103 protein-coding genes and 3 pseudogenes (1 of these 106 only partly in view) are annotated in these 115,343 nt (G+C 43.0%); 47 read left to right on the plus strand and 59 right to left on the minus strand.

What is annotated here, in order from left to right:
* The first annotated feature begins 1,052 nt into the window (after positions 1-1,052).
* The 3 genes from ACPK8D_RS06345 to ACPK8D_RS06355 all read left to right on the plus strand — a co-directional run bounded on the left by ACPK8D_RS06345 (position 1,053) and on the right by ACPK8D_RS06355 (position 2,745).
* Entirely contained in the window at positions 1,053-1,358 is a 306-nt protein-coding gene (locus tag ACPK8D_RS06345) for an MscL family protein (protein ID WP_424717001.1), read from the plus strand.
* A gap of 337 nt (positions 1,359-1,695) precedes the next feature.
* Positions 1,696-1,932, plus strand: coding sequence for a catalase (locus ACPK8D_RS06350; protein WP_424717002.1), 237 nt, complete (start codon positions 1,696-1,698; stop codon positions 1,930-1,932).
* Between the two features lie 126 nt (positions 1,933-2,058).
* Positions 2,059-2,745, plus strand: coding sequence for a DUF169 domain-containing protein (locus ACPK8D_RS06355; protein ID WP_424717003.1), 687 nt, complete (start codon positions 2,059-2,061; stop codon positions 2,743-2,745).
* 177 nt (positions 2,746-2,922) lie between these two features.
* Here ACPK8D_RS06355 and ACPK8D_RS06360 read toward each other — a convergent pair whose 3' ends face one another.
* The 3 genes from ACPK8D_RS06360 to ACPK8D_RS06370 all read right to left on the minus strand — a co-directional run bounded on the left by ACPK8D_RS06360 (position 2,923) and on the right by ACPK8D_RS06370 (position 5,414).
* Positions 2,923-3,549 (minus strand): LysE family translocator, encoded by a 627-nt coding sequence (locus tag ACPK8D_RS06360; RefSeq protein ID WP_424717004.1) that lies wholly within the window; start codon positions 3,547-3,549, stop codon positions 2,923-2,925.
* Between the two features lie 312 nt (positions 3,550-3,861).
* The gene (locus ACPK8D_RS06365) at positions 3,862-4,614 is read right to left on the minus strand and encodes an ABC transporter permease (RefSeq protein ID WP_424717005.1); all 753 of its coding nucleotides are present in this window, start codon (positions 4,612-4,614) and stop codon (positions 3,862-3,864) included.
* The gene (locus tag ACPK8D_RS06370) at positions 4,611-5,414 is read right to left on the minus strand and encodes an ABC transporter ATP-binding protein (RefSeq protein ID WP_424717006.1); all 804 of its coding nucleotides are present in this window, start codon (positions 5,412-5,414) and stop codon (positions 4,611-4,613) included. Before ACPK8D_RS06370 ends, ACPK8D_RS06365 begins: the two co-directional genes overlap by 4 nt.
* 1,250 nt (positions 5,415-6,664) lie before the next feature.
* Here ACPK8D_RS06370 and htpX point away from each other — a divergent pair.
* Both htpX and pspAB read left to right on the plus strand, forming a co-directional pair.
* The gene (gene htpX / locus ACPK8D_RS06375) at positions 6,665-7,549 is read left to right on the plus strand and encodes a zinc metalloprotease HtpX (protein WP_424717007.1); all 885 of its coding nucleotides are present in this window, start codon (positions 6,665-6,667) and stop codon (positions 7,547-7,549) included.
* Between the two features lie 67 nt (positions 7,550-7,616).
* Positions 7,617-8,216 (plus strand): PspA-associated protein PspAB, encoded by a 600-nt coding sequence (pspAB, locus tag ACPK8D_RS06380; protein WP_424717008.1) that lies wholly within the window; start codon positions 7,617-7,619, stop codon positions 8,214-8,216.
* Between the two features lie 86 nt (positions 8,217-8,302).
* On the opposite strand, the gene ACPK8D_RS06385 is transcribed toward pspAB, so the two are convergent.
* The 3 genes from ACPK8D_RS06385 to ACPK8D_RS06395 form a co-directional block, all read right to left on the minus strand.
* A complete protein-coding gene (locus tag ACPK8D_RS06385) occupies positions 8,303-9,268 on the minus strand; it encodes a carbohydrate kinase family protein (protein ID WP_424717009.1) in 966 nt (321 codons plus the stop codon).
* A gap of 428 nt (positions 9,269-9,696) precedes the next feature.
* The gene (locus ACPK8D_RS06390; RefSeq protein WP_424717152.1) at positions 9,697-10,107 is read right to left on the minus strand and encodes a VOC family protein; all 411 of its coding nucleotides are present in this window, start codon (positions 10,105-10,107) and stop codon (positions 9,697-9,699) included.
* A 219-nt stretch (positions 10,108-10,326) separates the two neighbouring features.
* On the minus strand, positions 10,327-10,926 hold the full coding sequence (locus ACPK8D_RS06395) for an undecaprenyl-diphosphatase (protein ID WP_424717010.1): 600 nt from the start codon (positions 10,924-10,926) through the stop codon (positions 10,327-10,329).
* 305 nt (positions 10,927-11,231) lie between these two features.
* Between ACPK8D_RS06395 and ACPK8D_RS06400 the strand changes: the two genes are divergently transcribed.
* On the plus strand, positions 11,232-11,531 hold the full coding sequence (locus ACPK8D_RS06400) for a DUF3303 domain-containing protein (RefSeq protein ID WP_424717011.1): 300 nt from the start codon (positions 11,232-11,234) through the stop codon (positions 11,529-11,531).
* A 277-nt stretch (positions 11,532-11,808) separates the two neighbouring features.
* Here the strand turns inward: ACPK8D_RS06400 and ACPK8D_RS06405 are convergent, their stop codons facing one another.
* The 3 genes from ACPK8D_RS06405 to ACPK8D_RS06415 all read right to left on the minus strand — a co-directional run bounded on the left by ACPK8D_RS06405 (position 11,809) and on the right by ACPK8D_RS06415 (position 13,340).
* The gene (locus ACPK8D_RS06405) at positions 11,809-12,444 is read right to left on the minus strand and encodes a LysE family translocator (protein ID WP_424717012.1); all 636 of its coding nucleotides are present in this window, start codon (positions 12,442-12,444) and stop codon (positions 11,809-11,811) included.
* Positions 12,445-12,558: 114 nt separating this feature from the next.
* A complete protein-coding gene (locus ACPK8D_RS06410) occupies positions 12,559-12,804 on the minus strand; it encodes an alpha/beta fold hydrolase (RefSeq protein WP_424717013.1) in 246 nt (81 codons plus the stop codon).
* 143 nt (positions 12,805-12,947) lie between these two features.
* Positions 12,948-13,340 (minus strand): alpha/beta fold hydrolase, encoded by a 393-nt coding sequence (locus tag ACPK8D_RS06415; protein ID WP_424717014.1) that lies wholly within the window; start codon positions 13,338-13,340, stop codon positions 12,948-12,950.
* Positions 13,341-13,677: 337 nt separating this feature from the next.
* Between ACPK8D_RS06415 and ACPK8D_RS06420 the strand changes: the two genes are divergently transcribed.
* The 3 genes from ACPK8D_RS06420 to ACPK8D_RS06430 all read left to right on the plus strand — a co-directional run bounded on the left by ACPK8D_RS06420 (position 13,678) and on the right by ACPK8D_RS06430 (position 16,262).
* Positions 13,678-14,853, plus strand: a complete 1,176-nt coding sequence (locus ACPK8D_RS06420) for a multidrug effflux MFS transporter (protein WP_424717015.1) — start codon at positions 13,678-13,680, stop codon at positions 14,851-14,853.
* 70 nt (positions 14,854-14,923) lie between these two features.
* Positions 14,924-15,076 (plus strand): antitoxin VapB family protein, encoded by a 153-nt coding sequence (locus ACPK8D_RS06425; protein ID WP_424717153.1) that lies wholly within the window; start codon positions 14,924-14,926, stop codon positions 15,074-15,076.
* A 205-nt stretch (positions 15,077-15,281) separates the two neighbouring features.
* Positions 15,282-16,262 carry a hypothetical protein gene (locus ACPK8D_RS06430; RefSeq protein ID WP_424717016.1) on the plus strand — a complete coding sequence of 327 codons (981 nt, stop codon included), beginning with the start codon at positions 15,282-15,284 and terminating at the stop codon, positions 16,260-16,262.
* A 40-nt stretch (positions 16,263-16,302) separates the two neighbouring features.
* Here the strand turns inward: ACPK8D_RS06430 and ACPK8D_RS06435 are convergent, their stop codons facing one another.
* The 3 genes from ACPK8D_RS06435 to ACPK8D_RS06445 all read right to left on the minus strand — a co-directional run bounded on the left by ACPK8D_RS06435 (position 16,303) and on the right by ACPK8D_RS06445 (position 20,165).
* Positions 16,303-16,977: a flavodoxin family protein gene (locus ACPK8D_RS06435; RefSeq protein WP_424717017.1), complete on the minus strand. Its 675-nt coding sequence runs from the start codon at positions 16,975-16,977 to the stop codon at positions 16,303-16,305.
* 309 nt (positions 16,978-17,286) lie between these two features.
* On the minus strand, positions 17,287-19,674 hold the full coding sequence (gene lon, locus ACPK8D_RS06440; protein ID WP_424717018.1) for an endopeptidase La: 2,388 nt from the start codon (positions 19,672-19,674) through the stop codon (positions 17,287-17,289).
* A gap of 71 nt (positions 19,675-19,745) precedes the next feature.
* Complete coding sequence (locus ACPK8D_RS06445) at positions 19,746-20,165, minus strand: MarR family winged helix-turn-helix transcriptional regulator (protein ID WP_424717019.1); 420 nt, start codon at positions 20,163-20,165, stop codon at positions 19,746-19,748.
* A gap of 331 nt (positions 20,166-20,496) precedes the next feature.
* Here ACPK8D_RS06445 and ACPK8D_RS06450 point away from each other — a divergent pair, with 331 nt between their 5' ends.
* On the plus strand, positions 20,497-20,664 hold the full coding sequence (locus tag ACPK8D_RS06450) for a hypothetical protein (RefSeq protein ID WP_424717020.1): 168 nt from the start codon (positions 20,497-20,499) through the stop codon (positions 20,662-20,664).
* A 152-nt stretch (positions 20,665-20,816) separates the two neighbouring features.
* Here ACPK8D_RS06450 and ACPK8D_RS06455 read toward each other — a convergent pair whose 3' ends face one another.
* From ACPK8D_RS06455 to ACPK8D_RS06480, 6 genes and pseudogenes are all read right to left on the minus strand, one after another.
* Positions 20,817-21,212: a DUF3147 family protein gene (locus tag ACPK8D_RS06455; protein WP_424717021.1), complete on the minus strand. Its 396-nt coding sequence runs from the start codon at positions 21,210-21,212 to the stop codon at positions 20,817-20,819.
* A 53-nt stretch (positions 21,213-21,265) separates the two neighbouring features.
* Positions 21,266-21,627 (minus strand): annotated as a pseudogene (locus ACPK8D_RS06460) (DUF3147 family protein).
* A gap of 114 nt (positions 21,628-21,741) precedes the next feature.
* Positions 21,742-22,680 (minus strand): D-aminoacyl-tRNA deacylase, encoded by a 939-nt coding sequence (locus ACPK8D_RS06465; protein WP_424717022.1) that lies wholly within the window; start codon positions 22,678-22,680, stop codon positions 21,742-21,744.
* Between the two features lie 208 nt (positions 22,681-22,888).
* Complete coding sequence (locus ACPK8D_RS06470; RefSeq protein ID WP_424717023.1) at positions 22,889-23,065, minus strand: hypothetical protein; 177 nt, start codon at positions 23,063-23,065, stop codon at positions 22,889-22,891.
* Positions 23,066-23,091: 26 nt separating this feature from the next.
* Positions 23,092-23,727: an ion transporter gene (locus tag ACPK8D_RS06475; protein WP_424717024.1), complete on the minus strand. Its 636-nt coding sequence runs from the start codon at positions 23,725-23,727 to the stop codon at positions 23,092-23,094.
* Between the two features lie 210 nt (positions 23,728-23,937).
* Complete coding sequence (locus ACPK8D_RS06480; protein ID WP_424717025.1) at positions 23,938-25,458, minus strand: glutamine synthetase family protein; 1,521 nt, start codon at positions 25,456-25,458, stop codon at positions 23,938-23,940.
* A 459-nt stretch (positions 25,459-25,917) separates the two neighbouring features.
* Here ACPK8D_RS06480 and ACPK8D_RS06485 point away from each other — a divergent pair, with 459 nt between their 5' ends.
* Positions 25,918-27,120, plus strand: coding sequence for an FprA family A-type flavoprotein (locus tag ACPK8D_RS06485; RefSeq protein ID WP_424717026.1), 1,203 nt, complete (start codon positions 25,918-25,920; stop codon positions 27,118-27,120).
* Positions 27,121-27,208: 88 nt separating this feature from the next.
* On the opposite strand, the gene ACPK8D_RS06490 is transcribed toward ACPK8D_RS06485, so the two are convergent.
* Positions 27,209-28,063, minus strand: coding sequence for a hypothetical protein (locus ACPK8D_RS06490; RefSeq protein ID WP_424717027.1), 855 nt, complete (start codon positions 28,061-28,063; stop codon positions 27,209-27,211).
* A gap of 283 nt (positions 28,064-28,346) precedes the next feature.
* On the opposite strand from ACPK8D_RS06490, the gene ACPK8D_RS06495 reads away from it, so the two are divergent.
* Together ACPK8D_RS06495 and ACPK8D_RS06500 are read left to right on the plus strand one after the other, a co-directional pair.
* The gene (locus tag ACPK8D_RS06495) at positions 28,347-29,639 is read left to right on the plus strand and encodes an APC family permease (protein WP_424717028.1); all 1,293 of its coding nucleotides are present in this window, start codon (positions 28,347-28,349) and stop codon (positions 29,637-29,639) included.
* A 506-nt stretch (positions 29,640-30,145) separates the two neighbouring features.
* Complete coding sequence (locus tag ACPK8D_RS06500) at positions 30,146-31,318, plus strand: type III PLP-dependent enzyme (RefSeq protein WP_424717029.1); 1,173 nt, start codon at positions 30,146-30,148, stop codon at positions 31,316-31,318.
* Positions 31,319-34,295: 2,977 nt separating this feature from the next.
* Here ACPK8D_RS06500 and ACPK8D_RS06505 read toward each other — a convergent pair.
* The 5 genes from ACPK8D_RS06505 to ACPK8D_RS06525 all read right to left on the minus strand — a co-directional run bounded on the left by ACPK8D_RS06505 (position 34,296) and on the right by ACPK8D_RS06525 (position 39,977).
* On the minus strand, positions 34,296-35,741 hold the full coding sequence (locus ACPK8D_RS06505; RefSeq protein WP_424717030.1) for a 2-oxoacid:acceptor oxidoreductase family protein: 1,446 nt from the start codon (positions 35,739-35,741) through the stop codon (positions 34,296-34,298).
* A 2-nt stretch (positions 35,742-35,743) separates the two neighbouring features.
* The gene (locus tag ACPK8D_RS06510) at positions 35,744-36,799 is read right to left on the minus strand and encodes a 3-methyl-2-oxobutanoate dehydrogenase subunit VorB (protein ID WP_424717031.1); all 1,056 of its coding nucleotides are present in this window, start codon (positions 36,797-36,799) and stop codon (positions 35,744-35,746) included.
* Between the two features lie 20 nt (positions 36,800-36,819).
* Positions 36,820-37,068: a 4Fe-4S dicluster domain-containing protein gene (locus ACPK8D_RS06515; RefSeq protein ID WP_424717032.1), complete on the minus strand. Its 249-nt coding sequence runs from the start codon at positions 37,066-37,068 to the stop codon at positions 36,820-36,822.
* 470 nt (positions 37,069-37,538) lie between these two features.
* Positions 37,539-39,209: an AMP-binding protein gene (locus ACPK8D_RS06520; RefSeq protein ID WP_424717033.1), complete on the minus strand. Its 1,671-nt coding sequence runs from the start codon at positions 39,207-39,209 to the stop codon at positions 37,539-37,541.
* 213 nt (positions 39,210-39,422) lie between these two features.
* Positions 39,423-39,977, minus strand: coding sequence for a helix-turn-helix domain-containing protein (locus ACPK8D_RS06525; RefSeq protein ID WP_424717034.1), 555 nt, complete (start codon positions 39,975-39,977; stop codon positions 39,423-39,425).
* Positions 39,978-40,737: 760 nt separating this feature from the next.
* On the opposite strand from ACPK8D_RS06525, the gene ACPK8D_RS06530 reads away from it, so the two are divergent.
* A complete protein-coding gene (locus ACPK8D_RS06530; RefSeq protein WP_424717035.1) occupies positions 40,738-42,291 on the plus strand; it encodes a NosD domain-containing protein in 1,554 nt (517 codons plus the stop codon).
* Positions 42,292-42,399: 108 nt separating this feature from the next.
* Here the strand turns inward: ACPK8D_RS06530 and ACPK8D_RS06535 are convergent, their stop codons facing one another.
* Positions 42,400-42,903, minus strand: coding sequence for an amino acid-binding protein (locus tag ACPK8D_RS06535; RefSeq protein WP_424717036.1), 504 nt, complete (start codon positions 42,901-42,903; stop codon positions 42,400-42,402).
* 157 nt (positions 42,904-43,060) lie between these two features.
* On the opposite strand from ACPK8D_RS06535, the gene ACPK8D_RS06540 reads away from it, so the two are divergent.
* From ACPK8D_RS06540 to hisE, 3 genes are all read left to right on the plus strand, one after another.
* The gene (locus tag ACPK8D_RS06540) at positions 43,061-43,867 is read left to right on the plus strand and encodes a YkgJ family cysteine cluster protein (protein ID WP_424717037.1); all 807 of its coding nucleotides are present in this window, start codon (positions 43,061-43,063) and stop codon (positions 43,865-43,867) included.
* Between the two features lie 162 nt (positions 43,868-44,029).
* Positions 44,030-45,316 (plus strand): 3-isopropylmalate dehydratase large subunit, encoded by a 1,287-nt coding sequence (locus ACPK8D_RS06545; protein ID WP_424717154.1) that lies wholly within the window; start codon positions 44,030-44,032, stop codon positions 45,314-45,316.
* Between the two features lie 87 nt (positions 45,317-45,403).
* The gene (gene hisE / locus ACPK8D_RS06550; RefSeq protein ID WP_424717038.1) at positions 45,404-45,718 is read left to right on the plus strand and encodes a phosphoribosyl-ATP diphosphatase; all 315 of its coding nucleotides are present in this window, start codon (positions 45,404-45,406) and stop codon (positions 45,716-45,718) included.
* A gap of 211 nt (positions 45,719-45,929) precedes the next feature.
* Here the strand turns inward: hisE and ACPK8D_RS06555 are convergent, their stop codons facing one another.
* Positions 45,930-46,805 (minus strand): CBS domain-containing protein, encoded by an 876-nt coding sequence (locus tag ACPK8D_RS06555; RefSeq protein ID WP_424717039.1) that lies wholly within the window; start codon positions 46,803-46,805, stop codon positions 45,930-45,932.
* Between the two features lie 353 nt (positions 46,806-47,158).
* Here ACPK8D_RS06555 and ACPK8D_RS06560 point away from each other — a divergent pair, with 353 nt between their 5' ends.
* Entirely contained in the window at positions 47,159-48,160 is a 1,002-nt protein-coding gene (locus tag ACPK8D_RS06560) for an NOG1 family protein (protein ID WP_424717040.1), read from the plus strand.
* A gap of 302 nt (positions 48,161-48,462) precedes the next feature.
* On the opposite strand, the gene ACPK8D_RS06565 is transcribed toward ACPK8D_RS06560, so the two are convergent.
* From ACPK8D_RS06565 to ACPK8D_RS06595, 7 genes are all read right to left on the minus strand, one after another.
* Positions 48,463-49,458 carry a cytochrome c biogenesis CcdA family protein gene (locus tag ACPK8D_RS06565; protein ID WP_424717041.1) on the minus strand — a complete coding sequence of 332 codons (996 nt, stop codon included), beginning with the start codon at positions 49,456-49,458 and terminating at the stop codon, positions 48,463-48,465.
* A 518-nt stretch (positions 49,459-49,976) separates the two neighbouring features.
* Positions 49,977-51,089, minus strand: a complete 1,113-nt coding sequence (locus ACPK8D_RS06570) for a pyridoxal phosphate-dependent aminotransferase (protein WP_424717042.1) — start codon at positions 51,087-51,089, stop codon at positions 49,977-49,979.
* Positions 51,090-51,161: 72 nt separating this feature from the next.
* Positions 51,162-51,776, minus strand: coding sequence for a 6-phospho-3-hexuloisomerase (gene hxlB, locus ACPK8D_RS06575; RefSeq protein ID WP_424717043.1), 615 nt, complete (start codon positions 51,774-51,776; stop codon positions 51,162-51,164).
* A gap of 235 nt (positions 51,777-52,011) precedes the next feature.
* Positions 52,012-52,524 carry a hypothetical protein gene (locus tag ACPK8D_RS06580; RefSeq protein ID WP_424717044.1) on the minus strand — a complete coding sequence of 171 codons (513 nt, stop codon included), beginning with the start codon at positions 52,522-52,524 and terminating at the stop codon, positions 52,012-52,014.
* 14 nt (positions 52,525-52,538) lie between these two features.
* On the minus strand, positions 52,539-52,898 hold the full coding sequence (locus tag ACPK8D_RS06585) for a DUF2073 domain-containing protein (RefSeq protein WP_424717045.1): 360 nt from the start codon (positions 52,896-52,898) through the stop codon (positions 52,539-52,541).
* 5 nt (positions 52,899-52,903) lie between these two features.
* The gene (locus ACPK8D_RS06590; RefSeq protein WP_424717046.1) at positions 52,904-53,545 is read right to left on the minus strand and encodes an Era-like GTP-binding protein; all 642 of its coding nucleotides are present in this window, start codon (positions 53,543-53,545) and stop codon (positions 52,904-52,906) included.
* A gap of 756 nt (positions 53,546-54,301) precedes the next feature.
* Positions 54,302-55,297 carry a PhoU domain-containing protein gene (locus ACPK8D_RS06595; protein ID WP_424717155.1) on the minus strand — a complete coding sequence of 332 codons (996 nt, stop codon included), beginning with the start codon at positions 55,295-55,297 and terminating at the stop codon, positions 54,302-54,304.
* Positions 55,298-55,543: 246 nt separating this feature from the next.
* Here ACPK8D_RS06595 and ACPK8D_RS06600 point away from each other — a divergent pair, with 246 nt between their 5' ends.
* From ACPK8D_RS06600 to ACPK8D_RS06610, 3 genes are read left to right on the plus strand one after another with little or no spacing between them, the layout of a single operon-like run.
* Positions 55,544-56,407: a shikimate kinase gene (locus tag ACPK8D_RS06600; protein ID WP_424717047.1), complete on the plus strand. Its 864-nt coding sequence runs from the start codon at positions 55,544-55,546 to the stop codon at positions 56,405-56,407.
* Between the two features lie 14 nt (positions 56,408-56,421).
* Positions 56,422-56,709, plus strand: coding sequence for a chorismate mutase (locus ACPK8D_RS06605; RefSeq protein WP_424717048.1), 288 nt, complete (start codon positions 56,422-56,424; stop codon positions 56,707-56,709).
* A 19-nt stretch (positions 56,710-56,728) separates the two neighbouring features.
* Positions 56,729-57,130, plus strand: coding sequence for a 5-(carboxyamino)imidazole ribonucleotide mutase (locus ACPK8D_RS06610; protein ID WP_424717049.1), 402 nt, complete (start codon positions 56,729-56,731; stop codon positions 57,128-57,130).
* An 842-nt stretch (positions 57,131-57,972) separates the two neighbouring features.
* On the opposite strand, the gene ACPK8D_RS06615 is transcribed toward ACPK8D_RS06610, so the two are convergent.
* The 5 genes from ACPK8D_RS06615 to dph5 all read right to left on the minus strand — a co-directional run bounded on the left by ACPK8D_RS06615 (position 57,973) and on the right by dph5 (position 61,728).
* Positions 57,973-58,644, minus strand: coding sequence for a diphthine--ammonia ligase (locus tag ACPK8D_RS06615; RefSeq protein ID WP_424717050.1), 672 nt, complete (start codon positions 58,642-58,644; stop codon positions 57,973-57,975).
* A gap of 119 nt (positions 58,645-58,763) precedes the next feature.
* Complete coding sequence (locus tag ACPK8D_RS06620; protein ID WP_424717051.1) at positions 58,764-59,663, minus strand: carbohydrate kinase family protein; 900 nt, start codon at positions 59,661-59,663, stop codon at positions 58,764-58,766.
* A 254-nt stretch (positions 59,664-59,917) separates the two neighbouring features.
* Positions 59,918-60,307 (minus strand): DUF555 domain-containing protein, encoded by a 390-nt coding sequence (locus ACPK8D_RS06625; protein WP_424717052.1) that lies wholly within the window; start codon positions 60,305-60,307, stop codon positions 59,918-59,920.
* 279 nt (positions 60,308-60,586) lie between these two features.
* Positions 60,587-60,868 (minus strand): DUF357 domain-containing protein, encoded by a 282-nt coding sequence (locus ACPK8D_RS06630; RefSeq protein ID WP_424717053.1) that lies wholly within the window; start codon positions 60,866-60,868, stop codon positions 60,587-60,589.
* Between the two features lie 59 nt (positions 60,869-60,927).
* A complete protein-coding gene (gene dph5, locus ACPK8D_RS06635; RefSeq protein ID WP_424717054.1) occupies positions 60,928-61,728 on the minus strand; it encodes a diphthine synthase in 801 nt (266 codons plus the stop codon).
* 159 nt (positions 61,729-61,887) lie between these two features.
* On the opposite strand from dph5, the gene ACPK8D_RS06640 reads away from it, so the two are divergent.
* A complete protein-coding gene (locus ACPK8D_RS06640) occupies positions 61,888-62,130 on the plus strand; it encodes a glutaredoxin family protein (protein ID WP_424717055.1) in 243 nt (80 codons plus the stop codon).
* A 54-nt stretch (positions 62,131-62,184) separates the two neighbouring features.
* Positions 62,185-63,114 (plus strand): thioredoxin-disulfide reductase, encoded by a 930-nt coding sequence (trxB, locus tag ACPK8D_RS06645; RefSeq protein WP_424717056.1) that lies wholly within the window; start codon positions 62,185-62,187, stop codon positions 63,112-63,114.
* Between the two features lie 131 nt (positions 63,115-63,245).
* Here trxB and ACPK8D_RS06650 read toward each other — a convergent pair whose 3' ends face one another.
* Positions 63,246-63,527, minus strand: a complete 282-nt coding sequence (locus ACPK8D_RS06650; RefSeq protein ID WP_424717156.1) for a MarR family transcriptional regulator — start codon at positions 63,525-63,527, stop codon at positions 63,246-63,248.
* Positions 63,528-63,769: 242 nt separating this feature from the next.
* On the opposite strand from ACPK8D_RS06650, the gene ACPK8D_RS06655 reads away from it, so the two are divergent.
* Together ACPK8D_RS06655 and ACPK8D_RS06660 are read left to right on the plus strand one after the other, a co-directional pair.
* On the plus strand, positions 63,770-64,279 hold the full coding sequence (locus ACPK8D_RS06655) for a response regulator transcription factor (RefSeq protein WP_424717057.1): 510 nt from the start codon (positions 63,770-63,772) through the stop codon (positions 64,277-64,279).
* Between the two features lie 992 nt (positions 64,280-65,271).
* Positions 65,272-66,150, plus strand: coding sequence for a tetratricopeptide repeat protein (locus ACPK8D_RS06660; RefSeq protein ID WP_424717058.1), 879 nt, complete (start codon positions 65,272-65,274; stop codon positions 66,148-66,150).
* 168 nt (positions 66,151-66,318) lie between these two features.
* Here the strand turns inward: ACPK8D_RS06660 and ACPK8D_RS06665 are convergent, their stop codons facing one another.
* Both ACPK8D_RS06665 and ACPK8D_RS06670 read right to left on the minus strand, forming a co-directional pair.
* Positions 66,319-66,474, minus strand: a complete 156-nt coding sequence (locus tag ACPK8D_RS06665) for a hypothetical protein (RefSeq protein ID WP_424717059.1) — start codon at positions 66,472-66,474, stop codon at positions 66,319-66,321.
* Positions 66,475-66,484: 10 nt separating this feature from the next.
* A complete protein-coding gene (locus ACPK8D_RS06670) occupies positions 66,485-67,213 on the minus strand; it encodes an HAD family hydrolase (protein WP_424717060.1) in 729 nt (242 codons plus the stop codon).
* A 223-nt stretch (positions 67,214-67,436) separates the two neighbouring features.
* On the opposite strand from ACPK8D_RS06670, the gene ACPK8D_RS06675 reads away from it, so the two are divergent.
* The gene (locus ACPK8D_RS06675) at positions 67,437-68,627 is read left to right on the plus strand and encodes a tetratricopeptide repeat protein (protein WP_424717061.1); all 1,191 of its coding nucleotides are present in this window, start codon (positions 67,437-67,439) and stop codon (positions 68,625-68,627) included.
* Between the two features lie 165 nt (positions 68,628-68,792).
* Positions 68,793-69,243 (plus strand): annotated as a pseudogene (locus tag ACPK8D_RS06680) (30S ribosomal protein S6--L-glutamate ligase); the annotation flags it as partial.
* 266 nt (positions 69,244-69,509) lie between these two features.
* Here the strand turns inward: ACPK8D_RS06680 and ACPK8D_RS06685 are convergent.
* Together ACPK8D_RS06685 and ACPK8D_RS06690 are read right to left on the minus strand one after the other, a co-directional pair.
* Entirely contained in the window at positions 69,510-70,025 is a 516-nt protein-coding gene (locus ACPK8D_RS06685) for a cupredoxin domain-containing protein (protein WP_424717062.1), read from the minus strand.
* Between the two features lie 729 nt (positions 70,026-70,754).
* Complete coding sequence (locus ACPK8D_RS06690) at positions 70,755-71,156, minus strand: hypothetical protein (RefSeq protein ID WP_424717063.1); 402 nt, start codon at positions 71,154-71,156, stop codon at positions 70,755-70,757.
* 276 nt (positions 71,157-71,432) lie between these two features.
* Here ACPK8D_RS06690 and ACPK8D_RS06695 point away from each other — a divergent pair, with 276 nt between their 5' ends.
* The 5 genes from ACPK8D_RS06695 to ACPK8D_RS06715 all read left to right on the plus strand — a co-directional run bounded on the left by ACPK8D_RS06695 (position 71,433) and on the right by ACPK8D_RS06715 (position 78,767).
* Positions 71,433-72,797 (plus strand): NAD-dependent succinate-semialdehyde dehydrogenase, encoded by a 1,365-nt coding sequence (locus ACPK8D_RS06695; RefSeq protein WP_424717064.1) that lies wholly within the window; start codon positions 71,433-71,435, stop codon positions 72,795-72,797.
* A 253-nt stretch (positions 72,798-73,050) separates the two neighbouring features.
* The gene (locus ACPK8D_RS06700) at positions 73,051-74,685 is read left to right on the plus strand and encodes an acetolactate synthase large subunit (protein ID WP_424717065.1); all 1,635 of its coding nucleotides are present in this window, start codon (positions 73,051-73,053) and stop codon (positions 74,683-74,685) included.
* Positions 74,686-74,776: 91 nt separating this feature from the next.
* Positions 74,777-76,567 (plus strand): FAD-binding protein, encoded by a 1,791-nt coding sequence (locus ACPK8D_RS06705; protein ID WP_424717066.1) that lies wholly within the window; start codon positions 74,777-74,779, stop codon positions 76,565-76,567.
* On the plus strand, positions 76,567-77,343 hold the full coding sequence (locus tag ACPK8D_RS06710) for a succinate dehydrogenase/fumarate reductase iron-sulfur subunit (protein ID WP_424717067.1): 777 nt from the start codon (positions 76,567-76,569) through the stop codon (positions 77,341-77,343). Before ACPK8D_RS06705 ends, ACPK8D_RS06710 begins: the two co-directional genes overlap by 1 nt.
* Before the next feature lie 38 nt (positions 77,344-77,381).
* Positions 77,382-78,767 carry an aspartate ammonia-lyase gene (locus ACPK8D_RS06715; RefSeq protein WP_424717157.1) on the plus strand — a complete coding sequence of 462 codons (1,386 nt, stop codon included), beginning with the start codon at positions 77,382-77,384 and terminating at the stop codon, positions 78,765-78,767.
* 424 nt (positions 78,768-79,191) lie between these two features.
* On the opposite strand, the gene eif1A (ACPK8D_RS06720) is transcribed toward ACPK8D_RS06715, so the two are convergent.
* The 6 genes from eif1A (ACPK8D_RS06720) to ACPK8D_RS06745 form a co-directional block, all read right to left on the minus strand.
* Entirely contained in the window at positions 79,192-79,521 is a 330-nt protein-coding gene (gene eif1A, locus ACPK8D_RS06720; protein ID WP_424717158.1) for a translation initiation factor eIF-1A, read from the minus strand.
* A gap of 245 nt (positions 79,522-79,766) precedes the next feature.
* Entirely contained in the window at positions 79,767-79,973 is a 207-nt protein-coding gene (locus ACPK8D_RS06725; RefSeq protein ID WP_424717068.1) for a CxxC-x17-CxxC domain-containing protein, read from the minus strand.
* 536 nt (positions 79,974-80,509) lie between these two features.
* Positions 80,510-80,713, minus strand: a complete 204-nt coding sequence (locus tag ACPK8D_RS06730) for a CxxC-x17-CxxC domain-containing protein (RefSeq protein WP_424717069.1) — start codon at positions 80,711-80,713, stop codon at positions 80,510-80,512.
* A gap of 656 nt (positions 80,714-81,369) precedes the next feature.
* Positions 81,370-81,693, minus strand: a complete 324-nt coding sequence (gene eif1A, locus ACPK8D_RS06735) for a translation initiation factor eIF-1A (RefSeq protein WP_424717159.1) — start codon at positions 81,691-81,693, stop codon at positions 81,370-81,372.
* Positions 81,694-82,200: 507 nt separating this feature from the next.
* Positions 82,201-82,413: a CxxC-x17-CxxC domain-containing protein gene (locus tag ACPK8D_RS06740; protein WP_424717070.1), complete on the minus strand. Its 213-nt coding sequence runs from the start codon at positions 82,411-82,413 to the stop codon at positions 82,201-82,203.
* A 311-nt stretch (positions 82,414-82,724) separates the two neighbouring features.
* Positions 82,725-82,946, minus strand: a complete 222-nt coding sequence (locus ACPK8D_RS06745) for a CxxC-x17-CxxC domain-containing protein (RefSeq protein WP_424717071.1) — start codon at positions 82,944-82,946, stop codon at positions 82,725-82,727.
* A gap of 2,070 nt (positions 82,947-85,016) precedes the next feature.
* Here ACPK8D_RS06745 and ACPK8D_RS06750 point away from each other — a divergent pair.
* The 3 genes from ACPK8D_RS06750 (at position 85,017) to ACPK8D_RS06760 (ending at position 87,831) form a co-directional block, all read left to right on the plus strand.
* Positions 85,017-86,357 carry an MFS transporter gene (locus ACPK8D_RS06750; protein ID WP_424717072.1) on the plus strand — a complete coding sequence of 447 codons (1,341 nt, stop codon included), beginning with the start codon at positions 85,017-85,019 and terminating at the stop codon, positions 86,355-86,357.
* Positions 86,358-86,564: 207 nt separating this feature from the next.
* Positions 86,565-86,903 carry a hypothetical protein gene (locus ACPK8D_RS06755; RefSeq protein ID WP_424717073.1) on the plus strand — a complete coding sequence of 113 codons (339 nt, stop codon included), beginning with the start codon at positions 86,565-86,567 and terminating at the stop codon, positions 86,901-86,903.
* Positions 86,904-87,099: 196 nt separating this feature from the next.
* Positions 87,100-87,831, plus strand: a complete 732-nt coding sequence (locus ACPK8D_RS06760; protein WP_424717074.1) for a carboxymuconolactone decarboxylase family protein — start codon at positions 87,100-87,102, stop codon at positions 87,829-87,831.
* Here the strand turns inward: ACPK8D_RS06760 and ACPK8D_RS06765 are convergent.
* Entirely contained in the window at positions 87,812-88,066 is a 255-nt protein-coding gene (locus ACPK8D_RS06765) for a hypothetical protein (protein WP_424717075.1), read from the minus strand. The genes ACPK8D_RS06760 and ACPK8D_RS06765 overlap by 20 nt on opposite strands.
* 183 nt (positions 88,067-88,249) lie before the next feature.
* Here ACPK8D_RS06765 and ACPK8D_RS06770 point away from each other — a divergent pair, with 183 nt between their 5' ends.
* The gene (locus ACPK8D_RS06770) at positions 88,250-88,798 is read left to right on the plus strand and encodes a tetrahydromethanopterin S-methyltransferase subunit A (RefSeq protein WP_424717076.1); all 549 of its coding nucleotides are present in this window, start codon (positions 88,250-88,252) and stop codon (positions 88,796-88,798) included.
* 109 nt (positions 88,799-88,907) lie between these two features.
* Here ACPK8D_RS06770 and ACPK8D_RS06775 read toward each other — a convergent pair.
* Positions 88,908-89,741 (minus strand): annotated as a pseudogene (locus tag ACPK8D_RS06775) (DUF6544 family protein).
* Between the two features lie 95 nt (positions 89,742-89,836).
* The gene (locus ACPK8D_RS06780; protein ID WP_424717077.1) at positions 89,837-90,031 is read right to left on the minus strand and encodes a YwbE family protein; all 195 of its coding nucleotides are present in this window, start codon (positions 90,029-90,031) and stop codon (positions 89,837-89,839) included.
* Positions 90,032-90,346: 315 nt separating this feature from the next.
* Between ACPK8D_RS06780 and ACPK8D_RS06785 the strand changes: the two genes are divergently transcribed.
* The 3 genes from ACPK8D_RS06785 to ACPK8D_RS06795 are packed head-to-tail and all read left to right on the plus strand — an operon-like array spanning position 90,347 to position 95,866.
* Positions 90,347-92,995 (plus strand): type I restriction-modification enzyme R subunit C-terminal domain-containing protein, encoded by a 2,649-nt coding sequence (locus ACPK8D_RS06785; protein WP_424717078.1) that lies wholly within the window; start codon positions 90,347-90,349, stop codon positions 92,993-92,995.
* The gene (locus ACPK8D_RS06790; RefSeq protein ID WP_424717079.1) at positions 92,992-94,416 is read left to right on the plus strand and encodes an N-6 DNA methylase; all 1,425 of its coding nucleotides are present in this window, start codon (positions 92,992-92,994) and stop codon (positions 94,414-94,416) included. The genes ACPK8D_RS06785 and ACPK8D_RS06790 overlap by 4 nt, the downstream gene beginning before the upstream one ends.
* A complete protein-coding gene (locus ACPK8D_RS06795) occupies positions 94,400-95,866 on the plus strand; it encodes a restriction endonuclease subunit S (protein WP_424717080.1) in 1,467 nt (488 codons plus the stop codon). The genes ACPK8D_RS06790 and ACPK8D_RS06795 overlap by 17 nt, the downstream gene beginning before the upstream one ends.
* 82 nt (positions 95,867-95,948) lie before the next feature.
* Here the strand turns inward: ACPK8D_RS06795 and ACPK8D_RS06800 are convergent, their stop codons facing one another.
* A complete protein-coding gene (locus ACPK8D_RS06800; RefSeq protein WP_424717081.1) occupies positions 95,949-98,150 on the minus strand; it encodes an ATP-dependent nuclease in 2,202 nt (733 codons plus the stop codon).
* Between the two features lie 527 nt (positions 98,151-98,677).
* Between ACPK8D_RS06800 and ACPK8D_RS06805 the strand changes: the two genes are divergently transcribed.
* The 3 genes from ACPK8D_RS06805 to ACPK8D_RS06815 all read left to right on the plus strand — a co-directional run bounded on the left by ACPK8D_RS06805 (position 98,678) and on the right by ACPK8D_RS06815 (position 100,434).
* On the plus strand, positions 98,678-99,220 hold the full coding sequence (locus tag ACPK8D_RS06805; protein WP_424717082.1) for a nucleotidyltransferase domain-containing protein: 543 nt from the start codon (positions 98,678-98,680) through the stop codon (positions 99,218-99,220).
* The gene (locus tag ACPK8D_RS06810) at positions 99,217-99,642 is read left to right on the plus strand and encodes a HEPN domain-containing protein (protein WP_424717083.1); all 426 of its coding nucleotides are present in this window, start codon (positions 99,217-99,219) and stop codon (positions 99,640-99,642) included. The genes ACPK8D_RS06805 and ACPK8D_RS06810 overlap by 4 nt, the downstream gene beginning before the upstream one ends.
* 612 nt (positions 99,643-100,254) lie before the next feature.
* The gene (locus ACPK8D_RS06815; protein ID WP_424717084.1) at positions 100,255-100,434 is read left to right on the plus strand and encodes a CsbD family protein; all 180 of its coding nucleotides are present in this window, start codon (positions 100,255-100,257) and stop codon (positions 100,432-100,434) included.
* Positions 100,435-100,735: 301 nt separating this feature from the next.
* On the opposite strand, the gene ACPK8D_RS06820 is transcribed toward ACPK8D_RS06815, so the two are convergent.
* Together ACPK8D_RS06820 and ACPK8D_RS06825 are read right to left on the minus strand one after the other, a co-directional pair.
* Entirely contained in the window at positions 100,736-101,074 is a 339-nt protein-coding gene (locus tag ACPK8D_RS06820) for a hypothetical protein (RefSeq protein ID WP_424717085.1), read from the minus strand.
* A gap of 307 nt (positions 101,075-101,381) precedes the next feature.
* Positions 101,382-102,797, minus strand: coding sequence for a hypothetical protein (locus ACPK8D_RS06825; RefSeq protein ID WP_424717086.1), 1,416 nt, complete (start codon positions 102,795-102,797; stop codon positions 101,382-101,384).
* 433 nt (positions 102,798-103,230) lie between these two features.
* On the opposite strand from ACPK8D_RS06825, the gene ACPK8D_RS06830 reads away from it, so the two are divergent.
* The 5 genes from ACPK8D_RS06830 (at position 103,231) to ACPK8D_RS06850 (ending at position 108,530) form a co-directional block, all read left to right on the plus strand.
* The gene (locus tag ACPK8D_RS06830) at positions 103,231-103,377 is read left to right on the plus strand and encodes a hypothetical protein (protein WP_424717087.1); all 147 of its coding nucleotides are present in this window, start codon (positions 103,231-103,233) and stop codon (positions 103,375-103,377) included.
* A 539-nt stretch (positions 103,378-103,916) separates the two neighbouring features.
* Positions 103,917-106,655 carry a HEAT repeat domain-containing protein gene (locus ACPK8D_RS06835; protein WP_424717088.1) on the plus strand — a complete coding sequence of 913 codons (2,739 nt, stop codon included), beginning with the start codon at positions 103,917-103,919 and terminating at the stop codon, positions 106,653-106,655.
* Between the two features lie 4 nt (positions 106,656-106,659).
* Positions 106,660-107,034 (plus strand): hypothetical protein, encoded by a 375-nt coding sequence (locus ACPK8D_RS06840; RefSeq protein WP_424717089.1) that lies wholly within the window; start codon positions 106,660-106,662, stop codon positions 107,032-107,034.
* 185 nt (positions 107,035-107,219) lie between these two features.
* Positions 107,220-107,405: a hypothetical protein gene (locus ACPK8D_RS06845; RefSeq protein ID WP_424717090.1), complete on the plus strand. Its 186-nt coding sequence runs from the start codon at positions 107,220-107,222 to the stop codon at positions 107,403-107,405.
* Positions 107,406-108,182: 777 nt separating this feature from the next.
* Positions 108,183-108,530 (plus strand): hypothetical protein, encoded by a 348-nt coding sequence (locus tag ACPK8D_RS06850; RefSeq protein ID WP_424717091.1) that lies wholly within the window; start codon positions 108,183-108,185, stop codon positions 108,528-108,530.
* Between the two features lie 819 nt (positions 108,531-109,349).
* Here ACPK8D_RS06850 and ACPK8D_RS06855 read toward each other — a convergent pair.
* The 4 genes from ACPK8D_RS06855 to ACPK8D_RS06870 form a co-directional block, all read right to left on the minus strand.
* Positions 109,350-111,908, minus strand: a complete 2,559-nt coding sequence (locus ACPK8D_RS06855; RefSeq protein ID WP_424717092.1) for a VWA domain-containing protein — start codon at positions 111,906-111,908, stop codon at positions 109,350-109,352.
* Positions 111,905-113,791 (minus strand): DUF7408 domain-containing protein, encoded by a 1,887-nt coding sequence (locus ACPK8D_RS06860; RefSeq protein WP_424717093.1) that lies wholly within the window; start codon positions 113,789-113,791, stop codon positions 111,905-111,907. The genes ACPK8D_RS06855 and ACPK8D_RS06860 overlap by 4 nt, the downstream gene beginning before the upstream one ends.
* Positions 113,792-113,799: 8 nt before the next feature.
* Positions 113,800-114,681, minus strand: coding sequence for a DUF58 domain-containing protein (locus ACPK8D_RS06865; RefSeq protein ID WP_424717094.1), 882 nt, complete (start codon positions 114,679-114,681; stop codon positions 113,800-113,802).
* A gap of 163 nt (positions 114,682-114,844) precedes the next feature.
* A protein-coding gene (locus ACPK8D_RS06870) for an AAA family ATPase (RefSeq protein WP_424717095.1) crosses the window boundary here: on the minus strand, positions 114,845-115,343 show its 3' portion. The gene runs 509 nt beyond the window's last position; the window shows 499 of its 1,008 coding nt (coding positions 510-1,008); its start codon lies off the right edge, out of view; it ends in the stop codon at positions 114,845-114,847.

Below are 115,343 nucleotides of genomic sequence, written 5' to 3' on the forward strand. Positions count from 1 at the left end.
TTGAAGACATTAAAGTTGAAGGCATTAAAAGTTGAAGGCATTAAAAGTTGAAGACGTTAAAGTTGAAGAAATTAAAGGTTGAGGACGTTAAAAGTACGTTGAGAGCATCAAAATAGTAATGTAAGAAGAAAACCGGAGGTGCTGATCTACTGTATCCCCCAATACAGTTTCTTCGAGTTATGCTCCCCCAAGCATACTTTTCGACGAAAGATCAGCGGCCCCAGGTGATTCTTTTATTGAGAGATGATTCCCCCAACCCATTTTCCCAAATGGACTTCCCAACTCCGGAATATACTAATGACATAAATTATTTTAAATTAATTATATCAAAAATTGTATCTAAACAAAAAATAATCTGACGCAAAGGATTTTAAATCCATTGTAATCTTTCTATATATCTCACTTTTTAATGAATTGATTATTTTTAATATCATCAAAATCTTCGATATAATATAATTTTTCAATTATATTGAAATTTAAAATCAGAAACAATGTTACGCATCGGTTATGATATATATAACCGGATCATTATATATGTCTAGATTGAGAGTAATAGGGTTTCCTCTTAATCTTTGGGTTGGATCGCAGGTAGGGACCTGAGAATAGGGACTCAGCCCCTACCATCTACTTCTACGCTGGTTTTTGGAATAATTAGCTAACTTTTAATGTTCCTTTTTATAATGCCAATAATACCATTTCCTGCTTGTATTAACCTTTTGTATGAACTCTATCTTTTCCCGATTTTATTTTTCAGATTCTGGCATTTTTTAGCGCAGCTTCAGTCATTTGCATTTAAATGCTGCGATTTTACATAAAAATTTTCAACCCGGGTTTCGCCTGCCTTAGGAATTACCTTTTGCTTTTATCTTTAAGGTATCTGCTGCCGATCCCGGTTAATTGGGCTTCGAAACCATTTTTATGGATACTTCACGGAAAAAACAAGTCCCGACAAGTAAAAAACGTACATAGAGTATATATACAAGTAATGATATATAATCATTTGATTAAATGTTTATTAGTTTCTATTAAATCCAAGATTTGAGGAGAAAATTATGGGACTTATTGCCGAATTTAAAGAATTTCTTTATGAATACAAAGTGGTTCCTCTAGCGATTGCTTTGATAATGGGTATTGCATCTACAGCTTTTATAAAATCGTTTGTGGATAATATTGTTATGCCCGTCATCACACCATTTATACCTGGCGGCGCCTGGGAAACGGCAACGCTTGAAATCGGGCCCATAGTACTTGGCTGGGGTGCTTTTCTCGGAGAATTGATAAACTTCATTATTATCGCGTTTGTGGTGTTTATGATTGCTAAAAAGATGCTGAAAGAAGAAAAAGTAGCCAAAAAGTAACGAAAGTATTACTCATTTTTTATTGACTTTTTTATTTATTTATTTTTTATTTATTTATTTTTTATTCAAGTATTTCTCTTTTCTTTCGTCTATTTTTCATTTGTTAATCCATTTTTCTTTTACCTTTGCTTAAGATTTCACCTTATCTGGCTTTATTTCGTTTTTGATCAGACATTAAATAAGCTAATTTTTAATTGTGAGGCTTTTCTGTCATAATCTTCGTATGTTTGATCCTGGTCAGGCTTCAGCCCATAAAGATAGGCAAGTTGGTGCTTAACCGGACCCGATCAATTATTTTGCTGAAGTCGAGCAGGCAGCCTTCAGCCCTGCAAACCTCGTGCCCGGAATTGGAGTCTCACCGGACAGGATGCTTCAGGCAAGGGTGTTCTCTTACCACGACGCTCACCTCCACCGCCTGGGCCCAAATTACCAGTCAATTCCTGTGAATGTGCCGAAAAATTCGCCCGAGGCAAACTACCAGCTGGACGGGTTCATGCGCGTTGATGCCAATGGTGGCGGCGGCTCCAATTACTGGCCCAACAGTTTTAACGGCCCGGCTCCGAATGCCTGTTAATTCATATTCAAACAGTTGATTTATTTTTATACAATTTCAAAAAAACTAAGAAACTTAAAATAACTCTACTGTCTTAATCTTATAAAAATTTTCAATCAAAGCTAAAAATCTGGATGTGTAGAAAATATGGATGCAAATGAAATGAATCGCTATGGACCGGAACTGATCAAACATCTAAAAATCAGAACGTCTGCTGTTGCAGTAAAACTGATCCCGCAGGGAGACGAAATTCCAGAGGGTATCAAAAGAGCAGATGAGGGTATGACTCATTGCCAGTTTGTGAACAAAGCGAGAAGAACCCGTGAAGAGTTTTACACTTTAAATGAAAACCACATGTGTAAAATTGGAGCTGGTGCGATGGGGCTTGGTGCAATTCCTGAAGATCTGCTCAGCGGTGAACTCTATTACAAAGAATTCGAGCTATTCAGCACACTGGGTGCATCAAGGCGCACCGTTGAAATGATCCCTACCCTCCCACCTGACTCAACAAAAGCTGTCCTGTATTCTCCTCTGGAAAAGACCTCCTTTATTCCGGATGTTGTCCTGGTTTTCGGTAATCCTAAACAAATGATGTTACTTACACAGGCTGCGATGTATAAAACAGGTGGCAGGCTTGAAGTCAGCTTTGCAGGAACACAGAGTGTATGCTCGGACGGCGTTGTGCAGATCCATAAAGAAGGCAAAATAGGAGTCACAGTCGGCTGCACCGGTAGCAGGGCTTACGCGACGCTTACGGACGAAGAAATGATTATGGGAATCCCTATTGAGCTTCTTGCTGATGTGGTTTCCGGCCTCAGGCAAATCTGCCCTTAACTGAGAATTAGATTTTAATTTTTCTCATATGCAGGGTCATTCAGTCCGGAAATCCATGAATTTTCAGATCAATAATTATCAGTTTCAGATCAGCAATTTATCGCTTTTAATTTAATTTATCGCTTTTATTTGACTCATTGTTTTTAATGTGAAACTTAGACTAAAAAACGGAAAAAATTATATAAATTTTAATGATTCCAGACCCACTTTTATAAAAGTCAATCCGAATACGATCTGTGCTATTCCCAGAATCCGAATTATCGAAAAATAATATTTACTATTGATAAAAGATTTTGATTTTTCTACAATTAGTGTTATACCTACCTTTGATCCTACGAGAAAGCCATAGAATCCCAGTATGAATAAAATAGTAGCTGAAATGTGAGTGTTCATGCTCTTAAAAATTATCGGCCCGCCTATCGAGATCCAGAAAAGGTACGGATGCGGGTTTCCAAAGTTGACAATGATTCCTTTTTTAAGGGCATCTTTTTTTTCTACATTTAATTCAACGCTATCCTTCTTGATTTTCAGGGATTCCACTCCTGAATATATCAGATATGATGCCCCAAAAAACGCAATAACTCCGATAATAGAATTATAGTTTGTCACATGCGACAGAATATACAGAATGGATAAGATTATTGGCAGGTCTGTAATCAGAGGAGAGATTGCGACCTTTATCCCTTCCCATTTGCCGTGCTGCAGAGTTTCGGAAATGGTTACAGCCAGCAGTGGGCCCGGAGACGTCCCTGCTGCAAGGCCGAGAAATGATCCCAGGGCTAGAAATTCAATAAGATCCAGCATCTGCAATGCCTCATTTTTTCATATCCCAATTTAAAGAATCTTTTCATACGTCAATTCAAAGGATCTGCTGTAAATGCCGAGTAATGTCGTGTAAGCCGTAAATTCCGGATACGGTTAATAGCCATCGAATTTAAAGGTATATAATAATACGACAGCGATGTAGAATAAACATTAATGCTATATATAATACTTTGATTTATGCGGAACTTTGGGCTTCAAACCCGTATTTTCGGAAGGAAGGAGGCGCTTACGCCTCAAGCTTCAAAAAAAGATAACAAGCCTTTTTTGAAAAGGCTTGAGAGAAAAAGACGCTTAGGCCTCAAGCTTTGAGAAAAGTACTGTCCCGATTGCGCAGACGAGAACTGAGAGTAAACCTATTACTGCCAGGTCATTATAGACTCCATATGTGCTCATTCCGACAAGGGCTCCCCTTAAGCCGTCCACCCCGTAGGTCAGGGGATCGATCCTGCTTATGAAATAGATCGGCGACGGCAGGTTTTCAAGGGGGAAGAGAGCGCCGGACAGGAAGAAAATGGGCATGATCAGGAAATTCATTATCAACTGGAAGCCGTGCATATCTTTCATTTTTGAGGCAATCGCAAGGCCGAGGCCTGTAAAGAAGATGGCTATCAGGAACATGAAAATCAGTCCGAGTGCAAGGCTTGCAAGATTCGGGACCCTGAACCCGAGCAAATAGGTCAGGCCCAGCACGATCAGACCCTGGATCATGGCTATGGTTGCGCCTCCGAGGGTTTTTCCGATCATAATTTCTGTCCTTGAGATCGGAGCTACGAGTGTCTCCTTGAGAAAGCCGAACTGCCTGTCCCAGATAACCTCAAGCCCTGAAAAGACAGCAGTAAACAGAATTGACATGGAAACGATGCCTGGCGCAAGAAAATCCATGTAATTTGCCCCTCCGCTTGCCCTGGTATACATGGGGCCGAATCCGAACCCGAAAGTCACCAGAAAGAGCAGGGGCTGCCCGAGCGAGCCCAGCAGTCGGGCTTTGGAACGCCAGTAGTGTTTGAGCTGCCTGAGCCAGAGGATATAGATTACCTCGATCAATTCCTGCTCCTCCTTCGTATGCCCCTTAGAGTACGCATCTTAATTCCGGATCCGTTGTTCTCGTCCCGGATATCCCGGCCTGTCAGCTTCAGGAAAGCTTCTTCTAAGGATTCTGCATCCGTCCTTGCCTTTATCTCGTCAACTGTGCCGGATTCTATAATTCTCCCGTGGTCAATGATTGCGATCCGGTCCGCAATCGCTTCGGCTTCTTCCATATAATGTGTGGTTAGAAAAATTGTCATTCTTTTTTCCTGGTTGAGGTTCTTGATATGGTCCCAGATAGATTTCCGGGTCTGGGGGTCAAGTCCTACCGTAGGTTCGTCGAGGAATAGGATTTTCGGATAGTGGACGAGCGCCCGCGCAATCTCAAGCCTGCGCTTCATGCCGCCTGAGTATTTTTTAACATAATCTTCCCGCCTGTCCCAGAGCCCGACTATCTCCAGGGCTCTTCGAATTCTTTCAGCCCTTTCCTTTTTTGGCACTTTGTAAATAACTGCATGATAGGCAATATTTTCGTAAGCCGTCAGCTCGTCATCAAGGCTGTGGTCCTGGAAGACTATCCCGAAAGATGCACGGGCCCTGTCCTGTTCTTTAAGCGCATTGAAACCGTTAATGCTGATTTCCCCTGATGTCGGCTTCAGGACTGTTGTAAGCATTTTGATGGTTGTGGATTTGCCTGCCCCGTTTGGGCCAAGAAAAGCAAAGATCGAACCGGTTTCAACATTGAAGCTGATATCTTTTACAGCCGTTAAATCATCGAATTTCTTTGTGAGGGACTGGACTGAGAGTATATTTTGCATGGCTGGACCTTAAACTTTTTTTCAATAAGGAGAGGCTAAACAACAGAATTTCTTCTGTTGAATTTCTTCTGTCAGGACTCTCCCGTCCCCTGCCGGTTATGGGAGAATCCTGTGAGTGTTCTGCAGGAAAGAAGCATTTTTTGAGGAATCTTCTATTATCCAGAGACGAATACAGCATCTATAAATTTTATTATATGCCACTTCTGAATTTATTGTGTGGCACGCTCAAATTCCATTGTATAGCACGTTTAAACTCTATTGTGCAGCGCATATAAATTCCATTGTACAAATCTTATAATTCTTTGTATAGGTTCGTACTTTTTTACCTGAGCTTATGATTCTATATGGAAATTACATTTCAATTATAAATAGTCTGCTATTTTTATACCCGATCTCCAAATGTGCTATTGCTTATGAACAAGTGCTATTCTTCCGGGCATTATTCCTATTCTCGTCATTTTTATTCTATCCGTTAAATTAATCTATCAAGTTGATTACTCTTCTCTTATCCAGCTATTATGTGTAATCTTTATCTATAGGTCTATTATTCGTCTTTATCCCTATATTAAGTCTATAATTTTACTTTCTTATTACCTTCAGTCTATTACCAATCTTCTTCTGATTCAGTTTGCTAAATCAATCTCTTGAATTAGTTTATCAAATCAGTTTATCAAATCAGTTTACCGAATTAGTTTATCAAATATCACTTTGACCTTTTCTCACTTTGACCCTTTCCTTTACCTTTTGAACTATCTTTTAATGGATAAACAGAAAACCTGAATTTTTCCACAGGGGGAAAGAACTTTAATCTTTGAGGAAATATTTTATAGGATACATATAACTGGGCTGATCTCATATTCTGATTGAAGAGGCAGCTATATTGTGCCCCTGTAATCTTTACCCCCGGCCGCTATCAAAATTTTCCGCCTGATCTGCAGATTTACCTGATTTACAGGTTCACGCCTGCAAGTTCGTTTAATTCGAACTTGATTTTCATGTAACGTAGGTAATATTTTCATTTAACATAGGTTTAATTATAATTTAACGTAGGTTTAATTATAATTTAATTCAGATAATTATAATTTAACTTAAATTTAATAACCATTTAAACGCACTTGACTAGCGGTGTTTAATTTTAATCGCATTTCTCTTTAGTTGTAATTTACTGTAATCGCGCTTATCTTAGTTGCAATCAATGCAGCTCACTTAACCGCAGTTTAACTTTTAATCATACTCGGGAGCAGTAATCAATGAAACGAAAGTGGGAACGGGATCTGGGACTTCAGGCACGAATGATTTTCACAATGTTTCTTCTGGCAGCAGTTTACCTTTTTTTCCTGGCATTTCTTTCGTATCAGGGAACCCAACCAGTGGTTATGCTGCTTTTTGTAGGCTCTTTCATGGCTATACAGTATTTTTATTCGGATAAACTGGTGCTCTGGTCAACCGGAGCGAATGTTGTTTCTGAAAGCGAAGCCCCGCAGCTTCATGGGATAATTACCAGGCTCTGCGCAATTGCTGACCTCCCGAAACCACAGGTGGCAATTGTCAGGTCCCAGGTTCCGAATGCTTTTGCAACAGGCCGGAGCCAGAACAAAGCTGTCGTTGCAGTTACGACAGGAATTCTGGACAAGCTCTCTCCAGCCGAACTTGAGGCCGTGCTTGCCCATGAACTCAGCCATGTCAAGAACAGGGATATGGCTGTCATGACGATTGCCAGTTTTATCTCAACCCTGGCTTTCTACTTTATGCGCTACAGCCTTTACTTCGGAGGTATGGGAGGGGATAGGCGACGGGACGGCGGAGGCGTAGTGCTCATTTGGCTGGTTTCAATTGCGGTCTGGATTGTCAGCTTCATACTAATTCGCGCCCTTTCCCGCTACAGGGAATATGCTGCAGATAGGGGCGCAGCCGTTATTACCGGGCAGCCATCTGTTCTTGCATCTGCCCTCATGAAAATAAGCGGGGTTATGGCCAGGGTTCCGAGTGAAGATCTCAGGACAGTAGAAGGAATGAATGCCTTTTTCACGGTGCCTGCAATTTCAGGTTCTTCCATAATGGACCTCTTTTCCACTCACCCGTCCGTGGAAAAAAGAATAGCCAGGCTTGAAAAGATGCAGCAGGACATGACTTAAACGAGTCTGAATTAACACGAAATCCACAGAATACATTCAAAATATGGGTCAAATAAGGAGAAATTAAATGGGTCTCCGGGATTTTATGGATGCGGTACTCGGGAGGAGCAGGCTTCCGAAAGCAAAAACTGACAATCTCTTTGCAATCTCCACGGCCAGCATTACTCTGGAAAGCAATCTTGGCCTGAAGCCTTCAGGAGCTGCAGGAATTTGTTTTAAGCCAATAGGTGCTTCAGCGTACGAATCTGCGCGAAAGGAGATTCAGGAACTTCTGGAATACAGTTCAAAAGAAACAAAAACCGAATTCAGGCTTGAAAAAGATGAGTTTAACTTTCTCTGGGCTATCTTTAAAGACCCGGACTTCGAAGACCTTGTTGCAAGCATTCATCTTGTAAGTGAGACCCTTGAAGAGCACGGCTTTGGAGAGCAGCTTCTCTGTGCCATTTACAGGTTTGACAGCGAACCCGAAGCCGGAAAGCCCGGAGGTGGAAAAGCAGTTTACTGGATTTACAATTTTAAGCAGGGAACTTATTACCCCTTTATCCCGCTTTCCGGCAAGCAAAGAGACAACCCCTTCGAGTTCAGGTTAAGGGCGGAAATGGAAAGGGAAATGCCTGTTGAGAAAAATGTAGAAAAATGGTACCCTCTCTGGGGAATTCCCTTCTAAAAAACCTCTATGCAGATAAATCCGGTTCTTTCTATAAACTGAATTCTTTCAACTTTTAATTGAGTTATATCCTGGCACATCTCAATTCAGTTAATCTTAACCGGATTCAAACTTAAATCCTCAGCTTTAAATTCTTCTATAAGCTCGTTTGAATATTCAGGCACCGAACCCGGTTTTGATGCCACATAAGTCCCAAGAATGCAGCCGATTGAAGCGGCTTTCGAGGCTCCGTATCCTGAGAGGCAGGTGTAAAGAAAACCTGCGGAAAAAGCATCTCCGGCTCCGACGGTATCTGCCACCTCGACGGGAGTGGTTTCCACCTCCTCATAAACGCCCTTATGATAAACAGCCGCGCCTCTGGGCCCTTTTGTTATGCAGATTACGGATATACCCGAATATTTTTCCGTAAGGAGCCGGCAGAAGGCTTCGTAAGAGCAAAAAGGTTTGCAGGCGTTTGAAGTGCCAGAAAGCAGGCTGGAAAGTATCTCAGCCTCTTCTTCGTTCATCTTTAAAATCGTGGTGTGTTCGAGGGAAGATAGTATCCATTCTTTTTTGTAGAATCCGGTCCTAAGGTTTATATCATAAAAGAAATGTCTTGACTTTATTTCCGAAAACAGCCTCTTCAGAGTTTTCCGGTTTTCTTCCGTCCTCTGGGCAAGGGTTCCAAAACAGAAAACATCCCATTCTTCCCCGGAAAGAGCCCTGAACTCCTTTTCGCCCGGCATAATCGCATCCCAGGCAACGCCTTCGTTGATCGTGAAAACCGGAATTCCTTCAGCCCTTAATTCTACAGTAACGGTTCCGGTGGGCCTATTCTCGTCAATCAGGATGTACGAGGTGTCAATTCCCATCGCTTCAGCCCTCTCAAGCAGGATTTCTCCAAGCTCGTCCCTTCCGACTGCCGTGATCACAGCCGGTTTTGCTCCCAGTTTTGCAAGATGGGCTGCAAGGTTCAGAGGGGCTCCTCCGAGGTGGGCTGAACCCCTGATAATATCAAAAAGGGCCTCTCCAAACGTGAGGGCTTTAATCGGCTTTAGTCGCTCCTCTTTCACATTTCCACTCCATTTTACTTGTCCGTACTCAGGTTATATGTTTTCACTCTATATTCCGGTTTACTCTTAAATTCCAGTTTACTCTTAAATTCTAGTTTACTCTTAAATTCCAGTTTACTTTTTTACATTCCGCCTTTGTACTTAAGATCCTCTTTTACGGGTTGTTATGGGGCTGATGGGAAGGAAGTACAGGAAACCTGGGCGAGAAGGAGAGGAAGCGAAAAAGCTATAATCAGGTCCGCGTTTGGAAGATTGAGTCTGTACTGAGAGAGCGATGTAAATATAATATCTAAATATCTGTTAGCGGCTGCTTCTATTCAATTTTGAAAAAAAAGCTCTGTAGAGCATGCCTTTTACGCGCCGGATCGGGATAGATCGGAATAAATCGGGCCAAAAAGCCGGGTAAGTAAAAAAATAGATTTAAAAAGTTATCTGACACTCGTGTCAGGCTGCATTATTCCGAATATATTTTTTTCGGTGTCGAGGCAATATGCATACCAGCCGACGCCGCGTATGGGCCTTTTTTCCATAGTCACTTTGCCGCCGTGCTTCTGTATCTTACTCAGGTATTCATCGATGTTCGGGACGCCTATTGTGCAGATATAGGTACCTATCGGAGTGTCCGCTCCCGGTTCTCCGCCCTGCCTTTTCATCAGGCCGCCATCGATTCCCGGCTCTTCTTGCTTGCCGGTTATTATGTTCCAGTATTCCATCGAACCTTCCGATCGCTCTATCTTCCAGCCGAATACTTCTTCATAGAACTTTTTTGCTCTTGCAACGTCTCCTGCAGATATCTCAAAATGGATTACTCTTGGCGTGATAACTACCCCCTGCTTCAGTTAGATTGTTTATATGGTACTATAATTAGTTTAAATTTTGTATTTTTCAGACATATAATTTCCTCAGCCAAACTCGGTCTTCGCCGGAGAAGAATTCGTTAAGTTTTGTTTTAAGCTCTTTCAAGCTCATCTGTACAAATCCTGGCTGTATGTCATCAATCGCATGGTGTTATTGCTTCCTGTCACTCTCGTATCCTATGCTCACTTTCGGTTTATAACTTATTTACAAGACGTTTTTAAACCTTTTTTTGCGAGCTTCTCCTTAATATTTTCAAAGTAGGAAATTAATATCCTGTTAATGGGGATCAGATAATTTTTCAGGGCCAGCAATATTCCTATCGAAACTGAAGCGGCAAGTAAAGAGCCAGCGATATCCATGGGAAAATGCAGCCCGGAATAAACTCTCGCAAACCCGCTAACGCATGAAAGCATTATAAATATCGCGCCGGTACGCCTCAAATCTTTAAATGCCAGAAGCATCAGTGAAATCGAAAACATTATAGTAGCGTGGTCGGATGGGAACGAAGATTCAAAGGCATGCGCTATAAGCAGGGTCCCGGTGGGGATCATAAAAGGCCTCGGGTGAAAATAGAATCGGGTGATAAGAATATTTATTCCGAGGCCCAGCAGGGCTGAGTATCCGGTAAACAATATCTCCTGCCGGCACCTGTTTCTTACAAACCATGTGTATGCAAGATAAGCACCAAAAATATAAATGATATATTTTGCTGCAAATATCATGGTACTGTCAAGAAGAGGGTTTCTTCCAGCCATACCATTGATGATATGAAATAATGTAAGGTTTGGGTCCGCAATCATAAAATCCACTCTGGAGCATACAAGTTTGACTTACATTATCTTTTACGATTAATTGACTTTTGGTTGTCTATTTTGCTGTCGATGTTTTAATGCCTCTAAACGTGAGGAGTTTTCGCAAATTGTCAATTCTTTTATTCGATTTTGAAGCTTTAAACAGCCCGGATCAAAAGGGAAAGATAACTTTTTTAATTAAGCTCTTATTTCAATTCTTTCTCAATACTAAATGTATATAAGTCTCATATCCTATACTGTATATATAGAAATTATAAATTATCAGACCGGATAAGGAACTAAAAAATATGTTATTGTTAGACATAACAACATTTGACCCTGAAAATACCATGGAGCTGTTTAAGCGATGGGAACAGGTGGAAAAAATGGGTTCTCCAAATGGGTTGAAGGTTATTAACCAGTGGTTTGATGCAGGCGGAGGGCGTGTGATTACTCTATTTGACGTAGAAACTGTCAAAGATTATATGACTTATAATTTGCCATTTGCCGATTTATGCCAGGTTGACGTATTCCCTGTGATAGAGGCAGAAGATTTTAAAATTTTTGTAGCACACCAGATGGGAAAATTGAGCAGTCCGGACAATTCTCCGTAAAATACGGATGCAGGTAAAGTTCCTGATGTTTTTGTTCTTTGACTGCTCAAATGGTAAAAAGGATGAATTTGATCATCCTTATTGTGCTGAATTACTGGACAGTTCTTGCTAGATTAATTCTTCTAAGCCTTTATGTATATCAATTCAAACTGTCAGGTCTTGACCGGTATGGTTAAATTAAATTACATTTGCTCTTGAAATTATATTTGTTTTTAACTACTTTCGCTTATTTTTACTTATTCTTACTTATTTTCACTTGTTTTCACTTGCTTCTGGTTCATTTATGAGACAGAGCAAGTTTAATTCCGATGAATGCGAAAATCCCGGCTTTTCCCCGGTTAATATACTTCCCGATCCCTGGTTTCCGTATTATTTTCTCGCCGACGGTTCCGGCAAAGACCGAGATTGCGGAAAAGATCAGCCAGGCCTGAGCCATGAAAATTATTCCCAGAAATATCATCTGCACCGGGACATTTCCTGAATCTATATTTACAAACTGGGGCAGGAAGGCAAGGAAAAAGAGGGCAACTTTAGGGTTTAAAACGTTCATAAAGATCCCGCGCCTGTAAAGCGCAAAGGCATCGTTTTCCCGGATAGGGGTAGAAGATATCAGCTCTTCGCTTTCTTTTAAGGCATGCCAGGCAAGGTAGAGCAGATAGGCTGCACCTGCGTATTTTACGATTTCAAAAGCAAGAGCGGATTTATACACCAGGGCGGAAATTCCGAGTGCGGCTGCAGTAGTGTGGACAAGTACGCCCGTACAGAGACCGGATGCGGTTGCAACTCCTGCTTTCCTGCCCTGCGAAATGCTCTGGGTTAATACGAATAAAATATCAGGGCCCGGAAGAAGTGTAAGCGCCGCAGAAGCTGCAATAAAATAGATTAACTGCGACTGTTCTATCAAATTTCTCACTTTTCCTTTTTAAATGGCTGGAACAAAAAGATTTAATTTACAGTATAGAATGGATTTAAGGCCAGTTTACAAACGCAGATATATTTAAACTTTAATCTCCGGAACTAATTTTATTTAGATTTCATTCCTCAGTAGACTGTAAAATCTTTCCTTTGCCTCTCTTTCAATCCATGGCCTGTGCCCGCACTTTTCCAGCAAAATGAACCTGAAATCCTTCAGGTTCCTGAAAAGAGGTTCTTTAACGCCTTCAAAAGGATGCGGATCGTAATCGCCATGAATTGCAACTACCGGGCAGCAGATTTCTTTTCCGAGTTCAAGCAGTTTTCCGCAGCTTCTCAGTTCACTGGCTTCTTCCCACACACCTTTGAAACTCTCATATCTGCATTCAAGTAGCTCGTCTTTATACGGAAGGGAATCATAAGTATCGGCTTTCGAGATTAACTTCCCAAAGCTGCAAAGGGCCTCGTTCTTGTTTTCAGCGGAAGGATCGTTCAGGGTTTCGGTCAGGCTGAAAAAGTTTTCCCGAGCCGGCTTATCCGCGTTTTCGTTATGTTTGTAGCATATTTCTCTTCATAGGGGCCGCTCCCGATAAGTACAAGCTTTTTTACTAACTGCGGATGCCGGGCAGTAAATATAAAGCTGAGCATTGCACCCCATGAAAAACCGACCAGGGTAACTGGCAGGCTGCCGTGCTTTTCAAGAATCTCTCTCAGTTCCCTAACCTGCCCGTCAAGGATTACTGCGGTTTGAAGCGGTTCAAGTACGCCTCTGAAAGCGGAAAGTTCCCTTGCAACAGGTGCCATTTCTCCCGGGGCGCCCGGGCCGCCGTGGATAACGGCAAGATTAAAAGGGAGGTCTCCATATTTTCGCAGGTTTTTCACGCTGGTTCTATTCAAGCTATTTCGATTTTAATACATAGCCTTTTTGATTTTTGCGGTTAACTTTCCTGATTCGGATTAACTTTCTTAATCCGGATATACTGACAACTTTTATAAACCACGCTGTTCTTTCGATATCTATTCTGCTTGTTACAGTATATCCTGTTATAGCCAGTCTATGCTTTATACAAGTTTACCCACTACAACATTTTATCCTGTTATAACTGGCTTATTCTGTTATAACCAGTTATTAGATTTAGGCAGTTCTTAAATTTAACAAATAAAAGCGTAAAAGGATCTTGCTATGCATTTTCAAAAAGAAAAATATAATTTCAAAGGAAATCAGAATGGAAACTTGCGAGATAATCTGAAAGGAACAGTGCCGCTGCTGGCTCTTTTAACCGCTTTTCCTGCAATGTCAACGGATATGATGCTGCCTGCACTTCCTTCTCTTGCCGAAACCTGGAATCAGCCCTTATCCGTAATCAACCTGACCCTGATTTGCTTCTTTGTTACCTATGGTTTTTTCCTTCTATTCTACGGCCCCATTTCCGACAGGTTTGGCCGCCGCAGGCCTCTCCTTTTCGGGCTAGCCGTGTATATAATTGCAAGCTTTCTCTGTGCCCTGGCTTCAAGCGCTTCAATGCTGATCTTCTCCCGCATGCTCCAGGCGGCAGGGGCTGCTGCAAGCTCTTCCCTTTCAATGGCAATGACCAGGGATATCTTCTCGGGGCAGGAAAGGGAAAGAGTTCTGGCTTATACCGCCGTTATAATGGCGATTGCCCCTATGCTTGCCCCTGTAATCGGCGGCTGGATCCTTGTTGACTTTTCCTGGCCCTGGATCTTTGTTATTCAGGCGTTCATGGGAGGAATCGGGATGCTTGGGGTTTTTCGTTTTCCTGAGACGCTTTCTTCGGTATCCAATACTCCTTTTTCCAGAGTTATGCATGCCTACGGCCGGCTAATGCTCAACCCGCTTTACCTGGTAATGGTCCTGGTGATGTCAATCAGCCTTTTTCCTCTTTACAGTTTCATCGCAGGCTCCTCCACCATTTATGTTACCGAATTCGGGCTCACCGAGCAAAAGTACAGTTACTTCTTTGCTTTCAATGCGCTTGCAATTATGGTAGGATCCATTACCTGCCTCCGGTTAAGAAAGGTTTTCAGCTCCGGGAATCTGATGACCATGGGATTTACAGGGATTTTCCTGGGCGGAATCCTTCTTCTTGCAACCGGCCAGCACGGCCCCTGGAGTTTTGCCCTGCCAATGTTCCTTATCACCTTTTCGATCGGCATTAGCCGACCCCCGAGCAACAACTTTGTGCTGGAACAGGTCGACAGGGATACAGGTTCGGCTTCTTCCCTGCTGATTTTCACCTGTTTCACCCTCGGGGCTGCAGGCATGTGGTTCATTTCCCTGGAGTGGGCAGACAAGATCCCGGTGCTGGGGACCATTGCCCTGGGCTGCGGAGCCCTTGTGCTTGCGACATGGTTTATTTTGCAGAGGAAAGGAATAAGAGAAACGGCCTGAGTACCGGGAAAACAAAGGACCGTGTTTCTGTGCACACATACACAGATACAGAGGTACAAAGACAATCTCAATCCGGAACGATATATACAATCTCCTAAAAAATGTAAGACGGGAAGTAGAAAGTTTCAGTGACGTTATTGGCCGTCTGCTGAAGATAGAAAGGAGAAACTATAGGTTATTCTGGGGCTTTTGGGAAATTCCGGATTTATGGTTAAATATTTGACTTTCTATTTTTGGATATAAAAATCCACAAAATAAGCCTAACTTATTTAATATTTTAACATATACAATGTAGTGTTATTAGCGTTATGTAAGACTAAGATATAAGACCAAGATATATTAGTCCCAATAGTTTTGAAATTTGACCTATAACTCGGAACGCTGGCAGCGCCTCCAGTTTACTGTGTTTTCCCGGAGTTGAGGGTTTCATGAATAAACAAAAAGCCATACTGATACTATTATTATTCCTTCCCCTCCTTTTTGTACTGTATATCTACAGCCCTTTTCTTATTATGTATGCAGCTTTTGATAGTTCCTGGTACTATACTGAGGAGAAAGTTGATATCGGGTCTTTTGATTACGGTTCAGTACTTACGAAAGCGGAGAAAGCTGGTTATGAAGTGGAAGGCTACTGGCCCTGGCCTGGAAGTTTTCCGGGTTTTGACCCCGGTGATGTCCCGGAAGTCCGGAAAAGTTTCGGAGGTGCTGCTCTTGTGCAGGATATGAGGTTTAATTATAATAGTAACTCCGAGCTTACGGTTTTCATGTGTGAAGACGGATTGGAAGCCGGAACCGGAACCTGTGTGGCTGTCTCGAACTTCAGCCACACAGACCTCGAATCCCCCTTGCAGCCTTCGGAATTTCCGGATGACTCCTGGATGCTTGAAAAATTCGGGCTTCTCTTCGGCCCGGATGAAAAAGTTTCGGAAAAGGATGAAAAACTTTCGGAAAATTATCTTGAAACTATGAAAAAAGCCGCACAAAACCAGGCATGGGACGTTGAAATACAGGTGAACGAATCTCCGGATTTCCCGGCTGTATATGCCTATCTCATGGAAAACAGTGATGATTCCTCTTACGGGCCCACTCTGGGTATTTATACGTACTCTACGGCAGGTTCGGACATAGAAGAAGTCTTTTTAAAGGACGGGAACCGGCTGGGTTCGGTAAGGTATTTTGTCCCGGGGGCGAGGATAATGACTTATAATGAGGGGAACAGGTACGTGGTTCAACTGGATGCTTCCGGAGAGACCAGGCTCCAAATTATAATGCCTGTAGGAAGCAGCGGAGAAACGATACCTGAAGATGAATACCGGGCGGTTTTCAGGGAGATGTTTGAAGAACTGGGGCTTTCTCCTGAGGCTGTGGACAGATTTGAATTTTTCCGCAGCTCTTCACGGGTGTGGTGAAATCGTCTAAGCTTAAGCAATTTCTTTGCTATAAATTTTATTACTTTTCTTTCTGTGCTTCTAACGCTTTTTGCCGCTTAACAAACCTTGATCCCATTTCAAAGGCTTTCTGGCAGTCCTGAGGAAATACTTCTTTTCTCCTTTTTGCTTTCTCTTCTGGATTAAAAATAGAGGAAATATACTTTGAATAATCATCAAACTGGTATGTGTCGGTACTCCATAACGATTCGGAATACCCGAATATCCTTGTTGCAAGCCATTCATTCATCTCAAAAACCTTATCAAGACAAAACATTCCAAAGTTTTCTTCCTTTATATTCATAGTGTAAATGTAACCAACCGGGATATTTTTCGGATAAAATGTCTGGACATCAACCGAGTAAGTGATATATGGAAATGTATAGCGCTCCATAAAAGATCTCATTTCTCCCGTTAAGTTCCCGAGATAAATTGGCGATCCGAGGATCACGGCATCGGCCTCTTCCAGCCTTTTCAGCACAGGCGTCAGCTCATCTTTCATAGCGCATCTGGCAAGGCTTTTTCCATCTTTTACCTTGCAGGCAAAGCAACTTATGCACCCTTTGAAATCGAGATCATAGAGATGTATTAATTCGGTTTCTGCACCCTCGGCTTTTGCACCTTCGAGAGCTTTCTCCAGCAGGGTCGCTGTATTCCAGTGTTTTCTGGGGCTTCCGTTTATTGCTATTACTTTCATGGTTTTGCCTCCAAACGTTCCAGTTTTATATCAATCTGCAAAGAGGATAATACTTGCTGTCAATAGGGAAAATAATAGTTAAAAAAAGAACTGAAATGCTTTCAAATTCCCAGGACAGAAATCAGGTGGAGCTCTTGATAAAATTAATAAGAAAAAGCAAGATTGGATGAAATTAAAGAAGAAAATTAGAATTAAAAATAATTAAAAGGAAGATAGGGGATTCTAAGGCTCTGATAAGCCATTATCCCCGATTTTGCACCTGTTAAAGATTTATGCATTATTTCAGTGCTCATGCAGCACTTTCAATGCTTATGCATTGTGCACAGGTGCGAAACTGTTTCCCGAATATGACATCACCTGCCTTGGCAGGTCAAGGTCAAGTGCTTCTTTCAGGACCTCTTCAATGGTCTCTACGGGTACGAATTTAAGTTCGTTTCTGGCATCTTCAGGCACATCCTCAAGATCCCTTTCGTTTTCTTTTGGCAGGATAACCTTCTTTATGCCTGCCCTGTGAGCTGCCAGGACTTTCTCCTTTATGCCGCCCACAGGCAATACGGCACCGCTCAGTGTAATCTCACCTGTCATGGCTATTTTCGGATCAACGGCTTTGCCCGTGATCAGGGATGTCAGAGCAGTAAAGAGGGTCACACCTGCGGAAGGCCCGTCCTTCGGGGTTGCACCTGAAGGGACGTGGATGTGAATGTCGCTTGAAGTAAAGTCAAAGCTGTTTGCAGTGTTTGCAAGCCTTGACCTGACAAGGCTCAAAGATATCTTTGCAGATTCTTTCATCACATCCCCGAGCTGGCCTGTAAGCGTAAGCTTTCCAGTGCCTGGCATAAACGTACCTTCTATGAAGAGAATATCTCCTCCTACCGGCGTCCAGGCAAGCCCTGTAACCACGCCGGGCACGTTCTCTTTTCTGGCTTCTTCCTGCCGGATAACCTCTTTTCCGAGGACTTCTTTGAGCATATCCGCCCTGACCACGTAAGGAAGATCGGTCTGGCCTGAAACAATTTTTTCGGACACAAACCTTGCAGTCTTTGCAAGCTGTTTTTTAAGTCCCCGGACGCCAGCTTCGCGGGTGTATTTATCGATAATTTCTTTCAGGGCCTCATCTTCAATTTTGAGTTTCTCCGCATCAAGGCCGTGTTCTTCCAGGATATAGGGAAGCAGATGGTCTCTTGCAATTGCAAACTTCTCATTCTTTGTGTAGCCTGAAATCTCGATCGTCTCCATTCTGTCAAGAAGCGGCCAGGGTATACTTGCCACGGAGTTGGCAGTAGCTATGAACAGCACATCCGACAGATCGTATGGGACTTCCAGATAGTGGTCTGAGAAGGTATTGTTCTGTTCGGGGTCAAGTACTTCCAGAAGGGCACTTGCCGGGTCTCCTGAGTAAGAAGCTGAAAGCTTATCGACCTCGTCGAGTATAAACACGGGATTTTTCGTGCCTGCTTTTCTCATGCCCTGAATAATTCTTCCGGGCAGGGCCCCTACGTATGTCCGCCTGTGTCCCCGGATTTCGGCTTCGTCTTTGACACCTCCGAAGCTGACCCGGACATATTTCCTGTCAAGCGCATCGGCGATGCTTTTTCCAAGGCTTGTTTTGCCAGTTCCGGGCGGCCCTGTCAGGAGCAAAATTGAGCCCTGCTTCTCACGCTTCAGTTTCATTACCGCCAGGTGCTGGATTATTCTCTCCTTGACCTTTTCCAGTCCATTGTGGTTGCTCTCAAGCACACGCCGGGCTTCGGCAATATCGATGCTCTTTTTCTCTTCGGTTACCCAGGGAAGGTCGACCAGGAGGTCAAGATAATTCCTTATAACGTGAGCTTCTGGATTATGGTTACCTCCGGCTTCGAGTTTCTTTAGCTCTGACAGTGCTTTCTTTTTCACTTCATCAGGCATCTTCGAATTCTCGATTTTCTCCCTGTACGCGGCATCGCCTGAAGCGGAGTCATCCCCCTCATTGAGCTCTTCCTGAATCACCTTCAGTTGCTCGCGGAGCATTGCCTCTCTATTCGACTTGCTTATTTTGTCGGTAACTTTTTTTGCCATTTCGATCTGGAGATTGATATTCTCTTTCTGCTTTGTAAGAATGTGAAAGAACATAAGATACCTTTCACGAACCGAAGCTAGCTCCAGGAGTTTCTGCTTTTCGGCAAGTTTTACAGGTATGTACGGCATGACAAATCCCATAATCTGGTCAATGGAATCCATCTTATCGATTGGCCGGGTAAACTGCTCGGAACCCTGGAACCGGTTGCTTATCTCGTGAATTGTCTTTTTTATGTTTGCCATTACTTCGGCTTCAGCATCCTCCTCGAAGTCCGGCAGATCATAAACAGGCTTATAGGTTGCATAGAACAGCCCGTCCCGTCTGTACAGGGAAACCGCCTCGATTCTTTCGATAGCCTTTGCGACAACGAGATATCCGTCATCAGCAGGCTGTACAAATGTGATTTTAAGCAAATTTCCGGTTTTATACAAACTATCTTCGGATAAGTCCGAAGCCTTTGTGCCGCTCTTTACTGTCAGCCCGATAGCGTTCACGAATTCGGCATTTTTCATTTCATTTAATAGTATTTCGCCGGTAACTTTGTCAGCCATTAGTTTTGTCCGGCTTTTAGGGTAAACCACTATCTCAAAAAGGGGCACTACCAGTTTCTCTCGGTTTTCTCCAGTTTGTTCTGAATACATTGTCAATCGTCTCAATTATTATCTCAAGTATTTAGTTTTAATTAACCTAACTATTTTCGCGGACAAAAAAATTACCTTATCTTTCCTAAAATTTTGATAAGCATGTCCATTTCTTTCTCTTCCAGTGAGTTCGCGATCCTTTCAATAACCTGCAACAAAGCGTGTTCCTCAGCATTGGCTATCGTCTGCCCTTTTTCTGTCAGACGAATGTAAAAAATCCTGCCGTCATCCTGGGATTTCTCCCTGTACACGCACTCCATTTTGATAAATTTGTTAATCGTCTCAGTGATGGTGGGTTTTGAGTTGCTGGTGATTTTAGCAAGCCTGCTAAAAGTTACTTCCCCGCATTCGTCAATGGTCTTTAGATATCTTATCTGCTTGAGAGTAATATCCGATAACCCACACTCGGAGAAGATTTGAGAAGAGCATTCGCTTTTGATTTTGATCAGGTTTTCAAAAACTATGAACAAATGCTCTTTTTTCTCACTCATTATCGATCCGTCCTGTTAGTTAGGGTTTTCCTAATTATATAATTTTCGGTCATTCTCTTTTTCAGCCTGAATTTCTGCATTTGACTTCTTTTTGAATGCTCCTTTTTAACCTTCTTCAGCGAAATTTGTTTGAGTAATTCTAAAATTTCCAGTTAGTTCCAGAGGCATTGACCAGTATTCTGTAAGCAGGAAAACATGCTCTGAACTTATTTGCGTGGCCCCTTCATTTTCTTTTTAGTCCTAGTTTTATAGACTAATGTTCAGAATCATTGTTTCAAAAGCAGTTTGAACCTAAATTACATACTTTTCATATCAGGCAATTTGAGGTGATATGGAAATGAACTGTGGAGATTTAAAAATGGGTCAGGTTCTTCGCTGCGAAATATGTGGTTTTGAGCTTCAGGTAGTAAAAGAGTGTGGAGACGTCTCCTGCGCTACGGACGCTTGCTGTACCGGCAACGTAACGTGTTGCGGAGAACCAATGAAATTAAAGCAATAAATCCAGGTAAATAACACAGCAAAAATAGAAGAGCAATCCAGGCAATCAGAGCTTCATCTGAGGCCAGATGGTCTCTATAGATGGAGAAAGGTGCAGTAAAGATCAGCCTGGAAAAGCTTCCTTTTAAGAACCTTTTCTGGAACCTGAAAATTTCAATAACCTGTTTTTTGGTGTCTTTTTCCTCTTATTTTTTCCAGTAAACCGTGGATCAGCCTGGTTGCTGAATATGAGCTGAAAAACCAGATCGACAGGGCAATATTAAGTGAAAGGCCCCACCTGTTAAGGTGCTCCATACAGAATACGGAAGTAAGCACGCAGATAGCACAGCCCATCATCCCTGCGCTGGCTCCTAGGGCAATGTCAGAAGCTTGTTCTGAGGTCCCGAAGTAACCTGCCATTACCACGGAAGCTGCCATTACAGCTGGAAAAGCAACAAAAATTCCTGCAAAAGATTTTGAGGGAATTATCTGCAGCAGAATAAAACAGGCAGCGACAGCGGTTCCCCCAAAGGCGAACCTGAGGGCCAGGTCCCTGAAATCTAATTTCATGATACAACTCCTTCTTTTCTACTCTTCCTCTTCAGAGGATTTGCAGCTTTTTTTCAAAACCCAAACCATGTGAAATAGATTGCCGGGGCAAGCACGGCCCAGAGAAGAAGTGCGTAAGCCAGCCCTCTTTTCCACCCGGATCGGAGAATAAAATAACTTGCAGCAAGGGCACAGGCAATGTCTGCTAGCATCCCCACAAGTGCACCTTTCGAAAGCTGTTCTGAAACCAGGAGCAGTTCACTGCCTTGATAATTCATACTCAGGCTGAGGATTGCTGCAGGTACACAGCAGGGAAAGCCGCAAAAATTCCCCCCAGCCTGCCTCCGAAGTTCTTTGCAATGAGTGTGGAAATTACAACCGCGCTCCCTCCAAAAAGAAAGCGGAGGAAAACCGGTAATATCTCAATACTTAACATTATATCCTGTTCCGTATACTGGAGCGCCTCTGATCTATAGCAACGTAATCCATCTGGAGAAGAACAACATCGTTTTTTTGTAGTATTGGGCCTGTTTTAACCCTTGCTTTAAGGTTAGTACCCATAGTTTTCCCGAATTTCGGATTCTTTCAGGACCCTGAGTCCCAGTTTCTCAAGGACTTCGGAAATCCTGTTCCTGTCTTCACTTTTCATGGATTTCCGGTCAAAATAAGCAAAATCAGCCTTTGATTTCTCAATAGCCTGCCTGATAAGGGCCTCATCCACGAATTCCAGCTGGTATTTTGGAAAATTATGCCCGAAAGAGATTCCGGTTTCGAGCAAAAGCCCTGTCTGGCGCATGGCATAATGCCCGCCTCCAAAACCGAGAACAATAGGCACTTTTTCAAAGGAGACTGCAAGGATGGCTTTTGCAGCTACCTCGCCTGCTTCAGGATTTTTCCACTGCACTTCAGTGCTTCCGATTTCGGCATAAAGCGACGGAACTGAAAGTTCCGTGGGCCCATGATGGGTCACTTCAAGGGTAACATCATACTTCAGGTCTTTTTGTTCAACCAGGCGCTTCATTTCCGTAAGAATGGATTTCATGGCAGCCGGAGAAGAGACTGCAAGGGATTTCGGGAAGCCTCCAAGCCTTGCCTCGTCCGAGGGATTTCCTGTGCAGTGCACGGTAAGGGAAGAAATTTCCTCTTTACTGCGGTGTTTGGATGCGAAAATTATGAGGGAGGCTGGCAGCCGTGCATTTTCGAGTTTCCTGTCGAGCCCGTCCTGGAAAACATGCATTTCTTCAATTTCGATAAGCCTGAATTTTCCGTCCCTTGATTCCCTGGCTGCAGAGAATCCGGAATTTTCAGGAAGCTCAAGAACTTCCCACTCCTTAAGGCTCAAAAGATGGGTCTTAATATTCTGGCTGGCAAGATCGGGGGCAGAACAGATGATTGTGATTTTCGGGACGTTTTCTGAAATTTCTTTCTGGTTTTCAGGTATTCCAGACTTTTCTTCATTATTTACTTCTGGATTGCTCACTTCTATCATTTTTGAATCGGTCCGGGTTTTTTTATTCTGATTTTTCTGAACTAATCCTCTATACATTTCTTTGCAGTAAATAAAGCCGACCCCAGACCTTTATAAGAGACATAGAACAACATCCAGAAAACAGGTCTTCATAAGAGGCATAGAACAACATCAAGAAACGAGCTCAGTTGATAAATGCAGGGTCAGTTGACAAAATATAAGCTCCAGACTATAGTTTTGCCCCGCAGTGTTTGCAGAACTCAGCGTCGCTGTCGTGTCCTTCAAAACTGCAGTTTTGACACACCCTTCCTTTAGAATATTTGCTTGCACGTGCAATTTCGGATGTGACAATACCTGTCGGAACCGCGATGATGCTGTAACCTATTATCATGACAATAGATGCCATTGCCTGCCCGAGGTTAGTCTCAGGAACTATGTCCCCGTATCCACGGTTGTAAGTGTTATAATTGCCCAGTAAATGCTCTTTGGTATACTTGTAAACCCGCTTTCTCCACCTTCAATGACGTACATCAGGGAACCCAGTATTACCACCAGATTTAAAACAGTAAAAAGGAACAGGGTTATTTTTCTTCGGCTTGCATGTAAAGCTCTAATCAATAAGTCAGCTTCACTAAGATACTTAGCAAGTTTAAGCACCCTGAAAATCCTGAGTAGACGTAAACTTCGGATTACCAGCAGGTACTCGCTACCTGGCAAAAACAGGCTGAAGTATGTAGGGAGAATTGCTATCAGGTCTATTATCCCAAAAAAACTTGTGGCGTACCGGATTGGTAGGCCAACACAGACCAGGCGCAAGAGATATTCAACCGTAAACAGTATTGTGAAAATCCATTCCAGGGAATAAAACAGATCACCGTATAAAGCCGAAGTTTCCCTTACGCTATCGAGCATGACAACAATAACGCTCAGCAGAATGGATAGGATCAGGATTTCGTCAAACAGTTTTCCGGCAGGTGTGTCAGCTTCAAATATTGTTGTATATAACGTATTTCTCCAATCGTTGTCAGGTGGTCTATTTTGCGGGTTATTTTTCACTGAACCAGCCATTGTTAACATCCACGTAGAAAAGTTACATCCATCTATGTTTCAAAAGGCAATAAGTATTTTCTTACGGTGGATTATAAAGTACTGCCAGATGTCAATAAAATTGCAAAAACTGGAGGAAATTCGTTTTTACAGGGCCTGCTTTCTGACAAGCAGAGCCCTGCTTTTTTGTGAAAAAAGAAAAAAGGTTGTTTAAAGTTACTTCTATAGAGCTCAGCCAACGTGGATGTAAGAGTCCACAAGTTTCCTGATTTCTTCGTTCTTGCCGTAAAGTCTCTCACTGAGCTGGTTGTCGTCGAGACCTTCAAGGTATTTTACGGTGTCGTTAATCATACCTTCGGTGAAGACATCGTACTCCATGAAAATATCCTTCAGTTTCTTCAGGGCCTGAGCGGACTCGTAGCAGGAAGCAGGCAGGTGCTCAAGCTGAGCAAGCCTGTCCTTGTGCTCGTCCTTGAAAATGTTCACGCTGATGTAGAGGTTCTTTGCAACCTCAAGAGCATTGTCCATTTCAAAGCCGTGGCGGATACCTACAGCAAAGGCTGCAAGGAGGAGGTAAAGGTCAGCTGAGGGGTCTGCGGCACGGAATTCAAAGGTAGACTTGTAGCTGTGGCTCTTGAACTCATCATCGTAAGTCGGATTGGCGATGGCTATCATCTTGCTGGATCCTTCAGAGAACCAGCCAAGAGGCACACGAACCAGGGCAGAGCGGTTCCTGTCTCCCCAGCAGATGTTGGTAGGAGCTTCCTGGTGAGGTACAAGGCGGAGGTAGGATGTCGGAATCCTGTTTCCAAAGGCAGTAATTCCTGATGCAATGTCAAGAAGGCCGGCTATTGCACGCTTTGCAGTGTCGCTAACATTTCCGTTTTCGACCATAACGCTCTTTCCGTCCTTCAGGAGTTTCATGTGGACATGCAGTCCGCTGCCTGCTTTTCCGACAGTGATCTTCGGGGCAAAGCTGACAATTACACCGTACTGGTCAGCAAGCATCCTGAGCATCCATTTTGCAATAAGCAGACGGTCGACACTGTTCTCAAGCGTGTCAGTCTCGAATTCGATTTCGTTCTGCTCGTAGTAGTATTTATCGTCAGTAAAGTTTCCGACTTCAGAGTGCCCGTACTTGATTTTTCCGCCAGCTTCGGAGATATACATCATTGCTTCTTTCCTGAGCTGGTCGAATTTGGTGAAGGGATTGGATTCGTGGTATCCTCTCTGGTCAACAGCCGGGAAACCCATATTGACTTCATCTTTGTTGGCGATAATGTAGTATTCGAGTTCTCCCATTGCCTGAAGTTCATAGCCTGTCTTCTCGGTCAGGACCTGGGCAGCCTTCTTCATGACGGTTTCGGAAGAGCTTGCGAGAGGGGTTCCGTCCTTGTCAAAGTAAGAACAGAGGATATCAAGGGTTGGGATTTCTTCAAAAGGATTCACGAAGGCAGTCCTGTATTTAGGAAGGACATAGAGATCGCTTGAGTCTGCTTCGATGTATGTGAAAAGGCTTGATCCGTCGACTCTCTCACCAGCGGAGAGTAAGTTGTCAAGATGTTCTTCGTCTCTGATCACGAAGGCGAGGGCTTTAAGTCTCCCATCCCCGCCAACATAGCGGAAAGTCAGCATCTTAACGCCGTTTTCCTTGACGAACTTTATAATGTCCTCTTTGGTGAATTCTTCTGCTGGTTTGTTGAGGTATTGTACCAGTTTATTAGGATTCAGTTCTATAGATGATGTTTTCATAATTATCCCTTCTTTTTTACTGTATATTCGGAATATTTAAAGCCTCAATTCAATCCCGAATATTTTCAGGCTCACGGGTTGACATATCGGCCATAATTTTGTGAACTCTTGCCTGCTAGGAAGAAGATAACTTACTGCTGTCTATATAAAGTTTTTCTTTTTTTTATTTTTCAGAAAAAATACTATAAAAAAAGAGGCAGCACAGCTTTATTCTTCATTTTTCTGCACAGTTGGTTTTTGATGATTACGTTGAAACTTCAGTTAAAATTCTGTCTGTTGAGATTTTGTCCTTTAAGATTCTGTCAGTTAAGGGTTTTGCCTAATAAATATATTGGACGAATACAATATAGTCACTAAATAAATCCATCTATCAGATTGCGAGATGCAGACAGAGATTTTTTTATCTGCTCTTTATTTTGAGCCATTTCTTATTCTATCGGGGAGAATGGAGGAAAAAATATGGAAATTTACAGTATTCCTGAAATTGCCAGAAATGTGTTCTGGGTTGGGGCAAAAGACTGGAACCGCAGAATGTTTGATGCTTTGATCCCGCTGCCTCAGGGGACGAGCTACAACGCTTATCTTGTGAAAGGAGAAGAGAAAACAGCCCTTATAGATACCGTGAACCCTGGTTTTGAACAGGAGTTCGAAGAAAAGATAAAGCTGGTCTCCAGCCTGGAAAAGCTGGACTACCTGATAATGAATCATGCCGAGCCCGACCATGCCAGTGCAATTCGTTACATTATGGATAGGGCTCCTGGCTCAATACTCGTTACGACGGACAGAGGCGTGAAAATGGCAAGCCTTTACCACGAACTGCCAGAAGCCCGGGTTAAAGTCGTTGCCGACGGAGATACTCTTGAGCTGGGAGGGAAAACCCTGCGCTTCATCGAAGCTCCCTGGCTTCACTGGCCTGAAACTATGTTTACATACCTTCCTGAAGACAGGATCCTTTTCCCGTGTGATTTCTTCGGGTCTCACACAGCCCAGGGCGTTTACGATGAAGACCTGGAGGATCTTATCCCTCTCGCAAAACGCTATTACGGGGAAATCATGATGCCTTTTGGGAAAATGGGGGCAAAGGCTCTTGAAAAAATAAAGGATCTTAATATCGAGATTATTGCCCCGAGTCATGGGCCTATCTATAAAAATCCGCAGCGTATACTTGAGCCCTATAAGAAGTGGACTGCAGGGGAGACCGAAAATAAAGCCCTTATTGTCTATGTGAGTATGTGGGGTTCCACACAACTCATGGTCAGGACAATTGCCGAAACCTTGTTGAAAGAAGGCATAGATGTCAGAGTGTATGACCTTGCAGTCTCGGATATAGGAGATATCGCAAGGGAACTGGTCGATTCACGGGCTATTATCCTCGGAGCTCCTACTGTCCTCGCAGGCATGCATCCTCTTGCCGTTTACGGCACTTACCTGGTAAAAGCGCTCAATCCGCCTGCAAAGTACGGGGTTATACTCGGGTCCTTTGGCTGGGGCGGAGGAGCTCTGAAGCAGGCAGGAGAAATTCTGGTTCCTTCTAAGATGGAAGTTGTGGGAACGCTTCAGGTAAAAGGCAGGCCCGGGGAAGAAGATTTGAAAAGGGTTGAGGAAATCGGCCGGGAGCTTGCCCAAAAAATGAAATCGTTCTCCCAAAAGACCTCTGCCTGATGATTCACGCCTGAAAAACCGATTTTGAGCTATGCATAAGGCCCCTTTCAGTCCGGCCAGATCCGGGGTTAACTCGGGTCGGGCCAGTTTAATCTGTCAGAGGAGCCTTACTTAACCTTTTCAGCAGCACTTTTAGATTTCCATAAAGGGCAACGCCTAAAACCGCTCCCCATAAAGGCATGAGGCTTTCAATTCCTGCCCATCCTTCCAGGGCTGCAAATAAAATTGCGTTCAGAAGGGCTGTCAGTTGAGCCGCCTGGGTCCGAAGCGGATCTAAGGGAATTCCTGTCAGGTCCCCTCTGGATTTTATTTTCCCGGATCTGAGGACCCGTGGAATAAAAAGGAGAGTTGCTGCAAGCACGAATAGTCCTAACTGGATATCCATCAAAATGCTTTCTTTACCTGCAGTCTTCACAAAGGCAAGCAATGAAATCATAAATATGATGCCTCCAAAAACGCGGTTGCATCGATTGGGTTCCGGAAGGAAAGAGTCCAGGAAAAATGCAAGTGCTGTAAATAAGCTGAAAGCCCATTCTCCCTGAAATGAAATCCAGCCCGAAAGCAGAAGTATCGCAAGAGAATCGGAAGTTTTTGCAGGCAGGCCCGTACTCCTGTTTATTACACGGATAAGCAGGAGTTCCAGGAAAAGAGCAAGCAGGAAAGGAGGCGGAAAAAGCAGGAACCCTGTACAGCCCAAAAAAGCCGCAACAAAAGCTGAGAATTCATTGTCAGGATCCAGCTCTCTTGCAAATGCCCACGCAAGAAAAACCGATGCTCCTGCCCCTAAGCCTGACTCCAAAGCCGAAAAGATTTCCTTCCCGAGGATGAGTTGAAGGCATGCGGTTCCCAGGAAAAAAAGCAGGCTAATTATTACAATTGCTCTGTTTGTGGGATAAGCAAGGTCTACGGAACGAGTAACTGAGCTTAACCTTTTGGGCTTCATTTTATCTCAGCGGGCTGAAAATGCTTAATTTTGTGTTATTTTATTTTTAACAGGAGTTAAGATACAAAGCTTCTCATGGTATATAATATCTGGAATTAAACTTAATTCAGGAAACTAAGCCTTTTATTGAGATCAGGACATTTTATAAAAGGGTAGTTTTTAGAGCCTGGTGATAAAAACTTGATAATGAGCTTTCAGTATAAGTCTTTCTGATATGCCTGAGGCCCGTTTTTAAAATTATTTTTATCGTCGTGAACTTCAGGTTTTGGTGCAGGGGTTTCTTATGGAAAGGGAGTCTGAACTAAAAAAGGAATTGAATTTGCTGGAGATTACTCTGGTAGGAATTGGCAATATTCTCGGAGCCGGGATTTACGTGCTTATGGGGAGAGCTGCAGGGCTTGCAGGCAATATGGTCTGGTTTTCTTTTCTGTTTGCCGGGGCTACAGCTGCACTTTCCGCCCTTAGCTATATGGAGCTTGCTTCTATGTACCCCTGGGCAGGTGCGGAATATGAGTTCGTAAAGAGAGCTTTTGGAGAACGCATTGGCCTATTTGTTGGGCTGCTTGTCATCTATTTTGTGGTGATAACGAGTTCTGCGGTTGCCCTTGGATTTGGCAGGTACTTCAGCAACCTTTTCGGGAGCGGATACTTAATAGGAGCAGTAGGCCTGTTTATCTTTCTCAGCCTTATAATGATTTACGGGATAAAGGAATCAGCCCGGCTGGCTATTCTCATAAGTCTGATAGAAGTGTCCGGACTTTTAATTGTCATTTACACAGGTTTCCCTTACCTTGGAACGGTAAATTATCTTGAAGCTACGGACCTTGCAGGAATCTTTGAGGCTTCGACTCTGATTTTTTTCGCATTTCTCGGTTTTGAAGACATTGTGCGATTGTCTCAGGAAACGAAAGAAGCCGAAAAAACGACTCCGAAAGCCCTGCTAATTGCCATATTTTTTACGGTTTTCCTGTACATGTGCGTGGCAGTAATTGCAGTAAGCGTGCTTGATTTTCGGGTTCTCGGACTTTCAGGGGTTCCGCTTGCAGATGTTGTGGCTGTTTCTCTGGGGAACGATGCTTTTGTCCTTATGTCCTGGATCGCCCTTCTTTCTACCATGAATACCGTACTTGTGGTTATGCTTGGAGGGTCAAGGATTATTTACGGTATGGCATATTCAGGGTCGCTTCCGAGAAGCCTCTCCCGGGTACACCCCAGTTATCATACTCCGTGGGTCGCAATTTTCGGACTTGCCTGTCTCTCAATCCTGTTCGTGCTGCTCAGGGATATTGCGATCGTAGCAAATATTTCTAATTTTATGATCTTTGCGGTCTTTTTTATGGTCAATCTCTCCCTGATAAAGCTCCGTTATACTGACCCCGGAAGAAATCGTCCTTTCAGAGTTCCCCTGAATATCGGCCGTTTTCCCCTGCTTCCGCTTCTTGGCGCCCTCTCGACTGTATTTCTTTTTTCTCAGCTAAGTCTGGAAGTTATAACTTACGGTCTTGTACTTGCAGGACTCGGTATACTGATAGTGCTGCTCAGAACCAGAAAGAAAGGCCTACCACCTACACATTAAAATTATTTATAAATCCGTAAATCTGGCATTATGTAAAATGGCTTAATAAAAAATATTTGTTAAAAATAATACTTAATAGCGCCTTTTAACCCTTTAAACCATTTAATTAAACCCTTATTTTAATTTCAACGTTTAAAGTCCTTTCTTTGGGGTAAAAATTGTTCATGCATATTCCGGGAGTATCTACGATTCCTCGTCTCTCCTCCTGGCTTAAAAGGCTTTTTTCCGGCTTTAATGCAAAAAAAGGACTTGGTTATGCCTTTTTTAATAATACGACGATTTATATTAAATATTTATTGATTTCAGTTAGTCTTGTGTCTTGATATTCACCAATAATTAGTTTTATATACATTAAATCCTATTTGAATCGTTTTATTTCACGCATTATCAAAATAATTGATTATAAACTTAATAATCATTACAAATTATTGAGATGCTAAAAATTATTAACTAGTACTTACATAAGTTTGATTACGGATCAGTTCCAATTTTAAAAGGGAGTAGATATGAGAAAAGAGCGTTATGAATTTCCGCTGGAGGACTTTGTTTCAAGAGATGAGTTTAACCGAATCAAAAAGTTCTCCCGGGATAAAGAAACCCCATTTCTAATCGTTGACCTGCCGAGAATAGAGCAAAGCTACGAAGAACTGGTAGAGCACATGCCCTTTGCAAAAATTCACTATGCTGTAAAGGCTAATCCCATGGACGAAGTCGTGCTTGCCCTGAAGAACAAAGGCTCTAATTTTGATGTGGCAACGGTTTACGAACTTGATCAGCTTCTCAGGCTTGGGGTAGAACCTGAAAGGATCAGTTACGGCAATACTATCAAAAAAGAGAAGGACATAGAGTACGCATATGAAAAGGGAGTGAGGCTTTATGTTACCGACTCTGAAAGTGATTTAAAAAAGTTAGCCCGAAGAGCCCCGGGCTCCAGAGTGTTTTTCCGTATCCTTACTGAAAGCGATGGGGCTGACTGGCCTCTCTCAAGGAAGTTCGGTTCGCATCCTGATCTGATATATAAGCTCATTCTGAAGGCCGAAAAAATGGGGCTTGAGCCTTATGGGCTTTCTTTTCACGTTGGTTCCCAGCAGAGGGATATTGGCCAGTGGGATAACGCCATTTCCAAGTGCAAATACCTTTTTGAGGCAGTGGCTGAAAAGGGCATACGTCTGAAAATGATCAACCTCGGAGGAGGTTTTCCTGCAAAATACCAGGCGCAGGCTCACGATCTTGAAACCTATGCCCGGGAAATCCGCCGCTTTTTGCATGAGGACTTCGGAGAGGAGCTGCCTGAAATTATTATAGAACCCGGCCGATCTCTGGTCGCCAATGCCGGGGTAATCGTAAGTGAAGTTGTAATGATAGCCAAAAAGGCCAGATTCAACCAGTACAAATGGGTATATCTCGATATCGGCAAATTCGGGGGCCTTATAGAAACCCTTGATGAGTGCATCAAATACCCCATTTTCTGCGATAAAAAGGGTTGTGCCGAAGAAGTAATCCTTGCAGGCCCGACCTGCGACAGCATGGATATTCTTTATGAACAGCACAAGTATAGTTTCCCCCACACAATGCGGGAAGGAAACCGCGTTTATATCTTTACGACGGGTGCCTATACCCAAAGCTACAGTTCTGTGAGTTTTAACGGCTTCCCGCCGCTCAGGTCTTACCTTATTTGAAAGCTTATCCAAAGGCTTACTCAAAAGCTTACTCAAAAGCTTACTCAAAGGCTTATTCAAAAGCGCATTCCAGATGGGCCGAAATATTAAAAAGGCCTTCTGGCCCCTTTCTTCTTAATTCCGGCTGTCTCAATTTCAGTTTTTTTTGCGCATTCATTTTGAAGTTCTCTTTTTTGCTGGCTTGAAATTTTTAACGAGAGCAAAAATATACATTTGTTCAGTAAATTTAATCAGAAACTATTTTTTAGACGGGTTATAATATATATTTTAAGATGCTATAACACAGAGTACAGGTTGAGAGTTATAGGGTTTCCTCTCAATCTTATGGGGTTGGGATCATCGATAGGGGCCCACGAATGGAAACAGGGCCTCTATCATTCCTCTAATAAATTGCGGCCCGAGTCCCGCAAGCTACAAGCCTTTTCAAAAACGGCTTGATCGCAAACCTTTTCAAAAAAGGTTTGATCGAAAACGGCTAACGCTTGTGATTGAGAAATACTTCTAATCCCCAATCCCTATCCGGCGTGATCAACCGGTGCAACGCAAACCTTTTCAAAAACGGCTTGATCGAAGAACCTCTCTCAACGGTGTAAGCGAACTAATTTTAAAAAATTGTCAGTGGCTTGAGTACACAAACAAAAAAATACGGAAACTTTTTTCCAGGCTGCAGGTTTTTATGGCATCTTGTGTAGATCAGGCTTTTCTGTGGCTGTAGTGATATAAGCCTTGAAAATCACTGAATCTTGAGGATTAGTGTAAACACTACTGAAACTAAAATCTGGTTTTTACCGGGACGCAATTCTAATAATTGCTGTCTCAGGAGCTTTTCAACGGCGTTGAAATTTCAGAAGAGGAAAAATTATTGTATTTTATTAAAACTTTGGGCGAGAACAGAATTTTTGGGTCGGCTATGATATGTATTCCCATGTAATTATAAAATAATACAGATTAAGAGTAATAGGGTTTCCTCTTAATCTCTGGGTTGGATCATAGGTAGGGACTCGAGAATAGGGACTCGACCCCCTACCATTACTTCTAGACCAGTAAACTACTTTTAGAATAATATTGCTTTTTAGCAAATACTTTTAAAAGCAATTTATAAAAGCCCTTCTTTTCCTTACAATGTGTTCAGCTTTAATAAAGTTTGTTATTTTTCCGGAATCTAAAAGTTCTTTTATTACCTGCTCTCTAACTCTTACATATCTTCTCTTTTCTTTGAGAGGCTTCAAAAAATAGGTCTTTAATGTAACTGGTAATTTATTGCAATTTAATTTTTTGAATTTTATATTTCGATTAAAGATTTTAACGTCATTAAAAGTTTCGCTACGGAAAAAAAACAGGATACGTTTAAAAAATAATATTACGAACAGTTTTTTGGGTCGGTTATGATATATATCCCCACGCCACTATAAAGGTATAGATTAAGAGTAATAGGGTTTCCTCTTAATCTTTGGGTTGGATCGCAGGTAGGACCTGAGAATAGGGACTCAGACCCTACCATCTACTTCTAAATTAATTTTCAGGATCACTTACTCTTCTTCATAATGTCTTTATTTTTTATAAACCTTGTGACCGTTCCTAAATTCTTGTTTTTATTGGTACTGCTAGCCGCCGCTTACGAAATTGATGCGCAGGTTAAGCATTTTTTCGTTTTTCTTCAGCTTTACCTCAGCACCAAACTCAGAACATTTCCTCGCAGGTTGTGCGTATTCACTCTTTTTTCACAGCATACTTGTTACAGTGCATTTTTTCAGTGTACTTTTTACAGTTATGGCATCTAATATGGTCCAGGACTTTTCCAGATTCATTTCTATTTAACCCGGTTTTAGAACGTTACTATTAGTACGCTACGATTAACATCCTGCGACTAACATGTTATAGATATAATTTTTGCTTTTCCGGATTAAAGGACAACACTAATTTTCTTTAATTTTGATTCCATTAATATAGTTGATCTATTTATTTCAGTAATAATATCCATTTAACTATACTTCATTTAACTGTAGCTGCATCTTTATTTTACAGTACCCTGATTTATTTATATTAATGCATCTTAAAACTAGCTTATTTATATTAGCTGCATCTAGCTGCATCTCAAAATTAGCCTGTTACATCTTGATGCGAACCTGTTACAGTCGTCCGAAAATAGCTTTAAAGAACCTTAGATATACTGGAAAAGAGTGACCGATTTATAGAATTAAAATTTTCAACGCCATTGAAAATTTTACGAATAACCAAAATAAGTAACCTAAACAAAATTCAATTTACGAATTGTTTTTTGGGTCGGTTATGATATATATCTCCACACCGTTATAAAATGTGTTTAGATTGAGAGTAATAGGGTTTCCTCTCAATCTATGGGTTGGATCGCAGATAGGGATTCGAGAATAGGGACTCGACCCCTACCATCTACTTCTATACTGAGATTAAAAGTCTTACCATCTACTTCTATACTGAGATTAAGAGTAATAGGGTTTCCTCTTAATCTCTGGGTTGGATCGCAGGTAGGGATTCGAGAATAGGGACTCGGCCCCCTGCCATTTAATTCTAGACCAGTAAACTACTTTTAAAATAATATTGCTTTTTAGCAAATACTTTTAAAAGCAATTTATAAAAGCCCTTCTTTTCCTTACAATGTGTTCAGCTTTAATAAAGTTTATGATTGGTTCCAGAGTAATGTGTATATCTAATTATCTCTTTTTTGTGATCAATTATACCTGCCGATTGAGTTTTTCAGAAATTTATGCTTCTCAGAACAATTTTCTATGCAGAGCAATCTGAAAATCAGCATGGGACAGTTAAGCAATTAAAGAGAATAAATTAGCTAAAAATTATGGAAACTACTGAAAACTACTGAAAACTACTGAAAACTACAATCAGGTAGAGAAAAAGCTTCCCCACCTGTTTTTTGCGCAATTCCAGTGCTTTCGAAACTCAGTTTTCCTCAAACCTTACAGTTTTTTCAAACCTTAAAGTCTTAGATTTTAACATTTTCTCTTGCCCACTGTGCCCCGGCTTCGAGAACCATCCGGTTAAACTCGATGACTCTTGGCTTCCCTGCGAAGTTTTCAGCAAGAGCTTCCTTGAAGACTTCTTCTTCCAGGCCGGTTGCGTTAAGGCCAACCAGGACTCCGAGCATGAAGGAATTGGCGGCTTGCTCAGAACCGGCCTCCTTAGCTTTTTCGGTTGCAGGGACTGCAACAGCTTTGACACCGGCAGGCGTTTCGGCTTCGCCGATAGACGAATCGTAGAGGATAAAGCCTCCTTCCCGGACTGCCCCTTCGAACCTTTCAAGGGAAGGACGGTTCATAGCTACCAGGATGTCCGGGGTGTAAACTGTAGGAGAGCCTATAGGCTGGCCTGAAATCACGACTGAACAGTTCGATGTGCCTCCTCTCTGTTCCGGGCCATAGGACGGGAACCAGGATGCATTGAGATTTGCCTTTACTCCTGCCTGCGCAAGGATAATACCCATGCTGAGAACACCCTGCCCTCCGAAACCCGCAATTTTGGTCTGAATCGGGGCAAAATCCTTTCTGGCAGGCTTTTCCCCGGTATCCGCTTCAATCCCGTATAACTGTTCAAGGGTTTCAGTTGTAAAGTCACTGACTCCACGGTGCAAAGGCTCGACTTCTCCGGCTTTATCCCTGAAATTCTTGAGAGGAAATTCTTTTTCCATTTCCTCATTTATGAAATTGATAGCCTGTTCAGCATCCATCTTGAGATTAGTCGGGCAGGCGGCAAGGACTTCAACAAAAGCATATCCTTTGCCGTCACGCTGGATCTCAAGTGCCTTCCGCACGGCTTTCCTGGCTTTCCTTATATGGGAAATATCCGAGACTGAAACCCTCTCAATAAAAACCGGAGCCTTAAGGTTGTCCAGCAGCTCGCACATATGGAGTGGATAGCCTGCAAAACGGGGATCCCGTCCCTCTGGGCATGTTGTGGTTTTCTCGCCCACAAGGGTTGTAGGCGCCATCTGTCCGCCTGTCATTCCGTAAACGGTATTGTTTACGAAAAAGACTGCAAGCTTTTCACCCCTGTTTGCGGCCTGGAGAGTCTCGTTCAGGCCTATGGAAGCAAGGTCTCCATCGCCCTGGTAGGAAATAACCACGGCATTTTCTTCGGCCCTGGAAACTCCTGTCCCTACCGCAGGTGCCCGCCCGTGGGCAACCTGGATATTGCCTGCGTCAAAATAATAGTAAGCAAAGACCGCACAACCCACGGGGCTGATCATAACGGTCCTGTCCTGGATCCCGAGATCATCGATTGCTTCGGCAATAAGCTTATGCAGAACCCCATGCCCGCATCCGGGACAGTAGTGAGTAGCTGTCGAGGCTGCCCCTCCTTTTCTGGGGTAGTCCGAGTACAGGGCTTTTGGCTTTCTGATAACTTTTTCTCCGTTAATGATTTCTGCTGCCATTTTCATGCCTCCCCTGCAATTTTCCTGATTTTATCCATAATCTGGTCAAGGGTAATCAGGTTCCCTCCCATACGATTTACAAGCTCTACAGGTTGTGAACAGCTGATTGCAAGCCTGACATCGTCTTTCATCTGTCCATTACTCATTTCCACGGAAATGAAAGAGCAGCCCCTGTCTGCCAGGACTTTCAACTGCGCTTCAGGGAATGGGAATAGAGTTTTCGGCCTGAAAAGCCCGACTTTGATACCCTCCTCTCTGGCAAGGTCTACGGCTGATCTGCAGATCCGGCTGCTGATCCCGTAAGAAACAAGGACAATCGAAGCATCATCGGTCAGGTACTCCTCATAATCGACCTCGTTCTGCCTTATGAGCTCGTACTTTTCCTGCAGTTTTTCATTAAATCTTCCAAGCTCGTTAAAATCCAGAAAGATAGAGGTTATCAGGTTAGGCCTGGTTTCGGCTGTACCGTTGACGGCCCAGGTTGTATCAGTTTCAGGGACAATAGCTTGCTTCGGAAATTCAAGGGACTCGATCATCTGTCCGAGGACACCGTCTGCAAGCACCACAGCAGGGTTCCTGTACTTGAAAGCAAGCTCAAAGGCTTTTATGGTAAAATCGCACATTTCCTGCACTGAATTCGGGGCAAGCACGATATTTTTGTAGTTTCCGTGCCCTCCGCCTTTAACCACCTGGTTATAATCAGCTTGTTCCGGCCCTATGTTTCCAAGGCCGGGGCCTGCTCTCATGATGTCTACAATTACGCAGGGAAGCTCGGCGCCGGCAAGGTAGGAAAGCCCTTCCTGCATCAGGCTAATTCCCGGGCCTGAAGAGGATGTCATGACCCTGTGCCCTGCCGATGCTCCTCCGTAGACCATGTTAATCGCCGACTCTTCGGATTCGGCCTGGACAAATTTCCGACCTATTTTCGGGAAATACCTGGATGCGTCATGCAGAATCTCACTCGCCGGAGTTATTGGGTATCCGAAAAAACAGTCACATCCGGCATAGAGTGCACCGACGATTATTGCTGAGTTGCCTTTTATGAGTTGTGTTGCCATAATTTTCCTCCTTTTCTGCCTTACTTTGCTTCCTCAGCTTTCAGGGGAATATGAATTTCGATTGCAAGCGGCTCAGGGCAGGTATAATAGCAGCTTGCACAGCCTGAGCATCCCTCTCCTTTGTACTCCACATAGTGGTAGCCCCTGGCATTCAGGTTTTCACTCATGAAAAGTACGCCTTTGGGGCAGGCTAGAAGGCAGCGCCCGCAGGCCTTACACTCCAGGGTATTAATAACAGGGTATGGTTCTTTTTTATCATTCTTTGACATATGACATCCTCATTTGTTTATTTTCAGTTGCCCTCTGGGCTTTTCTCAGCTTTCAGGCCCATTCCCGGATTTGGGGTCATCCAGAGTTTTATTTTTCTTTCCCGGACTTTTTCCAGCCCCAATTTCTTTAACCGGTTTTCTGTGACAGAAAGAAGAGCCTTCAGTTCTCCATGTATTTTTTATACTGTAAAACGTGTAATCTGCTAATATCCAGTATGTTAGCGTGAACAAGCTGTTATATTCCGTAAGTTGGCGGGAACATTTAGATAAAGCTATTAAGTGAATCCGGAGCCGCATCTTCTCAGAGCAAACTTTCCAGAAGGTTTAAGGTACTTATTTCTTTCCTTTCTTTTCCTTTTTTTGATTTGACCCGAAACTTCTCGATTTTCGGATCAAACCAGGTCCTGTTTGCTTTCTAATCGTACCCGAGTTCTTCCAGAAGCTGAATTTCTCAGGCTACTTTTTCTGGTTCAGTTCTGGTCTTTATCCCGGATCTCAACCCTGCGGATTTTTCCGCTAATGGTCTTTGGAAGTTCATCCACAAACTCTATAATCCGGGGATATTTGTAAGGTGCAGTGACTCTTTTTACATGTTCCTGAAGCTCTTTTTTAAGTGCGTCTCCAGGGGTGTATCCTTTTGTAAGCACAATGGTTGCCTTGATAACCTGGCCTCTTACAGGGTCAGGAGCACCTGTAATTGCACATTCGAGCACTGCAGGGTGCTGGATAAGGGCGCTTTCGACTTCAAAAGGCCCGACTTTGTACCCTGAGGTCTTTATGATATCGTCAGCCCTTCCCACAAACCACAGGTAACCGTCTTCGTCCATCCAGGCCATATCCCCTGTATGATAATAACCGTCGTGCCAGGTTTCTTCAGTCTTCTCAGGATCTTTTCCATAGTGGACGAAGAGCCCGACAGGTTTTCTTTCCTTTGTGTTGATAACGATTTCTCCCTCTTCCCCTACATCACAGAGCCTGCCGTCCCTATCCATCAATTCAATTTTATAGCCAGGAGACGGCCTTCCGATAGAGCCGGGTTTCGGTTCCATCCAGGGGTAGGTTGCGATAGTTACAACGGTTTCAGTTTGCCCGAATCCTTCCATAAGCTTTATTCCGGTAAATTCAAGGAATCGGTTATATACTTCAGGGTTAAGAGGTTCGCCTGCAACAACCGCGTATTTCAGGGTACCGAAATCATACTTTGAGAGATCTTCCTTAATCAGAAAACGGTAAATCGTTGGTGGGGCGCAGAATGTTGTAACCCCGAATTTCGAGGCTTTTTCAAGCATGTTTCTGGCTTCAAATCTGTCGTAATCATAGACAAAAACCGCACAACCTGATATCCATTGCCCATATATTTTTCCCCATACGCATTTCCCCCAGCCGCTGTCTGCAACCGTATAGTGTAGCCCGTTATCTTCTACGTTCTGCCAGTATTTTGCGGTGAGAATATGCCCGAGAGGATAGGTAAAGTCGTGTTCCACCATTTTCGGGAAGCCAGCGGTCCCAGAGGAGAAATATACGAGGGAAATATCGCTGTTTTTTGTAGCGGCGTCGCCTGAGGGGTGTTCAAAATCAGCAGAGGCTTCTTCGAGCTCTTTCCTGAAATCAATCCAGCCTTCCCGAACCTTTCCTCCGACGACTGCTTTTTTGAGTGGGACGTTCCCACACTCGGAATGTGCTTCGTCCACCTGCTCGGGAACTTCATCTTCCGATATGCAGACAATCATTTTCAAGCCGGCTTTTTCGATCCGGTATACGATATCCCGCGTCTTGAGCATATGGGTCGCAGGTACGGCAATGGCTCCCAGTTTATGCAATGCAAGGATACAGTACCAGAACTCATACCGGCTCTTCAAGGTAAGCATCACATAGTCGCCTTTTCCTATCCCATGCTTTGCAAAGATATTCGCAGCTTTGTCGCTGTAGTACTTCAGGTCTTTGAAGGTAAAGCTTCTCTCTTCCCCGTTATCGTCACACCAGATCATAGCAAGTTTCTCAGGGGAATTTCCTGCATAGGCATCGACTATGTCATAGGCAAAGTTGAAGTTTTCAGGAACAAGGATTTTGAAATTTTCCTCGAAATCTTCATAGGATCCGAAATCAGTTTTGGAAACAAATTGGCTGAGCAAGGAAGTCATTCTGGACACCCGTTTTATCTACTTATTTTTATAGCTTTTATTTTAAAGGCTTCAGGGCCTGGTTTTAATTTCAAGTTTTTCAAGATTTTATCCCGTATATCGGATTTTTTATCGGACTTGAGACCAAATCGCATTAAATTGAATTTGTTAAATTGAGTTTGTTAAATCAAATTCGTTAAATCAAACTACATCAAATAGAGTTGTTTTGTCGAATTATATTATAACTGCCAGGAATTTGGCTGTTTCTCCTTCCAGAGCTTCCATGGCGTGTTCGTAAGTGGAGTCAAAATAAATGGAATCTCCTTTTTTCAGGACAATCTCATTATTGTGGATATAGACCTTCAGGCTTCCTTCAAGCACATAATTAAATTCCTGCCCTGGGTGGGAATTGGTCTCAGGCTTTGTCCCATACGGTTTGGGTTCGACTGAAACTATAAAAAATTCAGCTTTTTTGTGAATGAATTTTTCAGCCAGGTTCTGGTACCTGTACTGCTTCCTCCTCTCAACACTGACCCCTTTTCCATCCCTCGTAACTGTAAAAATATTCATGCGCGGCTCTTCCCCTGTCAGGAGGGTAGCCATGTCTACGCGCAACTTGTGTGCAATTTCAAAAAGTATGCTTGCCGGAATATCCTCTGTTCCGTTTTCATATTTCTCATAAGTTTCATCGGATACCTGCAGATATTCTGCCATGTCTTTGACCGTGAGATCCGATAGTTCACGCAGTTCTCGAACTCGAGCTGCGATTTCTTTTATTTTTTCCTGCATGATAAGTCTTCTCCAGCTGGATTTTTCAAGAATTAACTAAGATCTGCTTAAAAACCTTTGGCTTTGCAGATTTAATGCCTGTCTGAAAGGAGATTTTTTTCTTCCAGAACCATTGAAAATTATAATTAATATACGTTATGATTAATTTTCCAGTAAGCTTACTATTACATGAGAATTACATGAAAGCTACATGAGAATTACTGAAAGCTACATGAGAATTACTGAAAGTTACATGAGAATTACTGAAAGCTACATGAGGTTACATGAAAACTACATGAGAATTCATGAGAACTACATGAAAATTCATGAAAGCTATATGAGATTACAGAGACTATATGAGAATTACAGCATAACCTTGAATTCGTAGCAGAACTGGGATCTGCGGCTTCAGAAATGAGATTATTTGTCGGATCCAGAAAATAAGGTTAAAGTCTAATTATATTTTTGAACGCCTTTTTTTAAATTTAACTGAATCAGACCTTAATCTCCATGGTCTACTTTGGGATATAAACTTAATCGGATAGTTTAATTTTAGAAAAGTCTTATATATAGCCCCTATCTTACTTTTTGTCTCGAATCTTCATATATAGGATTGCTTGAAGGCGAACAAACCCGGAAAACCTATTTTTTCCGGATAAAGTTTTTAAAAAGACTTTAGTTTTAATTTCTGTTTTCTAATATTTTTTTAAATCAACAATTTTATATGTTATCCTTTTAAAAAATAATTCTGTAAAATTCCTGGATTGATGTGCGGGTTAAAATGGCAAAAGTTAAAATTCTCAGATGGGTCTGCTTATTTGTAGTATTTCTAGCTGCGGTCTCAATTTCAGAAACCGGGGCGACAGAAAATATTTACGTATTTCCGGAAGAATCGATCCAGGCTGCAGTAGATAAGGCCTCACCGGGCGATACTATCTTTGTAAAACCCGGAGAATATAATGAAAGCATCCTGATCGATCAGGATAACCTGACAATAATCTCGGATTCAAGAGACCCTTCTGATACGGTTATTACCGGAGAGGATACAGAGAGCAATGTATTCAAGGTAGTTGCCAGCAACGTAACAATCAGCGGTTTCTCAGTAGCTGACAGCAAATGCGGGATTTACCTCAATGGTGCTCAAAGCTGCACCATAAATAATAACAATGTTTCGGGGAATATTATCGGCATTTGCCTGTTTAAGTCCGATAATAACACTTTAAGCGATAACCTCGTATATTCAAACACTGATTGTGGCATCAAGTCATTTACTTCTTCAGGCAACGCGATATATAATAATTATTTTAATAATACAAATAATGCCAGGGACGATAAGTTCAATGTCTGGAACCGGACCTCAGGCAACTGCTGGAGTGATTACACAGGCACGGATGAGGACGGAGATGGTGTCGGTGACACGGTATATGCCGTCAACAGCCGGACAAAGAGTATGGATTACAGGCCTTTGATTGATTTCATTCCGGAACTTCCGGTACTGCCAGAAGCAATTTTTACTTCCAATGTGACAGCAGGGTATGCCCCACTTACGGTTGGATTTACAGATTTCTCAGAAAATGCCAGCTCGCTGCTGTGGAGCCTTGGAAATCTGGAAACTTCGAACTCTTCGGATTTTTTGCATACTTTTGTCAATGAGGGCAATTATACGGTTACCCTGAACGTCACGAACGAGAACGGCAGCGACTCAACCTATGTGACAATAAATGTTTTGAGAGCTCCGGACCCTTCGGTTCCGGTACTTCCTGAGGCTAAAATCAATGCCAATGTGACAGGCGGGTATGTTCCGCTTACGGTCCAGTTTTTTGATTTTTCCGAAAATGCAGCCTCATTGTGCTGGAGTTTTGGAGACGGGAAGACTTCCTGCTGCCCTGACCCAAAACATACTTTCTGCTGTCCCGGAAACTATACAGTCTCCCTGACGGCAGAGAACGATAACGGCAGTTCTTCAACCTTTATCGTTATTACGGTGCTGAAGCCAGTAAACCAGTCCTCTATCGGGGATAAAACCAATTCAGAAGATACCGGAGGTCAGGGCTCAGGCCGCAGAAACGAGGGTATCGGTATCGAGGAAATTCTCAGCAGGAGAAATCTTGATTCTGTGGGGAACTTCATCTTATCCTTTACCGGAACCCGATCGCTTGCAGAACTGGGACCGTCGATAGAGCATGAAATTTTCAGGGCCGCGGATGCCGCTAAAGATTTTACAGGAGATTCGATGCCCAGAATTGAAGTAAGAAATATTTCTATGCATGCGCTGTTTTTCGGATTTCTGGGACTGGCTCTCGGGCTTTCCGTGTTTAGAAGAGGCAGAAAGTAATTCAATTCTAAAAACCTCTTTTCTCAATTAAAAAACAGTCTTTTATATGGGATTTCCTGTCCCGTTTCATTTTACTTGCTGAATCTTAATTTACGGCGTAGAAGATACTCAGTAAATACTTACTCCTTTGACCGAGGGCAGTTCGAGGATTTTGTCCACAAGTTCTCCAGGCACTTTCTTGTCGGTAATGATCGTAAGTCTCGGGTTATCAGTTAGATAAGGGTCATCCGATACAGCCTGGCGGATGCTCACATTACTTCTGGAAATCAGGCCTGCAACCTCTGCAAGGATGCCCACGTGAGCTGCATCTTGCGGGATAATAATGATCACTCCCAGGCCAAGGGAAGGGGCTACGTCCTTGAGGAAAGGAATGGAATGGACATTTTTAAAAATCGTGCTCAGAAGTTCGTCTGAAATAATAGTCTTTGTAGTTGCGTCAACAACCCGCCGGTCAACACCTGCTTCTTTTGCAAGCTGGGTATGTGCTATCTCAATACTTCCGGAGGTGACCTTTCCTTCTTCGTTCACCTGAAACCCGCGTTCAAAGAGCAGCTTAAGCACTTTTGCCTGCGCAGGATATTTTTCAAACTTTTTGAGTAATGTCTGCCACATATAAACTTAAGTTTAAACCGGGTTCCCTGATATATAGTTTCTTATTGCGATCCATTGTCAGCTGGATAAAGGTCTTTCTAAATGGGATTTTTGAATACTCCTGGCGTTAACTGCTTCCTGCGTTAATTTGATGTACCAGCAGGACACGAGTCTTTATATGGAAGCTTCTAGCGCAGGCAATAAGCGGGAATCCGGGAAAACAAGCTATCAGCTCCTTCTTATTGCCGGTCTCAAGAAAGAAATAGAAATGGCTCATAAACTCGATCCTGAACAGCTTGCAGCGGAAATCAGGAAAATCGGTTTCTACTGCCAGCACTGTGGAAAATGCTGCAGAAGGGCTTTTGGGGACAACAGGGTAGCGGTAATTCCTTCCGAGACCGAAAGAATCCGGGAATATACAGGCCTCTCAAAACTGGAGGTTGCAGGACCATTTGTGCCTGAGGCTCCTATCCGGGATGAAACCCTGGAGAATGAAGAAAAGCATCCTGAAACTTCTTCCATGCCATCGGAGGAAAATGAAGAGTCGCTATCTCCTGAAATTCTTGAGTCTCTTCAGGAGTGTATTGATTGTGAGGGCAGGCTTCATGCCTTTGGATGGATACTCAGGCGAAAGAGGAACGGAGACTGTATTTTTCTTGAAAAAGATACACACAGATGTCGGGTTTACCCTGTGCGTCCCATGCTCTGCAGCACTTATCCCTTTTATCTCGAAGGGCTGAGACTGCAAACCTGCGAATGTGAAGGTCTCGGGTACCCTATTTCTGCAGAAGACAGCCGAAAACTGGCAGGGGATCTTCTCTTGAGGTATGTTTCGGAACTTGAGGACACCCTGGCCATGTATGAAAAATTCGTGGATTTCAGAAGAGGCGGAAAAGGCCTTGAGCTTACGAAAAGGAGCCTGGAGGACGGCACATGTACCTTTATAGTCCATGATAGCAGCGGAAGCACTGAATTTGTTGATTAACAGCACAGAATCGACATAAACTGTAAAATTTGCCGGTAAGCTTCTCTTATTTTTTAACATTTCTGTCTTTCCATGGGCCTGCAAGATTTTTTACTCTTTTTTTGCCCGCATCATCAATTAAATTTATTTATTAGAAAGAGCCAGTTATTCCCCATGACCGGGATGTCTGGTAATGAAAATCGTCCGATGACCGTTTCGGAAAAGATCTTTTCGAAGGCCTCCGGAAGTCCCGTAAAAGCCGGGGATTTCGTGCTGGCAAATATAGACCTGGCAATGACACATGACATTACAGGTCCGCTGGCAGTCAAAGGCTTTTACGAGATAATGAGAGACAAAGAAGAGAAAAAAGTCTGGGACCCGACAAAAATAGTGATCGTATTCGACCACCAGGTTCCTGCGGATTCTATTAACGCCACGGCAAATCATATAATGCTCCGGGAATTTGCTGAGGAACAGGGCATTTTAAATTATGATGTATATGAAGGAGTTTGCCATCAGGTTCTTCCCGAAAAAGGGCATGTGCTGCCAGGAGACCTTATAGTTGGCTCGGACTCGCATACATGTGCATATGGTGCACTGGGGGCGTTTTCTACAGGTATAGGGTCTACTGATATGGCAGCCGTTTTCGCCACCGGCAAACTCTGGTTCAGGGTACCCGAAACTTTCCGCTTTGAAGTGGAAGGTAGTCTGCCGGAACGGGTTTATTCAAAAGACCTCATCCTCCACCTGATAGGTGACGTAGGAGTCGAAGGAGCCAGGTATATGGCAGCCGAGTTTGGAGGCTCAACAATCCGCTCTCTTTCCATTCCCGAACGCATGACTATGTCCAATATGGCAATCGAGATGGGAGGAAAGGCAGGAATTATTGAAGCCGATGAAGTAACTGCAGACTATCTCAAAGAGAGGATCCTGTATTACGAATTCGACCCATACTGGAAATCCGATGAAGGTGCAGAATATGTTGGAATTCGGCACTACGATATCTCGGACCTTGAGCCCCAGATAGCCTGCCCCCACAATGTAGATAACGTAAAACCCGTAACTGAGGTCGAAGGCACAAAACTTGACCAGATCTTTGTGGGTTCCTGCACGAATGGCAGGTTTGAAGATATTAAAATTATGGCCGATATTATGGGCGATGAGCCAGTAGCTAAGGGCGTTCGCCTGCTTGTTGTTCCCGCTTCAAGGACCGAGTACCTGAAACTCCTGAGAGCCGGGTATATAGAAAAGCTTATGAACGCAGGTGCAATCGTAGAATCCCCGTGCTGCGGGCCCTGTATGGGTGGCTCTTTCGGCTTGCTCGGCGCAGGTGAAGTGGGCCTTGCAACCTCGAACCGCAACTTCAAGGGTAGAGAAGGAAGTCCCGAATCTTTTGTGTACCTGTCTTCCCCTGCAACTGCAGGAGCGTCAGCCCTTACCGGAGAAATCACCGACCCAAGGAAGGTTTGAAAAATCTCCTATTATTACTTTTTTGGATATTTTTCTAATTTTAAATTTTTTAAGTATTTATCCGTGTTTAATTAAACAGGTGTTAGAATGTCGGATGCCGACCTATCAATCTTGAACAGAGTATATGAGATCATCCTGGACCGAAAACAGAACTATGACGAGCGCTCATATGTCTGCAAGCTTTTGAACCACCGCAAAGGTATGAACAAGATTCTTGAAAAAGTAGGAGAAGAATCAATTGAAACGATTCTTGCAGTCAGGAACGAAAACCACTCAGAGATCGTTTCGGAAAGTTCGGATCTGATTTTCCATCTTCTGGTACTGCTTGCAGCAAATAATATTACCCTTGATGAAATTGCAGCCGAACTCAGTGCCCGGCACGAAAGCATGAAAAGGGATTAAGGGCCTGGAGGTTTTTACCTCTCGGTTTGAGAATACAGATAACTCGATATCGAAAATATAGATAATTCTATATCAAAAATATAGATAACTCGATATCGAAAATACAGACAATCTGATATTCTAGCAATGATCAGGAATATTGAGATTTTTTCGGCTGCTTCTGCAGAATTTCTTTTAATTCTTTGAAGAAGCGGTGGAAGTCTTGGTTTTCTCAATATACTGCCAGTTCGTTCAGGACATCGGTTTTTGACAGCGTGCCTTTGGGTACTCCGTTAATGGTTACGATAAGCCTTCCTACGTTATACTTGTGGAAAAGTTTTACAACGTCGTAAAGCTGCATATCCCCATCAACTGTGATAAGTTCTTTTGTCATAATGTCCTTGACTTTTACGTTAGGTTTTCCCTGAGCAATTGCATGGGCAATATCAGTGTAGGTAATGATTCCCACGATTTTTCCCTTGTCTTCTACAGGAGCTCCATGAACGTTATTCCTGATAAAAAGTCTCGTTGCTTCCTGAATACTTGCATTCAGGTTCACAAGCAGAGGAGGGTACTTCATATAATGCTTGACATGCTTTTTAGGGAGAGAAATCATTTCCGTAATATTGAAGAGAATAGAATTGTTAGTGTCATCCCTCCCTGTAACTTCTCCACGGATTATCAGGCGGTTTACAGGCGTAGGACCTACCTGAAGCTTATCATCCATCACGAAGTCTTTCGTGTTTCCTATTACGCGGATGACTCCGCTGCAGGCGTCAGGATTCCTGACTGTCGTAAAACTAATTTCGGCAGCTGTAGCCCCATTAACTAACACATTGTTTCTATAAAGAGGGACTACGGACTCATTTTTCAATTGCTGAATTCGTAATGCGTCATATGCTGCTCCTGTAGGTTTGTACCCTCCCTTTGGTCCGGGCACTCCTTCCACAAGCCCCAGGGCCTTTAATAGTTGCATCTGGTTGCGGATAGTTCCAGGATTGCGCTGGATGACCTCGGCTATCTCTTCCCCTTTGATTGCCCGGTCCTTTTGCCGCTGAAGGTTGATTAATGAAATAATAATGTCTTTTTGAATCGGAGTGAGTTCCATACTACCACCATTAATTTCATATACCTTTATAAGGATGATGTATAAAACCTATACATCGATAATGTAAGTTAACGCATATATTTACCATAATTAATGATTATAAATCCTATTACAAATTACTATTACAAATATAAAAAGAGTCCGGTCCTGCTTTGAATATCCACCTGGTTTTATACTTTATATAAGAGTTTGTCGCCAGGATTTGTAATCATAAATCGAAAACCGAGAAATAAATTCCTTCTCAGGAACCGCCTTCAGGAATCTCTGCGAGACTCTTGCTTGCGTATTTTGTTAAAACTTTTCATATATAATAACGTTTATATAACTTAGCAGAGCCCCCAGAGGGTTAGAACATGATGATCTTTGAGAAAATTTACACAGTTCCTACTTCCCAGGAATTAATCAATAAAGCCTTTAAGCGGTCAGCGCGAGCTATGTCCGGGAAAACCATAGAGAGCAGAGAAAGCCGATTCAGGGCCAATGAGTCTATGCTGCTGACAGCCGCAAATATCCTCACGGATAATCTTGCAAATATAGTCAGGCGATTCCCAAGTTTTGAACAGTTGCCCAGATTCTATTATGAACTCACGGATATCCTTGTAGGCGTGGAAAAACTCAAGATGTCCCTTGCATCCGTAGATTGGGCCAGCAGGAAGATCCATGAGGTTGCAAGGAGCTATGTTGGGAAAATTCGAAATTCGGAGGTCCCCGAGCCTGTCCGGAAAGAGGCTTTCGGAAGGCTTGCCTCGATTATCAATTCCATTAACAAGGACCTTCTCTTCCTCAACGAAGCCAGAAACATCTTGCGGAAACTTCCTGACGTCCAGGACGAACCCACAATCGTGATTGCCGGCTACCCGAATGTAGGAAAGTCAAGCTTTGTCTCGAAAATTACAGGTGCAAGCCCGGAAGTCGCTCCTTATCCTTTCACAACAAAAGGGGTGACAATCGGGCATTTCACGCGGGATGGAGTACGTTACCAGGTTATGGATACACCGGGCCTTCTTGACCGCCCTATGTCCGAGAGAAACTATATCGAAAGGCAGGCAATTACTGCAATTCACTACCTTGATGCGGTCGTAATGTTCATGATTGACCCCAGTGAAAGCTGCGGATACGAAATCAAAGACCAGAGACGCCTGCTTGCGGAAATTCGGGAGAACTTTGAACTCCCCCTGCTTGTGGTTGCAAACAAAGCTGACAGGCCCGAATTCCAGAAACTGGACGAAGTAGAATTTAATATCTCCACGGTCACCGGAGAAGGAATTGAAGAAGTAATGGACAGGCTTCTGGAGATGATTGAAGAAAAACGCCTCTCTTCTTCCGAAGAATCGGATACCGAGCCTGCAATCTGACACCCGAATTCCGCAAGCCTTTTCAAAAAAGGCTTGAGCGAAAACTTTTTCAAAAAAAGTTTTATCAAAAACGCAAGCCTCTACAAAAAAGGCTTGAGTGAAAACGGGGAAGCCTATGATTAAGAAATATCTCTAATCCCCTAGCCCTATCCGGCGTGATAAACCGGCGCAACGGTTTCGGCACAACGGTTTCGGCACAACGGTTTAGCTCAAGAGGGCTAATTTACTGAACAGAATTTATCTTTTCTTCCATTTTTCCTTTTCTCGCAGTTAATTTGAGCTTTTCCAGGGTTTCTTTGAGGTTAGATTATTCCAAGTTGCATGAGGAGGGCAACGGAAATCAGTATAAATCCAGTTGTCAGTCGGATCTCTACTCTCCATCTTTCCCTGAATTGGGTGACTTTACTCGGGCTGAGTCCGAAGGCAAGGAGAAGGCCAAGGACTACTACGGGAAGCAAAAGGCCGAGATTATAAAGTCCCATATATAAAGTTCCCCTGACAATATCGGTTTTTGTTGCCAGGATGCTCAGGAGTGAAAGGAAGACCGCTCCTACGCAGGGAGCTTTGACCAGGGAAAACATGCTTCCTGAAAGGAAGGACAGTAGTAGAAGGTTATTTTTATCCATCTTTTCCATAAACCTTTTCAGGGGTGCAGGAGTCCTGAAGGTGGTTTTCGCATGTTTTTTCAGCCAGTAACCATCGAAAATGTGCCAGAAGCCGAGCAGGGCAATGAGCAGGATTGAAATTTCTATAAAACTCCCCTGGATTTCAGGCAGGAAATTAACTACGCTTAGTATGCCCATTCCTGCGAGCATATACATGGTAAAAATCCCTGCCGAAAAACCGAGCGTGATTTCGAGCATTTCTCTTCTTCTTCCATGCTGGGCAAGGGTGACTGAGGCGAGAAAAGCCATTACTGCAAGCAGGCAGGGATTGAAACCTGCAAGAACGCCCGCTGTCAGGAGTAAGAAGGGGCTTATTTGTTCAAGGTGCTTACTTTTTCCTTCCCGGTTTCCTGAAAGGGGAAGCGAGATATCCTGGGTAAAAAGTAAAGGAGATATCTGGGTTTCGGTCAGAAAAACTCCGGTAGGGTTTCTATATCCTCCGTAAAAGCAGCCCGTCAGCCGGCTTTCAGACACAAAGGTCGAGCCGGAAGCAGGGCTCAGCAATAAAAGAATACAGGTCAGTGCAAAAATCCCTTTAGTAACAAATAGCTTACGCGTATGTCGCTTTTTCATATGTTTTTCCAGAACCATTTTTATGAAGATATTCCAGATTTCCAGGGCCAACCGGCACATGATTTTGATAAGATCCGGACTTTTACCGGCTTTTGGATTCTCTTTATCGATGGAAAGGGACCTTATCCAGATTGATTTTTCATTTTTTTAATTTTCCCATTTTTATAGTGAAAAAAATTACGTACTGATAGCAGTTATCTCTTTCGATTTTGTTAATTAATGTGATATCTTTAGCCTTAATTTGTGTATCTGTATATATATTTTACAGAGCATTAAGTTTTATATAGGCCTGCCTGAGCTGATCGAGAACAGGTACGAATTAAAGCACTTCTAATAAAATCAGTAATTCATACACGTCCGGCTGAATCGGCTGAGATGGTGCTTCGGAGGGCGGCTAAATCTGGAGCAAGATAACCCTTTTGACAGGTCAGCCGTATCAAACATGAAAAAAACGAAACGAAGATAGATAAAAGGGAAAAGCAAAGAAAAAGTATTTCCTTTAAAGGGGTCTCTTACTATTCCCTATTTTTGAGTGTTTTTGAGTGTTTTTGAGTGTTTTGAATATTTTTTAATATTTCTCAGAGTACTTTTTCCATAATGCTCAGGGCTCTTTCGATATCTTTCATTGAAGCCGCATAGGAAATCCTGATGTAGCCGTCACCCTCGCTCCCGAAAGCCGTACCGGGAACGACAATAATGCCATTTGAGATCATTTTCGATGCAACCTCTGCGGAATTCGAGACTTTCGGGAATGCATAGAAGGCGCCTCTCGGAAGGGCACATTCCATTCCTAGCTCGTTAAGGCCTTTTACGAGGACATCCCTGCGCTTTCTGAACTCCTCCCGCATGGCATTGACAGAATCTTTAGGTCCTGTCACGGCGGCATAAGCAGCTTTCTGAGCGATTGAGTTTGCGCAGGCCTGCATGTACTGGTGCACCTTGAGCATCTGACCGATGTAATCTTTTCTGGCTGCGACGTACCCGAGCCTCCAGCCGGTCATGGCATAGCTCTTTGAAGTAGCGTTTACCGTAATTACATTGTCCGAGTAGCTGGCAGGGCTTACGTGCTCTCCTTCATAGATAAAGTACTCATAGACTTCGTCTGAAATAATGGTTATATTGTGGTCGTCGGCAATCTCAGCCAGGGCTTTTATATCTGCCCTGCTTGAGACTGCGCCGGTGGGGTTTGACGGAGAATTAAGGATGATAGCCCGGGTCTTCGGGGTAATTTTCTCAAGCACAGCCTCAGGCTTCATGGTAAGGTCTTCGGCAAGAGGGACACCTACGGCTTTACCGCTCAGGATCTCGGTCAGTGCATTGTAAGAAACAAAGCCGGGGTTTGAGATAATGACTTCGTCCCCATGGTTTAGAAGGGCTGCAAGGGCAATGGCAAGAGCTTCCGATGCTCCCGAGGTGACAATTATTTCCTCCGGGGAAACCGAAAACCCGTTTTCCTCCCTGAATTTGCAACTCAGGGCTTTTCTTAACTCCGGGATCCCAGTACCTACGGTATAACCCGTAAAACCTTCGTTTATGGCTTTTATTGCGGCTGCCTTTATATGCTCCGGGGTATCAAAATCCGGCTGCCCGAGCCCAAGGTTGATGGCATCCGACCCTGCAGCTTCGAAAATTTTTCGAATCCCCGACGTATCTATTCTGGCAACGTTCTCAGAAAACTTTATTTCCTTCAAATTAAGCCCTCCTGTATCCCTGCAAATAATTGTTCTGAATATACCCACTGCTTTCTGGCGATTTTCAGGCCTTTATTCGATGTTGGTATGCCTTGACTTAAGTTCGGCTTCCGATGCGCCTGTAAGCGTGATCAGCTGCGCGATTATTGAATCAAGGAAAATCAGCGAGGTAATTTCGAAAGATGTGCCCAGAGGAGGCACGTTTCTGTAATCTCCCCGCATGTTTCTTTCAAGGTAGCCGCCTGCATCAAGGTCGTTTTTGGTCTTGCTCGGAAGGATCATAGCAATATCCGAAATTCTGCCGAGTGTAGATTCCTTTTTTGAAGTAACCGTTATGAGGGTTGAGCCAATATCTTTTACTATTTTTCCGAGGTCCGCTATAGAACGGGTCTCTCCTGACCCTGAGATGGCAATCACAACATCCTGCGGCTGGACAGCAGGGGTTGTAGTTTCGCCGACCACATACACGCTGAACCCAAGGTGCATAAGTCTCATTGCAAAAGCTTTGGCAACAAGCCCGGACCTTCCCGCTCCCATCAGAAAGACTCTTTCGCCTCCCAGAATTTTCTGGATCATCGCCTTTATGGCCTCTCTGTCAAGTATCTTAATTACCTCATTGAGGTTTTCTGCAATCATTCTCATTGATAATAATACATCTTCGCAGTCGTTTACCTGAGTTTTTTTCATATGAGTTCTCCAAAAAACATTGGGTTAAATGCCTAATTCCTTATAACAATCAATTGATTAAAATTTTATTTACCTGCCTGCTTCAATAATTCAAGCCTGCTTCAATAACTGAAAACAACTCCTGTAATGCTTTTTCAAACCCTTTTCCACTCTCTTTAAGTTTGTGATAAGGATTTCGGGCAAGTTTTCGGAAGCTTTCTTTTATACCCTGCCGCAGTGCCAGTAGTACAGGTTTTTACCTGTTTGTTTGCGGTTCGGTCTTATAATTAATAGTTTTCAGCTCCCAATTTTCGATGTTATTTTTAAATTCGTGATAGAGTCTCTGGATATCGCAGTCACTCCCGTTCCAGTAAAAGTCCTTACGCGCTTCTCCCTTTCGGAGTTCTTCAAGTATAAATTTTGATAGGTGGAAAAGGGCTTTTCTATTGGAAAAGGGAATGCTATAGTTTACGCGATAACCACCGGCTGTTTTTCCATAGGACACGAGTGTGTACCCTTTACTCTCATATTCCGTGATCTCATCAAAGTTGCAGATTATTTCAAACTCATGAACCGTAGACTGGTCGACTTTTGAAATTCCTATAAGTACCTGCGCTATAATGTAATCAGGAACTTTCCGTCCAAACCATACGGCGATTTTTCCGTAAGTACAGATTACATTGACGTCATTCCTGCCCATCTCAAAGGAGCCGAGGGACTGGGGAGGGGAGATTATAGCTTCCACGTCTTGGGTCTTCTGGGTACACATTGCTTCCACTTCGTTTACTTACTTGCAGAGACAAGTGCACTGATGAGATTCCGATCTTTCTTAAGGGTTTTGAGCTGGTTTGCAGGCCCTATTACCGTAAGTCTCTTGTTGCTCTGTTTTTTGAATAATTTTCCCAGCAACGAACCATCGGAATTTGCAGGATAACTTTGCATCTCGATACCTGAAAATACATCAGGCTGGATTGCGGACATTGTCATTTCTATGAGCTTTGCTTCCTCCATCGGGTTCAGGCCTTTTTCAAGCACCAGGATTTTACCTTTCCGTACCTCATCGATTATGTATCGGACTTTTTCCATTGAAGCCATCTGAGAGATTCTGGCTTCGGATATCAAATCAAGCTGAATTCCCTGCATGTAGATCACCCGAACTGTTTTGCCAGAGCTTCATAAAACGAATCCATTCCCACTCCTTCAAGTGCCGAGACTGGCACCATGGGGTGCTGGGGAAAGGCTTCCTTTATGACGGCCGGGTCGGCTTCAGGAAGGTCTACCTTGTTTGCTACGATAAGAAGCGGAAGGTTTCTGGCTTCCATATTCCCTATTACCGTTACATTGACCTGGGTATAGGGATTTTCGGTGGAATCCATAACCAGTATGACCCCGTCGAGGTCATCCAGCCATTTGACAGCTTCGATTACGCCTTCGGTTGCTTCTTTGGATCGTTTCTTGGACTCGGAATCACTCATTCCCTGCTCCATGAAGTCGTGAAAATCGATTTTTGTGGCAAGCCCGGGTGTATCTACGATATCAAGGCTGATTGTATGCCCGTTGGTCTCGATACTTATTGCGTTCCTTCTCTTGGCGTGCCTGGTCTCGTGGGCGATATGAGAAACAGAACCCATTGTTTCCTCGCCTCCGACCCAATCCTTGAGGATGCGATTGCTAAGGGTCGTCTTGCCGGCATTGGGGGGACCGTAGATTCCTATGCATGCTCCTTTTTTCTTGAACAGCTTGTTGAACATTTTTGAAAAGCTTACCTTAAATCGTTTTATCATATTCATAGCTTCCCTCCTTTGGGAAAAGCATAGCACCTAAGGATTTCTCGGATTGCTTTCCTTTATGGGTTGGTATTTATGTAAATTTTTAATCTATTGATCCATGCATATAAGTAATTTCTATTTGTCGTATTGAGGGAACCGGGGGAAATTAAGATATTCTTATTCCTTTCCGATATATCTGGGAATAAATAGGAAATTTCAGGCCCTTTCTGCGGTAAAATAGAAAGTGCCTCCGTGGAAATAACACCAGAATATAAATAAATTGCTTTTATCGCCTGATTCCCTCACCACATATAATAAAAAGCCTTTTTATCAAGAAATAAAAAGCTTTTTATCCAGAAGACTTTAGCTCTCCCAAACTCTTTTTGTTTATATTAAAATTTTATATGTGCACTGATGTTCTGCACTTTCCTTTATATTTTTTCCGATTTTTATTCATTCAATCTTAAAAATATAAATCGTTTTTATCAGAATATCGTCTGTTATCCTTCTCACTCAATTCTCGTTTATAGCTTCTACAGCTCAGTTTTCCTCTAGATATTTCAAGGTATCTTTTAAAATTTCAGGGTACCCTTTATAAATTCCAAGATCTCTTTTGAATAGCTCAGGGCATTGAAAGGTAAATCTATTATCTCGGATTTAAGAGCCTAGCTATATATTTAATTTTTTTATTGCTCCCGGGGTATTTTGCTTGAAAAAGGAGGTTATTTTACCTTTTCAGGTTGGGAAGCGTTTCCGGTTTCTCCGGCAGAGTTTTGATCATCGGTCCCGGATTGCCGTGTTTATGGCAATTTCGGCTATATTGGAGCTAAGGTCTCCTATTCTGGCCAGGCTGTCTACAACGGTCCCTAATAAAATCATGGTCTCATGGGACTCCAGTTCCAGAATAGATGCATGCAGTTCCTCTACCCACGTGCGCATATTGTCAACACCATCTATTACCTGATTGGCAAGAGAGGTATCGGCATTGAAGAGGGCCTCAATTGAGAGCTTCACCAGTTCTATATAAGCGTTGTTGAGTTTTTCGAGCTCTTCCGTCACCTTATCACTAACAGGCTGTTGCAATTTTGAGGCAACATTTGCTATTTTCTGTGCATGGTCGGCTATTCTTTCCAGCGGGCTTGCCGCCATTCTAAACTCATGGTATTCTTCTATATTGGTTTCTGCGGAATCCGGCATTCCCCCTCCGCAGAGAATAGAGCGGAACTGCTTGGAGATTAGGAGATATAGCCTGTCAACCTCATCATCTCTCTGGCTTACATCAAGTGCAAGGTCGTAATCAATAGTTTTAAGAGCCCTTACGGCATCCTTTTGCATGGACCCCGCAATAAGGAACATCCTCTGTACACCTTTTTTAATCGGAAGTTCATTCGGGTTAAGGAGATCCTGGATAACCACGCAGTTCGAGCTTTCTTCAGTAATTTCCGGGCCTATGAGTTTGTAGCAGACCCTCCGAATTGTTTGCTTCTGTTCGGCGAGTATTCTTTTCGAGGAGAGTTCGATCCTGTCATATCCATGGAGATATGCAGCGATAATATCTCGCTCCAGAGCTTTAACTCCGCAGCCTGTCACATCGATCTTTTTTGTTTTGACTGCCCGCCCTTCAAGAATTGGGTTTATGAGTAGTTTTCCGTCCGGCTGTGCCTGGAGGGAAACCCTCATGCCTGTTTTGATTCCCACTTTTTCAGCCCATTGTTTCGGAAGGGAAATAATGTAAGTGGATCCGCCTGTCTGCTGTACTTTCCTGGTCTCGATATTGATTCCCCGTTTTTGGTTAAATCTGCTAAATCTGAAATTAGGAATATTTATTCATAATTTTATAGTAGTTCCTGATAATACTTAGAACTACTTTTTCTATATACGTCATTCAATTTTACTATTTATATTTGTGGATTCCGGCTTTTTTATGAATCTATTGCTAAGCCCTGCATTCCAGGGACAGTTTAGATCCTGTGATAAAAAGCAGCAAAAAATATTAAAGAACAGCGCATTCTGGGCTTGATGACACTTGAAGGGCGCGCCTGCGCGTCGGGAGCAGGAACCATAATAAATGCAATAGCTACCTGGAAGGGTGCTGCATTCGGAATAGATTTAATGACCTTTGCAAAGGTCGAACTTTCAGAAGGCGAGACCGCAGTTTCAGGTTTCATCGAGGAGATGCCTGAAGGAGATACCCGTCTTATTGAGCGCTGCGTTGAAATGACCCTTGAGCGGTTCGGGCTTAAGCTGGGAGGTACGGTAAGCACAAGAAGCGAAGTCCCACTGGCAGGCGGGCTCAAGAGCAGCAGTGCCGCAGCAAATGCCTCAGTGCTTGCAACCCTGCGTGCGATTGGTGAGGCTCTCCCGCCTCTTGAGGTTGTAAAACTCGGGGTGAAGGCTGCAAAAGAAGCAGGAGTTACCATAACAGGCGCTTTTGATGATGCGTGTGCTTCTTTTCTCGGAGGGATTGTAGTCACCGATAACCGGGAAATGAAACTTCTCAGGCGCGAGGAACTCGACTCAAAAGTCCTGATATTTGCGCCTGCGAGGAAAGCTTTCAGTGCGAATACGGATGTAAAACGTTCAAGACTTATAGCTCCGTACGTGGAAATTGCTTACGAACTTGCTCTTGAAGGTGATTATGAACGAGCCATGACGCTCAATGGTTTCCTCTACTGCGGGGCCCTTGGCTTTAATACGGAACATATGCTTCGAGCGCTTGAATGCGGGGTAAAAGGAGTGAGTCTTTCCGGAACAGGCCCTTCCTATGCGGCGCTTGTGCGAGCCGAACAGGTAAAAGAACTGAGGTCGGCCTGGGAAAGTTGTGGGATAGAAGGCAGGGTTATAGAAACCTCTATAAATAACAGAGATGCAATGTCTTTATAAAACGAGGGGTTCACTTGAGCGAACTTGAGACTGTCCGTAAAGAAATTGGAGAAATTGATAGGGAAATTCTTGCCCTCATTAATAGAAGAGTAAGTCTGGCTGAGAGAATACTTGAGTCAAAAAGAATAAATGGGACTTCGATAAATGACCAGAAGCAGAATGAGGTTGTAATCAACAGAGCTTTAAATGCCGCAACCGAACTCAACCTTGATTTGGGGTCTATAAAAGCTATTTTTGAGATTCTTATAAGGATGAGTATTGAACGCCAGAATGAATTGAGTGGCAAGGGAAGCCTGCCCTGACTGCTCAGGAGAACGTAAAATGGTTGATATCTCAGTAATTATGGGTTCCGAATCCGATAGGCCGATCGCCAATCGTGCGATATCCGTGCTAGAAAAGAGCAAATATACGTATGAAGTCATGGTTATTTCCGCTCACAGGAACCCCGACGAACTTGACAGCTACATCTCAAGCACTGATGCAAAGGTCTTTATTACAATTGCAGGCTTATCGGCAGCCCTTCCAGGGGTTGTGGCTTCCAAAACAAAGAGACCTGTGGTAGGAGTCCCTGTAAGCGCCAAACTCGGCGGACTGGATGCCCTGCTCTCTATTGCCCAGATGCCTCCAGGAGTGCCTGTAGGAAGCGTAGGGATCGATAATGGTGCAAACGGTGCATACCTTGCCCTGAGAATTCTGGATTTGATTGATACCGTTAAACCCTAAGGTTTGTTAAATATTAAAGTCGTCACTTCAGGTTTAAAATACATTAATCAATAAATTCGGTGGTCTTACCCCGAAATTCTTTTTTAATCATCTTAAATCTTTTTAAATCCTCTTAAAACCTTTTTTAGTCATCTTAATTATTAACCCTGTACTTAACTGCTCAGTCCTGTCTATCGCTTCTCAGCCCTGCGTTATTGCGATTATTCTTTCTTTTTTAGCTTATTCTTCTTTTCAGGCGGAGCTATTTATAGGAAACAAAAAGAATCAGGCTGAGCTGCAGAAAAGAATGTTATTGAAAAGCAACGTTGAGAAGACATCCCTGAAAAACAATAGTTAGAAAACCCATAAAACAATAGTTAGAAAACCCATAAATCAATAGTTAAAAGCTCATAAAACAATAGTTAGAAAACCCATGTTAGAAAAAGGTACTAAAAAATAGTATTGGGGATAAGGCATCTGAGTGTTGGGAGTGTGGGGAGTTGGGGGTAAGTGTTGGCTGAGGTTTACAACAGAAAAAGATTTTTCTCAGATGCCCCACTCATAAATATGCAATATATTATATAAAAATAAGGATATACTGCGATTTAATATAAGTTTTCCCCCGTACTCATACTTTTTTAGCCATTAATTTAAAACCGGAACTTACATGGCAAATCCGGGTTCAAGCTTGAAAAACCATGTTAATGATAAACTTAAAAATCATATGAACGACAGAGCAGTTAAAAATAAAAAAATATGAAGTAAGAACACGTTGCTTTGAAGAATTACAGTGTTTCTAAACCATGAAATAAATAAAAGCCTTTTCCTGAGGCTTATATTTTCTCAGGAAGCCTTTTTGATAATCAATTCTTGTCAACGAGTTTTGCTTCCAGGATCTTTAAGGAGCCAGTATCGCCCTGCCATTCAATCTCGCTTTTTACAATCTCGATGCGCTTCTTAAAGAAAGGGGCGTCAAGCACAACAGTCTCGTATTCCCCGCCTTCCCCGGCCATGTGGACCATGTACCGTTTATTCAGGGCTTTGAGATTTTCGATCGAATTTACGTTTATAGGGCGGCCCAGCCAGGATTTATCTAGGCCGTCAGCTGCGACCCTGACGATCCGGATGTCGAGCACTTTTGCCATCTCATTGAGCAATTCCTCAGGGTCCCTGTGCCAGAGAGGGGTATAGACCCTAAGCCCCAGGGAGTCGCAGATCTTTTTCACTCTACCTGCCTGGTACTGAGATTCGATCGCGCCTACGGATACCCCATCTACATCCACTTTCTTGAGGGCAAGGGTCAGGTCATCCAGTTCGAGTTCCTTTATTCCGCTGGACTCTTGCTGGATCAATGGGATTTCACAGGCGGCAGAGATCAGTTCTACCATGTGGAGGTTGATGGAATGGTACATGTAGGAATCGTCCCTTGCGGGAATTATATTAATCAGGTGGGTGACTTCATGCCCTTCCTGAAGGGCTTTATATATGGCAAAAATCGAGTCCTTGCCACCGGAAACCAGTGCTGCGAGTTTCATCTGCATCCCTTTTTGTTTTACTATCTTTTTCGTACGTCGGGGGTTATATGCGTGGATCATTATGTAATATTTTATATACTTTTTGAATTTTCATCATAATATCTTCGGTATTCGCAATTTCAGCACTCTTTCTCAAGCCTTCCGAAATTGGCCTCATAACGAATTATCATTTCTTCCCAGGTGGGAAGGCCTGTCTGGCAGCCCCGTGTCTGTACGGCAAAAGAGGCTACGGTCGATCCTATTTTTCCACATGTGGAAAGCGAATGCCCTCTGGTGAGAGCCAGCAGGAAACCCGCCCTGTAAGCGTCTCCTGCGCCTGTGGGATCTACCGCTTTAACCGAAATGACAGGAATTGCGAATTCTTCTTCACCTTTATAGATCCTGCTGCCCTCGGCATCGTATGTAACAACGATAATGTCGATCATGGCCTTGAGTTCGGAAAAAGTCTTTCCGGTCATTTCCGAAACTCGCCTGATTTCGTGCCGGTTCGCGAAAAGGATATCAGTATGGGCAAGTATAAGCTCAAGTTTTTCTTTTGAATAGGTTATAAGATCCTGCCCAGGATCAAAGGATACGAAGCCGGCAATCTGTGCTAGCTTTGCATTATAGACCGAGTCTGCGGTTGCAAGATGGACAAAATCTGCAGGTTCGGGTTCCAATTCTTTGAATTTTGAAGAGGCTCCCCAGTAAAAATAGGTTGTCTGGTTGTCTTCCCTGTCCGTAAAAATAAATGCCTTGGAAATTTTCCAATCCTCAAGCCTGTAAAGCCGGGAGAGATCAACACAGGCCTCTGTAAGGAGTTTTTCATATCCTGAGCTTGAAAAATCCGTACCTACAGGGGAAATCAGCTGGCTCTTTCCTCCAAGCTTTGCAATGGCAACCGCAATATTGGCAGCTCCTCCGCCAGGATATTCTTCATAATCAATAACAGGGGACGATTCGTTTTTTCCTGCGATTTTTTCAACATCTACGATGTAATCAAGGGCAGTATGCCCTACGATGGAAATTACTCTGTCCATGCAGTGTCCTCTTTTTTCGTGGGTTGTAAAAAAGCCCGGGGTCTTTGTTCTGGATACGACTTTAAAGTCAAGCCTGCCGGAAAGATAAAACTTGCTTTTTGCTGGCTTCTATTAAATGATAAGCATCTTTTCTCACCGAAGGCCTATTTTTAGCCGTGCGTCTCTTCAAGTCAGGCCTGAACAAAAACCAGAGACATAACTAGCCGCAGCAGAATCTCTTTTCTGTTCCTGACAGGTCCTGGGGAAAAAACTGTTTATTTGCCTGTTTTACTCTTCTGTTGCTGTTCGCCCTTCTCGGCTGACCTTTCGAATTCGGTCACTTCAACAACTGTCAACGGAATGTCCCTGAGGGATTTCCCTATAACGGATTTTGCGATCCTTTCTGCATGTTCGGCAGACTCGGCGTCAAAAACCTTCATCTCAAAAATAAGGCCTACAAGAGCGGTGTTTGCTGCTATGAAAACACTGCTGAAAGGCTCACCGCACACCGGGCAGGACGTAGTTCCCACGTCAACCTCTACAAAATCCAGTTTAGGGTTCAGGCGTTTTCCAGCCTCCGAAATCGCGACCCCTATAGCATCATCAGCCGTCTTTACATCTCTAACCAACCAAGCTGCTTCAAGTACCACATGGAAGTTCTTCATTATCGTCCACCATAATTATTCAGTTATATGCATTTTTCAAGAAGATTTCCCGATCAGGGAAAGTTTTTTACAGAACCTAAAGGATAGAATAAAGTATATAAATTGTTTCTGCTTCAAATGGAATAGTATTATATTTACTTTTATATGGTTTTTCAGTTAAGTTTTTAATTTTTAGCCCTGTAACTTTAATCCTTCCAATTAAGGTCTGTACGCTTTCTCCCTTATATCAGAGTTCGGGCATTTCTGACCTTTTTTTCGACTTTATCTCATTTTCCTGCTTTATATAGTAAAAAGTGTTTCATCATCGACTGCAAAAACCCCTAGTTTTGCTCCCGCATCAAGCCAGGCATGACCATAGCTGAAAGAGGCCAGAGCATTTACAGGGTCTTTATTCTCCAGAAAATATACCCCATCTTTATAATAGGCTTCTGCCATCGTATAATAATCCTTTGCAACTGCATACATATGGGATCCCTGGATTGGAGCATATTTAGCTTTCTGGAGTGCTCTTTCTAACATGTCTTCGTATCTTTTGACTTTTTCATCCAGATCGGCAGGCATTTTGATCACCGGAGATATCTTAGCAATATTATTCTCTCTTTACCCTATTTCTTTGTGGTTTACTCCACTTCTTTCATAAATCCTATTGGGCCTCCTGCGAGTTTCACAAGAGCCTCAGCCTCAAGAAAGTGCAGTTTTCCGGGGATTACAAGGATATGGAGAGGTTTTCCAAAATCGAAGTCTTTTAAGTTTTCTGCATAGCCCGCTTTTACGATCGGTTTTTCCGAGCCTGCCCTGGCTATTCCTACTGCAGCAGTTCCGTGCATAACCCCTTCTCCCCTTTTTTCCTCAACCTCCAGGAGAAGTTCAAGTGCAGTATTTACAGTCATGTAGCCTTTTTCCTGATCTATATCCAGGAAGACCAGAGTATGCAGGCCAAGTTCCGAGTTTTGCTTTATAATATCGTAAGGGGTTTCCGAGATTACTCTTGTGCCTCTCCTGCTTTCATAGGGGTGAGGAATGCTTGCAGATTTCCCGAAACGATAGTTTTGCAGTCCTGTAAGCCCTGAAACAGCCGAGGCAATGGAAGCCCCGTGAATCAGGCGGGTCTCGATTCCCAGCTTTTCAGCTCTCAGGCGCAAATCTACATGGGTTGTGGAGACCATTGTATCTCCGCCAGTCAGGAAGCAGAGTTTCCTATCTCTTGCCTCGTTGAGCCAGTCAGGATGCTGCTCCACATCCTCTCTTGAAAGCAAAAAAACTTTCTTTCCGTAGAGTTCCTCCATTTTTTCAAGGTTCGTACCCATAAGACAGGATGTATAGAACTCCGCATAAACCAGGTCAGCTTCCCTGACAGCCTCAAGACCCTTTAAAGAAATGTCATATTCGTCAAAAAGGCCCAGGCCTATAAATGTAAGCATAACCGCTTTAAAGCCTTCCTGGCTTAAAGCTTTTTGTTAGGATAGATCCGGGTAATAATAAGTCTTTATTTTCTTAATTTACGGGCACGCTTAACTTATTTATATCTGGAAATTAATACTACAATGGCTTATGACTGCAGTTTTTAGAGGGGTTTTATAATGGTTAAAGTTACGCTCATTCACGCCAGCTGGTGTACTGCCTGTCCGGCAACTCGTAGACTCTGGAAAGATTTGAAATCCGAGTATGACTTTGAATACGAGGAAATAGACGTGGAAACTCCGGAGGGCCAGGCACTGATAGATAAATACGGCATAGTAGGGGTTCCTACGACTATTATTGATGGGGAGTTGGCTTTTACAGGCCTTCCGAAAAAAGCCGATGCTATAGCCCTTGTTAGCTGAGTTAATTTCAAAAATGTGTATTTTTTCTGAAACTGTTTTTCCCAGGAGGCAAGTATGTACGATCTGATTATCATAGGAGGGGGGCCTGGAGGGCTCGCAGCCGGCATCTATGCCGTACGTTTCGGACTTAACACTCTGATTCTTGAAAGAAGCGAAATTAGCGGCCAGATTGCGCTTGCGGATGTAGTGGAAAATTACCCTGGCTTTCCAGCGATTTCAGGGCTTGAGTTGATGGAAAAATATAAAAGCCATGCTCAGGAAGCCGGGGTAGAAACAAAGATAACCGAAGTCCTTTCTGTTCACGCTGAAGGGAATAGAAAAATAATCTCTACGGACAGTGGAGACCTTGAATCAAAAGCTGTCATAATTGCTACAGGCGCAAATCCCAAACATCTGAACGTACCTGGAGAAAAAGAGTTCATCAGTAAAGGGGTTTCCTACTGCGCCATTTGTGACGGGCCTTTTTTTAGAAACAAAACCGTTATAGTGGTCGGAGGCGGCAACTCGGCAATTACGGATGCCCTTCTCCTTTCAAAGATTGCCCGGAAGGTGTACATTATTCACAGGAGGGACCGGTTGAGAGCTGCAAAAATTCTTCAAGACAGGGCTTTTGCGACTCCGAATATTGAGTTCATTTTCAATTCCTGTATCCTGGAAATAATAGGGAGCAGCGGAAATATTCGAAGGGTCGAGAAAGTAATCTTTAAGGATCTCAAAACCGGAGAAAATCACGAACTTGCTACGGATGGTGTTTTTATTTACGTGGGCATCCATCCGAACACTGAAATCATTGATGTGGAAAAGGATGAAGAGGGTTTTATCAGGACAGATCGCTTTCTTGAAACCTCACAGAAAGGGATTTATGCTGTGGGAGACTGCCGAGACACACCGATCTGGCAGCTTGTGGCAGCCGTTAGAGATGGGGCACTCGCAGCTACTGCTGCAAATGAGTACATAGAAAGCTTCAAAAAAGATACTGCATGAAAGCCATCCGAATCAGGGTTTTCCGGCTGAAATTGCCTTAAAATTTAATTGTTTGTAAATTTTAAAAGACGGGACAGTAAACCTGTTCTGCCCCTTATTTTCTGTTTTTTCGCGCTCCTGCTTCTTCAGATTTATTCCAGCATCTGGTTGATTTTGTTGTAGAAATCTATAATCAGCCGTGTTGCCTCGCTGTCCATATTGAGCTGGAAAGTCCGGATTTGCTTTCCCAGGGGTTTTTCTATGACAATGCCTGACGCAATCAGAGGGGTAATAACCCTTGATACGCTGGAGTGAGACAGGCCAGTTTCTTCAGCTATCCCCGATAGGTAGGTTGATTCGTTCTGGTGTTCGATCAGGTTCTTGAGTACTGTCATTTGTGCGGTTTTTCCGAAGATTTTTTCCAGTGGGTCCATTGTTATCATCTCAGAGGTGGCTGTTCTCCGTAAGTGATTCTTATTTCCAATATTAACTTGCTATTTACGGTTATAAACTTATCTGCTTATTGGTTAAGCCGGCGATACATAAAAATTCTTCTAAATATTTGGATAACTCTGTTCCCTTTGTACTGTATTAAATTTAAATTACCGTCTGTTCCAAAGAATTTGAGAAATGTTTAATACCTAAGAAAATGTATACTGTATGGTGATGGAGGGTGATGGATAATAAAAATCTTGATCATGAGATTTTGAAATTGATTGAAGCACAGCCTGAAATAACTGAAAGGGATATTGCCTCTACTCTTTCAGTTCCGGAGGAACTGGTAAAAACCCGCATTGCAAATTTCAAAGATACAAGGCAGAAAATCCTGATTATGGGTGATGGAAGCAGTGCCCCCAATATTAAGGCCACGCTTGAGGCTGAAAATTATAATGTTGTCAAAGTTCCTGGCGGCTTTTCAGCACTTGAAGTCGTAAAGAGTGAAAAACCCGACCTTGTCCTGCTGGATACCGGGCTTGCAGATCTTGAAGGTTTTAAAATATGCAAGCAGCTTAGAACCAGTTCAAGGTACTGGTGGATCCCGGTGATGGTGCTCAGTGACAGAGGCGGGGTGAAAAATCGGGTTAAAGCTTTTGAATCGGGAGTCGATGACTACGTTACTACGCCTTTCAACCCCGTGGAACTGAGAGCCAGAGTGGGGATGATCTTAAGGCGCGCTCATATGTAAATCGAAAGTCGGTTTATAGCAGGAAATTAACTTCTTGTACTCTAAGGCTTTGCAAACTGGAAAAACTGCTCTGAAAAGCCAAATCTTTTTAGGGCATCCCTTCAAAAATTTTTTATCTTTCTAGGCATGTCAGAAGATTCTTATATGTCTTTATTAAACATCTTTACTAAAACATTTATTAAGTTTACTAAAGCCTTTATTAATTTCTTTATTAAATGTTTTTATTAGATACTTTATTAGATATTTCTGTAAATGCTTTAAGAGTTTCTTAAACTGCATTTATTAATTTAGTTAACTTGCCGGAATCCTCATGATACTCATATCTATTATTTTTGCAAAGATCTTTAGAATACGCTTTCAGGAGATTAAAAGCTATGAAGAGAAGAACCCGATCCTGAACTAAGTCTCTGGTCCTAAACTAAGTCTCCTAACTTTAGGAGATCCTCAAGTTCTCAATGTGAAAAGCTAATAATCAGACTTCTGACAGGCCGTGAGAGGAGGGAGTTCCAACTTTTACCGAAATCGAACTTACCGAATTTTTCCGATTTTATTTTATGGATCAATTATTTCCAGGTCAGGGCAAAATTATGGATTATATAGAGAAAGAGAGGAAGAACTCAAGACTAAAATAAATATATTTTTATTAATTAGAATAATAATTTGAAAGAACATAATATAAAGTTGTTTTACCTTATCTAATTTTTGTCCGTACTTTGAAAACTCTATTTTTAAAATAATAAAGTATAGAAATATTTCAAAATCCTTAAAAAAGAGCAAAACATACGTTATCATGTGTAACTGTAAATATGTCCTAGTAAATATGTCCTCAAAACGTAAGTCATAATGTGAAGCTGTAGATAACGTCCTTATTTTTGATACGAAGCTAAAGTACAAAATTGATTTAACGCTCTGAAGGCATATATTATTATTATTGCTAGAGTAGATGTGGTAAAAGGTGGAAAAACGTAATCGAAAAAAGGTGTGGTTGAGTGATGACTTCGAACGAGTGGTACAATAAAGGTGTTGCACTCCATGAGCTTAGACGATTCGCAGAAGCTCTGGATGCATACAACAAAGCTCTGGAAATAAGCCCTGACAATGCAAAAATCCTGTTTAGCAAAGGGATGGTCCTGAAAAGCCTTTTCAAATATGATGAAGCTCTCGATGCTCTTAACAGGTCCCTTGAGATCAATCCCGCGGATGCGAAGACCTGGTATTCCAAAGCTGAACTTCTTATAGGTCTAATGCAGTATAAAGAAGCTCTGGATGCTTACTACCGGGCTATATATCTCGCTCCTGAGGACCCTGAAGTCTGGTACAGGCGGGGAATGGCTCTGAGGGAAATGAGGGCATACGAAGACGCTATGGATGATTTTGAGAAGGCTATCCGCCTTTATGAAAAGAATTACGACATGGGCTCCATGAGCGCAAGCGAATGGTGCAAGAAAGGCATGGGGCTTTGCAAGGTAAAGAGTTTTGAAGAGGCTATTAGCGCGTTTAACAGGGCTCTTGAATTAAACCCTGCGAACGGGAAAGCCCTTTATAACAAGGGTGTGGCTCTCCGCTTGCTTGGAAAGCACGACGAGGCAAGACTTTATATTGAAAAAGCCGTGGAGGTTTTTGACACCAAGATAAAAACAAATCCCGAGAATGCCCGGTTCTGGTATAATAAGGGAATTGCCCTGAGAGACCTGGAAAAATATAAAGAGGCACTTCAAGCTTTTGAGAGAGCTATCGATATCAATCCCAGTTTTACAAAAGCCTGGATTGGTAAAGGTATTGTATACGACAGGATTAAGAAACATCAGAAAGCAATGGAAGCCTACGAAAGGGCAGTCGATATAAATCCGATATATTCCGATCTCCTTTAAGTAGCCAGACTTCAAGTTTTTCCATAAGTGTTAAAGACCCAGAGCCAGAAAAAGCCGTTAGCGGAAAATTCCTTTCCGGGATTTTCAGACTGGCGGCCAAAAGTTTCCTTTTCTCCGAAAGTTTTCTTTTCTGCTGATGTATCTGGCTTACAGGTTCCAAACTTAATTTCACGCCTTCTCAAAGCCCAGTTTTTCGCTCAAACGCAACCGTTGGGCCGCAACCGTTGGGCCGCAACCGTTGCGCCGGTTGATCACGCCGGATAGGGCCTGGGAATTATAAGTATCTCTTAGTATAGGTGTTCTACAGGCGTTCATCGTTTTCATTCAAGCCTTCTCAAAGTCCGGATATTTCAAGCAAATCCGAAAATGTATTGAGCCTGAAATCAAAGCACTGATCCGTTTCTTCTCCAGGTCTCCAGTCTCCGTAGGAAGCATATGCGGTTTTCAATCCGAGTTTGCGGGCAGGTGCCATATCCCTTTTGATACTGTCTCCTACTACCAGGGTTTCTCCTGGCTTTATCCCGATAGCTTCAAGCGCAAAAAGAAAGTGTGCAGGATCTGGTTTTTGTGTACCTGTCATATCCGCAGCCACGAGAAGGTCGAAGTAATTCAGGAGCCCGACTTTTGTAAGCCTTGCCAGAGCATGATTCCTATCTGCATCCGTTATAACTGCAAGCTTTAAGCCCAGCCCCTTAAGCTTATCAAGAGTATCCATTACAGCTGGATAGAGTTCAAGGTTTTGCAGTTTTTCCCTTTCATATATCTCACAGCACTCCCTGTAGCCCTGAGCTGTAAAAAGGTTTCTTTCCTGCATATAGTCTCGAATATTTTCGTAGTCTTCAAAACCGTAAGTTCCTCTCAGGAAATACCCGAAAAGCTCAGAAGGTTCCCTGGCAATATCTCCTTTTTCCCTCCCGATATATGAGAGAATCTCCCTGCAAGCTTCGAGTTTTGCGGCTACGAAGTCAAAAAGGGTGTTGTCCATATCAAAAAGCACGGCTTTCAGGTCTCCAGGATCCGTATTTTTCCGAATTCCGTTCCTGCTTGTCTCAAGTTCTTCCATTTTTTCCGGACCTGCCTGTTTTTCTGAACTTTATAGATATTGCTTTTTCTCTCTCTGTTCTCTTTTTCGGAACTTTTCCCAGGGTTTTTCGGGGAGAGGCTATAAAAGCCATAAAGGACAGATGTATAGATCATAAACGAACAACAGATTTAAGTAAATACCGAACGCGGGCACTTAAGAATCCGCAGGGTCTACTATAAAAGGCAGAACAGGAAATTTTGATATGAGTTCCGACGAACCAAAAGATAAAACCTTCACAAAAGAAGGCGGGGAAGAGAAATCTGAAGAAGGGCCGGTTTCCGAAGACATGTATGTTCTGAGTGATTCGGGGGATGTAGGTAAGCAGGAAGCCAGTAACGAAGTCCTTGCAGCCGAACTTAACGAATGCGGACTTGACTTTCTCAGGCTTGGCAAATTTAATGAAGCAGTGATAGCTTTTGATAAAGCAATCGATAAGGACCCGAGTAACATCTACCTTTTAAACAATAAGGCTGCGGTTCTTGAGACCCTTGGAAGATACGAAGAAGCTCTCGAGCTCTATGAAAAAGCTATCAAGATCAATCCTGAGGACCCGGACCTCTGGAATAATATGGCTTTTTCCTTTTCCCAGGCTGGAAAGCACAACGAAGCTGTTAAAGCCTATGAAAAAGCCCTTGAGCTCAGGCCGGACTATCCCAATGCATGGTATGGAAAAGCCCTGAACCTGAGCCAGGCTGGTGATTACGAGGCAGCTATCGAAGCCTATGAAAAAGTCCTTGAGGAAAATCCCGAATATAAAGAAGCCTGGGTAGGAAAAGGTATAGCTCTCGGGCAAATGGGCAACTATGACGAAGCAATTCTCGCTTACGATAAGGCACTCGAACTTGACCCTAACTTCCTTGAAGCCTGGTACTATAAAGGCGTGGACCTGGACAGTCTTGGCAGTTACAGGCAGGCTCTGAAAGCGTATGAGAAGGCTGTGGAACTGGATCCTGAGAACGATGACGCCTGGAATAATATGGGGATAGACCTCGAAAACCTTGAAAAGTATGACGAGGCAATTAAAGCCTTTGACAAAGCAATTGAAATCAACGCCGAAAATGCCGATGTCTGGTATAATAAAGGCTTTACCCTCAGCCAGATGCAGAGATTTGAGGAAACCGTCGAAGCATACAGGAAAGCCACACAGCTGGACCCTGAGTATTTCGAGGCCTATTCCAGTCTGGGTTTCGTACTCGCCCAGCTCAAACGCTTCGAAGAAGCTCTGGAGATCTATGAGCAGGCACTCAAACTTAGTCCTGAGGCTGCAGACTCATGGTTCGGGAAAGCTGTCTGCCTGAGTTTCCTCGGGCGGGAAGAAGAGGCTGAAGAGGCATACAGAAAAGCTGTAGAAATTGATCCCAGGTATGCCGATGTAGGGGGAGACATCCAGTAACCGAATTTCAAATCAAGCAGCCTGTTTCTTATTCAGGATTTTACCTTTTTTCATTTAACGTTCTTCATTTTCATTTTTTTAGATCAAGCGGCCCGAAGGGGGAGGGTTTAGCGTGAAAATAGGAATCCGTCGCAGGAAAAAAAATCATACTCCACTTGTCGTTTTGTGGAGGCAGGAAGAAAAAGAGGGCATACCATGCAGGTAATCGAGACAATGCGCTGCTATATGAATATTACCTCATCCAATCCCATGATCCGTTACAGGGGAAATAACCTTTGTGATTTTGATGCCATTATCCCAAGAATTGGGGCCTCGATTACATTCTACGGGACTGCAGTGGTGAGGCAGTTCGAATTAATGGGAGTTTTTTGCGTGAACGAATCCGTGGCAATCTCCAGCTCAAGGGATAAACTGCGAGCTTTGCAATTACTTTCCAGTATGGAAGTCGGGCTTCCTGCTACGGGATATGCTCGCTCGCCTGATGATGTGGAAGATCTGATTCGCATAGTAGGGTTTCGCCTCTCGTGATCAAGCTCCTTGAAGGTGCCCAGGGGCTAGGAATTTGCTTGCAAAAACCGGAAAAGAAGCCGAAAGCGTAATAGAGGCTTTTCTGGGTTTTATTTCGTTAGATAGGAGTTAAATCTCTTTAGACAATTAGTTTTAAAGCAAAACGCGACTGTAATTCTGAAAATAAAAGAATCCCTTTGAAGCGGTTTTACAGATTGGCGTTAAAATTTATACAATTAAAAAATGGTTAAATCAACTGATAAAGTTCCAATTTAACGCGGCTTTAAAAATAGAAAATTGTTTTTAAAAGATTTTTTTAAATACAGATTTTCATCAATTTTTATCTTTTTTATTACCTACCCCGAAGTAAAGCCTTTAATCGGCTTCTTCCTCAACTACTACAGTTCCTCTCATTTCAGGATGGATGGAACAGTAATAGTCATAGGTGCCCGCATCGGTAAACAGGAACTCGTATGAATCTCCCTCGTTCAGGACCTCAGACCCGAAACTGGCCCCCGTGCCTGTGACGGTATGGGAAGCTGTATCAAGGTTAGTCCATCTTACGGTATCACCTGTGGAGATATTGACTGTGGCCGGGTTAAAGGCATTATCCTCGATTGCCACTTCAATATTCTCGCCGCTGCCGATTGGAAGTTCAGGCGTTTCTTCCTCTACTGGAGCTGCAGGTTCTTCGGCTGGAACGACAGGCTCTTCGGCTGGCGTTATCCGCTCTACATTTGCTCCGCCTTCACCTGCTTCCGGTGCCTCTTCGTCGACTTCTTCAGCCGGAGTTACTCCTTCATCGGCTTCACCTTCATCACCTGTATCTGCACAGCCTATTGCCAGGAATATGCTGAGTAAAACTATGAAAACTGCAAGTTCTCTTCTCATTCTTTCCCCCCATAAAAATAAGGTGCTTTATAATTAATATCTTGATTTTATAATAGTTCCTACCAGATTCTAAACACAGTTACTTTTATAACTTTATCCGATGTTATACCTCTATTACGACAGTAAATGGAATAAATTTAAAGATTTTCCTTTTTTTAAATTTCCTCTTTCTCTAAATTGCGAAACAAGTCATTTTAAAGTATACGAAATAAGAATTCTGAATGACATTACTGCGCAATTATCCTTCATATACGATGGCTTATTACTCAATAAAAGCAGTTCAATCGGTAAAAAGGCTAAGAACAGCATAATTTAGAAGGGGATAATCTAAAACGGGATAATCTAAAACGGGATAACTCAGAACAGGATGGCTCAAAACAGACAAATTTTCTCTAAGAAGTGAAGCTATTTTTAAAAGGCTCTCTCCTTAAAGCTAGATTTCCAGACACTCCTGATATGCCTTCTCTGGCAAATGCGGACTGGATATTTGGTTCAGGTAGTTTGATTCAGTTGATTCAGATAATTTGTCTTCCTGTTGCATGACTAAAGTGCCGCAGCTACGCTTCAATGTATTTAAAGCTTATGTTGTAAAATAAAATTTACGCTACAGCTTGTACTTTAAAAGTTTTGTATTATGGGCAGAATCCCTATCATTGCCGATAGCATAATAAATTAGCTTTGACTCAAAGTTACTGGATTGCCTGCCCATATCTACCAGTTACTATTTAGTTACCTGTTGGGAGTTACTCTGATCACTCCACCGTTCTCGTCCGTGGTGTCTGCAGCTGGAGTTTCTTCTACGGTTTCAGCTTCTTCTTCAGCTTCTTCTTCAGTTACAGTTTCCATTTCAGTTTCAGCTTCTTCTTCAGCCGGAGTTACTGCTACAACTGGAGTCTCTGCTACAACTGGAGTTTCGACTACTACTTCTTCAACTGGAGTTACGACTTCAACTACCGTTACAGCCTCAACTTCAGTTACTACCTGCGCTGGAGTGCCTTCTGCAGCTGGAGTTACATCTTCTATTTCCTCAGCTGGAGTTCCTGCTTCCGGAGCCTCACCCTCCTCACCAGCGCATCCTATTGCAAGGAATACGCCTAACAACACTATCAACATGACGAGTGCTTTTCTCATATTTTCCCTCCACTTAATTAATGTGTTTTATAATAGATGCTTTATAATTGATATTGGGGTTTTATAACAATTACTGCTAGATTCTGAACATTATTCTTCTTAAACGACGAAAATCTGGTCATAAGTCAGGAGATTTCTCTCTTACCGGATCTTCTCAATAGCCTCAAATTGAGAACTTTTGCAGAATCTTTATTTTCTGCTCGATTTCCTTAAGTTATAATACCGGGAATTCCAATATTGTTTAATGACTCTTAAATGACTTTTCGGGGGGAAGTCATGAAAATAAAATCCGTTAATCCTTATACTGAAGAGGTAAACTGGACATATGACTCATTTTCTTTCGGGGAATGCGAGGCCAGGATTGAAAATTCCAGGGCTGCTTTTTCCGGGTGGAGTTCATTGTCTGTTGAGGAAAGGGCAAAATACTTTTCAAGGGCCGGGGAGGTCCTTCGACGAAATATCGAAATATATGCCGAAATTATTACGAAGGAAATGGGAAAACCTATCAGGCAGTCAAGGGGCGAGATTGAAAAATGTGCATGGCTCTGCGATTATTACGCGGAAAACGCGGCCGGTTTCCTGAATGACGAGCTTGTGGACACAGGGGCTGAAAAAAGCTATGTGACTTTTGAGCCCCTGGGAGTGATTTTCGGGATTATGCCCTGGAATTTCCCGTTCTGGCAGGTCTTCAGGTTTGCGGTACCTGCAATGTGTGCAGGAAATGTATGCGTAATCAAGCACGCTTCGAATGTGCCGGGGTCGGCGCTGGAGATTGAAAAAGTTTTTCTTGAGGCCGGGTTTCCGGAAAACGTTTTCAATACCCTGTTAATTGACTCGAAGACTGCAATGGAAATTATTGAAGAAGAAATGGTAGATGGAGTTTCACTTACCGGCAGCATAGCCGCAGGCTCGGAAATAGGGGAGCTTGCCGGGGGATTGATCAAGCCTCTCGTACTGGAACTGGGGGGCTCGGACCCTTTCATAGTGCTTGAGGATGCCGACATCGAGAGGGCTGCGCAGATCGCGGTGAAGTCCCGATTTCTCAATACCGGACAGAGCTGTATTGCTGCCAAGCGGTTTATTGTCGCAGAAGACGTTGTTGTGGATTTTATCGAGGCATTTGAACTTGAAATGCAGGAACTGAAAATCGGGGACCCTATGGATGAGGAAACCGATATCGGGCCGATTGCAAAGAAAGAATTTCTCGATAGCCTTGAAAGGGTCCTGAAAGACGCAAAAAAGAAAGGTGCCGAGCCCCATGTTTACGGAGAAGAACATAATAAGGGTTTCTTCTTCAGGCCGACCCTTATCCCTGCAGCCAGTACCGACATGAAGGTTTGCAATATAGAGGTTTTCGGGCCCATTGCGCCGGTGATCACGGCAAAGGACGAGGATGAAGCCGTGAAAATCGCAAACTCAACAGAATTCGGGCTCGGAGCCGAGATATGGTCCAGAGACCTTGAAAGAGCCCAGAGGCTGGCAAAAAGAATAAAATCCGGATTTGTGACTATCAACGGAATGGTCAAATCCGATCCGAGGCTGCCTTTTGGCGGGGTAAAGAAATCCGGAATCGGGAGAGAACTTTCCCATTATGGGCTTAAAGCATTTGTGAATATAAAGACGGTTGTGGTCAACAAGTAAGGTTCGCGGGCTTTAGACTGATTGAAGCTTATTTACACTGATTGAAGCTTATATTGAAAAAACCTGCTCCAGAGCTTACCAAGAAAACCTGCTTAAGCCTGGGATTCGGCCTGCTTAAGTCTGGGATTCTGCTCAAGCCTGATCGGTAAGCTTAATTTAAGTTTAACAAACAACTTAATCAAGGCTTAATAATCAAACCTGAGTTGAGTTTAATTCGACTCGAATAAAAGCCAGCTATATTTGGGGTTTTTTCATGAAAGCTTCGGATCTTTTGGTTGCCCAGCTTGAAGAAGAAGGCGTTGAATATATTTTCGGACTGCCAGGTGAAGAAAACCTTGACCTGCTTGAATCCCTGAGGACCTCCGGAATCAAACTGGTCGTAACAAGGCACGAACAGGCTGCGGCGTTTATGGCTGCAACGTATGGGAGGCTGACAGGGAAGCCAGGGGTTTGTTTTTCAACGCTTGGGCCCGGAGCCACTAACCTCGTTACAGGCGTTGCCCAGGCGCAGCTTATAGGAGCCCCTCTTATTTCCATATCCGGACAGAAGGCTCTGGCTGACAACTGGCAGGCCCGCTTCCAGCTTGTAAACGTTGTCAGGATGATGGAGCCTCTCTGCAAAAACGCTGTATCTATCACCGATCCGGGAATGATTCCCACAGTGATCCGTAATGCCTTTAAACGTGCGGAAGCCGAAAGGCCAGGAGCCGTACATATTGAGCTTCCTGAAGACGTGGCTGGAGAAGAGACTGAGGCGGTGGTTCAGAAGCGAAGCGAAATTAAAATTCCTTACCCTGATCCCGAGGCTGTGAAAAAAGCCGCGACTATGGTCTGTGAGGCTAAAAACCCCCTGATCATAGTTTCCTCAGGAGCAAACCGCAACTCGGTTACTGAAGAGCTCGAAGATTTTATCGGGCGAACAGGCATCTACCTGGTGCATACCCAGATGGGGAAAGGAGTTGTTCCGGATGACTGCGTTCATAGCCTCTTTGCCACAGGGATTCATGCCAGGGACTATGTTAACTGCGGAATTGACGGGGCTGACCTTATTATCACTATTGGGTACGATATAGTGGAATATCCTCCCTACCTGTGGAACAGGACGCTGGACAAGAAGATTATAAATATCGATTTCGTGGAATCCGTACCTGACAGGTATTTTAACCCCACGGTAGAAATAATTGGGGATGTAGCTTCTTCAATCAGGGAACTTGCCGCATGTATACCTGGAAAGCGGGAATTTCCGGTCTTTGAGCACACAAGGAATTTCATTGAGGAAAAAATAAATGCTATTGCCAGGAAAAGTTACCCTCCTCTCCCGCAGGCCGTAGTCCAGAGTGTCAGGAAGGTGCTCGGGAGGGAAGATATAATCACCCTGGACAATGGAATTTATAAACTCTGGTTCGCTCGCCTTTATAAGGCATATGCCCCCAATACCGTGCTCCTTGACAATGCGCTTGCAACTATGGGTGCAGGGCTTCCTTCGGGGATTGCCGCAAAACTTCTTCATCCTGAGCGCCGTGTGCTTGCAATCTGCGGGGATGGGGGGTTTATGATGAACTGCCAGGAAATTGAGACCGCAATTCGCTATGGAATCCCTATTGTTGTCCTGATTCTCAATGACAACGGTTTCGGCTTTATTAAATGGAAACAGAAAAAGATGCATTTTAAGGATTTCGGGCTGGACTATGGAAATCCTGATTTTTCTCGTTTTGCCGGGAGCTTCGGAGCTGCCGGTTTCAGGATCAACGAAGACGACGATCTTGCAGAAGTCCTGGAGAGAGCTTTTGCCCTGAATAAAGTAGCAGTAATCGAGTGCCCTATTGACTATTCCGTAAACTATGAAACTTTCTCGATAGAACTGGGAAAGCTTACGTGTAAATTCTGATTGCAATATATAATTCCGACTGGAAAACTGGGTTTGCAGGTTAAATCCATGCAGGCCCTACAATGTTGAAGTTAAGCCTGGAGGGAAATAATTGGGAGGCGAAGGAAATGAGGCCGGATATCCTGTCCATTCACACGATGTAGTGATAATCGGGGCAGGACTTACCGGGCTTCGGGCAGCGATTGAAATTGTGGATCAGGGACTTGATACAGCCGTAATTTCCAAGGTGCACCCTCTTCGCTCCCATTCCGTGGCAGCCCAGGGAGGGATAAACGCAGCATTAGGGAATGCCGTAGCCGAGGATTCCTGGGAAGCGCATGCCTTTGATACGGTCAGAGGTTCGGATTACCTGGCTGACCAGGATGCCGTGGAAATCATGTGTAAACACGCACCTGCTGCAGTAATAGAACTTGAGCATTTCGGAACCGTTTTTTCCAGGTTTCCTGACGGCAGGATAGCCCAGAGGCCTTTTGGGGGAGGCATGTTCCCAAGAACCTGTTATGCTGCAGACCGGACCGGGCATAATATTCTGCACTCGCTTTATGAACAGCTTATGGGTAGGGAGAGAGGAGAAAACCGGCAGATGGGCAGGCTTAGCTTTTATGACGAGTTTTTTGTAACTACCTTGGTAAAGCTTGGGGATGTTCCTTTTGAAACTGGTTCCGGAAAAGAGGAAAGGTGTGTGGGCTGTACGGCACTGAATATCGCTGACGGGAGCCTGCACGGTTTTACCTGTCATTCCCTGCTCCTTGCGACTGGCGGTTTTGGGCGGCTTTTTGACCGTTCCACAAATTCCCTGATTAATACAGGGGATGGCGCATCGCTGGCGCTTCGGGCAGGCGTGCCTTTAGAGGACATGGAGTTCGTGCAGTTTCACCCGACCACCCTTTACGGCACAAATATCCTGATCACGGAAGGGGCAAGAGGGGAAGGAGGTTATCTTCTGAATAACAGGAACGAGCGCTTCATGCAGAAATACGCTCCTGCCTCAATGGAACTTGCCCCAAGGGATATTGTTGCGAGAGCCATCCAGCAGGAGATCGAGGAGGGCAGAGGATTTGAGGGCGGTTACGTGCTCCTTGACCTCAGGCACCTGAATGAAGAGAAAATTGCAGAACGGCTGCCTGGAATAAGGCTTATCTGCCTCGACTTTGCAGGCATCGACCCTGTTGAAGCTCCGATTCCGGTACAGCCAGGCCAGCACTATTCCATGGGAGGAATTTCGGCAGGCAATTCTCTGGCAACCGAACTGCGCGGGCTATATGCGGCAGGAGAATGCGCCTGCATAAGCGTGCATGGGGCAAATCGGCTAGGGGGCAATTCCCTTCTTGAGGCCGTGGTTTTCGGCAAGCTCGCAGGGCAGGAGATCGGAAAGTCATTCCCGGGCTCTGGCTGGGACAGGAAAGGGGCTGAGAAGGCTGTCCTTCAAAACCTGCATGAAGAAGATGCACGGATAAAAACCCTGCTTGCCAGGAAATCCGGGGTCAAAATGCCCGGCCTCAGGGATGAACTGAAGAAAACGATGTTTGAGTATTTCGGAGTTTTTCGGGAAGGAAAGAGGATGGAAAAAGGGCTGGAAAAGCTCCTCGAACTCAAAAGCAGCTTCCCTGAAGTTTATATCAATAACAGGTCCGGGTCATTCAATTATGCACTTATCTACACCCTTGAACTTGGGGGATTATTTGACATTGCAGAAGCTGTTGCAAGGGGGGCTATTTCCAGGCAGGAAAGCCGTGGATCCCATTCAAGGGTTGATTACCCTCACAGGGATGACAAGAACTTTCTTTTCCATACGCTCTACAGGCTAAAAGACGGAAAACCTGTGCTTGAACCCCTGCCTGTAAGGGCTGGCAGGTTCCCGATAAAGGAGCGTGTATACTGATGAGATTGAAGGTATTCCGTTTTGACAGGGAAACAGGGGAGTCCCGTTACGATACCTTTGAAATCGAACCCTCAGCGGGGATGACGGTTCTTTCTGCGTTGTTCAAAATCCAGGAAGAACTCGATGATTCCCTTGCCTTCCGCTACTCCTGCAGGGGAGCAGTTTGCGGGAGTTGCGCGATGCTGATTAATAAGATACCCGGGCTTGCCTGCCGGGTCCGGATAGAATCCCTTCTCAAAGGGGAAGGGAAGATAAAACTGAGACCCTTTCCGGGGATGGAAGAGACTGTTTCCTGGGATCCCGAAGATGAGGTACTTGTAGAGCCTCTTCCTTCCCTGCCCAAAGTGAAGGACCTTATAGTGGATATGGACAAATTCTTCGAGTTTTACAGGGCAGTAGAGCCGACATTTAAACCGGCTTCAAAGCCTCTGGAGAGGGAGCGGCTCATGCAGCCCGATGCCGTAAAACAACTTGAAATGTACACAAACTGTGTACTCTGTGCAGCCTGCGTGAGTGCCTGTCCTGTCTCGGGAAAAGAAAAGGATTTCCTGGGCCCTGCTGCTCTTGCCAAGCTTTACCGGTTTCATATCGATCCTCGCGAACCCGATGACAAATCGAGGCTCATGCTTGCTAACAGTAAGTCCGGCTGGTGGGGCTGTGAATTCCATGCCAACTGCAGGGCTGTCTGCCCGAAAGGTGTTCCCCCGATTGAGGGAATAGGAAAGGCCAGGAAGGAGCTCAAAAAGTCAGGAAAGACACCTGAGCAAAAATTCTGAAGCTTTCAAAGGAGATTTTCTGAGGTGAATATATTAATCTGAAAACCAGGGTCGAGATGGATTCCCTGGGGGAAATGGAAGTTCCGGCCGACGCTTATTATGGCATCCAGACCCAGCGGGCTCTCTGTAATTTCCCTGTAAGCGGGCACAGGGCAAGGCCTGAGTTCGTAAGGGCATATATTCTTATAAAAAAGGCAGCAGCACTTACCAATCTGGAACTCGGAGCGCTTGACAGGGATAGAGGAAATGCCATTGTATCGGCAGCCGATGAAGTGCTTTCCGAGCTTGCAGGGCGGTATTCGGACCAGTTTCCGGTGGACGTTTTTCAGGCAGGAGCAGGCACTTCTTTTAACATGAACATTAACGAAGTGCTTGCGAACCGGGCCCTGGAAATTCTTGGCCGAGACCGGGGAGATTATGGCTTTCTCAGCCCTAATGACCACGTAAACAGGGCCCAGTCAACCAATGATACCTTTCCAACCGCTTCCTGCATAGCTGTGATTTTTGCGGCTGACAAGCTTCTTGATGTGCTTGCCTCTCTTTCGGAAGCTTTTCGGGCAAAAGCCGTGGAATTTTCGGGAATTCCCAAGTCAGGCCGGACGCATCTTATGGATGCCCTACCTGTGACCCTGGGCGATGAGTTCGGAGCTTATTCGGCTGCGCTGCTGAGAGCTTCGAGCAGGATAGAAGAGCGAAGAAACGATCTCCTTGAGCTTCCCTTAGGAGGAACTGCAACCGGAACAGGGGCAAATACCTATCCGGGGTATCGGGAGCTTGTAATCTCGAAACTCTCCGAGCTCTGTAAGTTGCCTCTTCGAAAGGCAACTGATAGTTTCGAAGTCCTGCAGAGCCGGTCCCAGTTTGCAGCCTTTTCAGGAGCCCTTCGAGAACTTGCGCTTGAACTTATAAGGATAGCCAATGACCTCAGGCTCCTTAATGCCGGCCCAACTACCGGCATTTCCGAAATCGAGCTTCCGGCTGTACAGCCTGGCTCGTCCATGATGCCGGGAAAGTACAATCCTGTGATGGCTGAGTGCCTGGATATGATCGGGTTCCAGATTGTGGGCAATGACACCGCGGTGGCTCTTGCAGCCCAGGCCGGTCAACTTGAGCTCAATGTTATGACCCCTGTAATAACTTCCAACATTCTGATCTCGATTACCCTGCTCACAAATTATCTGCCGGTTTTCCAGAAGCGCTGTGTGGAGGGAATTAAGGCGCATGAAGACAGGTGCAGGGCTTACCTTGAACTAAATCCGATTCTTGTAACCTTCCTTGCTCCAAAAATCGGATATATAAAGGCTGCGGAGATCGCAAAAGAGGTGCTGGATAAGAAAATGCCTGTAAAGGAAGTTCTGATAGCGAGGGGGCTTTTGAGCAAAGAAGAAGCTGACGAATTATTCAGAATTGAAAAATTATTGTGAAAAATTATTATAATACTCCTGACTCCTGAATAAACAGAAAGGTATCAGCCTGGTATCTACAGGAAGATTTGATTCCTGAATGTAAAGAAGGGCATTTGAACCAGGTGCATAGTAAGACCGTTTTATTGAAGTTTCAAAGCCTGCTTTTAACAGGTACAGGCCTTTAGTAGACTTATAAGGTTCATTTGTTGAGAAGCAGTAGTGAGATAAGCGTTAAAGTAAAAAGGTGCTTAAAAGAGGTTAAAATATTAAAATGGAATTAAATCGGTAAAGTGAATTAAAAATGTAAAGTGAATTAAAAGTGTAAAGTGAATAAATCGGTAAAGTGAATTAAAAGTGTAAAATGAGAATACAGGCTTTTAAACGAGACTAAAAGCTTTCAAATCAGATAAGTTATAAAGTGAAGAAAGGACTTAAGGCGCCCTCAGTTAAGGTACCCTTTTCGTTCAAGCCACTCGATCTGGGGCCTTGTATATTTCCAGGTAACGTCGGCTTTGGAATCCTGAACTTCCCAGGGGTTTGCTATAACTACATCGCCTTCGCGAATCCACATTTTCTTGTTCTTTGATCCGGGTATTCGGCCCATTCGGACTACACCGTCCATACACTGCAATGTGACTCTTTTTGAACCAAGTAAACTTGATACTGTTGCCAGAACTTCGTTTCTGTCCTTGCGAGGGGTGCGTACCCTTGTTATTTCCGGGGTATCTCCTGCACCTACCGGTTTATTTGATCCTACTTTTCTCTTTCTGATAGTGCTTCTGTAATTAGCCAGGTTAATTCCTCCAATACTGGTTTCTTGTTTCGATAGTTCCAATCTCGAACATTTTTTCGCTGTTTTTATTCTCAATTCGCCTTTTTTTGATTTCCTAAAAATCCCCCGAAAAAAGGCAAAAAACAAAGAGAATAAAAATAAATAGTAAATTTGAATTGAGTATCAATCAAGATTCGCCTTATAATTGACTGAATCATATAATTAACACTCAACACAGACTATTCTTAGAATCTCCTGTGGTTAGGCAGGCAGTCTCTACAGTAGACCGGCCGTCCTTCTGTCGGTTTGAACGGAACTTCTGTCTCAACACCGCAGTCAGAACAGGTCACTTTTGTCATTTCCCTGGGGCCGCTGTTGCCGCCTCTGAAACCTCCGCGGTTGCTGTCTCTGTTGCCGCCACGGTAAGAATTTCCTCTGTCATTAAAACCCATTTTCGTTTCACCTCCGCTTATAGCGGGTAATAATAGGGTAAAAATAAGATTGTATAAAATTTATTGATTAAAAACAAAAATGAGTTTTTAATAACAGATTATACGTCTCTTTATTTTAACTGCATCCACATAGTTATTTAATTATATAAAATTTTCTATGAACGGATGGCTTGAAGAATAGAAATATTTAATATATAAATAAAGGAGGGAAAAATTTTTTGAAAAATAAACGCTGGTAAATGCGGAATTTTCTCGGCATGATTTAAAAGGGTTAAAAGTTCAAATTATAACTCATTAAGAAGTAAAACCTTCCAATTGTTAAATGAAAGAGTATTATCCAGTAAAGAGATTAATTTGATAAAGAGATTAATTCAATGAAGAGATCAATTTGATAAAGAGATTAATTCAATAAAGAAATTATCCGATAAAGACCTTTTTAATAAAGAGTGCTATAAAAGAAGGGGTCCGTTTGGTCTGCTCAAGCTAAACTAAACGGACATAATCTGTAAAGTGAAATTTTTTGAGCAAACCCGGTATTAGTACCTGTTTTCTCTGGGTTTCCTGTGGTTAGGAAGACACTCTCTGCAGTAGACTGGTCTGTCAGGGTCAGGCCTGAAAGGTACCTGAGTTTCAGCGCCACAGTCAGAGCAGGTTGCGTTGTGCATTTCCCTGGGAGCTCCGAAACCTCCGCGGTTGCTGTCTCTTCCCCGGAAGGAATTTCCTCTGTCATTAAAAGCCATTTTCTTTTCACCTCCGCTTACAGCGGATAGTCAATAGTTTAAAAATAAGGCTGTATATTACTCTTTGATTAAAAACAGAAACTAGTTTTTAATAACAGATTATACATCTCTTTATTTTTAATGCTCTTAGTATACAGTCAAATTATATAAGTTTTACTCATAAAAATCGGGATCAGGCAGAAAGACTTCCTACTTAAAAGCTGCTTCTGTCTAAACTCAACTCTCAGAATTCTTTGCAGGCAATCCCTTACTGACTGAGATTATAACTGCCAGTCGAACTCCATCAGCCTGATGAGAAAAATTGAGAGGTTAACTGGTAAGTTAGCGAAATTAAAGGCAAGTTGAAGAAATTAAAGGTTGAAGAGGTTAAAGGTAGTTTAAGGGGTTAAGCAAGTTGAAGAGGGTAAAGGTAAGCTGAAGGGGTTAAGCAGGTCAAAGAGGTTAAAGGTAAGCTGAAGAGCTTAAAAGCGAGTTAAAAGTAAGTCGAGATGATTAAAGATAAGCTGGAAAGATTAAAAGCAGGTCCAGGGATTTAACGGTAAGTGCTTGAAGAAAGAACATGGAGAGGGAGAAAGGTTTAACCGAAAGCTGGTTAAAACCGGAGTATAATCAGGATGATATGGTTTTGTCAAAATTCACTGCGTTATCTCGGGTACTTATTTAAGGTACCCTTTTCTCTCAAGCCATTCAACCTGAGGTCTTGTGTACTTCCAGATCACATCGGCTTTGGAATCCTGAATTTCCCAGGGAGCAGCGATTACTACATCTCCCTCGTGGATCCACATTTTCTTGTTTTTGGACCCTGGAATCCGGCCCATTCGGACTACACCGTCCATACACTGCAATGTGACCCTTTTTGAGCCTAAAAGGCTTCCTACGGTTGCCAGAACTTCGTGATTTTCTTTTCGCGGAGTACGTACCCTTGTTACTTCCTGAGTAGCGGGCACGGAGCTTCCGGTTCCTGCTTTTCTCTTCCTTATATTGCTTCTATAGTTCGCCAGGTTAATTCCTCGTATTGTTACTAATTTAGTTTATTTTATTACGATTTGCTTCTGTTTGATCAGGTTTTTCAAACTTTCTGCGCCTGTGGATGCTTCAGGTACTCTTACTTGAAGGTTCATAAATGAATAGGAATTAAAGAACCTCTAAGAAATCCGGAGCCTCTGAATAATCCTGAACCTCAGGAAACTTTTAAATTTTAAAGGTTTTTCAAGAACCTTAATTTACTCCTCAGTCCATGGACTGATAGCTTGATTCAAAACCCTTTAATGCATTTTTATATTAGTTAAACAAATTATAAAAATGCATGTAAATGGTATTTATACCCCCACTGAACGAATAAACTTGAAATATTTATAGTTAAGTATTTATAAAAATGCTGGCTCTGATGCCCTTCACCTATCATAAGGTAAAGAGCATAAAATAAAAAGTGGAACAGGTGTTGATATAATGAACTTATAGATCAACACTTCACTAAGAATTTTAATTTAGAATTTCCTGTGGTTAGGCAGGCAGTCTCTACAGTAAACTGGCCGTCCTTCTGTCGGTTTGAATGGAACTTCTGTCTCAACACCGCAGTCAGAACAGATAACTTTATGCATTTCCCTGGGGCCGCTGTTACCGCCTCTGAAACCTCCGCGGTTACTGTTACCTCCTCGGTTACCGCCACGGAAGGAATTTCCTCTGTCATTAAAACCCATTTTCGTTTCACCTCCGCTTATAGCGGATACATGTACTCGATAAAAACATGATCGGATATAACTTATTATTTAAAAACAAAAATGGAGTTTTTAATAACAGATTATATGTCTCATTATTTTTACTAAAAGTATAACCCTTTTTATGCTATATAAGACTAATCCATGATAAGCGGAAAAAATATGAGCGGCTCCCCCAGAAAAAAAGGGTCTTACGTGATCGGTTGTATGTAAGAATAAAAGGAGTTTGGAAACCCTGTTACAGGAAGGTTTCCAATGATATGATTATAACCGAAAATTTGGAATTTCTGGATTTATAACTTCCTGTGGTTTGGTAGGCAGTCTCTGCAGTAAACCGGTCTTCCTTCAGCTGGCTTGAATGGGACCTGAGTCTCTACACCACAGTCAGAACAAACTGCGGGGTACATTTCCCTGGGGCCGCTGTTTCCGCCTCTGAAACCTCCACGGTTGTTGTCTCTGTTTCCCCGGTTGCTGTCTCTTCCCCTGAAAGAGCTCCCTCTGTCACTAAAACTCATTTTCATTTCACCTCCGCTTATAGCGGATACAGTCTAGGTTGCTATAAAAATAAGATCTATACATTCTTTTATTAAAAACAAAAATGAAGTTTTTAATAACAGATTATATGACTCTTTATTTTTACTGCCAATATGGCAGTGGCTCTCATCTTATATAAATGTATCTGGAAAAAGTCCGGAATTATAGCAGTAAAAACCTTCAAACAAAGGAAAACATTCTGGGTCTTCAGCCACCGTTTTAATCAAAAAGCGTCATTATAACAGCCAGATCTGGGAGCTGTTTTTTAGGGGATACCAGATAGATATAAACCTGTAAAAAATGGGCTAAAATTTGCTGATTATGCTTATAAAAAGGCAATAAATTCTAAAATATAAATAAATACTGAATAAAAGATAATAATAAAAGTAAAGTAAGGTAAAATAAGGTGAAAAAAGGTAAAATAAAGATGTGTAAAATCGTAAATTGATGAATTCCTGTTACTTGCTTTTACCGGCAATTAGATTTGAGGTCTGCGGAACTGTATGCATTTAAATCTTTTCAGGGTTTTTGAAATTACTTTCTTCACTTTTCTCTTCTTTTCAATCCGATCAGTTTCATATTTTTTACCTGGCACTTAAAAGTATAGATCTCAGCATCGTATATTCAATCCGTGCAGGGCTCGGGACAATTTTTACAGATGTGGTCAGATTTACAGGTTCAGGAAACCTGTAAATCCCTGAAATGGTTTCTCAATAATTTCCCAATGTTCTCAATAATTTCTCAACGTTCTCAATGGTTTATCAATGATTTCTCAATAGTTCTCAATGGTCTCTCTTTTCATTCTAACCCCGGAAGTAATAGGGCTTAACCTCAACGGCAGAAATACCTGAAATAAGCCTGAATTAATCCGAAACAATCGACTCGAATCCGAAGTCTATTAGCAGAATTCTCCTGAGAAACAACGAGCTAAAAAATAAGAAAGATATTTCAGGCAGCCCCTGAAACCGCCCTCAGGAACTGTCTGAAAGATTCTTCGGTATAAGGAATCTAACCCTCATTCTCACGGTATCCGACACCGTCTTGCTACCGCTACATTCCGAGTTTTCATTCCCGCAGTCGATCCTTACAGGTCTGACCTGCAGGTTTGAGTCCCTACAGAGAAATACGGCAACCGTAACTTCTGTTGCCTTGCAACTGCCCCTCCTTAAATATATCAGGGCCGCAGGACAGGTTGTCTGTACGGGATTCGTTAGCGGCTCCTGCTGTAGTAGTTCCGGAAGGAATCGGAGTACGCGACGTTATTATAACAGCAGCAGACGCCGCAGCTTTAGTTTGAACTTCCCTAAAGTTCACTTTTTCTCAACTTTTCGAAGTATTCACCCGTTTTTGAATTTTCCTTCTTATTTTTTAAGATCTTTATTCCTTAAGCTCTAAAGATCTTTAAGTTCCCGTTTTGTCGCTTCCCTACTTTTGACTTTACTTTCTAGGGAGGCAAGCTGGGACTAAATCTCATATTGTAAAATTAGAATATAAGTATACTTTTTCCAATAGTCTATACCTCGCTATGGATTGAGGTTTTTAAAACTTGATGATACTTTATCTCCCTTTATAAAAGATGAAGAAAACTCGAAATTTAAAACTAATATCTAGTAATTCTTATATTATTGAAATGAGGGCCAGGGAGCGCACCAGAGGGGTTTCAATCGTTACCTGACCTCTTATTATCGCTTATATTTGTTAAAATTACTCAAAAAGTAAATGAATCGATAAATTCTTTCTAACAGCCCCGGGTGTCAATATTCAACCTCAAAATATCATAAAGGCCCCTGAATAAGCTGCCAGAGATTGAGATAGACCTGAATTCATATTAGAGACGGGCACATTTCTAGTTATGCATCCATCTCTTCTGAAAGAGACATCAAAAAATAAAACCTAAAATTTCGGGAACTGAATGATGGCCTGAGAGCAAAGGAATTTGGGAGCTAAAAGAAATTTGCGAACTGAGGGATAATTCGGGAACTGAGGGACAGTCCGGAAGAATTTGATGGGGGGATATATTATAAGGCATAGAATATGCATATTATTTATGGATGATTCGGGATTCGGAACCTTCATCCGCGGACGGAAAGGCACTTCTTCCTCTCTATACTATCACATTTATAGGAACTCTCGGATTCGGGGTTATTCTAACTTTTCTTGTTTTTCTTGTGACAGACTACGGGGGAAATGCATTGATTTACGGCCTGCTTGCCTCGACATATCCGGCCTTTCAACTCATCGGGGCCCCTATCCTGGGGCGGTGGTCTGACCTTTACGGCAGAAAAAAGATCCTGTTACTGAGCCAGCTTGGAACCCTTATCGCCTGGGTAATCTTTCTTGCCGCTCTGTTCCTGCCGGTAATCCCTTTGATGGAGGTAAAATCCGAGCTTCTCGGCATCTTTACGGTTACCCTCCCTCTGCTTGCGCTGTTTTTCGCAAGGGCTCTTGACGGTGCTACCGGGGGAAATATATCCGTGGCAAACGCCTACCTTGCCGACCTGACATCTGAGGAAGATCGGAACAAGAATTACGGCCGGATGTCGGTTGCCTCCAATCTGGGATATGTGGTCGGCCCTGCTCTTGCAGGCGTTCTCGGAACAACCATCTACGGTGAACTTCTTCCTGTATCTGCAGCCCTGCTTATTTCGGTTGCAGGAACGCTTATCGTGCTTTTTCTTCTTCCGGATTCGAAGCCCTGTGCAATTGAAAGGTATCCTGAGCCTGAAAGCCTAAGAAAAGTGCTCGGACAGGAACAGAAGGAATGCTATCAGGTTAAGGGAGAAAAAAGGATAACCTTCGGTGAGGTCTTCAAGCTTGAATACATTCCTTTTATGCTGTTACTGTATTTCCTGATCTTCCTCGGCTTTAATATCTATTATACTGCGTTTCCCATCTTTGCAGTTGCCACCCTTGAATGGGATCCTGCCGAACTTGGAATTTATTTTTCCGTGATTAGTGCCCTTATGGCGTTTGTGCAGGGCCCGGTTCTTGCAAGACTTGCCAAAAGATATCGCGAATCGACTCTGGTCGTTGCAGGCGGCTTCATCCTTGGCATGCAGTTCATCCTGCTGGTCCCCGGAAACTTTTTCCTGATATATATGGCAGCCGTCTTTTTTGCGCTTGGAAACGGAGTCATGTGGCCCTGCGTCCTCTCGATCCTCTCGAAATTTGCAGGCAACAAATATCAGGGCTCGGTACAGGGGTTTGCCATGAGTGCAAGCAGCCTTGCAAGTATTATAGGATTGCTTGCAGGAGGCCTGCTTTACACACAGGTCGGAGCAATTTCCTTCCTGATCGCAGCCGCAATCATATACGCGGTCGTCTTCCTCTCTTTCAGGCTTGTAAAAATCGAAAAACAGAGACTGGCGGAAACTAAGATCGAAAATCTTTGAGCTGAAGTTTTAGGTAGCAATTTAATTTATAAGACCGGTGGACAATTTAAGAATCCATAATCTGTACCCGTGAAAAACCGAAAAACACGAAATATGGATGCGATTGAGCGTGTGTTGGGCGAACCCCCAGGTTCCTTATACCGTATAGATAAAGTGGTGGAAATGTGGGCGACCACACTGAGAGATGATACCTAGAACAGAAGGAACGTGACTGAAATGATGGCCAACAATCACATTATCAACGAAATGGAGAAGCCAATAATAAGTGAAAAAATCCCTTTCACGCAAGAAAAAGAAACGACTCTCATGACCCTGTATACCCGGGCCGTGCAGAGCCAGAGGCAGAATCCTATCTTGCCGGACAAGTGGGCAGAGGACGGGGGCAGCCTCATTGGGTACGACTTCAGCAAATTCGGAGGGGGCAAGATCGGGGCGATGATTACCGCAATTAGAGCGAAGAAGTTCAATCTGTTGGCGACCCAATATCTCGCTGCAAGTAATCTGACGCTCAATACGTGGCCAGTTCGCCCTGGGAGGATGGCATGAAGCGCCCTACTGAACCACGCATTCCGCCCGTCGACATGGCATCGATGACCGAGAGCCAGCGTGTCCTCGCTGGGATCGGCGCGTCAAACGTCATTAGGACGCTCGTTCGCCACGAGGACCTGTTGACGTCGTGGAGCCTACTCGGTGAGATGTTGCTCTTCAGAGGTCGGCTGTCCCCCAAGGATCGCGAGTTGGCGTGCGGGTCGCACTCCGCACCGAGTGCGAGTACGAATGGGCGAATCACACCCTGGGCGCGCTCGGAGCTGGTGCAACCAAGGCCGAGATCGAGGGGCTGTCCAATGGGTCGGCATCGTGGTCTGACGCCGACGCTGCACTTTTCTGTGCGGTCGACGAACTGTGTTCGGACGACTGCATATCGGACGACACCTGGGCGGCGTTGAAAGCGACTCGTGACGACGTGCAGATAATCGAGATCATCTTCGTCGTCGGGTACTATCGGATGACGGCTGGCTTCCTGAACTCGGTCGGAGTACAGCCTGAGCCAGGCAGGCCGCATCTTGGGCAGCTTCCAGCCCTCAGCGCAGTCAGCCCTCAGCGATCGCCAGCGTCCAGGCGGTCCGAGACAGACATCACTGGCGGGGCAACAACCAATACGGAAAAGCGCACCGCGTTAGACGGAACGTGGCAGGTCGTTTTTCACCATCCGGCCGCCGACCTGGATCTAACGATCGTGATGGACACGAGAAACGGGGGGATTTCCGGCTCGGTGACGAGCTCGTCGCAGGGAACTAGCGTGAAGATTGTCGAGGGTAAAGTCGAAGGTAATCGGTTCTCGTTCAAGGCACCGATGACCACGCCGGTGCATATGGATATCAGATGCGAAGGGATTGTGGACGGCGACTTGATCTCGGGCCACGTCACGGTCCAAGGTGCAGGGATCTTTCCCTTCAGCGGGACCCGCATTTGAATCTTGCTGAGACTAATGCGTACTGAGACTGCTCCGTAAATCGAGATAGGTAAGGAAGCTGAATATCTCCCCTGGTCGGAGACTCCAGCTTCATCGGCAGGTTGCCCAGCATAGAGCAGGTTCTCGTATGTGACGATATCGTAGTCCCTCCACCTCGTTTACCTGTCCGAATGCTGAACGCCCGATTTCCATAGGGGGTTGCCATCGTATCAGTAAAGGTGAATATAAATGACAAATAAAAATCCACCTTACATAAAAAAAGAAGCAGTGTTCTTTACCCTGTACACTAAAAATGGAAATAAAAAAGAAACTTTTTTCAACAAGAGCTTATAGAATGAGTTCCAGAAGACATCAAAAATAGAAAAGTAGTGTTTTTCTATCTGCTTTAAATAATGAGCCAGTCGTAGGAGCAAATATCGTGGAATGGCCTGTAACCTCTGGGGATTATGTAATAGGGGATGTAAATTCAAGCGTAGCCGTGGTAACGCTTGCTTCTGATTACAGGAGCTGGGACCTGAAAAACTATGCAATTTGCGGAACCTGTTTTTCCGAAAACTTCGGGATTGAGAAAATAATTGTCAATGTGCTTGCAAACCCAAAAATAAGCTGCCTGATCGTCTGCGGAGAAGAAAGTGCCCACCTGTCAGGCCAGTCCCTGATCGCACTTGCCGAAAACGGAGTCTCCACAATGGCAGGCTCACGAAAAATCATTGGTTCACAGGCCCCCCTTCCCTATTTAAACGAAATCCCGATGACTGCAATCTCCCGCTTCCTGAAAGAAATAAAAGTGATAGACCTGGTAGGGAATAAAGATCCGACTGCCATCCAGAAGGCAATCGACTCCTGCACAGGCCCTCAGAGAAGCGAGGCTCATATCATCTCAATGCCTGAAGTTGATGATAAAACCTGGAAAAAGTATGAGAAACTGGTGAAGCAGAACGTGATGTCAAAATTAAAAAAAGGATGATTAAAATTAAAAAAGGATAACTAAAAAAAGGGCAACTAAAAAAATGATTGAAGGATAAATAAAAGAATAACTGTAAAGTGCCGTCCGTTTCTTCATTTACTTCTATTTCTCAATACGGCCCTTGCGGATCATACTTTAAATCGGTTACGGTTATATCTATATATTCCAGATCGCCTTCTTTTAAATTCCAGACGCCTGCCCCTTTTATGGGAAGCCTCAGTCCCTCGAATTCGCCGTATCCTCGAATGGGAGTAAACCAGTTTTCCAGTTCAAATTTATTGTTGCCCATATCCCTGTAACGCGGAGCCGTGAAATTTGTCAATTTCCCTTGGCCGTCGAAATACATGGTCGCTGTTACGCTTTTGCCCATATCCCTCAAGGTTACTCTCACCGAACTTGCATCAATGGATTCAAAAGAAATGTTTTCTCCTAAAAATGCTGATGGGAACCACATCATTTCAAAGGTAACGCATCATTGCTCCCTGGTCCATTTTTCGCCTCCGGAATCCGCAACCGTGAATAATGAAAGCGCCTTCACCAGAATATTGCCCCTGCCTTCCATGTAATAATCTCTCACTCGCATGAGAGGCAAACCAAAAACTTTCATATACGCAATCCACACAAAACCCGGCGGGCTTACGGAAAAGTATTCTTTAGCAACAAAGTTTATCCACGGTTGGGTGGCATCTTTCCGGATTTTTCCAACCTGCTTGAGCCGTACCGTTTGAACCATCGGCTTGCCAACCACTCCCGAATACGTAAGATATCTTTTTACCGGATCCGGCAGTTTTTGCAGCATCTCTCCAGTGACAATAACCTGCTTTCGACCTTGAGGCTGCGTAAACACTCTTTTGATTTCGCTGCTAAGAGTCGATGCAGCAATGAAAAATATATTTGAAGCAATAGCTTCAGCATGTCTGATTCCCATTTGTATTTTTGCCATTGAGTGAACTGGCGATTTATATATCTTAAGGGTACGGCCTGTATCCGGGACTGAGTATTTAAAAAGACAATTTCCGAAAAATGACTCCTGCACTTTTAATAGATTTCCTTAACTCTTCCGACCTGGCCATTAGTTAACTGGACTTTTATTCCATGCGGATGAGTTGAAGAGTTGGTTAAAATTCTTTTTACAACGCCCTGGGTGATTTTTCCGGTTCTCTGGTCTTCTTTTAAGACAATGCCTACACTCATCCCTTCTTTAATGTTTGCTCTGGTAGTACCGTTGTTCATGGCAGAAGGTAAGTATGGAGTTATATAAAGATGTGCGTTTGAAAAATAAATTTTGGATTGATAAAAGTACAACTGTACTGCTATATCCCGGACGTTCTTGTCCCGCTCGCGAAGCGAAGCGGCTTTTTCTGATAGATACTACAAAAGAGAAAAAAAGCCTATAACACTACTGAATGGTATTGATATTCGTAAAAAAACTCTAACTTATTTATACAAATGAATTTAATATGTGATGAAGTTTTCCTAATCATAATAAAAGCCCACTAATTATGATGATGCGCAATGGTTAAACTCAACGAATCTGAGACGCGGAAAATGCTCATAAATCCAATGCTTGTCGCTGCAGGATGGAGTATTGTTCCTTACGATAAGATGAAAGGACAGAATAATTATGATAATTGTGCAATTAGAGAGTATCCAACTGATTATGGACCTGCCGATTATGCGCTTTGTGTCGGGGGAAAAATTCTCGGAATTGTTGAGGCAAAGAAGGAAGAATCTGGCATACAGAGCGTTTTAACGCAGGCTGAAAGGTATTCACGCGGGATTCCGAATAATCCTTTTAATTTTAATGGGTATCGAGTTCCTTTTTTATATTCAACAAATGGAAAACAGATCCAGCACCATGATGTTCGTTATCCTTTTAGCCGTTCGAGGCCAATAATCGGGTTTCACACGCCTCAGGCTCTAGTTGAAAAACTAAATTATGACTTTGAAGAGCAAAGTACCAAATTTTTCGATATATCCAATAACACAAGAATGAGGCATTATCAGTGTGAGGCATGTGATGCAATAGGGCATGCTATTGTTGATCGTAAACGGACAATGCTGGTTGCAATGGCAACCGGAACCGGGAAGACATTTACGATTGTTAATCTTATTTACCGTTTAATGAAAGCAGGTCTCGCAAAAAGAGTTCTATTTCTTGTTGATAGGAGAGCACTTGCTGCACAGGCCGTAAGAGCATTTTCATCTTTTGAAACTGAGCAGGGTTTAAAATTTGACAAAACCTATGAAGTCTACAGCCAACGGTTCCAAAGAGGCGACCTGGATGAAAATGAGTCTTTTGATTCAAACTTGATCCCTGAAGCTTACCTTACAAACCCAAAACCAGAACACAGCTTTGTATACGTATCCACAATTCAGCGGATGAGTATCAATCTCTTTGGAAAAGCTTCTGAGCTCGCATGCAGTGATGAGCCCGAAGATGAAGACGCAAAGAAGCTCGACATTCCAATACACGCTTTTGACCTGATCATAGCTGACGAATGCCACAGGGGCTATTCTACACAGGAAGTTTCGGTGTGGCGGAATACTCTTGATCACTTTGATGCGATTCGAGTAGGGCTTACAGCTACACCAGCTGCTCACACTTCCGCTTATTTTAAAGATATCGTTTATAAGTATGGATATGAGCAGGCTGTCAGGGATGGGTATCTGGTTGACTATGATATTGTTGCACTGGAATCTAATGTTCGCATGAACGGAATCTTTCTCCGCGAGGGTGAAGTAGTTGATGCTATAGATCCCGATTCAGGAAATCTTGTGGTTGAAGTGCTTGAAGATGAGCGTGAATTCCCGGCTGAGAAAATAGAACGAGAGATCACAAACATTGACTCAAACAGGAAAATCCTTGAAGAGATTAAACGTTACGCAGAAGATCACGAAGAAAAGTACGGGCGCTTTCCGAAAACCCTGATTTTTGCAGTACAGGATCTACCTGGTAACTTATCCCATGCTGACCGGATTGTTGATCTTGCAAGGGATATCTTTGGCAGAGGCGACGCTTTTGTGCAGAAGATAACAGGCAAGGTTGACAGGCCTTTGCAGAGAATCAGAGAATTCAGGAACCGAAAAGAGCCGGGAATAGCTGTCACGGTTGATCTCCTATCAACAGGAGTTGATGTTCCTGATATCGAATTTATTGTCTTTTTGCGTGCTGTTAAGTCCCGTATCCTTTTTGAACAGATGATTGGACGCGGTACACGTAAAGGGGAGCATTATCCAGATAAGTCACATTTTGTTGTTTTCGATTGCTTTGGAGGAACCCTTGTTGATTATTTCAAGGGGGTTACAGGTGTGACCGCCGAACCTCCAAAAAAAGAAGTGAAGCCGATAAAAAAGGTTATCGAAGACATATGGAATAATCGGGACAGGGCTTATAATGCACGCGCTCTGACAAAGCGGCTCAACAGAATCGATAAGGAAATGAGTGGGGAAGCCAGGGACATGTTCAGTGCTTTCGTAGAAAAAGGTGATCTTAACCGCTTTGCGATCTCGCTCGAAAGGAATCTCTCAGAAGATTTTACAGGAACTATGAAAATACTCCGAAATCCTGATTTTTTGAACCTGCTTGAGAATTATCCACGCCCACCAAAAACTTTCCTTGTGGATTATGCAATAAGGGACGTGATTTCATCTACCTGGATAGTTAGGGATGCTGCCGGTAATGAATATAAGCCGAAGGACTATCTGAATATCTTTTCAGACTTTGTAAAACAGAATTCCGAAAAAATTGCCGCAATAGGCATCCTTCTTGACCGCCCTCAAGATTGGAGTACTGATGCTCTTGGAGAGCTAAAAGAAAAACTCGAATCTTCTCAGCAGCGGTTTACGATTGAGAATCTGCAAAGAGCCCATAAGGTGAGCTACAACAAGGCGCTTGTAGATATTATTTCAATGATCAAGCACGCTGCCCGTGAAGAAGAGGTACTTTTAACGGCTGAAGAGCGTGTCAATCTTGCTTTTGAAAGGGTAACCGTGGGAAAACATTTTACACCTGATCAGCATTTATGGCTTGGCCGGATCAGAGAGCATTTGATTGCAAATCTCTCCATCGATAAAGAGGATTTTGATTACATTCCTGTGTTTTCCGACTACGGTGGATGGAATAAGGCTAACCGTATTTTTGAAGGCCAGCTTTCGAGTTTGATTTCAGAATTTAACAGGGCAGTTGCAGCATGAGTGATATTGTACAGAAATTATGGGGTTTTTGCCACACTTTACGGCATGAAGGTATAGATTACGGCGATTATATCGAGCAAATTACATACCTGCTTTTTTTAAAAATGGCAGACGAGCGGGGAATTAAACTCCCCAAGGCCTGTGACTGGCAATCCCTGAAGGAAAAATCGGGAACTGACCTCACGGATCATTATAATGACGCTCTGCGGAAACTTGGTAAAGAAGAGGATCTTCTTGGGGATATCTTTGCAGGTGCTCTCTCGCGTTTTCATAACCCTGTAAGCCTTAAAAAGATCATTTCGCTTATCGATGAAACCGAGTGGACAGGACTTGATATCGATGTCAAAGCTATGGCTTTTGAGGGCCTTCTGGAAAAAGCGGCAAGCGAAGGCAAGAAAGGTGCAGGGCAGTACTTTACTCCGAGAATTGTAATCCAGACAATAGTTCGGTGCACAAAACCCGACCCCCGCAGTCATCGGGATTTTTCAATTATGGATCCAGCATGCGGAACCGGCGGCTTTCTGGTCTGCGCCTACGAATGGCTGAAAACTATAACCGCAGGCGGAGCCTTTGACCGCGACCTGGCAAAACTCATCCGCAACAGCACCTATTTCGGGCAGGAACTCGTGGAACGCCCGCGCAGGCTTGCGCTTATGAACCTCTACCTTCACGGAATCGAGCCTGAAATCAAACTGGGAGATTCGATCTATGAAATCCCTGATTCGATGAGATTTGATGTGGTGCTCACCAATCCGCCTTTCGGGACAAAAGGCGCAAATCAGGCCCCTGTCCGTGAAGATTTCGTTATCGAAACTTCAAACAAACAGCTCAATTTCATCCAGCACGTCATGACCATTTTAAAACCCGGAGGCAGAGCCGCAATCGTCGTGCCTGACAATGTGCTTTTTGCCGACCAGGCAGGAGAGGTTTTCAAGGTGCTCTGTGAAGACTGCGACCTCCATACAGTCCTGCGCCTTCCGGACGGCACATTCACCCCTTATTCCCCTGGCACGAAAACCAATGTGATCTTTTTCACGAAAGGCATCCCCACAGACCAGACCTGGGTCTACGACTGCCGGACCAACGTCCCGAAGATCACAAAAAAAGACCGCCCGCTCACAAAAGAACATTTTGCGGAATTTGAAAAGTGCTTCGGTCCTGATCCCAACGGCAGGGCAAAACGTGAAGAAAAAGATTCCCAGGAAGACCGCTGGCGCAGTTTCCACGTCTCCGAACTCAAAGCCCATGACTTTAAAATCGATTCCCTGAAGTGGCTCAGGGACGATTCCTTAAGCGACACCGACGGCCTGCCCGATCCTGAAGAGCTTGCAGCCGAGGCAATTGACGAGCTTGAAGCAGCGCTGGGCGAACTGAATGCTATTCTTGATTTGATGGGGAATGGGTATGCAGCAGAAGAGTGAACTGCCGGAAGGGTGGATTGAAACCAGACTTGATGAGATCTCAATCAAAATAACTGATGGGACACATCATTCTCCACCAAATAGTCCTGAAGGCGACTTCAAGTATATCACTGCAAAAAATATTAAAAATGATGGAATTAATTTGGAGAACTTGACTTTTGTCTCATCTGAGGTTCATAATGAAATTTATTCTCGCTGTAATCCTGAATATGGAGATTTATTATTAATTAAAGATGGAGCGACAACGGGAATAGCCACATTAAATAATTTGACTGAGCCTTTTAGCATGTTATCTAGTGTAGCTTTGCTAAAGTTTCCAGATACAATTTCAAATAAATATATTATGTATTATATCAGGTCTCCTGATTTTCAAACTAATATTTCGGAGAAAATGGGAGGCGTTGCAATTACTAGATTGACGCTGAAAAAGATATCAAGCATGGTTGTTGCACTCCCTTCTCTCCCCGAACAGCACCGCATCGTTTCAGCTATTGAAGCACTTTTCGCCCGTCTGGATGCAACAAATAAGAAGCTTGACAGGGTGCAGGAGGTTTTGAAGAAGTTTCGGCAATCGGTGCTTGCGGCTGCTTGTAATGGGAGGATAACTGAAGAATGGAGGAAAGATAATCCTGATATTGAACCAATTTCTTCACTGATTCGTCATATGCAATATTCCGAAAAAAATCTAAAAAGCCATGCAAATTACAAAGTAAAAAAAATAGATGAATCAGAATTACCCGAGTTATCATCAAAATGGGAATGGTATTCGATTATTAGTGTATCCAATAGAGTAACGGTTGGTCATGTAGGACCAATGAAAGATGAATATATCGAAGAAGGGATACCTTTTCTACGATCTCAAAATGTTAGAGAAAATCGTTATGATCCCTCTGGATTAAAATATATCTCTCCTGAATTTCATGATAAGATTAAAAAATCGGCACTTGAACCAAATGATTTAGTAGTCGTAAGATCAGGTAATGTAGGAGTTTCTTGTGTAATTCCCGATTATTTGAAAGAAGCGAACTGTTCAGATTTAGTCGTTGTAAAACAACCTTTTGGATTTGTTTCAGAATATGGTTCATATTACCTTAATTCAATAGCCAAATCAACAATTGAATTAAATAAAGTCGGTATTGCGCTATCTCATTTTAATACCCAATCTGTAGCTAATCTGCCAATTCCTCTCCCACCCCTCCCCGAACAGCATGAAATTGTCCGGCGTGTTGATGCCCTCTTTGCCTTTGCCGATTCGATTGAAGCAAAAGTTGCAGCGGCAAGAGAAAAAACAGAAAAACTAAGGCAGTCCATTCTTGAAAAGGCTTTTTCCGGGGAACTTGTTGAGACAGAGGCTGAGATTGCAAGAAGAGAAGGCAGGGATTATGAGACGGCTGAGGTTTTGCTTGAGAAGATAAAGAAAGAGAAGAAGAAGAGCGGGAAAAAGAAATAGACCTGATACTATATCTTGAGACTCGATTTCTTTTTCCTTTTCTTTTTCTCTGGAATGGCTTGCTGTGAAGTAGCCTATGGAGTTAAGATTGATAAGCTGAAGTTTGATTCTCTGTTGAAATATCCAAAATTGACATATTTGACTCATTTGCTGGCGTCTGGATAGTTTCAAATATTTTTTCGAAAATTACTTCAAATTCAGTTTTTTCGTTGTTTGCCATAAAGATGTCTAATATACTTTGCCTATCTGGGAGTGATGCACAAGCATTAATAGCTCTTGAAGGCTTATCTTCGCCACAAAACCCTAATGGATAGTAATCTTCAATAGCGCCCTTTGAGAGAACATATATTTTCTCATCTCTTAAAGAAGACAAAAGGATGTTTTTATTTGAAATTTCATACTTTCCATTTTGAAGAACTAGTTTACGCTTATTTTCTTCCTCGATCTCAAAGAGTAAATTTATCTCAGTAATCTCATTTTCACTTAGGGTATTCCCTAAACTTAAATTCTCACATATCTCCTTTAATCTCTTGTAACGTTGAACCCAATCATATTTTCTACTCATCTTCTTGATCTGAGATCCTTTTGAGGATCCATCTATTTTTTGATCGATAGCTATTCTATCAATTTCATTTATTAACTGACTATAAATTGATTTAGTATATGCACTCACTCCGAGTTTATTAAAACCGTCAACTAAAACATCAAGGTCTAAAATGGCGTGTACATCTATTTCAAAAGAATTAAAAAATTCTCTATATCTTTGAACGCTTCCCTTACCATTAATCTTTATGAGGGGTATGTTTTTCCTATTGAAATCCCAATTCTTGTCTAAGGTTTTAGCCACGTGGTTAAAGAAGTATACATCAGAATCCCCTTCAACTAAAACTACTCTATTTGCGAAAAAGGCAGCACAATTATTCTCATAGCAGATCAATTGAAATAGATCCTTGTATGATGAATTATTATGAAGATCAATATAAATTGTAGTTGAATAAGGTTTTGTATCATTTTCATATACTTTTTTCATTTTGACAAACGTATTTGTGGAAGTAGATGAAAAGAAAATTGGGGAATGGGTTGTGACTACTACTTGATTTGATTCTGAAATAGTGGAAAGAGCATCGAATAGTATTTTTTGAGCTGCCGGATGAAGATATAACTCAGGTTCTTCAAAAAGAAATAGATATGGATGATAGGGATTTTCCTCTTTTTTGGACTCTGACTCTTCGCTACCCAATGAATCCAATGATTTTTGTTTGCTGTTCATCTCAACATAGCTTCTTAATAACGAAAAAGTTACGGCTCTCTTTAAACCGTCACCTTTAGAATCAATTAACCCTCTTGTACCATCGTCAACATATATCTGAGCTGTAGAAAGCAGACCTTTGAGTTCTATTGGTGGTATATAGAACTCAAGTTTTGAATTTGGAAAATTTTCTTCCAGATAGTTATTTACTAGTTTTTCTATTTCTTTTACTTCATTAAGCCGCTCGTCTGGACGACCTTCTGCAATATTAGGTTTATTAAACAGAGTTATAATTTTTCCAAAAGATTCGACAATGTCTTTAACTGGTTCTGATCCTTCAATTTGTTTGTGGAATAAGGAAATAATTTTCCCAAATGTAGCAGATTCTTTTGTTTTCACATCGTCATTAATATCTTTTACAGCTTGGATATAATAGGGTTCTGGCATTAATGTTTTAATCGTAGATTCTGGAATTGGCAACTTAACATCTTTCTCTTCAAGTTGACTACTAGGCATATCTTTGATTATTGAATCCACAATTTCCTTAGCATCCGTTTGAGTTTTTACTCCGTCAAAAAATTCTTTCCATTGTGGAAGATGATCTGTTATAGCAGTTTTGATTTCATTACCTTTTTTGCCACGTAAAACTTCAGCGATTTTAGAATCGTCAAACCTCTCATCTACTGGCATTAATTTTTTGTAGCAAAGACTCGGTAAGCCATTAACCTCATAGCGTCTGACTAATGTCAGTTTGTTATCAACTACTATTTCAATAATTTTCTCTTTTTCTTCTTCTTTAACCTTAGACAGATCGCTTTCATTTATTTTTAATTCTGCTTCAATACGAATGGGCTTTGTACTGTCATAATAATCAGTTTTGCTAATTTTGGAACCTGTTATAAATAAGCTTAGAGCTAATAAGGTTGAAGACTTTCCACTATTATTCTCCCCAACAATACAGACAAATCGAGATAATGGCAAATAAATATTATTGAGTCTTCTGTAATTTTCAATTTTTATTGAGTTAAGAAGCATAGTACCCCTTTTTCTCAAAATTTATCGAGTAGCGATCCGAATACCAATTTTATCTAAAAATTATTTTCAAGATAAATTAGCATTCTATTAAATATTCAGTCCTTAATGCATATATAAATATATATTGTATTTGCATCGACATCATGTAATTTATATAACATTGAGGAACCACAGACTTCAATATTATTTATGTAGTGGATAAATTAGAGTAAATTTTTACTCTTAGAGCATATCCCAAGGCTCAAAATTGTTTTCTGAACCTTGTATTATCGATAATTAATCAAGCCTTTAATTGAGAAAACAATTCTTAAGAGAGGAGGAAGATGGAAAAAATGAACTTCATACTATTTTAAAATTAATCTCTTTCTTTTCCATTTTTCGGGAAAAGCCGGTCGCCTGCGACCGGTGAGAGCGCGGTACCCAAAACTAAAAAAAATCTTCAACTCTGTGATATGCGCATATGTCCAGCAGAGAATTCTATGTTCATAACTATTTAATATATTGAATAATCATTCAATATATTGTTGATGGGAGAATTCAGTAAATGTGTTGGGAACAAAATCCTGGGATGGTTTCTTTCTCATCCTGCCAGTTCAATAAACATAAATGAGCTTGCCCGTGAACTTGAAGTCTCACCCGGCAGCGTTAATAGGTTCACGGATTTGTTTTATAGGGAACATCTCGTGGACATGAAAAAGATTGGTACGGCGCATATGTTTACACTTAAAGATTCCAGCTATGTAGTGAAGGAGCTAAAAAAGACTTTTATGGTGTTGAAGCTATGGAAAGGGAAGCTGGAAGAACTGGCTCCGAATGCGATTTCTCTTGCAGTGTATGGGAGCACGGCATCGGGATGTTTTGATGAAAAAAGTGATATTGACATTCTGGTAATTGGAGCAGAGCAGGACGTTAATTATACCTTCGTTCCGGAAATTGAAACAGAAGTCGGGCATGAGCTTCAGGTAACTGTTATCCCTTACTATGAATGGGAGAGCCGAAAGGAAAATGGTGATCCTTTTGTGCTGGGCGTACTCGCCAGGTATATTCTTTTCGCGGGTGAAGAACTATGAATTGGAGGGAGTGCGAAGCCGAAAAACTGATCAAGCATGATTCCCGAGCCTGGGAAAGAATACCTGTATCTCTATCGACGGCAGAGCGTTTTCTGCGTTCCGCACAGAAGAACCTGGAAATTGAAGAGTATGAGATGGTGCAACTGGCTGCATATAACAGTGCATTCCACAGTGCCAGAGCTTTACTTTTTTCACGAGGCTACACCGAGCGTAGCTATTCCAGCCTTGGTATAGCACTTAAACATCTATATAAAGAAGACTATCGCGTTCTAAAACTTGCAAACATATTCGATAAGATGCGTGTATCTCGTCACAACGTCCAGTATGGCGGGATTTTCGTCACTTTCGAAGAAGCCTCATTTTCCATAAGCTTTGCAGAAGAAATGTATCATGCTGTCTCCGAAAGCTTGCAGTCATATTGATGATTGTTTTGGGGTGTTCGTGCGCACTTCACCGCCTTGATGAGTCAAAAGTTAAGATGATAAAGGAAAAGACCGAAAAACAGAGGCAGTCTATTTTTCAAAGGCGTTTTCGGTGGGCTTGTGAGACAGAGGTTTGATCTTGCCAGAAAAGAAAATCGGGGTTATGAGGCTTCTAAGGTTTTGCTTGAGAGAATAAAGGGGAATTGGATAAAATTAAGAAAAACAACAAATTTGACACCATTTAAAACCTGAGTTTTCTCTTTTCTCCATTTTTCGGGAAAGGCAGGCTGCTTCGCAGCCGGTGAAATCATCAGTACCAATATTGAAACTGAAATACTTTAAAACACCGAGGAACCAGTTCGAAACTCATTAAAACGATTTAACTAAAGTATCTACCGGGAAAAGGTTTTAGAAATATTAGTTTACTATTATAATATGTAGAATATCAAATGTGGGTATTACAGCCATTAATGCCGACAATTTTCTGATTTTTTTCTTTCGGCTTACACCTTTTAAAAGACATACATCTCTTGAAAAGGTGAGACAGCTTTAATATCCTCAAGGATAAAAAGAGACTTTAGAAAAGGAAGACCTTAGAAAAGGGGGAGTATCATGAAATCAAGCACTGAGGATCAGGTAGAAGGTAAGCTTCGCAAAGCAAAGGGTGAGCTTAAGGAAACTGTCGGGGAGCTAAGTAATAATCCCGATCTGGAAGCCGAAGGTAGCGTTGAAAAGCTTGAAGGTAAAGCAAAGGAGAAAAAAGGTCAAATCAAAAAGGTGTTTGATAAGTAAGAATCGGCGCATAATGCGCCTGCATCCGGCCGTTTAACTCTAATATTTTTGTATGCCCGGGTTGAGAGTTCGGGACTTAAGTTCTTCTGGGGTAACATTTTTGTTAATCATCCAGTTAACCCAACATAATCCCACGTAATTGGTATTTCATGAGCAAGATACTACTTTCAATCCTGGGCGGCATTTTTTAGCTATACCTCAGGACTTAAGGAACGGAGCAAAAGAGAATAAAGCCTGAGCTCTTCGATTAGCTTTCAATATCCCTTTTACCTCAAGCCGAAAACTTAGCCCAGGCTTACCTTCACGAACCATCGCATTCTTTTACAAACTGTATTAGCGCCTGGTCTATGTTCTCACAGCTGACAAAGAAAGGTTTGTCCGTAACCCTGATTGTAAGATTCGACGTTCCATCCCATTCGAAGTCTGCAGTAAACCCCCGTCCCGAAAGCTCTCCTTCATTCCCCGGCGGGATACTGACGCCGGATTCCTGAAGCCTCTCTTTCATACACTCAAACCTGTCAGGCGTAACGTTAACAAATTTAATGGGCCTGCACCCGTTTCCTCCAAACTGCGCCTGAGCTAATCCAGCAGAAAAAACCAGGCATAGTAACAGCAGGGAAACTATTAATTTCATCTTCATTCCTTACCCCTCTGTACGAATTCGGCCATTTTACTCGGTCGGATACACAGATTTAATAAAGTGAGTAGATTCATGCACATAAATTAATATAAATTTTAGTATATAAATCAATGATAAATCTTGATTTACATATACTTAACCTCTATTAAACGTCTAGTTTCTACTGAGTATGTATTCAGTCTGGTTTTCAGAAATAAAAGGAAGTTTGAAATATCCATAGACTTTTGAGTCCGAATCCAGATTCGTTCCCTCGGGCTTTTGAACTTGCTAAAGTTCACTTGTACAGTTCTCTCAGGGCAATCCCGATTCAGGAATCTATAACCTTTTTTTCTTCTTTTTCCAGCTCATCAAGATACGAAGCAAGCGAGGATAGAGCCTCTGCTTTTTGATACTCGGATTTAATCCCGGATGCCAGCTTAAGGGCTTTTTTAAGAATCTCTTTTTTTAGTGGTTCATCCAGATAAGGGAGAATATACGAGAGGGCTTCGGGCCTCATATCTTTATCTTTAAGGTTGGAAGCCAGTTCAAGGGTCTGTTCTATAACTTCCTGTTTTCTTTGTTCATTCAGGTACATAATAAGAAAAGAAAGAGCCTGTACCTTTTGATAGTCGGAGTGAATCACTGTTACCAGTTCAAGGGCTTTTTCAATAAGTCTTTCATTTTTCGACCCGTAAAGATGCGGAGCAAGTGAGGAGAGTAACTGAAATTTTGCGTCTCCATAACGAATATAGGGGGCAAAGACAAAGATATTTTCGATAAGCCTCTCTTTTCCCGGCCCTCTCAAATGTGGAGCAAGCGAAGAAAAGACAAGGGCTCTTTCGTTTTCATCCTGAATGTTGGAGGCAGAGTAAAGAGCTTTTTCTATAAGTTCTACTTTTCTTGGGCCCTCCAGGATAGGAATGATCATGGCAAGAATCTCTGACCTCAGATTACCGTATTGAATATTCGAGGCAAAGTCAAGAGCTTTCTCCATAAATTCTTCTTTTTCTGGCCCCTCCATATGAGCAATAAGTGAAAGGGGACTCTTTGAATTTTTAGACTTATTTTGAATTTTAGACTCGATTTGTTTAAAATCTGCAATTTTTGCCATTCTTATGGAAATGGGACTATCTTCTACTGCAATTCCCTGGTTAAGCTGGATGTGCATGTAAGGTTGCCGCTGGTTTTTGACAGCATTCTCGAATGCAACTGTCTGGTCAGATACGATCCCTTCAGTACCCGACATTTCGGAACTTTCTAATCCTTGAACAGTACTGTTTTTTTCAACGAATTCTTCAAACATCCTATTAAATTCTTCATACACTTTTGCTCTATCAGTTGAGGTTTGCTTCGCATACCCTGCCGAACGCTCTTCAGCCGTCATCTTCTGCACTTCTACGGCCATTATCCTCTGTATTTCCTCGTTATCCATAAAAAATGAAATTTCTTTAGCCAAATCAGGATTCTTTTCAAAAGTTTTCGAAATTTCCTGGGTCAAAATTTGCTTTACCTCCAGATCATACGGCGCAATAACCATATCTCCTGCGGCTTCTCTTAACCCAGGCCTTTCTCCCGAAGACAGTTTTCCCCATAGATTTTTCTTAATTTCCCAGACCTCAGGTCCTACTTTTTTGCCAGCTTCTTCAGCCGCTTTTTTAGATCCAATGATCAGATAAGATATCACAGGTTCAATAAAATCTGTTACTGTTTGTGCCAGCCTGAAAACTATACCCTGTTGCCGCATGGTTCCATCCTTTTATTTAATAAAATATTAATCTTCTCTCTATAGTTTAATTTCATTTTTTCTAATTTATCTTTATCCTTTTCGTTTTATTACATAACACATTGATAAACTACGTATAATATCTGTAGCAGACTATATAATTAAGCAATTATATAGGCCCAAATCATTTATTATTCTCAATTTAATATACTCTGTTGGAAATATAAGGGAAAATTAACTTAAATAAGATTGAAACAGTGTTTCTCTAAATGGGAACCCATTTTTATAACTCACGAGGAATTCTACTACAAATCGAAATAGAGATTCGAATCTGCTAAACGTCGGTTCTTTCCGGACCTATTTTATATGTTAAGCAAACAGGAGTTGATGTGATGAAATTTATCGAGATGATGAAAAAGGCAAGGTTGCAGTATCGATTAATAATCTTACACAAATGATTGAAGATATTATAAGCTCAACTGCTGAGCCGTACATAAGAAGCCCTCCCTGGGAGAATGCATCAACTGCCATATTAAAGAAGCTTGGTTTAAATTTCGTTGCCAGGCTGAAGCGTCCTGAAGCTAGAGAAGTGTGGGAATAGCAGCTAAAGAATCCGAGCAGGGACTGAACAGATATTTGACGGCTGAAAGGTACCAATAAAAACCGAACGAAACTTTTTTATGAGAAATCGGGTTAAATTAAAAAACTCCTTAGCAATACTTTTCAGTATGAGAAATCTAAAAGATTAATTTAAAGGTCTAACGCTGTCTTAAAGATATGATACTGTCTGAAGATCTGATGCTGCCATTTCCTATATCTTGCTCCCTCTTTTTTACTCCCCTTTTAATTTATTTCTGGAAAAAGCCGCCCGTTTCGCTGTCGTCGAGTGTCCCTGAATTCCGAAAAGAAAAATTATATCTTCGGCCATGGCCTGAGAAATCTCTGATCCGGAAGCTGGTTTTTTCTGAATGGCTGCAGTTAATAGACGGCTTTAGCTAATTCTCAGCCAGACACTTAATAATTTTTACTCCCGGCTAAAATCCGGAATCAATAGTTATAAGAGGAAACCTGCCAGATTTGGATATTGTAAATAAGAGATTGTAAATAGGACGGCATTAGAGCAGAGGTTGGTGGAAATTCTTGAGTGAGCAGCCAGAGATACATGATAGGACTTTCAATCAGGTTTCGGATGAGAGAATAAAGGCTGCAAGGCAGCTGGGAGCCCTTTTTGAGGCTTTTCCTGACCGGAGACAGGCTTTTGAAGACCTGTTAAGGCTTTGTTCTGACGGAGAGAATGCAGTCCGGGAAGAAGCTATCAGCTCCCTTGTAACGGTTTTTCCTAATGTGCCGGACAGGGAGCTTGTATGGAATAAATTTGTTAATCTGACAGCTTATCCGGCAGAGTCAGTAATGACGGCTGCAACCAATGCTCTGGTCAGCATTTTTCCCCTCATGCCGGACAAGAATAAGGCATGGAAAGATCTTGTCGGGCTGATAAACTCCAGATCAAGTATGGAAGATGTGAGCAGGGAAATTGTCAGCTCAATTTACTATCTGGTACCGGAAGCTCCTGATAAGCAGCAGGTGTGGAAAGACTTGCTTGAGATGGGATCTTCGGAGAATTCCTATGTGCGGGAAAAGTCGGCTTCGCTTTTAAGCCTGGTTTTTCCGGAACTGGCGGATGAGGAAAAAGAAGAAGCCTGGAATGAGGTACTGGAACTGGCTACCGAGTCTGTGGATGAGAAGGTAAGGGAACAGGCTGCACGCGCTCTTGGCGCTGTTTACGCGCAGATGCCGGACGAGCTGAAGGACGAATCCCTTGAGACGCTGCTGGAACTTGCAGTATCGGGAAATCCTGAAGTCCAGAAGGAAGCTCTTCTGGCTCTACCATCGGTTTTTTCTCATATTCCGGATAAGAAAAAGGCCTGGGATGATATCCTCAGGCTTACCGGAGACGAAAATGGATATATCCGAAAGCAGGCCATAAATGCCCTGGTTTTTATATTTCCTGATATGCCGGACAAGAGAAAAGTCTGGGCTGATTTCCTGAGCCTGACAGAGGCCAGGGACAAGCATGTAAGGAATGCAGCAGCTGATGCGCTTGTATCCTTATTTCCAGGTCTGGATAACAAAGATTTACTCTGGAAGGAGCTTGTCGAATTATCCGGGGATGAAAACGAAGACGTGCGAAGCACAGCAGAGGATACTCTTACGAAGGTTTTTCCATACATTTCCTTCAGGAGCGAGGCATATTCCGAGCTTGTGCACATGGCTGAAACGAAGGACAGTTCCGTACTCCGAAAGGTTGTAGATAATACGCTTGCTTCTGCTGATCCCGAATTACGCCATAAGCGCGAAGTAAATGAAGGGGAGTGGGAAAAGATGGAAAAAGGTAATTCCGGAGAGCGGGGTAAACTGTGGGAGAAATATGCACTCGAAATAAATCGCAACTCCGGAGAAGCTGCTAAGTCCGAAGAATCTGGTAAATCGGAAGAAGATGGCAGATCTGAAGAAGATGGCAAATTCGGGGAAAAAGGTAAATCCGGAAAAGCAGAAGAAGCCGGTAGTCTGCAGGTTAAAGAAACAGCTATTAAAAAGCCTGCCTCTGATCTTGCCGGGCCTGAAGTTGACAGCAGGGCGTACATAAGGAAAAAAGATATGAAGGACTTATTTGCCAGGTCAGGCTCTGGTCTTCCGGATAAAGATGAAGTTGTAAATAAGCTTATTAACCTGGGTTCGGATCCGGATCCCCAGAGGCGAAGAGAGGCAATAGAAGCTCTGCTTGCTGCCTATTCCCGATATACCGGCAAAAAGCAGGATATCTGGAACGAACTTCTTAATCTGACCGGGAATGAGGATACAGGCGTCAGAAGGGATGCTGCAGACCTGCTTTCGGATATTTTTCCAGGGATTGAGGAAAAATCCGCAGTTTTTTTCGACCTTGTCAGGCTCACTGAAAGCCAGGATGCCCAGCTCCGGAAGAGAGCCGCAGAACTTCTTGCGGCTGCTTTCACTTATTCTGAAAATAAGCAGGCAGCCTGGAACGAACTTGTAAGGCTTGCATCAGTCGAAGACCGTGAAGTCAGAAGAGGAGCGGTTCTTGCCCTATCTTCGGGCTATACAGAGGTCTCCGATAAAGGAAAAGCCTGGATGGACCTGCTAAGGCTCTCCGACCATAGCGACAGTTTTGTGCAGAGGGCGGCAACACGGGCACTTGGAGCTGCTTTTTTCCATGTGCCGGACAAAACCCAGGCATGGAGAGACCTCAAGGCGCTTACTGATAATCCGTATGTTTATGTTCGAAGGTATGCGTTCCGCTCGCTCGGAAGAGCTTCTCTCTGGAGGGCGCTAAGGGCAGAAAACGAGGCCACTTACATTTTCGGGTTGAAGGAAGCTGTCAACTACTTTAAAGAAGCCTCCGAAGCCGCGGTTGGCTCTCACATCCCTGAGTTCTATCATCCGTTTTACCAGAGCCTGCTATTCATTCTTTTTAGCGACAGGCCTGGCATAGCAAAGCTTGAAAGTGAGCGATACCTTTCGAAAATGGCTGAGGAGGTCAGGGAGCAGGATGAAACCCAGAAACTTATCGGGATCTTTGAACAGTTCGCAGGGCTTCTCACACGCGCAGGAGAGCTCCCTCCTGGTGACCTGTCCGGGCAAAAGAAGTTGCTTGAGGCTTCAGTTATGGCTTTTGATCGGTTATCAGGCATCTTTGAAAACAAAGAAGAAGAAGCTATTTTTGCCCAGAAAACCGCGAAAAAAGAGAAGCCTGTGAAAAAAGAGTACTCAAACCTTGGAAAGGCACTTCTGGAGCGGGTTGAGAAAAAGAAGTCATCTTTGACAAAAGACCTTAAAAAAAGAACCTCGGACCTGAAATGAGAGATTGAAGATCTCGCAAACTCCTTACCTGGCAGTTTATATCCTATCCTGCCATCCTTTTTTTATGTACGAGGCAGGAATCGAAGTAACTGACGCGGATTTTGAGTTTGCAAAACCTCCCCTCTCAAAAAAGTTCCTTTGCCAGGTATTCGAAAAGTATCAGCTTGATTTTATTGCCTATTTCGGTGAAAATATGTTCTATATTACAGGGCAAAACTCGGAACCTCTCCTGCCCCTCTATCCGGGTGCAGGATATCCTGAAGATATCGAACTCGTACTTGATTTTATGGCACGTGAGAGAATCCGCAGGCTCAGGTATGAAAAAGGCGTGCTTTTTCGGTCCGAAATCGCAGGTTTGTCCGATTCCAGGGTGCACTGAGCTAACCCTGAGAAATAAGGCCCGAAGAACGGGAAACAAAGTAAATGAGCCTGAGGAAAAAGAGAAATAACCGCATCTGAGGCAAATACCTGGTTGCTTTTTTCCTTTTGTTCGGGTTATTTATAGTTTTATTCCAATATAAACATTAAAAAGTTTATCTTTATCATTAACCGGAGGGGTATTAAATGATACATCAATGGGAGTATGATTCTCGCAGGCTTAATGGCTTGAACATGCCACAAATGATGAGCGAACTCGAAAGAATCGGAAACGAAGGCTGGGAACTGGTTTTGATCAAGAACGATATTGATGAAAAAGGAACAGTAACTGCGGTTTTCAAACGGAAAAAAAGCGAGACAATATCTATATAAAAACTCTGTTTTTCATTTTACTATTTTTTTACTGCTTTTAATATTTTTTACCATAATTAATGTTTTTACTATCTTTTAATACTTTTACTATTTTGAAAAGCCTTAACAATATTCTGTTAACGATATTTTGTTTAGAGAAAAGATTGCGTTCTCATCTGGAAATTCTGGAAGTTCCGAACGGCACTTATTAGGTCTTATTCAGGAAGAGGTTTGGTACTGGACTCACGGGTTGCGAGCTTCTTATCTCTTCACTTTTAGAGTAGATTTTTCGGAGTAGGCGTTGAAGTATTTCTTGTGGAATAGGTCTTGCTATGTGGTCTTGTGATGAGAACGCAAGTTATACTATGTTCGCACCATATATAATATTTTTAACACATAATGTTATTTTAGCTTTATTTTCTTAGTGTAGAGATCTAATTTTTCTTCATTGGTTTAACCTTATATCATTAAACTACCCGATTTCTGTCTCGGCAGAGTTGCGGCTCTGCAGTCGCTGCCCTTTTCGCACCCGAATTGCGCCTCGGGAGTACGCTGCCTTTTTCGCTCACTCCGTTCGCTCAAGAGGGCTAATTTATAAATGAAGATACTGAAGCGAGCTCAAGAGGGCTAATATGAATAAAAACTGAAGTGAGCTCAAGAGGGCTGGCTTATGGGCAAGATAGGCTACTTTTTCAACTCGCTCAAGAGGGCTAATTTATGCGATAGAAATTTTACGCATTTTCACCCGAGTTTCGCAAACTTTTTCTAAAATTTTGATAAAAACGCACGGGTGCGGCATTGCCAACTGGCGCAAAGGTTGTGATTCAGAAATATCTATATCTCCAAACCCTATCCGGCGTGATCAAACAGCGTAGCGCAAGCCTTTTAAAAAAAGGTTTGATCGCAAACTTTTTCAAAAAAAGTTTGATCAAAAACGCATGGATGCGTGAAAACGACACTGTCGGCGTGATCAAACGGCGCAACGCAAACCTTTTAAAAAAAGGTTTGATCAAAAACGCATGGATGCGTGAAAACGACACTGTCGGCGTGATCAAACGGCGTAACGTTTGCGGCCCAAGGGTTGTGCTCAATAGGGCTGTGCTATGGGTAAGAGAAACTGCTTTTAATTTTCTCAGGTGGGAATAATTATAATAGGTAACGATGGGCTTCGCTCGGGAGGGCTAACTTATGTGATAGAATTATGGGACAGAATTTTCTGCGTTTTTGTGTTTTAGCTGGCTTATTCTCAGTTTGAGATCAGTCACTCAACTTTTATGATCGAGCAAAATAGTATCAAAATTAGATCCGCTAGATACGTTTATAGTCAGACGCTTAAACTCTTATCTCTTAAAATAAGATTATTTATACCGGAATCGTAAAGTTTCGGAAAACTTTTTAAAAATGAAGTGACGTTCTCATCCGAAAAACCTGGGAGTTCCGAACGGTAGTTAAGAGACTCACTTTATTTAGTTGGGGAAGAGGTATTGAGGTACTTCGACTTGTGGGTTGCGAGTTTCTCTTTCTATCCCTTTACAGTGGAGTAATGTTCTGGAGTAGGTGTTGTTTGCTAGTGGGGTATTAAAGGGATGAGAACGCAATTCATACTATGCACTTATTGTATATAATATTTTTAACAGTTAATCTTATTTCATTTACATTTTTTTGTATACCTTTCTAACTTTAGTTCATTGACCGAATGGTTATTCACTGATCTAACGGTTATATTATTACACGAATAACACTCTGAAAGGGATTAAAATTTTAACCAGGAAATAACAGAAAATAGTTCCTGTAAAATAATTCCGGAATAAAATAGCTCCAGAGCAGGGTCGAAAAATAATTTTGTTCCAGAATAGTTCCTGAATAAAATAATTCCGGAATAAAATAGCCCAGAGCAGAAGAATTCCAGGATAGAATAGTTCCGGAACAAAATAATTGCAGATGAAATGAGCCTGGAAAGGCAGCTTACTTCATACGGGTGTTGTAGGTGTGATATAAGGTATATATCAGGTATATTAGAAAGGCAAGCACAAGGATATATTTCGTATATATTACTTTTGTCACGGCCTGCTTTTCCGCATGGGTTACGGAGTCGGTTGTTATGCGGGAATAAATATCGGCTGTGGTATAGATTTTTCCCCCGTTTTCGAGAAGGGCAGTTCGGAATAATGGGTTTTCGCCGATATGGGTATATTCGTCAGGGCAGTTTGCAGAGGCAGGCCTCCAGGATACGTTTTCGACGCCGAAGCTTTCAGGCATGAATTCCTCAGTCTCGTTTACCCCGGCAGGCTTTTCGGAGATCTTATGGAGCCCGAAGGTAACCGGGGTGACATACGATTCGTACATCCTGTTTCCGATAGGAGTTATTTCCATGGGCTTTTTGTCAAAATAGAGTTCAGGAGCTCCTTCTTCCCTGGTTGTAATAAGGATCCGGCCTGGCTGGTTTACTTTAAGGTCAGGAACTTTTAGCTGCATGCTCTCGAACATTTCGGTATCTGCGACTGCCCAGTTCAGGGTTCTTGTAATTACCAGGCTGTCATTGCCTGTATAGAGGGAAGGAGCCCAGGGTACCCCCTGGCCGTATCCGTTATCGGTTGTAACCGCTGCAACCCGGCCGAGGCCAAGCCTCCAGACTGTTATTACGGGTTTGCCCAGCCTGGTCGCTACAAGCCTGTTTGCTTCCGGCTTCGGGCTTACCTCATTGTAGCCCAGGAGATCATGAGGTATTTCGGAAATCTCCCTTGTGATGAAATGCCTTGGATCATAGACTATTAATGCGCCGCTGGAAAAGTTATCTTCTATATCCTCAGAATCTTCCGATTTCTCAGAAAAGCTGACATTCACCCGCTGCCCGGGTTCTATTTTATTATAATTTTTCGATAGACCAATTCTATTCATCATCAGGTCGGCGTAATATTTGCCATTGGGAGTGACCTGGCGTTCGGTGCTTGGGGAGTGAATATGAACAAAATGGATGCCTATTCCTTCTTCATGAAGCGAATCTGCGCAGCTTATGGCCTGTTCAAAAGTTTTATCTCCCTCATTCCTATTGCCTATCCCGCCATCAGAAACGATTATAATTTCAGCATCTGCACTGCTGTTCTGTCCTCTAAGCAGGTTACGTGCAGCTAACATTCCCCGTTCAAGTGATGTCGAGTCTCCTGAAGGGGTAATTTTCCTAATCTCACCTTCAAGCCACAACCTGTTGGATTCTTTGGACATATCCACGAATCCGTTTGTGACATCCTTCCCCTTGCTCCCGAATGTGATTACGTCCACTCTCGCATCTTTAAGGTGATCGTTTTCAAGCAGGACAACTGCATTGGAGAGTATATCGTCTAAAACACGCCCTCCAATCCTGTTACTTTGCAGGGTGCTTGGCGAAACATCAAGCATAAGGACGATATTCCTGCCGCCTCTCCAGTTTGAAGAGCTGGACGTGACAGGCAGGAGTGTTTCAAATTGTGTATTTTGATAGGTACGTTCGGCAGGATAGTCGAAAGAAGTATCCCCTCCGACCACTACCATGCCGCCGCCATTAATAATATACTTCCTGAGGGCTTCGACTTCCGAATTTGAAATTGTCGATGCAGCCTGGTTGTCGATCACCACGGCATCCATGCCGTTAAGGGAGCTGAATGACCGTGCAGGATGAACTTCATAAACTTCGTTAAGTATGCTTGCCAGAGGTGAATCCCGCTCTTCTGTCACAAAAAGCACTTTCGGTTTCGGAGTCACATATACACTTTTCATGTACTGGTTATTATTCTCGAAGTAATCCAGACCCTTAACGTTTATGTTTGCGGGATGAAGGGTCGCTTTTACCGTATGCGGCCCCAGTGTATCGAATGTATGGCTGAAATTGAAGCTTTCTATCCTTCCGGTCTGGATAATTTTCTTTTCCATTACCTGCTTATGGTCAACCGTAACTCTCAGCTCGTACCTCATCTCATTTTCAGTTGACTTCCTGACGTAGAGTTCGAAAGGAGCCTCATTTCCTATTACAAGCTCGTTTCCTCCTTCAATCTCTACACTGAGATCTTCTTTGAGCGTATTCGGAATGAGCGCAGCTACAGGGAAACCGTTTCCGTAACAGTAGGAAAGTGCATCTTCAATCGGAGTACCCGAATTGCTCTGTCCGTCTGAAATTATAAGTACATAGTTTTCAGGGGATGCCTGCTGCATAATAGCGTCCCCGAGCGAGGTATGTGATCCTGATATGGTTGTAACCGTAACAGGAACCCTGTTGCTAAGTTTCTCGGATATATTCTGCGGAACTCCTTTCTGAAGCAGTTCCATACTTGTGGTTTCGTCAGAAATTACGGTTATCCTGGATTGATTGGTCTCCGGGGAAGTTATTTCTGCAGAATACGGAGCCGCGAGTGCCAGAATCAGGAGGAATGCGACAAGTACGTGGAAGAACAGATGTTTTTTACTGGCTTTTTTTCCCAGCCCGAAAAGCAAGAATCCCGCCAGAGGCAGCAGGAGAAGCAGCTCGGATTTATACAGAAAACCAGAGCTCATATTATTTTCCTCCTGAACATGATCACATTTTCCAGGATAAGAAGGAGCAACAGGGCGTAAATCAGGTATTTCCGGAATTTGTCAGGCGACTTCGTATACAGGTCTTCTTTTTGAACACCTTCGCTCTCACCTGTCAGGTTTAATCGGTTTTCAGTAAAGGTATTTGACTCCGTGGAATCATAGAGGTTAGCTGCAACGGTTTTCTGGTTCAGGTTGTAAAGTCCACATTTGTCATAGTAAACGAACTTACTGCTGATTGTTTCCCCGGGGATTTCGATTCTGACATTCCGGTCAAATGCCTGGTATCTCCCTGTGTTTACATTGGTTTCACTGATATCCCCGATTCCCCATAGATATTTGAGAAGCTTTGCCCAGAATACCGGATACGTGGGAACGGTAGGGAAGTTATTCCATGCCTCGTTTCCAGCAGTATCGCTTATCCCCACATAGGCAACTGTCCCGTTGTCAAGCTTCCAGGTAGAGACTGCAGGCCCGGCGCCTTTGAATTCGGCAAGTACCGAGGCGTTCTCACGTGGAACCGCAGCCAGGTACTTTCGGATATACACTTCGCTAAATGAAATTCCCTCAAAAATCTGTGTACCGCTCCCTGCGGTCTCGAACGTACGGCTGGCGTCTTCTTTGATTGAGCTTATCTCTACAGGCAGGATCGGATATAACTCATGCATTTCCGAAGAATTATACAGGCATCCGTTTCCGATAACTATCAGGGCTTTCCCGCTTTTTGCATAAGCAGTAATTTCCTTTATAGTGGATACTGGCAGGGGTTCATACTCACAAGCTATGACAATATCATCATACTTCGCAAAATCCACCGGAAGCTCATGTTGCACATCGACCGTAAGCCCGGGCATAAGGGATAAGGCTGTTATCAGGGGGGATTTGCCTGTTGCCGGGTCAGGATCTGTCAATATAAGCATTTGCCTTGGCTTGATTTCAGGGATAGAAATCCAGGCAATATTATCACAGGGCAGTGCATCCTTGTTGAGAATTTCCACAGTCGATGTGCCCTGAGGGATACTGGAAAATTTTATTTGCTGGGTCCCGAATTTCCCAAGCGATACCGGCTTACTTATTTTTTGTGTCGAAAGCAGCCCGGATTTGCTTTCCAGCCGGATATCAAGCTTCACGCTTTCATTGTTGAAGTTTTTGACAGTGCAGGTATATTCATAGGTTCCATCATTCCGGTCTTTAAGATATCCACCTATGATTGCGCAATTGCCAGCTGCCCTGCCTACCTGCCTGAACTCAAGCTCAAGGTTTTTTGCCCTGGCGATTTTAATATACGTTTCAGGTGCTCTTCCTGCCCAGTTTTCAAAGTCGGATATAACCACAACTTTTGCCTTCCGGTTTCCTTCGTCATTTATAACGGTCAGAACAGCTTCCGGAATATTGCCAGGAGTATCTCTGGCTTCCAGGCTATTGATCAGCTCTTCGGCATCGGCTGCTTCTATCGCTTTTGCGAGTACCACAGGCATGCTTTCGGCAGCGATAACCGTATTTTCCTTACCCAGGCTTTCGATTGCTATGGATTTCGCATCACTTATCCGGTCAGGCACTGCCATGCTGGCAGACGAATCTATGATAACCACAACTTTTTCCGAATCCTCCTTAATATTCTCAAGTAAAGGGCCTGCAATGGCAATAGCCATAAGGATCAGGGCAAAAAGCTGTAAAAAGAAAAGCGGGTCTGTTATTTTCTTACTGATTTTACGCCTTGAATCGAATGCCTCCCTGCCGATTTTCCGGACAAACATTAAAGAAGGCAGGATTACCTGTTTTGGGCGAGGTTTAAGCAGGTACACTATAATCAGGGGAATTATACCTGCAAGCGCAGCCAGACCCGGGGAAAATTCGTAATCCATAGGTAGGGTCACCTTTCACCTATGATTGTGAGAACAGTATCAATCGGCCGGTTGTCAATACTGACTTTAAAATAGGGAATCTTAAAATCGTGTGCGATTTTATCCAGTTCAGCCATATGTTTCCCGTATTCGTCAGCATATTCCTTTTTGAACTGCGGGCCAACCGAGATGCTGAACTCTTCGTTTGTCTCACTGTCAATAAATTTGACGGTGCCGCCTACGGTTTCAGGCAGGTTGATCTCGGTTTCATCATAGAGGTGTATAAGTACGAGTTCGTGCCTGCGCAGCCTGTGGACAGCGTATCGGATGGAATCGGGATTATCCAGGAAATCTGAAACTATTAAGACCATTGATTTTGATTTTATTCTGGGGTATATAGAATCTGCACAATCTGCAAGCTTCGTCTTTCCATTGACTGAAATTCGAGACAGGTTATCAATGGTTCGAAGGAATTCTTCCCTTCCTTTGAGGGCTTTAGTATAATCTACATTCTCCGCAAACGTTGCAATCATGTACTGGTCGTTGTACCGCATTACAATGTAAGCGATCCCTGTGGCTATGGTTGAGGCATATTCGAATTTATTCGGATCGTTTTCAGGAAAGAGCATGCTGCTGCTCGCATCAAGAAGTATTACCATATTCAGGTTTTTGTCTTCTTCGAACCTGCGTATATAGAGTTTTTCAGTACGGGCATAGAGGTTCCAGTCGATCTTCTTTAATGAATCTCCGGGATTGTATCTTCTATGGTCTACAAGGTCAAGCCCCGATCCCTTCCTTGTTGAGATATGGCTGCCTGAGTGAACCGCTGTTACCCTGTTCCTGATCGGGAGTGCATACCTGTCGAGCTGAGTCAGGAATGAGGTATCTATTCTATGTTTTGCACCGTCCATATCCTATCCCTGCCTCCGGCCACATTCTATCACGCCTCCAGCCATATTCTATTACTGCCCCCAACCATATTCTACTGCTGTCCCTGACCATAATCTATCCCTGCTTCCTGCCACACTTTTTCTCTGCCTCGGCCCAGATTTTATTGCCATCTCCAGCCGTTTTTCATTCGTTATGCAGTTGTTTTTTGTCCTCCAGGATTTTTTGTATAATTTTGTCGCTGGTAGTATTGTTCCGTGCAGCCTCAAATGAGAGAATAATCCTGTGGCGAAGGGCAGGAAGCACCATAGCATCGATGTCTTCTCTTTCGACATATCCCCGGTTGTCAAGAAACGCGTTTGCCTTAGCACAGAGAATCAGGGCTATTGAAGCACGCGGGGATGCACCGGCTTCTATCATATCAGGCAGATTCCTGGTCTGGTTCACGATCTCGATCGCGTATCTTTTGAGTTTGTTGGAGATTGGAATTCTCCGGGTGATTTGCTGAAGTTCAAGGAAGGTCTGTTTGTCAATGCACTTCCTGACCGTCGGCCTGAAAGCTTCAGCGTACCTGTTTACAATCTCAAACTCCTCTTCTTTATCCGGGTATTGCAGCTGGATTTTCAGTAGAAACCTGTCAAGCTGGGCTTCGGGCAAAGCGTAAGTCCCTTCCATCTCAATCGGG

The sequence above is a fragment of the Methanosarcina sp. genome, from assembly GCF_049706645.1.
Classification (GTDB): Archaea; Halobacteriota; Methanosarcinia; order Methanosarcinales; family Methanosarcinaceae; genus Methanosarcina.

Excerpts from the sequence above, each read along its gene's own strand:
- ACPK8D_RS06445 (WP_424717019.1), bottom strand. The coding sequence starts at position 20,165 with ATGAGTGAGAAAAAAGAGCATTTGTTCATAGTTTTTGAAAACCTGATC.
- ACPK8D_RS06360 (WP_424717004.1), bottom strand. The coding sequence starts at position 3,549 with ATGCTGGATCTTATTGAATTTCTAGCCCTGGGATCATTTCTCGGCCTT.
- pspAB (WP_424717008.1), top strand. The coding sequence starts at position 7,617 with ATGGGTCTCCGGGATTTTATGGATGCGGTACTCGGGAGGAGCAGGCTT.
- ACPK8D_RS06785 (WP_424717078.1), top strand. The coding sequence starts at position 90,347 with ATGCTCATAAATCCAATGCTTGTCGCTGCAGGATGGAGTATTGTTCCT.
- ACPK8D_RS06685 (WP_424717062.1), bottom strand. The coding sequence starts at position 70,025 with ATGAGAAGAGAACTTGCAGTTTTCATAGTTTTACTCAGCATATTCCTG.
- ACPK8D_RS06750 (WP_424717072.1), top strand. The coding sequence starts at position 85,017 with ATGATTCGGGATTCGGAACCTTCATCCGCGGACGGAAAGGCACTTCTT.
- ACPK8D_RS06690 (WP_424717063.1), bottom strand. The coding sequence starts at position 71,156 with ATGAGAAAAGCACTCGTCATGTTGATAGTGTTGTTAGGCGTATTCCTT.
- ACPK8D_RS06795 (WP_424717080.1), top strand. The coding sequence starts at position 94,400 with ATGCAGCAGAAGAGTGAACTGCCGGAAGGGTGGATTGAAACCAGACTT.
- ACPK8D_RS06695 (WP_424717064.1), top strand. The coding sequence starts at position 71,433 with ATGAAAATAAAATCCGTTAATCCTTATACTGAAGAGGTAAACTGGACA.
- ACPK8D_RS06855 (WP_424717092.1), bottom strand. The coding sequence starts at position 111,908 with ATGAGCTCTGGTTTTCTGTATAAATCCGAGCTGCTTCTCCTGCTGCCT.
- ACPK8D_RS06630 (WP_424717053.1), bottom strand. The coding sequence starts at position 60,868 with ATGCCTGCCGATCTGGATGAAAAAGTCAAAAGATACGAAGACATGTTA.
- ACPK8D_RS06520 (WP_424717033.1), bottom strand. The coding sequence starts at position 39,209 with ATGACTTCCTTGCTCAGCCAATTTGTTTCCAAAACTGATTTCGGATCC.
- ACPK8D_RS06565 (WP_424717041.1), bottom strand. The coding sequence starts at position 49,458 with ATGTGCCGGTTGGCCCTGGAAATCTGGAATATCTTCATAAAAATGGTT.
- ACPK8D_RS06430 (WP_424717016.1), top strand. The coding sequence starts at position 15,282 with ATGAATAAACAAAAAGCCATACTGATACTATTATTATTCCTTCCCCTC.
- ACPK8D_RS06355 (WP_424717003.1), top strand. The coding sequence starts at position 2,059 with ATGGATGCAAATGAAATGAATCGCTATGGACCGGAACTGATCAAACAT.
- lon (WP_424717018.1), bottom strand. The coding sequence starts at position 19,674 with ATGTATTCAGAACAAACTGGAGAAAACCGAGAGAAACTGGTAGTGCCC.
- ACPK8D_RS06505 (WP_424717030.1), bottom strand. The coding sequence starts at position 35,741 with ATGGCAGCAGAAATCATTAACGGAGAAAAAGTTATCAGAAAGCCAAAA.
- ACPK8D_RS06815 (WP_424717084.1), top strand. The coding sequence starts at position 100,255 with ATGAAATCAAGCACTGAGGATCAGGTAGAAGGTAAGCTTCGCAAAGCA.
- ACPK8D_RS06865 (WP_424717094.1), bottom strand. The coding sequence starts at position 114,681 with ATGGACGGTGCAAAACATAGAATAGATACCTCATTCCTGACTCAGCTC.
- htpX (WP_424717007.1), top strand. The coding sequence starts at position 6,665 with ATGAAACGAAAGTGGGAACGGGATCTGGGACTTCAGGCACGAATGATT.
- ACPK8D_RS06535 (WP_424717036.1), bottom strand. The coding sequence starts at position 42,903 with ATGTGGCAGACATTACTCAAAAAGTTTGAAAAATATCCTGCGCAGGCA.
- ACPK8D_RS06395 (WP_424717010.1), bottom strand. The coding sequence starts at position 10,926 with ATGATTGCGGACCCAAACCTTACATTATTTCATATCATCAATGGTATG.
- ACPK8D_RS06540 (WP_424717037.1), top strand. The coding sequence starts at position 43,061 with ATGGAAGCTTCTAGCGCAGGCAATAAGCGGGAATCCGGGAAAACAAGC.
- ACPK8D_RS06585 (WP_424717045.1), bottom strand. The coding sequence starts at position 52,898 with ATGCAGGGAATTCAGCTTGATTTGATATCCGAAGCCAGAATCTCTCAG.
- ACPK8D_RS06790 (WP_424717079.1), top strand. The coding sequence starts at position 92,992 with ATGAGTGATATTGTACAGAAATTATGGGGTTTTTGCCACACTTTACGG.
- ACPK8D_RS06820 (WP_424717085.1), bottom strand. The coding sequence starts at position 101,074 with ATGAAGATGAAATTAATAGTTTCCCTGCTGTTACTATGCCTGGTTTTT.
- ACPK8D_RS06475 (WP_424717024.1), bottom strand. The coding sequence starts at position 23,727 with ATGGCTGGTTCAGTGAAAAATAACCCGCAAAATAGACCACCTGACAAC.
- ACPK8D_RS06640 (WP_424717055.1), top strand. The coding sequence starts at position 61,888 with ATGGTTAAAGTTACGCTCATTCACGCCAGCTGGTGTACTGCCTGTCCG.
- ACPK8D_RS06620 (WP_424717051.1), bottom strand. The coding sequence starts at position 59,663 with ATGGACAGAGTAATTTCCATCGTAGGGCATACTGCCCTTGATTACATC.
- dph5 (WP_424717054.1), bottom strand. The coding sequence starts at position 61,728 with ATGCTTACATTTATAGGCCTGGGCCTTTTTGACGAATATGACATTTCT.
- ACPK8D_RS06530 (WP_424717035.1), top strand. The coding sequence starts at position 40,738 with ATGGCAAAAGTTAAAATTCTCAGATGGGTCTGCTTATTTGTAGTATTT.
- ACPK8D_RS06580 (WP_424717044.1), bottom strand. The coding sequence starts at position 52,524 with ATGTGTACCCAGAAGACCCAAGACGTGGAAGCTATAATCTCCCCTCCC.
- ACPK8D_RS06455 (WP_424717021.1), bottom strand. The coding sequence starts at position 21,212 with ATGAAATTAGATTTCAGGGACCTGGCCCTCAGGTTCGCCTTTGGGGGA.
- hxlB (WP_424717043.1), bottom strand. The coding sequence starts at position 51,776 with ATGAAAAAAACTCAGGTAAACGACTGCGAAGATGTATTATTATCAATG.
- ACPK8D_RS06625 (WP_424717052.1), bottom strand. The coding sequence starts at position 60,307 with ATGAAGAACTTCCATGTGGTACTTGAAGCAGCTTGGTTGGTTAGAGAT.
- ACPK8D_RS06665 (WP_424717059.1), bottom strand. The coding sequence starts at position 66,474 with ATGAAAACGATGAACGCCTGTAGAACACCTATACTAAGAGATACTTAT.
- ACPK8D_RS06470 (WP_424717023.1), bottom strand. The coding sequence starts at position 23,065 with ATGGCATCTATTGTCATGATAATAGGTTACAGCATCATCGCGGTTCCG.
- ACPK8D_RS06800 (WP_424717081.1), bottom strand. The coding sequence starts at position 98,150 with ATGCTTCTTAACTCAATAAAAATTGAAAATTACAGAAGACTCAATAAT.
- ACPK8D_RS06545 (WP_424717154.1), top strand. The coding sequence starts at position 44,030 with ATGTCTGGTAATGAAAATCGTCCGATGACCGTTTCGGAAAAGATCTTT.
- ACPK8D_RS06465 (WP_424717022.1), bottom strand. The coding sequence starts at position 22,680 with ATGATAGAAGTGAGCAATCCAGAAGTAAATAATGAAGAAAAGTCTGGA.
- ACPK8D_RS06655 (WP_424717057.1), top strand. The coding sequence starts at position 63,770 with ATGGATAATAAAAATCTTGATCATGAGATTTTGAAATTGATTGAAGCA.
- ACPK8D_RS06860 (WP_424717093.1), bottom strand. The coding sequence starts at position 113,791 with ATGGATTACGAATTTTCCCCGGGTCTGGCTGCGCTTGCAGGTATAATT.
- ACPK8D_RS06745 (WP_424717071.1), bottom strand. The coding sequence starts at position 82,946 with ATGAGTTTTAGTGACAGAGGGAGCTCTTTCAGGGGAAGAGACAGCAAC.
- ACPK8D_RS06700 (WP_424717065.1), top strand. The coding sequence starts at position 73,051 with ATGAAAGCTTCGGATCTTTTGGTTGCCCAGCTTGAAGAAGAAGGCGTT.
- ACPK8D_RS06370 (WP_424717006.1), bottom strand. The coding sequence starts at position 5,414 with ATGCAAAATATACTCTCAGTCCAGTCCCTCACAAAGAAATTCGATGAT.
- ACPK8D_RS06670 (WP_424717060.1), bottom strand. The coding sequence starts at position 67,213 with ATGGAAGAACTTGAGACAAGCAGGAACGGAATTCGGAAAAATACGGAT.
- ACPK8D_RS06450 (WP_424717020.1), top strand. The coding sequence starts at position 20,497 with ATGGAAATGAACTGTGGAGATTTAAAAATGGGTCAGGTTCTTCGCTGC.
- ACPK8D_RS06600 (WP_424717047.1), top strand. The coding sequence starts at position 55,544 with ATGACACTTGAAGGGCGCGCCTGCGCGTCGGGAGCAGGAACCATAATA.
- ACPK8D_RS06590 (WP_424717046.1), bottom strand. The coding sequence starts at position 53,545 with ATGAATATGATAAAACGATTTAAGGTAAGCTTTTCAAAAATGTTCAAC.
- ACPK8D_RS06560 (WP_424717040.1), top strand. The coding sequence starts at position 47,159 with ATGATGATCTTTGAGAAAATTTACACAGTTCCTACTTCCCAGGAATTA.
- ACPK8D_RS06825 (WP_424717086.1), bottom strand. The coding sequence starts at position 102,797 with ATGCGGCAACAGGGTATAGTTTTCAGGCTGGCACAAACAGTAACAGAT.
- ACPK8D_RS06810 (WP_424717083.1), top strand. The coding sequence starts at position 99,217 with ATGAATTGGAGGGAGTGCGAAGCCGAAAAACTGATCAAGCATGATTCC.
- ACPK8D_RS06500 (WP_424717029.1), top strand. The coding sequence starts at position 30,146 with ATGAGAAAAGAGCGTTATGAATTTCCGCTGGAGGACTTTGTTTCAAGA.
- ACPK8D_RS06480 (WP_424717025.1), bottom strand. The coding sequence starts at position 25,458 with ATGAAAACATCATCTATAGAACTGAATCCTAATAAACTGGTACAATAC.
- ACPK8D_RS06490 (WP_424717027.1), bottom strand. The coding sequence starts at position 28,063 with ATGAAGCCCAAAAGGTTAAGCTCAGTTACTCGTTCCGTAGACCTTGCT.
- ACPK8D_RS06650 (WP_424717156.1), bottom strand. The coding sequence starts at position 63,527 with ATGGACCCACTGGAAAAAATCTTCGGAAAAACCGCACAAATGACAGTA.
- ACPK8D_RS06725 (WP_424717068.1), bottom strand. The coding sequence starts at position 79,973 with ATGGGTTTTAATGACAGAGGAAATTCTTACCGTGGCGGCAACAGAGAC.
- ACPK8D_RS06345 (WP_424717001.1), top strand. The coding sequence starts at position 1,053 with ATGGGACTTATTGCCGAATTTAAAGAATTTCTTTATGAATACAAAGTG.
- ACPK8D_RS06615 (WP_424717050.1), bottom strand. The coding sequence starts at position 58,644 with ATGAAACTCGCAGCACTGGTTTCCGGTGGCAAGGACTCGATTTTTGCC.
- ACPK8D_RS06660 (WP_424717058.1), top strand. The coding sequence starts at position 65,272 with ATGACTTCGAACGAGTGGTACAATAAAGGTGTTGCACTCCATGAGCTT.
- ACPK8D_RS06780 (WP_424717077.1), bottom strand. The coding sequence starts at position 90,031 with ATGAACAACGGTACTACCAGAGCAAACATTAAAGAAGGGATGAGTGTA.
- ACPK8D_RS06740 (WP_424717070.1), bottom strand. The coding sequence starts at position 82,413 with ATGGGTTTTAATGACAGAGGAAATTCCTTCCGTGGCGGTAACCGAGGA.
- ACPK8D_RS06805 (WP_424717082.1), top strand. The coding sequence starts at position 98,678 with ATGGGAGAATTCAGTAAATGTGTTGGGAACAAAATCCTGGGATGGTTT.
- ACPK8D_RS06555 (WP_424717039.1), bottom strand. The coding sequence starts at position 46,805 with ATGGAACTCACTCCGATTCAAAAAGACATTATTATTTCATTAATCAAC.
- ACPK8D_RS06485 (WP_424717026.1), top strand. The coding sequence starts at position 25,918 with ATGGAAATTTACAGTATTCCTGAAATTGCCAGAAATGTGTTCTGGGTT.
- ACPK8D_RS06435 (WP_424717017.1), bottom strand. The coding sequence starts at position 16,977 with ATGAAAGTAATAGCAATAAACGGAAGCCCCAGAAAACACTGGAATACA.
- ACPK8D_RS06510 (WP_424717031.1), bottom strand. The coding sequence starts at position 36,799 with ATGGCAACACAACTCATAAAAGGCAACTCAGCAATAATCGTCGGTGCA.
- ACPK8D_RS06610 (WP_424717049.1), top strand. The coding sequence starts at position 56,729 with ATGGTTGATATCTCAGTAATTATGGGTTCCGAATCCGATAGGCCGATC.
- ACPK8D_RS06730 (WP_424717069.1), bottom strand. The coding sequence starts at position 80,713 with ATGGCTTTTAATGACAGAGGAAATTCCTTCCGGGGAAGAGACAGCAAC.
- hisE (WP_424717038.1), top strand. The coding sequence starts at position 45,404 with ATGTCGGATGCCGACCTATCAATCTTGAACAGAGTATATGAGATCATC.
- ACPK8D_RS06525 (WP_424717034.1), bottom strand. The coding sequence starts at position 39,977 with ATGCAGGAAAAAATAAAAGAAATCGCAGCTCGAGTTCGAGAACTGCGT.
- trxB (WP_424717056.1), top strand. The coding sequence starts at position 62,185 with ATGTACGATCTGATTATCATAGGAGGGGGGCCTGGAGGGCTCGCAGCC.
- ACPK8D_RS06675 (WP_424717061.1), top strand. The coding sequence starts at position 67,437 with ATGAGTTCCGACGAACCAAAAGATAAAACCTTCACAAAAGAAGGCGGG.
- ACPK8D_RS06845 (WP_424717090.1), top strand. The coding sequence starts at position 107,220 with ATGATACATCAATGGGAGTATGATTCTCGCAGGCTTAATGGCTTGAAC.
- ACPK8D_RS06830 (WP_424717087.1), top strand. The coding sequence starts at position 103,231 with ATGATTGAAGATATTATAAGCTCAACTGCTGAGCCGTACATAAGAAGC.
- ACPK8D_RS06515 (WP_424717032.1), bottom strand. The coding sequence starts at position 37,068 with ATGTCAAAGAATGATAAAAAAGAACCATACCCTGTTATTAATACCCTG.
- ACPK8D_RS06495 (WP_424717028.1), top strand. The coding sequence starts at position 28,347 with ATGGAAAGGGAGTCTGAACTAAAAAAGGAATTGAATTTGCTGGAGATT.
- ACPK8D_RS06710 (WP_424717067.1), top strand. The coding sequence starts at position 76,567 with ATGAGATTGAAGGTATTCCGTTTTGACAGGGAAACAGGGGAGTCCCGT.